Raw genomic sequence first — 115,343 nt, 5'->3', positions numbered from 1 at the left:
AGTGTGTAAGCTGTTCTTTGCGCGATAAATAATAAATGGAATACAAAACAACAAGTGATCCAATTCCTGTTATCAAAAGAGAAAAAAGCATGCTGAGCCCGTCTAAATAAAAGCTTAATTGTATATCAAGAGATGGAATCCAATTTGCGATACTTTTTACTGCTTTTCCTTCAGCTAAAGGATGAAGTTTTGTACAAAATAGTATAAAAAGCAATGCTGGAACCGGCAGAACCAGCCAACCAGTATGTATCCGTTTCACTTTGTTAGCAGCTAATCCGATCACTAATGCAGCTAAAAAAGGAATGAATATATAGAAATGCAGCATATAACCCGGTAAACCTCCTTAACGAACCTCAAAATCGTTATAGTCCCATTACATTGTAAGCAAAACCTTTCCATTTAATCAAATCATTTAATAAATCGGAAAACTTTATTAACTGGAGTATTTATTGAATAGCATTCCCAAAAAATACCTACCCTATTTGAGAGGTGATGGTATATGAAACTATCCTATACTTACGTGTTCGTAATCATTTTGTTTCAATTAACCGGCTGTTTTAATCAATCCGTCTATCGGGAAGAGGAAGACAGTGCAAGATTTGAACCAAGAGAGTACTACAGAAATCATATTCGATTTTCAGATGCGGGATATTATAGTGCTACTTCTTTAGCAGATGAAATGAAAAGAGAAATTACCAATGAAAATCTCGTTAAACACGCCATCGTGATCAAACAAGATAAAACCTATATAGTCGCTCTACAATTAAAAGCTTATCATTATAAAAAAGGACTAATCTTGAGCAGCCAGTATAAAAAGTATTGGGAAGAGAAATGGAAGGTTCCTATTGAAGTTACGTATACACCAAGTGATTATCGAAGGGCCGAAAACCTATTGAAAACAAAAAAAAGAGCGTGATTTACGCTCTAGTTTACAATATGCTGCAGTTTACGATGCAGTGATCTTCTGTCGATTTCTTTTTTTATTAATAGGATAAAGTCTTGGCTAAGTTGAAGTTCTCTGGCTTTTAAGTAAGATTCGATTAACAGGTCGTCCGAAAGTTTTTCCATGAAATAGGCCGTTTTTTAAGCGGCTTATTCACCTCCTGTTTTTAAAATAAAATCTTTGATTCTGAGTTCTAAAATGCTATTTAAGTTATAAAATAATAAGTTATTGGTTTATGTACTTTGAAGCTTACCATGTATTGTAAAATAGAACAATCGTTCGTTTATCCACAGTGTTTGGTGGATAAGTTGTGGGTAAAATGTTAACATCTTAATAAAAGTCAACGTATGGCTAGGTGGATAATGTGTATAATCTTATCCACATTGTTGAGCAGGGGAACAATTTGTCGAAAAGTATTTCATGTAATATGGAATTACTTCTCACTTTGTCGAAAGAAAGTTGAAAAACCGTTTGTTCTTCTATATTTTACTGGTAAAATAGAAACGTTCATTAGGAATTATAAAGAGGTGCTGGAATGTTAAAACATTTTTTACCGGATGAACATGTCCAAAATATTTTGGATATTACACCGGAAATGTTAGTTGAACGTGGAGTAAAAGGGATTGTAACGGATCTCGATAATACATTAGTAGAATGGGACCGCCCTGAGGCAACTCCAGAATTAATTAAATGGTTCAAATCCATTAAAGAAAAAGGAATTTTGATAACAATTGTTTCGAATAATACGCAGCAAAGAGTTAAAAGTTTTTCTGACCCTGTGGAGATCCCTTTTATTTACAGTGCGAGGAAACCAATGACGAAAGCTTTTAAAAGAGCGCTGAGAGATATGAATTTAAGAAATGAAGAGGTTGTTGTTATTGGCGACCAGCTTTTAACAGATGTATTAGGAGGCAATAGATTAGGCTTACATACGATTCTCGTTGTACCTGTTGCCAGCAGTGATGGAGTTTGGACAAGATTCAACCGTAAATTGGAACGGATTATACTGTCTTGGATGAAAAGAAAAGGTATGATTCATTGGGAGGAATAGATTTGGAACAAGTAAAATGTGTGGGGTGCGGCATTTCCATACAAACAGAAGACAAAGAAGCGCTCGGGTATGCACCTCCTTCAGCACTAACGAAAGAGTTGCCTATCTGCCAGCGCTGTTTTCGTTTAAAACACTATAACGAAATTCATGATGTAAGTCTGACTGATGATGATTATCGAAAAATTGTGTCGGCGATTGGTGATGAAGATGCACTCGTCGTGAAAATCGTAGACATATTTGATTTCAACGGGAGCTGGCTGCCCGGATTACACCGTTATGCCGGTAAGAATCCAATATTATTAGTCGGGAACAAGCTAGATCTACTACCTAAGTCTGTAAATCCGAATAAAGTCATCCATTGGATGAAAAAAGAAGCGAAAGAATTAGGCTTAAAACCAATCGATGTTCATTTGATTTCTGCCGAAAAAGGTAAGGGTATTGAAGAACTTGCTGAAGCAATCGATCATTATCGAGACGGAAGAGATGTTTATGTCGTTGGATGTACGAATACAGGGAAATCTACTTTTATAAACCGTTTGATCAAACAATTCGGAGAAGAAACATCTGATTTTATTACAACTTCTCAATTCCCGGGGACCACTCTGGATTTAATTGATATACCATTAGACGGGAATAGCCATATGTTTGATACACCTGGAATTATCAATCATCACCAGATGGCTCATTATGTTTCTAAACAAGAACTAAATCAAGTAATGCCAAAAAAAGAGATCAAACCAATGGTGTTCCAGTTAAATGAACAGCAAACGCTCTATTTTGGCGGATTAGCGAGAATGGATTATATAAAAGGCGGAAAACAATCGTTTGTATGCCATTTTTCTAACTTAATAAACATTCACCGCACAAAACTAGAGAATGCAGATGATTTATACGATAAGCACCTCGGTGAAATGCTGTCACCGCCAAAAGACATTGAAAACTTTCCAAAATTAAAGCGGTATGAGTGGATGATTAAAGAAAGCAAGACCGATATCGTTATTTCTGGATTAGGGTGGATTACATTTCCTGAAGCAGGAGCAAAGGTAGCTGTTTATGCACCAGAAGGTGTTTCTGTCACGATAAGAAAATCCTTAATATAAGGAGTTTTACACATGATAAAAACGCTTGTAATTGGTGATCCGATTGAACATTCCCTATCTCCTGCTATGCAGAACGAAGCTTTTAAACAATCAGAGATTTCAGGGCATTATGAAAAACAGAGAATCAAGCCTGAAGAGCTTAAAAATTTCATTCAAAGTATTCGAAACAGTGATTATAAAGGATTTAATGTGACGATTCCGCACAAAGTGGCAATTATGCCTTTTTTAGATGAGATTGATGCTGAGGCTAAAAAAATTGGTGCCGTAAATACAGTTGTAAACAAAAATGGGCGCCTTGTTGGCTACAATACAGATGGAATAGGATTTTTACTCGGATTAAAAGAAAAACTTACCCGTCCATTAAACGAGCTGAATGTACTTTTAATTGGTGCAGGAGGAGCAGCAAGATCGATTGCTTATGCTTTATTAAAAGAAGAACCTAAACGCTTATCTGTTGCTAATCGAACGACAGAACGCTTGGTGAAATTATTAAATGACTTAGGAAATCCAAATGTTGAAGCATTGACACTAAAAGAGGCAGAAACTTTGCTTTGTCATTTCGATGTCCTCATTAATACTACAAATGCGGGGATGTATCCTGACCTGAATTCAGTACCGCTAAAACTCGAGCATCTTAAAAGTAATGCCGTTGTTTCGGATATTGTATATAATCCTTTACAGACAAAGTGGCTGCAGCAGGCAGAAGAAAAAGGCGCAGTAACGGACAATGGAGTGTCAATGCTCGTCATGCAAGGTGCCATGGCGTTTGAAAAATGGACAGGCACTTTCCCGGATACAAACAAAATGAAACAAACCGTGTTGAAACACCTTAGGAGGTAATTATGTTAACAGGAAAACAAAAACGCTTTTTACGATCAAAAGCCCACCATATTCATCCTATATTTCAAGTAGGAAAAGGAGGAGTTAATGAGAATATGGTAAAACAAGTAGATGAAGCATTAGAAGCAAGAGAATTGATCAAGGTAAGTGTTCTTCAAAATTGTGAAGATGACAAACAAACAGTAGCTGATGAATTATCTAATGGAACGAAAGCTGAATTGGTACAAGTTATTGGAAGCACAATCGTACTCTATAAAGAATCCATTAATCAAAAACGTATACAACTCCCATAAGGATTGATAACAGTGAACAGACATATCGGATTATTCGGCGGGACATTTAATCCTCCGCATGTGGGTCATCTTATCATTGCACAAGAAGCCTGCTCGCAGTTAAAGCTCGATGAAGTCTGGTGGATGCCGGTCTCAAAGCCTCCCCATAAGAATGCCGTGAATGAGGTGACTGATCAGCACCGAATTAGCATGGTGGAGAAAACCATTGGAAACAATAATCATTTTTCCCTTTCATTACTTGAGTTTGAGAGAAGCGGACCTTCATATACTATTGATACAATGCGTCTATTAACAGATAAATACCCAGACGTAACTTTTACTTTTATTATGGGCGGCGACATGGTTCATTCTTTAGATAGCTGGCATCAGATTGATCAGCTGAAGGAATTGGTTCAATTTGCAGGTGTAGGAAGAGAGAATTATCCTGTTGATGATCATTGGAAGAAATATAACGTAAAGCATGTTGAAGTTCCGCGAATTGCTGTTTCTTCTACGTTCATCCGCTCTAAATGCAAAAAAGATGAGAATATTCGATATTATGTTACTGATGGTGTTTGGGATTTTATAAAGGAGAACCGGCTTTATGAATAAAGAAGAAGCGTTGAAGATTGTGAAACCGCAATTGACTGATCATCGGTACGTTCATACTTTAGGGGTATTAGAAACCAGTTTAGTATTGGCTGAAAAATACGGAGCGGATCCAAAAAAAACAGAACTTGCTGCCATTTTTCATGATTATGCCAAGTTTCGTCCTAAAGAAGAAATGAGGCAAATCGTGAAGGATGAACGTCTTCCTGAGAATCTTCTTTATTATGGCACGGAACTGCTTCATGCACCTGTTGGAGCATACTTAGTAAAAAAAGAAGCCGGAATTGATGATGAAGAGGTTCTAGGGGCTATTTATTATCATACAACGGGTAATGTAAATATGAGTATTTTAGAAAAAGTCATTTTTTTAGCAGATTATATTGAACCAAACCGTCATTTTCCAGGTGTCGAAGAAGTCAGGGAAATGGCATTATTGGATTTAGAAAAAGCTTGTTTAATGGCAGTAAGAAATACGATTCAATTTTTAATACGGCAAAATCAAAAAATATATCCTTTATCGATAGCCACTTATAATGGACTTATGGATGAAGTAAACCAAAAGAAATAGGAGGAGTGCACTGGATGAAAGTAAAAGACTTAATGGAATTGGTTGTGAAAACAGCAGATGACAAAAGAGCGGAAAATATAGTTGTATTAGATATGGAAGGGATCTCCCTCGTAGCTGATTATTTTATGATTTGTCATGGTAACTCAGAAAAACAAGTTCAGGCGATCGCTAAAGAACTAAAAGAAATAGCGCTGGAAAATAATGTGCAAGTACGCAGAATGGAAGGGTATGACCATGCCCGCTGGGTTTTGATCGACTTAGGCGGTGTAGTCGCTCATGTTTTCCATCGTGAAGAACGCAGTTACTATAATTTAGAAAAATTATGGGGCGATGCAGCATCAGTAGACGTTGATTCTATTGTTGAACCTCAGCAAAATATATAATGAGCTATAATCAGTTTGCCTATCTTTATGATCAACTCATGGAAGATGCGCCATACTCCAAATGGCTGTCTTTTATTAAATCTGCTTCTAAAAATCATGCTGGAAACGCAAAACGATTTTTAGATGTTGGCTGCGGGACTGGCTCTTTAAGTGTTCTCTTAGCAAAAGAAGGCTATGACGTAACAGGCGTTGACTTGTCTGCTGATATGCTGACAGTAGCAAAAGAAAAGGCAGAGAACGAAAAGGTTGCACTCTCTCTTTTTCAGCAGGATATGAGGGAGCTTGAAGGACTCGGGCAGTTTGATTGTGTGACCATTTTATGTGATTCTCTGAATTATATTTTGACTGAGGAAGATATCAAAAAAGTATTTCATTCAGCTAGTCGCCATTTACACACCAATGGACTTTTATTATTTGATGTTCATTCTCTACATAAAATCCAAAATATTTTTATTGGCAGTACATTTGGAAGCAATGATGAGCACTTATCTTATATTTGGCAGTGTTATGAAGGTGAATTAGAGAATAGTGTTGAACATGACTTGTCCTTTTTCATTCAATCGGGTGATTGTTATGAACGTTATGATGAATTACATATACAAAGATCTTTTGCTGTTGAGAAATATAAAGTATGGCTTGAAGAATGTAACTTTGAGGTGCTTAGCATAACTGGCGATTTTGAAGATAAAGCTCCAGCGGATGATGCTGAGAGAATTTTATTTGCAGCAAAAAAAGTGAAATGAGCATAGGGCATCAGCCCATGCTTCTTTTTTATGGCTATTTATATTAAGGTTCTCTTCTAAAACATTGTTGCTTTTAGGTCATTTTCGTAAAGAGACTTCATTGACAAGTTAATTGAAGTGAAAGGTTCGAGACTCCTGCGGGACAGGCGGGCAGGTGAGACACTTAAAAGTGGAACGTACGAATGTGGCTCACCGTCTGCCCCGCGGAAAGCGAGTGGCCTGGAACGGAAATTAACGACATTCAAAAGCAACTATGAATAATAAAACAGTCTTCTAATAGGATTGCTTTATTATTCCTATGAAGAATGAAGAAGGATAAGATACAATAGATAATACAATTCTTCTTATTTTAAAAAAACGGATTTTATAGAAATTAAGGTGTGAGAAAATGTTAAAAGACCCTTTACTTAAACATCAAATTTTAGAAACCATTATTGACAGCGCTTACGAATGGATTGTAGTAGTCGACCATGAGGGCTATGTGCAATATATGAATAAAACATACTGCGAGTTTTTAGGTGAAGATCCTACAAAAGTAATCGGGAAACATGTTACTGATGTTATTGAAAACACGAGAATGGATAAAGCAGTTCTTCAAGGGAAAGTTGAAATCGCTGATTTGCAGTTTATACGGGGTAATTACATGATTGCAAACAGGATTCCAATTCTTTTTGAAGGAAAAGTGATCGGAGCTGTAGGGACTGTTATCTTTCGGGATACCGAACAATGGAAAAAGATGAATTCCCATATTAAAGCATTGCTTCATGAGCTGAATTTTTATAAAAAAGAGTGGGACGTGGTTAATGGAGCTACTTACACGTTAAATGATTTTGCAGGGAATTCAGAAGAAGTGAAACGAATAAAAGAACGTGTAAAAAACATTGCAAGCGGTGATTTGTCTGTCTTGATCAGAGGAGAAAGCGGGACTGGAAAAGAATTATTAGCGCATAGTATTCACCAGTTAAGTGAGAGAAGTGCGAAACCATTTATAAAAATAAATTGTGGAGCTGTACCCGAACATCTATTTGAATCTGAGCTATTCGGGTATTCAGAGGGAGCTTTTACAGGTGCAAAAAAAGGAGGAAAACCTGGAAAGTTTCAATTGGCAGATGGGGGTACATTGTTCTTAGATGAAATTGGAGATTTGCCGCAAAATATGCAGATTAAGCTCCTTCGTGTTTTGCAGGAAAAGGAAATCGAACCCGTTGGAGCGATTTACTCAAAGAAAATAAATGTCCGGGTAATTGCTGCTACAAACCGTCCGCTAGAGCAGCTTATTAAAGAAAATAAGTTTCGGGAAGATTTGTTTTATCGCATCAATGTTCTGCAAATACATGTCCCGCCGATCCGGGAACGGAAAGAAGATATTTGGCCGCTCACAGAGAGATTTATTGAATCAATCTGTGCCGAAACTGGGAAGCGGATCATAAAAGTCGATCAGGATGTAAAAGAAGCTTTTTTAACATATGATTGGCCGGGAAATGTCAGGGAACTGAAAAATTTCGTGGAAGCAGCACTGCAATTGACTCTTAGTGATCAAATTACATTAAATGCGTTTCCCGACTTTTTATCAGAAAAACTTCAAATGGATGATTCAGCTAAGACTTTGAAGGAATATGTCCAAGAAACAGAAAGAAAAGTAATCTTGAATCATTTGAAAAAGATGAATGGAGATGTCATGGCAGTTGCCGATGAACTTGGGATAGGGAAAACAAATTTATATGAAAAAATTAAAAAATATAAGATAAAAGATTGTTTTTGATTTTCCGAAAAACCGGAATGCAACTCCGGTTTTTCGGAAAAATTTCATTACGTGTAATTGTATACACCAAACATTGTATCCATCCATTTATTTCACTTTATTAATTTTATTTTTCCGATTTTTCGGAAAAAATCATTTTTTTCTGTATAATGAATGGGACATCTATACTTGGCATGAATCTTGCAAACTAATTAGGCTGAGTTTAAAGTTTGAAGGGAGGGGCATCGGAAAAATTGTAAGCGCTTTAAGAAGTGATGATTTCTTTAAGAAGTGCACAATTTTTAAGATTCACTTAGAAATTAAAAAGCAGGGGGAATGAAATTGGACATTATTATTATTTTATTAGCGTTATTTTTCTTAATGTTTGTGGCTTATCGAGGATTTAGTGTTATTTTGTTCGCTCCGATCGCCGCTCTTTTTGCAGTACTGTTAACAGATCCTGGACATGTGCTTCCGTTTTTCTCAGGCGTCTTTATGGAGAAAATGGTTGGATTTATTAAGCTTTATTTTCCTGTTTTCTTACTAGGCGCTATTTTTGGTAAAGTGATTGAGATGTCAGGATTTGCTAAGTCTATTACTCAATTTGTTATCAAATTAATCGGACCAAGCAGAGCGATGCTGGCAATCGTTTTAGTAGGAGCTATTCTTACGTACGGAGGGGTTTCACTGTTTGTAGTAGCCTTTGCTCTCTATCCGTTTGCAGCTGAATTGTTTAGACTGGCAGATATTCCAAAGAGACTTATTCCAGGAACGATTGCTTTAGGTGCATTTACATTTACGATGGATGCTTTCCCTGGAAGTCCTCAAATTCAAAATATCATTCCAACTTCATTCTTCGGTACGACAACTTGGGCTGCGCCTTGGCTTGGGTTTATCGGTGGATTATTTGTCTTTATCGTCGGAATGGTCTATTTAGAATGGAGACGAAGAGCAGCTAAATCAAAAGGTGAAGGTTATGGAACAGATCATATCAATGAACCTGAAAAAATCGAATCAGAAAAGCTTCCAAATGCATTTGTTGCCATCTTGCCTCTGATATTAGTAGGAGTTTTCAATAAATGGTTTACTGTATTAATTCCTAAGTATTATGGAACTACCTTTGATTTTTCTGCAATCGGCATGAAAACGGTTCCACCTATTCAAATACCAACTCTTGCAGCGGTATGGGCTGTAGAAGGTGCACTTCTTATCGGAATTGTAACGGTTCTATTATTTTCATTTGGAAGAATCCGTAAAAACTTTAACAAAGGGATTAACTTATCGATTGGCGGAGCATTGCTTGCTACTTTAAATACGGCTTCTGAATATGGTTTTGGAGGCGTAATTGCTGCTCTTCCAGGCTTTACAGCAGTTAATGGAGCTATGTCTCATACAATTAAGAATCCACTTGTAAACGAAGCGATTACGACGACGACTTTAGCTGGGATAACGGGTTCTGCATCAGGCGGAATGAGTATTGCGCTGGCAACGATGAGTGAACAATACATTGCACAAGCAGATAAGCTCGGAATCAGCCCTGAAGTACTTCACCGTGTCGCCTCAATGGCGAGCGGTGGTATGGATACACTTCCGCATAACGGAGCGGTTATTACTCTTTTAGCTGTTACAGGACTGACACATAAACAATCCTATATCGATATTTTTGCGATGACAGTTATTAAGACTATTGCCGTTTTCGTTATTATCGGTCTGTACTATATGACTGGTATCATATAAAAATAGATTAGAAGAGGAGTGGATAACTGTGGAGTCTTTTGTTCAAGATAAGGTCGTGTTCATAACAGGTGCAGCGAGTGGAATTGGTCTCGAGCTTGCTCATGCATACGCCAAAAATGGAGCAAAAGTAGTAATCAGTGACCTTAACCGCGAAAAAGCAGAGGAGGCAGCAAAATCCCTGCAAGAAAAGGGAAGTTCGGCGCTTGGTTTAGGATGCAACGTAACGAATGAAGAAGAATTAAAGGCAGCATTGGATGCGGCACTTGAAAAGTTCAATCGTATAGATGTTCTGATAAACAATGCAGGATTACAGTATGTTTCTCCATTGGAGGAGTTTCCGACTGAGAAGTTTCAGCAGCTGATTAGTGTAATGCTCACTGCTCCTTTTATTGCGACCAAGCATGTATTTCCTATTATGAAAAAGCAAAAATTTGGCCGTATTATCAATATGGCTTCAATTAATGGGTTAGTTGGATTCGCCGGAAAATCAGCGTACAACAGCGCTAAGCATGGCGTGATCGGTTTAACAAAGGTTGCTGCATTGGAAGGAGCAGAACATGGCATTACTGTTAATGCTGTCTGCCCAGGGTATGTCGATACTCCACTTGTTCGGGGTCAATTAGAAGATTTAGCGAAAACCCGAAATGTTGAACTTGAAAAAGTGCTGGAGGAAGTCATCTATCCGCTTGTTCCGCAAAAACGGCTTTTGGATGTTCAGGAAATTGCAGATTATACAATCTTTTTATCAAGTGATAAAGCAAAAGGTGTGACAGGCCAAGCGATCGTTATTGATGGCGGTTATGTAGCACAATAATAATCACATTCAAACATGTTTCCATTGACAAACACTATATTTAGTGTCAAATTAATAATATTAAAACTATATATGGAGAAATCAGGTGCCGGTATTTTACCGGCTTAAAAGGGAATTCGGTTTAAAACCGAAGCTGTCCCCGCAACTGTGATTGTGGACGAAATGGATGTTGCCACTGTACAGATGGGCTATAAATAATGGCTGCTGTATGGGAAGGCCCAGAGTAGGATGAAGCAAGAGCCAGTAGACCTGCCTGATTCTCCTATATTCTTTTCCTCGGGGATTGGGAGAAAGAACGGTAAAGCAGCATTGTTTCTTATTGCTTATTAAACGTTCTTAACCCTCTTCCTGATGAAGAGGGTTTTTTATTTGGCTCTTATCTAAAAGATTGTTGCTACTGAGAGATTATGGAGAACTCTTCATTGAACAGTTAATTGGAGAGGAAGGGCGAGACTCCTGCAGGATGAGTGGGACAGGTGAGACCAATCAATGTCGCATAGTGACGATTGGGCTCACCGCACACCCTGCGGAAAGCGAGTACTGCAATGGAGATTAACCTCATTCAAAAGCAACAAAGTTTACGAAAACAGCCTTTTATTTTTATAAAGGAGTGGTTAACAATGGAAACGGTAATAAAAAGCTCTTCACACGGGGAATGGTTGAGAAGCTGTATTAGAGAATTTACAAATCTAAACGGAGATAACTTCTTAAAGAGAGCGGAAGAATTTGAAAGAAAGAACAATGATGAGCAATCCCTATATAACGTCCTGATCATGGAAGCGCTTAGTCATTTGAATGCGCAAGAACCTGATTGGACGTTTGTAGCTTCACGCCTATATTTGAAACAGCTTTATGATGAAACCATGACGAATCGAAATGTCGAAATCGGAAAGCCATATACGAATCTTTTTGGCCTTCTGAATCAATTAGTGAATATGAACATTTATGATGAATCTCTTTTGGATTCTTATTCACTTGCAGAAATTGAAGAAGCAGAAAAATGGCTTGTGCCTGAAAGAGATAAATTGTTTACATATATCGGGTTAAAAACGCTAGCCGATCGGTACTTAGCAAAAGGTTTTGACCATGAAGTTTATGAACTTCCTCAAGAACGATGGATGATTATTTCCTTGTTTTTAATGAAGGATGAAGATACAGATTTTAGGATGGAACGGGTAAAAGAAGCGTATTGGGCATTATCCAATCTTTATATGACCGTTGCAACACCAACATTAGCAAATGCCGGGAAAAGCTATGGACAGCTTAGCTCGTGTTTTATAGATACGATTGATGATAGTCTTAGAGGAATTTTTGATTCAAACACAGACGCTGCTACAGTTTCTAAAGGTGGAGGCGGGCTTGGTATTTATTTAGGTAAAATACGTTCAAGAGGCTCTGATATAAAAGGATTTAAAGGAAATTCATCAGGAGTTATTCCTTGGATGAAGCAATTAAACAATACAGCTGTCTCGGTTGACCAGCTTGGTCAAAGACAAGGAGCCATTGCCGTCTACTTGGACGTTTGGCATCAAGATATCTTTGAGTTTTTGGATGCAAAATTAAACAATGGCGACGAGAGAATGAGAACGCATGACCTTTTTACAGGTATTTGTGTGCCGGACCTTTTCATGGAACATGTTGAGAAGAGGTTGGATTGGTATCTTTTTGATCCCCATGAGGTAAGGAAGGTTATGGGATATTCTTTAGAAGACTTTTATGATGGAAAAAAGGGAGAGGGACAGTTCAGAGATAAATATTTTGAATGTGTTAAGGATAAAAGGATTTTCAAAAAAACGGTGCCGGCGATTGAAATCATGAAAAGAGTCATGAAATCACAGCTAGAGACAGGTACACCGTTTATGTTCTACAGAGATACCGTGAATCGCTTAAATCCTAACCCTCAAGCAGGTATGATTTATGCATCTAATTTGTGCACGGAAATCATGCAAAATATGTCTCCTACAATCGTGGAATCGGAGGAAACGATCGATGGCGAAATAATCATAAGGAAGACTCCTGGTGATTTTGTCGTCTGTAACTTATCTTCTCTTTCGCTTTCGAAAGTCGTAACAGATAATGTGCTGAAAAAAGTAATTGATATTCAAGTAAGAATGCTGGATAACGTGATTGATTTAAATCGTATTGATGTACCGCAAGCGGTTGTTACCAATAAAAAATATAGAGCAATCGGTGTTGGGACATTCGGATGGCACCATCTACTTGCGAACCAAGGCATCAACTGGGAAAGTGAAGAAGCGGTTGAATATGCTGATGAGCTATATGAGCAAATTAATTATTATGTGATAAGTGCGAGCAACGAACTTGCCGCAGAAAAAGGGAAATACACAGTATTCTCAGGATCTGATTGGGAGTCCGGAGATTATTTCTTAAAGCGAGGATACCAATCTGAAAAATGGCAGAGATTGAGTGATCAGGTGAGGGAAAATGGGGTGAGAAACGGCTATCTCATTGCGGTTGCGCCGAATTCATCGACATCCATTATTGCCAATTCAACCCCGAGTATTGACCCGATCTTTAAGAAGTTTTATTCAGAAGAGAAAAAGAATTATAAAATACCGGTAACAGCACCAGATTTAAATGCAAAAACAACATGGTACTATAAATCTGCCTTTCAGGTTGATCAGAAGTGGAGTATTTTACAAAATGCAGCCAGACAGCGGCATGTAGATCAATCTATTTCTTTTAATCTTTATGTCCACAATCATATAAAAGCGAAAGAGCTGCTTGATCTGCATATGCTAAGTTTCCAAAAAGGGCTAAAAACAACCTATTACACAAGATCAACCTCAATTGAACTAGAAGGATGTGAGAGCTGTGAGAGTTAAGGGGGAGGAAAGGCTTCAAGAGAGAAAAATTTATGATGTGGATGCACCAAATGCTTCTACAAGTGTGATTAATGGCAGAAGCTCAAATATATTAAACTGGGACGATGTAAGGTATACATGGGCGTACCCGCTTTATAAAAACATGCTTGCTAACTTTTGGACACCCTTTGAAATCAATATGTCGAGTGACAGTAAGCAATATAATCACCTAACAGAAAAAGAAAAAGATACGTTTAATAAGATCATAGGGCTGCTTGCTTTTTTAGACAGTGTACAAACCGATTATTCTAGCAAGGTAGCGGCTTATTTAACAGACTCAAGCCTTTCAGCACTTATGTCAACATTATCATTCCAAGAAGTAGTTCATAATCAATCCTATTCCTATGTACTGTCATCATTAGTACCGAAAAAAAGGCAGGATGAGATTTTTGAGTATTGGAAAACAGACCTCGTGCTGCGTGAACGAAACGATTTTATAGCGAATGGCTATGAGGCATTTGTTCATGATCCAACTCCGGAAACTTTTTTGAAATCGATCATCTATGATGTGATTTTGGAAGGCTTAAATTTTTATTCGGGATTTAGCTTTTTTTATAATTTAGCGAGGAATCAAAAAATGGTTTCTACCTCAACGATGATTAATTATATCAATCGAGATGAACAGCTTCATGTTTATCTATTTTGCCAAATTTTCAAAGCTGTTTTAGACGAGTATCCCCATCTTAAAAATGCAAATCTCATCAAATTTGCAAAAGATACCTTTCAAAAAGCGGCAGAATTAGAAATAAAATGGAGCAGATATATAATCGGGGATTCATTTGTAGGTATAAATGAATCGGATTTAGAGGCTTATATAAAGTTTATGGCAAATAAAAGACTGAACGAACTTGGATTTGAAAAAATCTACCCAGAAAACACTAAAAACCCTCTTCCATGGATAAAAGCATATTCTGATGTAAATTCCGGAAAAAGTGATTTTTTTGAGCAGAAATCGAGACAATATACAAAAGTATCTGATGAAAATGGATTTGATGAACTATAAAAAGCCAGGAATTCTTCCCGGCTTTTTTTTGCGTCTACGATTATAATGGCAACAAAGGATTACTTCAATTCTTCTTTTACTTCAAATTGCTTATTCACCTTTTCGCATTCTTCATGATATTTCTCGTGTGTTCTTTGAATGACATGATCAAAAACTTCATCAACCTCATCGCTTAAAATTTTAATTCCTTCACCCGTAATACCGCCTTTTACACAAACTTTTTGAATCAATGATGGTAATGTGTAAACTTCTTTTTCCAGCAGTTTCCCCATCCCGATAATCATATCACTAGCCAGTTGAGTCGCTTGTGCTTTTGTAATATCGGTCTGCTCTACTGCGCTGTTAATAAAACATTGCAGCACATAACCCATAAATGCTGGCCCGCAGCTTGCGATATCAGATGATATTCGAGTAATATTTTCATCGATAATAAGTGGCGTTGATATATGAGCCATTAATGAAAGTAATTTTTCCCGGTAATCAGGGTGACATCGTTGTCCGAATGAAATAAGTGAAGAACCAGCTAATGCACGGTTGTTAATGCTTGGAATAGCTCTTGCAATATTGCAGTCTAGTAATTCTTCAAGCTGATCGCAAGAGATGGGACTCGTTATGGATACAATCAATTGGTGCTTTGAAATATAGTTTTTATTCGAAGTCAGCAAAGAATAAAATTCATGAGGTTTTACACATATAAAAACAATATCGGCAAATCGAAAAACGTCTTCAGATGTACTCCCTACCTTTATCTTTGGATAGGCATTCTGCAGCCTTTCCGCTTTGGACAGGGTACGGTTAGTAACCATCAATCTTGATGGTGAAACGGCTGAAGATTCGATGAAAGAAGCAACGAGTACGCCTCCCATGTTCCCGGTACCAATAATTCCGATCTTCATACCAAAACCTCCTTCCTCTACCTTAAAATCTATGCTCTTATTAACATGTTTATGATTTGTGATAATTCTACTTTCATTAAAGGAGAAAATAATCATGGAAAAGTTAAAAAAACATTTAAAATGGATAATCGCAACTGGGGTGTTTATTGTTATAACGGGTGTTATCCTTTTCTTCTTCCTCGTTCAAGAACAGCCAGATCCGCCGTTTTCTAATGCCCAAATCCCAGAACCCATAAGTGCAGATAAAAGCGATGATAAAGAAACGAAAGAAAAAAAGAATGAAAAGATTTCAATCATGGTCGATGTTCAAGGAAGTGTCGAACGGCCGGGAGTTTACCAAATGAAAGAAGGGGATCGTGTTATTCATGCGATCCAGAAAGCAGGAGGATTTTTGTCAGACGCAGAAGTAAGGTCGGTAAACCAAGCTCAAAAAATTTCAGACGAGATGATCATTTATGTTGCAAAAAAAGGGGAGAACTATAGCAGCGAAACTCCATCATCTGTTCAAGAAGAAACAAAAATAAATATAAATACGGCGGATGCATCCAAACTTCAAGAATTGAGCGGAGTAGGGCCTTCAAAAGCAGAAAGTATCCTTTCCTACCGTGAAGAAAACGGTCCCTTCACGTCAATTGACCAGCTGCTAGACGTAAGGGGGATCGGCGAAAAAACGATCGAAGAGTGGAAAGATAAAATTGAGCTCCAATGATAGTTTTGGTTGACCCATTTTTTGTGTGAGTCTACACTTAACATAAATACGGAGGAGGCGGTAAGAGTTGAAACGCATTTCTTGGAATGAATATTTTATGGCGCAATGCCAATTACTCGCTTTACGCAGTACTTGTACGCGTTTGGCTGTTGGCGCAACAATCGTCAGAGATAATCGGATTATCGCCGGAGGGTATAATGGTTCGATTTCAGGCGGGGTTCATTGTATTGATGAAGGATGCTACTTAATTGATGGGCATTGTGTAAGAACGATCCATGCTGAAATGAATGCTTTGCTGCAGTGTGCGAAGTTTGGAGTGCCGACAGAAGGAGCTGAGATGTACGTAACCCATTTCCCTTGTCTGCACTGCTGCCGTTCCATTATTCAAAGTGGCATTAAGAAAATTTATTATGGCGAGGATTATAAAAACCATCCTTATAGTATCGAACAGTTTAAAGAAGCAGGGGTAAGTATTGAAAAAGTTGAAATGAAATTGCCTCCTTCTTCTTTTGTAACAGCAACATAAAATGAAGACAAGGTACGCCGTACTATGTACACTTACCGCTTTAAATGGAATATGGTTATCAAAAAAGATGGCGGTAACCGGGATTATGATGATGGTAATCCTGGTTGTCGTTATGATCTTACAATTAAAAAGAAATTCACTTCTTATTATTCTGCTTCTGCCCCTCTTCTTTTTTTATTCCAATTTGTACGATCATTGGAACACTTCAAAAATATCACCTGAGCAAAAAGATTTCCGTGGCATTATCCATTCGATTCCTGAGATAGACGGAAAAAATCTAAGTTTTCAATATCGAACCTTTGGTGAAACCACAATCGTTAGATACAAGATGAACTCAGAATCAGAAAAAAAGTCCTTTATTAAGAAATTAAAGTTTAATATGAGCTGCACAATAACAGGAATACTAAAGGAACCCGAAACGAAAAGCAGCTTTTACGGCATGGATTATCGAGAGTATTTACATAGTCAAAAGATTTTTTGGACGTTGGAACCTTCTGATTTTAAAATAGAGAATTGCAGTACGAGGAATGATTATGACGTTGCTTCAAGTATCAAATCATGGCGCAGCAATAGTATTAAAACGTTAGAAAAATATTTTTCACCCAATACCTCCGGACTGATGAACGCACTTCTTTTTGGATATAGAAAAGGGATTGAAACGGATACACTTGAATCCTATCAGCGGTTGGGACTGACACATCTTTTAGCGGTATCGGGTTTCAATGTCGGTATTATTTCCTTTTTTCTTTATTTCCTTTTTGTTCGATTAGGTATTGTGAAAGAAGCTGTATATTTATTGATTGCTGCCATTCTGCCTATTTATGTCATTCTCACTGGCGGTGAAAGCTCAATCGTCCGTGCGGGGTTTATGGGAATGTTATTCTTTCTTTTTATTATCTTTGGTAAAAAGCTGGATTCAGTAGTTATCTTATCTTTTGTTTGTATTACCATGCTTTTTGTGAATCCTTTTTTCGCTTTTGATTTAGGGTTTCAGTTATCCTTCTTAATGACCTTCATATTAATGACTTCCATTTCATTGCTGCAATATAAATCTTTTCTTGTTTTGCTGATTACAACCTCTTTTATGTGCTCATTTTTTTCTTTTCCGATTATCATTTATAATTTTTACGAATTTTCTTTATGGTCCATCCCACTGAATATCTTATATATTCCCCTTGTTTCATTTGTCCTTTTCCCAGTTTCCGTTCTCGTGTTTTTATCAATAGTTTTACTGACCGTTTCTGTTGGGATCATCACATATCCTGTGGAATTTCTTTTCGTACATGCTGCTGCATTTTTGAATTTGTTCAAAGGTTTATATGGATCGGTACTGCTTGGAAAACCCTCTATGTATATTGTGTTTCTTTATTTTGCATCCTTAATTTATCTGTTTTATAAATGGGAAAGAAACGAACGGCTTCAAATCAAGAATCTGTTACCGTTTCTGATAGTCATAATCATTCAGTGTATCAGTCCGTATATTAGCCCTGCTGCTTATGTATCGTTTATTAATGTGGGTCAAGGAGACAGCATATTAATTGAGCTTCCTTTTCGAAAAGGAGTATATCTGATTGATACAGGGGGCTCATTTTCCTTTGAACAAGAAGAGTGGGAAAAGCCAAACGAAACGTTTGATGTTACGAAAAAGAATGTCATTCCCTTTCTGAAAGCGAGAGGAATAAAAAAATTAGATGGCTTGATTTTAAGTCATGGAGATATGGACCATGCTGGAGGAGCATTGGTTTTATTAGAAAAATTTCCAATTGATTATTTATTAATGCCAAATAATAAACCAAACGAACTTGAAAAAGAAATACAATCAAAAGCGAAACATGCAGGAATACAGATTCAATACTTAAATAGCGGGATTCAATGGGAGAGAGATGGCTCGAAGTTTTATGTTTTGCATCCAAGTCATAAACAATTATCCTCTAACAATCAATCCGTGATCCTTTGGACCAAAATCTACCATACATCCATATTGTTTACTGGAGATATAGAGGAGGAAGGAGAGAAAGAAACTTTGTTAAAATACATATCTATTAAAGCAGATATTTTAAAAGTGGCACATCACGGGAGTAAAACATCGTCAACAGCTTCATTTATTGAAAAAGTCTCGCCGGAATTTGGAGTGATTTCAGTTGGTAAAAATAATATATATGGTCATCCTAATGATGAAGTCCTGCAGAGACTCTTGCAAAAAAAGGTAAAATTATATCGGACAGACCTAAACGGGGACATTATATTTAAAATAAATAAAAATGGAATAAATGTATTAACAGCAAAATGAAAAAATTAAAAAAGAGCCGATATGCCGGCTCTTTTTTATGTATTATGCAATAGCTTTCAGGATGATTCCGATGGCGAAAATAACTGTAAAAAAGCCAAAAGATACGATAAAACCCATTCCGGAATCAATTAGGTCGTTACGCTTGCTTTGCACATCTTTTTCAAAATGGTTCATGTGGCAACCCTCCTAATCCATCCTTAGTATACGTTATCACTTTTAAAAAATCCATACTGAAAATGCTTTCTTTTACATCATTTTATCAAAAATGTACCAATATTGCTAAACGTTGTCACCGATAACGATCGGCTGCATAGGATATCCTAACTAAAGCTAACCAAAAGACAACAGCTGTCTTTAGAGTTAGTGTTTATCATAAATGAAGGAACAGGCATCATGCCCTGTTCCTTCTTTTGCTTGCAAAAGAGTCATCTTCCTCATAGGATAAAAGGAGAGGTGAAAAAAGTGCTGACGATCGATGCATTAAAAAAGAATATAAAGAATAAAAAAATATCACCCGTGTATCTAATATGGGGGACTGAGCTGTATCTGGCAGAAGAAGCCATTCAATCCATCTCATCACTGCTTGCACCAGATGAGAGAGACTTTAATTTAAGCATACATAATTTAGACGAGATATCTGTACAAGAAGTGATGGAAGATGCTGAGACGATGCCGTTTTTAGGTGATCGCCGTATTGTGATTATGAAAAACGCTGCCTTTTTGACAGCTGCGAAAGAAAAAGGAAAGATCGAACATGATTTAAAAGTGTTTGAGCAGTACATACAAAATCCAGCAGATTATTCAATTCTCGTTATTGTTGTACCTCATGAGAAGCTGGATGAACGAAAGAAAATTGTAAAACAGCTGAAGTCCCAAGCTGAAACTATTCAAGTTTCTCAACTAAGCAATGAAACGGCAGAGAAATGGCTGCAAAAAGAAGCTGAACAAGCAGGGGTTACGATAACAAAAGATGCGAGTGAGCTATTGCTTTCAAGATTAGGTGCTAAACTGGGGATTTTATCAAAAGAATTAGAAAAAATGATTTTATATGTGGGACAAAATGGTTCAATCACAAGGGAAACAGTGGATGAATTAGTTGCCAGAACTTTGGAAGATGATGTCTTTGGATTAGTCGATCACGTGGTGCATAAACGGACCGAGCAAGCATTGAGAAGCTTTTATGATCTAATGAAACAAAATCAGGAACCGATTCAAATCCATGCATTACTTACAAGACAGTTCCGTATTATCAATGGTGTGAAAGAGCTGCAGAAGAAGGGTTATGGAGAAAAGCAGATCGCTTCAGCCTTGAAGATTCATCCTTATGCAGCAAAATTAGCGGCACAGCATGCTAAACAATTCGATGAATCATTTTTGAGAAATTATTTATCTGAGTTTGCAGATACAGATTATAAAATGAAAACAGGTCAAATGGATAAAACGTTATTATTAGAAATGGAAATCATCAAACTTTCGCAAGGTTATCAGGTTAGTTCTTTGGTATAAGAACTAATCTTTTTTTGTTGTTAATTGATAAGCGTCGAATCTCTTCGTCACAATTGTTTTTGCGGTACTCAAGTATGATGAATACGTTCCGTTCCTCAAAACTTCAATTCCTCGACCTTCTTGCTTCTGAATTAACAACTATATGAAAATGATAAGCGTCGAATCTCTTCGTTAGTGACGAGCAAAGCTGGCAAAAACCTACGAGTTGCACCGAGTAATCGCAGGTGCATTGTTTTTGCGGTACTCAATATGTTGAGTACGTTCCGTTCTTTGAATGAATGTCGAAGGTTGACGAGCCGGGGTTATATGGAGAAAGAGTGTGGGATTATAAATCAAAAACCTGGGATTATGAAAAAAAAGTGTGGGATTATGAAAAAAAGTCTGGAATTCACATTATTTATAAAAAAACGCTCATTCATTTTTTGAATGAATGAGCGTTTTTCGTGTTTTAAGTCAAAAATAAAAAACGACCCAATGTATGTAAGGCCGTTTTTCCGGTTTCATCCTAAAATTTATGCATTAATACCGTTTAAAGCCTTAGCAAGACGAGACTTTTGGCGAGAAGCTGCATTTTTATGGATAAGTCCTTTGTTTGCTGCTTTATCGATTTTCTTAGAAGCAGTAACATAAGCTGTTTGAGCACCTTCTGCATTGTTTGAAGCAACTTGAGCTTCAAAGTTTTTAACTGCAGTACGCATGCCAGACTTAAGTGAAGCGTTGTGAGCACGACGCTTTTCATTCGTTTTTACACGTTTAATCGCTGATTTAATATTAGCCAATCCATTCACCTCCCTAAATGAACCATGATGCAACAGATGGTACCCGTTGCAAAAAATAGGACACAAAGTATTCTATCAAAACCACCTTTTAATTGCAATACAAGAATGAAAAGGAACAGTTGAGGCAAAAATACCTTTTAAAGGACGGTGGTAGTTTATGGAGAAAGATTTAGATCTTCAAGCATATTCTGTCAGAACGGATTTAGCGATCGAAGCGCACGATATGCTCGTTAAAGAAGATGAAACAGTCAATAGAAGTTCACTTGAAGGTGTTATCATACATGAGGTTGATCGAGAAGGCATCAAATGCGTAAGGATGGAAATCGATAAAAAGGGTGCAGAAACTACAGGGAAAAAGGAAGGATTATATATTACTTTTGAAGTTCAGGGCATTCGAGAAAAAGATTCTAAACTGCAGGAAACCGTTCAGAAAATTTTTGCGGAGGAATTTTATAAATTTCTGCAAGAACAAGGTGTAACGCAAGAAGATACGTGTTTGGTAGTAGGGTTAGGAAACTGGAACGTTACTCCAGATTCATTGGGACCGCTTGTGGTCGAGAATCTTACCATTACAAAGCATTTGTTCGATTTAGCCCCGGAAAACGTACAAGAAGGATTTAGGCCGGTTTGTGCCATATCACCAGGGGTTATGGGAATAACGGGCATTGAAACGAGTGATATTATCGATGGAATTGTAAAACGTGTAGAGCCTGATTTTGTTATTGCAATTGACGCGCTTGCATCAAGGTCTATCGAACGTGTCAACACAACGATTCAAGTTTCAAATACCGGCATCCATCCAGGTTCAGGTGTCGGAAATAAACGTAAAGAATTAAGTAAAGAAACATTGGGTATTCCTGTTATCTCAATCGGAATTCCAACTGTTGTAGATGCTGCTACAATCACAAGCGATACGATCGATTTTATCCTTAAGCATTTCGGACGGGAAATGAAGGAAAAGGATAAACCTTCAAAAGCGTTAGTTCCATCTGGAATGACGTTTGGAGAGAAAAAAGTGCTAACAGACGAGGACCTTCCTGAAGATGATCACAAAAAGTCATTTTTAGGAATTGTAGGAGTTCTCGAGCATGACGAAAAACTGAGATTAATTCGGGAAGTATTAGCCCCTATTGGCCATAATTTGATGGTCACGCCAAAAGAAGTTGATGTGTTCATTGAAGATATGGCAAATGTTTTGGCGAATGGATTAAATACTGCTTTACATGGACAGATTGATCAGACGAATTCATCTTCTTATACGCATTAATTGAATGACATGAATGGACAAGCTTGTGCATAAATTTGAATAGTAAATCCTCGTTTCAATAAGGAGGAAATAAATTGACGAAATTTATGTTGAAGTGTTTCGGATTAGTAGCCTTGCTTTTATTCGGTGTTCTGCTAGGGATTCAAAAAACACATGTAGAAATGAATGAATTAAAAGGAACAGCAGATAATGGTTTTGTTGAATCCATTACTCAACCTGATGCGAAGAGCCAGAAACAAATAAAGCCTCAATATTCAAGTCACGATTTGAAAACAAAACAAGAAACGTTGGCTAAGGTTGATTCGTTTAATGTATTCTCAGCGCTCGGCAAAAAATTAACAGCCTGCATATCTTCATTTTTTAGTGTTATGATTTCTGTACTTGGTACCGTCATACAAGGAATGTTAAGTGTATTTTCGCCATGAGGACCTTTATGAGGCAGTGCCCTTTAAAGGTTCTTTTTATGTTGTGATTGAAAGAGGTACTTTGAATTGCTATAATCAAAGCTAGTGACTTTTCCTAAAATTGTAGGAGTGAACGTAGAATGAATAGAGAAGAAAAACTAAAGAGACAATCAAAAATACGGAACTTTTCCATTATCGCACATATCGATCATGGAAAATCAACACTAGCTGACCGTATTTTAGAAGAAACAAGTGCATTAACAAAACGTGAAATGAAAGAACAATTACTGGACTCTATGGACCTTGAGCGTGAGCGGGGTATTACCATAAAATTAAACGCAGTGCAGCTTCAATATAAAGCGAAAGATGGCGAAGTTTACACGTTCCATCTAATCGATACACCCGGGCACGTCGATTTTACATACGAAGTTTCCAGAAGTTTAGCAGCATGTGAAGGTGCGCTTCTTATCGTAGATGCTGCTCAAGGGATCGAAGCTCAAACGTTAGCAAACGTTTATCTAGCTTTAGAAAACAACTTGGAAATATTGCCTGTCATTAACAAGATTGACTTGCCAAGTGCAGAACCGGAACGTGTTCGACAAGAAGTAGAAGACGTTATTGGACTTGATGCATCTGAGGCTGTTCTTGCTTCTGCTAAGGCAGGAATCGGGATTGTCGACATCCTGGAGCAGATTGTAGAAAAGGTTCCTGCTCCATCTGGTGATCCTGAAGGACCTCTCCAAGCGTTGATCTTTGATTCCTTGTACGATCCTTACCGAGGTGTAGTGACATATATTCGTGTTGCTGAAGGTACAGTGAAGATTGGTGACAAAATCAAAATGATGGCCACAGGTAAAGAGTTTGAAGTTCTTGAGCTTGGCGTATTCACGCCAAAAGCCGTTCAAAAAGAGTACTTGACCGTCGGTGATGTTGGCTATTTAACGGCATCCATTAAAAATGTGGGTGATACTCAAGTTGGTGATACAATCACTAGCAGTGTGAAAGGGGCAACTGAGCCGCTGCCTGGATATAGAAAAATGAACCCGATGGTATATTGCGGACTCTATCCAGTAGACACAGCCAAGTATAATGACTTGCGTGAAGCTTTAGAAAGATTAGTGTTAAATGATTCAGCTCTCCAATTTGAGCCTGAAACTTCCCAAGCACTAGGTTTCGGTTTCCGGTGCGGCTTCCTTGGTTTGCTTCACATGGAAATTATCCAAGAACGTATCGAGCGGGAATTTAATATCGATCTGATCGCTACAGCTCCAAGCGTTATCTATAATGTGACATTGACAGATGGCGAAAAAATCGTAGTAGATAATCCTGCGAATATGCCTGAAGCACAAAGAATAAGCGTGGTTGAAGAGCCTTATGTAAAAGCGTCAATCATGACACCGAATGATTACGTCGGTACGATTATGGAAATCTGCCAAAAGAAACGCGGTATTTTCTTGACGATGGATTATTTGGAAAACAATCGTGTAAATGTACTTTACGAAATTCCGTTATCAGAAATCGTTTACGATTTCTTTGATCAATTGAAATCCAGCACAAAAGGCTATGCTTCTTTAGACTACGAATTGATCGGATATAAGCCGTCTAAACTTGTTAAGATGGAAATATTGCTGAACAATGAAAAAATTGATGCTCTTTCCGTAATTGTCCACAAAGACTTTGCTTATGAGCGCGGAAAAGTAGTTGTAGAAAAACTTAAAGAGCTTATTCCGCGTCAACAATTCGAAGTTCCAATTCAAGCGGCGTTGGGACAAAAAATTGTAGCCCGTTCTACCATTAAAGCCTTAAGGAAAAATGTTTTGGCTAAGTGTTACGGTGGTGACATTTCACGTAAAAGAAAGCTGTTAGATAAGCAAAAAGAAGGTAAGAAAAGAATGAAGACAATCGGTCGTGTCGACGTTCCTCAAGAAGCATTTATGGCCGTTCTACGTATGGACGACACAAACAAATAATTGAATTTATAAAAAGACCGCACTGATATAATGCGGTCTTTCCTATTTTTTTAAATAAGGCGGTGAAAAAATGCTAAAAGCTGTTTATCTTCATATTCCGTTCTGTGCACAAATTTGTCACTATTGTGATTTTAATAAAATTTTTATTCATCAACAGCCGGTAGAAAAATATTTAAACTCGATGAAAGAAGAAATGGTAAATTCCACGGAGCGTTTTCCCAATTATCAAATGGAAACGATCTTTGTTGGCGGAGGAACGCCTACTTCTCTGAACAAAACGCAACTGCAAACTTTTTTAAAAGATGTTAATGATGTATTTGTTAATGATTCACTGAAAGAATTTACTGTAGAAGCCAATCCAGAACAAACTACGGAAGAAAAGATCGCTGTTTTAAAAGATAACAACGTAAATAGATTGAGTATCGGCGTGCAGACTTTTGAAGCTGAACTATTAAAAAAGCTGGGACGTTCACATACTAGAGAAGATGTTTATCGAACAATTCGTGAAGCAAAAAAAGCAGGGATTCATAACATGTCGATCGATCTTATGTTTGGTCTGCCGGGCCAAACGATGGAGATGTTTAAAAGGTCCGTTGATGAAGCTTTATTTCTGGATGTTCCGCATATTTCCTCTTATTCTCTTCAAATCGAAAAAAAGACTGTATTCTATAATCTTGCTCAAAAAGGAAAACTTGAGCTGCCGGAGCATGAGCTTGAGGCTGCGATGTATGACTATTTGATCGAGTCATTAGCGAAAAAAGGGTACAGGCAATACGAAATCAGTAATTTTGCAATTCCAGGTTATGAAAGTAAACATAATCTCCAATACTGGAACAATAATGAATATTTTGGCATTGGGGCTGGAGCGCACAGTTATGTAGAAGGGGTAAGGCGAAAAAATGCAGGACCTCTTAAACACTACATGAACTTAATAAAAGAAACGGGTTTTCCTTACACAGAGGAGCATACCGTTTCGCTGGCTGAAAAAATAGAAGAAGAAATGTTTATGGGACTTAGAAAACAAGAAGGTGTTTCAGATCAGCAATTTAAAGCAAGGTATGGCAAATCGATGTTTGAAATATACAAAGAGCCGATCGATAGAATGATCCAAAAGGGATGGCTAAAAACAGAAGGAGACCAGCTCTTTTTAACGAAAGATGGAATTCCGCTGGGAAATGAAGTTTTTCAAGAATTTATTGGTGTAGTTTTAGATTGACAATAAAGAGTCCCTTTTGGTAACTTATATTATAGATTTAGCACTCGCTCTAAAGGAGTGCTAACAAATGGGGTGATGAGATGTTAACGGAGCGCCAACTTTTTATCTTGCGTGTTTTAATAGATGATTACATTAAGCATGTCGAGCCTGTAGGTTCCCGGACGATCTCAAAAAGAGAAGACATTACTTTTAGTCCTGCAACAATCCGAAACGAACTTGCAGATTTAGAAGATCTGGGCTTTTTAGAAAAAACCCATACTTCATCAGGGAGGATTCCGTCTGAAAAAGGCTATAGGTTTTACGTTGATCATTTATTGCCCTCTCTTTCATTAGCAAAGAATGAAACAGGAACAGCGGACTTGTTGTTTACGGAAAAAATGGTGGAGGCTGAAGCATTATTTGATCACTCTGCAAAAATTCTTTCTGATTTGACGAACTATACGGCAGTTGTACTCGGACCAAAAGCCATGAATATGAAGCTGCGTCATTTGCAGATCATTCCATTATCTTCGCAAATGGCGGTTGCCATATTTGTAACAAATACAGGACACGTTGAAAACAGACAAATTTACTTGCCTGACCATATTGAGCCAGCGGATCTCGAGAAATTGGTGAATATATTAAACGAAAGACTATCCGGCGTTCGATTGGTTGAGCTGAATAACCGAATTCATTCAGAATTATCAGCCGTATTTAAAAAACATTTAAGAAGTTATCAAAACATGGATGTTTTTTTAGATCAGCTGTTATTGTGGAGTAAAAAAGCGAATCTGTTCTACGGCGGTAAAACCAACATGCTCTCACAGCCTGAATTTAGAGATTTAGATAAGGTTAGACCTTTACTTGATTTTCTTGAAACACAGGAACTTATGGAGCAGCTTGTTTCCTCGACTGTAAAAGGTGTTACTGTTAAGATTGGAACTGAAAATGAACATGAGGCAATGAGGAATTGCAGTGTCATAAATGCTTCATATACAATGCATGGCAAGCATCTTGGCACCATTTCTTTAATCGGTCCAACAAGGATGGAATATAAAAAAGTTATTTCACTTTTAGATTCGTTATCAAAAGAAATGACAAAGCGTTTAAACGATTTTTCTAATTAGTCAGTATAGGGAGGTGAAAAGCATGAGCAAAGAGGAAACACAAGCAGAAGTACAAGAAGAGGTTAATACAGCTGAAGAAACGGCAACTGACGAATTTACAGCTGAGGAATCAGTAGAAGAAACATTAACTGAAGAACAGCAGAAAATTCAGGAGCTAGAAGCGAAGCTTGAAGAATCTTCACAGCGAAACCTGCGGTTACAGGCGGATTATGATAACTTCAGACGCCGTACACGAGAGGAACAAGCTGCAAGCTTGAAATATAAATCTCAAAGTTTGCTTGAACAAATATTGCCAGCTCTAGATAACTTTGAGCGTGCTTTAAAAACAGAAGCTACGAATGACCAGACAAAGACCTTGATTCAAGGGATGGAAATGGTTCATCGTCAATTAGTAGATGCTTTGAGACAAGAAGGGTTGACAGAAGTTCCAACAGTTGGCGAAAAGTTTGATCCGAATCTTCATCAGGCAGTTATGCAAGTTGAAGATGCTGAGTTTGATTCAAATACTGTGATCGAGGAACTGCAAAAAGGGTATATGCTTAAGGATCGTGTAATTCGTCCTGCAATGGTAAAAGTTAACGCATAAAAACTACATATGTTTATGGAGGGAAAAAACATGAGTAAAATCATCGGTATTGACTTAGGTACAACAAACTCTTGTATTGCTGTAATGGAAGGTGGAGAAGCGGTAGTAATTCCAAACCCGGAAGGAAACCGTACGACACCATCTGTAGTAGCATTTAAAGACGGAGATCGTTCTGTCGGTGAAGTAGCCAAACGCCAAGCGGTTACAAACCCGAATACAATCATGTCTATCAAGCGTTATATGGGTACTGACCATAAGGAAACAGTTGAAGGAAAAGAGTATACACCTCAAGAGATTTCAGCAATCATTCTTCAAAAGCTTAAATCACATGCAGAAGATTATCTTGGAGAAAAGGTTGAAAGAGCTGTAATTACAGTTCCAGCTTATTTCAATGATGCTCAGCGTCAAGCAACAAAAGATGCTGGACAAATCGCTGGTCTTCAAGTTGAACGTATCGTAAACGAACCAACTGCTGCAGCATTAGCGTACGGATTAGAAAAAGATGAAGATCAAACGATTCTTGTCTTTGACCTTGGCGGCGGTACATTTGACGTATCGATTCTTGAACTAGGTGATGGTTTCTTCGAAGTTAAGTCTACTTCAGGAGACAACAAACTTGGCGGAGATGATTTTGACCAAGTCATCATTGATTATTTAGTAAGTGAATTCAAGAAAGAAAACGGAATCGATCTTTCGCAAGATAAAATGGCTCTTCAACGTTTGAAAGATGCTGCAGAAAAAGCGAAAAAAGATCTTTCTGGTGTAGCATCTACACAGATTTCTTTACCGTTTATCACAGCTGATGCAACAGGACCAAAACACTTAGAGTTAAACTTATCTCGTGCTAAGTTTGAAGATTTATCTTCTGATCTAGTAGAGCGTACGATGGGACCAACTCGCCAAGCATTAAACGATGCTGGAATGACACCATCTGATATTGATAAAGTTATTCTTGTAGGTGGATCTACTCGTATTCCGGCTGTTCAAGAAGCAATCAAGAAATTCACTGGCAAAGATCCTCACAAAGGTGTAAACCCTGATGAAGTGGTTGCTCTTGGTGCTGCGATTCAAGGTGGAGTTTTAGCTGGGGATGTAAAAGACGTTGTTCTTCTTGACGTAACTCCACTTTCATTAGGTATCGAAACAATGGGTGGCGTATTTACAAGATTGATCGATCGGAATACGACGATTCCGACATCCAAATCACAAGTATTCTCTACAGCAGCTGATAACCAAACATCTGTAGATATTCATGTTCTACAAGGTGAGCGTGAAATGGCTGCTCATAACAAGACACTTGGAAGATTCCAATTATCTGAGATTCCTCCAGCTCCACGCGGAGTTCCTCAAATCGAAGTAAGCTTTGATATTGATGCGAATGGTATTGTTAATGTACGAGCTAAAGATCTTGGAACAAACAAAGAACAATCCATTACGATTAAATCTTCAACTGGATTATCTGATGAAGAAATCGATCGCATGGTAAAAGACGCTGAAGAAAACGCTGAAGCTGATAAAAAGAAACGTGAAGAGATCGATACTAGAAATGAAGCAGATCAGTTAGTTTTCACTGTTGACAAGACGTTAAAAGACCTTGAAGACAAAGTGGATGAAGCTGAAGTGAAGAAAGCAGAAGAAGCAAAAGAAAGCTTAAAGAAAGCACTTGAAGGCAATGATATTGAAGCGATCAAGAAAGAAAAAGATGCTTTAAGTGAAATCGTTCAACAGCTTTCAGTTAAGTTATACGAGCAAGCTGCTCAACAAGCTCAAGCTGAACAAGGAAATGCAGAAGGACAATCATCCAGCAAGAATGATGACAATATCGTTGATGCAGACTACGAAGAAGTTAACGACGATAAGAAATAAATTTAGCAATAAAAAGTCAAAGTCAGGCTATCTTGACTTTGACTTTTTTTCTGAATAAAGCAACAGTATATGACAGACTTTTGACAAAATGTAAGGTTTGCAGTTTCGTCTTGAGTCAGGTGGTATTCAATGGTAAGATAACTTTTATGTGAGAATTCGGGAGTGTCTTAAAATGAGTAAACGAGATTATTACGAAGTACTTGGATTAAATAAGAACGCCTCAAGTGATGAGGTAAAAAAAGCATACCGTAAGCTTGCCAGACAGTATCATCCAGATGTGAACAAAGAGGCAGATGCGGAAACAAAATTTAAAGAAGTTAAAGATGCATATGAAACACTAAGTGATCCACAGAAAAAGGCTCATTATGATCAATTTGGCCACACAGATCCAAACCAAGGGTTTGGAGCAGGCGGAGCTGATTTTGGAGGCTTTGGCGATATTTTTGACATGTTCTTCGGAGGCGGAGGCGGGAGACGCAATCCAAATGCTCCGCGGCAAGGAAACGATCTCCAATACGGGCTGCGTCTATCTTTTGAAGAAGCTGTTTTCGGAAAAGAAACAGAGATTTCAATCCCTACTGAAGAAACGTGTGACACATGCTTCGGATCTGGTGCAAAACCAGGTACAAAGCCTGAAACTTGTACTCATTGTAACGGCAGCGGCCAATTAAACGTAGAACAAAACACACCTTTTGGACGAATCGTTAATCGAAGAGTTTGTAATCACTGCAGCGGTAAAGGGAAAATTATTAAGGAAAAATGTAAGACATGCCACGGAGCTGGTAAAGTCCGTAAAAATAAAAAGCTATCTGTTAAAGTACCTGCGGGTGTTGATAATGGACAGCAGATTCGTATGGCAGGTCATGGTGAACCAGGTGCAAATGGCGGTCCGGCTGGTGATCTTTACGTTGTTTTCCAAGTGGCAGAACATGAATTCTTTGAACGTGATGGAGATGATATCTTTTGTGAGATGCCATTAACATTCATTCAAGTGGCACTTGGTGATGAAATTGAAGTGCCTACATTGTATGGGAAAGTTAAATTAAAGATCCCTGCTGGAACACAAACTGGCACTCATTTCCGCCTTAGAGGTAAGGGCGTGAAGAACGTTCACGGGCGCGGTCAGGGAGATCAGCATATTCAAGTTAAGATTGTTACACCTAAAAACTTAACTGAAAAACAAAAACAATTGCTTCGCGATTTTTCTGAAATAAGCGGGACGCTTCCAGACGAACAGCAAGATGGTTTCTTTGACAAAGTAAAACGTGCTTTTAAAGGTGAGTAAATGGTGCACCTTCTTAATCTTGAAACGGAGTTGATATGATGAAATGGTCAGAAATTAGCATCCACACTACTCAGGAAGCTGTTGAACCAGTATCGAATATTTTACATGAAGCAGGAGCGAGCGGAGTTGTGATTGAAGATGTGGATGACCTTTCAAAGGAACGTCAGTCTGTTTTTGGCGAAATCTATCAACTGAATCCGTCTGATTATCCTTCTGAAGGTGTTATTTTAAAAGCGTATCTTCCAGTTAACAGTTTTTTAGGTGAGACCGTAGAAGAAATCAAACAAGCGATTACCAACCTTGTTAAATATGATATTGATATTGGCGCGAACACGATTTCAATCTCTGAAGTAAATGAAGAAGAATGGGCAACAGCTTGGAAGAAGTACTATAAACCGGTGAAAATATCTAAAAGAATAACGATCACGCCGACTTGGGAAGATTATCAGCCTGTGCATTCAGATGAGCTGATCATCGAACTCGATCCTGGCATGGCATTCGGGACAGGAACTCATCCAACAACTGTGATGAGTCTGCAGGCTATAGAGAAGTATATCCGTGAAGGTGACACTGTCATTGATGTGGGTACAGGTTCTGGTGTATTAAGTATTGCATCAGCTATGTTAGGTGCTAAGAAAGTCGATGCTTATGATCTTGATGAAGTAGCGGTAAACAGTGCAAGATTAAATGTTAAGCTGAACAAAGTGAATGAAAAAGTTCAAGTGGAGCAAAATGACTTATTAAAAGGCATCAATAGCTCTGTTGACCTAATCGTTGGCAATCTTCTGGCTGAAATCATTTTATTGTTCGTGGAGGACACTGCTAAAGTATTAAAGCCAGGCGGTTATTTTATTACGTCTGGAATTATTCAAGGCAAAAAGCGCGATGTAAAAGAAAAGTTGGAACAACAAGGATTTACGATCGTCGAAATCCTAGAAATGGAAGATTGGGTCGCGATTGTTGCGCAAAATAAGGAATAAACAATAAGAATAGGAAGTGCTATACAATGCAAAGATACTTTGTCCCATCAAATCACTGGACCGAAGATCGTGTTTTTGTTTCAGGAGAAGACGCTAAACACATATCAAAGGTTATGAGGATGAAAGCGGGAGACTCCATTATTTGCTGTGATAATAAAGGCCGGTCTGCCACATGTGAAATCATTGATTTTGATGGCGACAAAGTAGATGCATGTATTAAGAGTGATATAGCGTCATTATCTGAATTGCCGGTTCATGTTACTATCGCACAAGGATTGCCGAAAGCAGATAAGCTTGAATATATCATTCAAAAGGGAACAGAACTCGGAGCAAGTGATTTCTTTCCATTTACAGCAGACCGCTCCATTGTGAAATGGGATGATAAGAAAGCTGTAAAAAAGAAAGAACGCTTAGAAAAGATAGCAAAAGAAGCTGCTGAACAATCCCATAGAAGCAGGATTCCTGAGATTTTAGATCCAGGAAATTTTTCTGATTTGCTAAAAATAGCGGAACGTTATAAGATAAAAATCGCCGCATATGAAGAAGAAGCGAAACTTCAGGAATCAAGCCGTTTTGCCACTTCTTTGCGTGCACTGGAAAACGGAGATTCTATACTATGTGTGATTGGTCCTGAAGGCGGTATCAGTGAAAAGGAAGCGAAGATATTGGCTGACCATGGATTTGAATTATGCGGACTAGGTCCAAGAATTCTTCGGACTGAGACCGCACCATTGTATATATTATCTGCTATTTCCTATCACATTGAATTAAAGGGGTGAGATTATGCCATCCGTTGCTTTTCATACATTAGGCTGTAAAGTAAATCATTATGAAACAGAAGCTATTTGGCAGCTGTTTAAATCAGAGGGCTATGAAAGAACCGAGTTTGAAGGCACTGCAGATGTTTATGTGATAAACACGTGTACCGTAACAAACACTGGTGATAAAAAAAGCCGGCAAGTGATCAGACGAGCGATTCGTAAAAATCCAAATGCGGTTATTTGTGTTACCGGTTGTTATGCTCAAACCTCTCCTGCAGAGATCATGGCGATTCCAGGAGTGGATGTGGTAGTCGGTACCCAAGATCGCTCCAAGATGCTGATTTACATTGAGCAATATAAAGAGGAACGTATGCCTATCAATGGCGTTTCGAATATCATGAAAGCTCGTGTTTATGAAGAACTGGATGTACCTGCATTTACAGATCGAACAAGAGCATCATTGAAAATCCAAGAAGGATGCAATAATTTTTGCACATTCTGCATTATTCCATGGGCAAGAGGTTTGCTGCGCTCCAGAAAACCCGAGGATGTTCTAACTCAAGCTCAGCAATTAGTGGATGCTGGCTATAAAGAAATCGTTTTAACTGGTATTCATACAGCTGGCTATGGTGAGGATATGAAAGACTATTCGTTTGCCAAACTGCTTTCTGACATGGATGAAAAAGTTATTGGACTAAAACGAATTCGTATTTCATCTATTGAAGCGAGTCAAATCACGGATGAAGTGATTGAAGTAATCGGGAAATCTAATAAGGTCGTGCCTCACCTTCACATTCCATTGCAATCAGGTTCGAATACAGTTCTTCAAAGAATGCGCAGAAAATACACGATGGAGATGTTCGGTGAACGTTTAGACAGGCTGAAAGAAGCTCTTCCGGGTCTTGCCATAACATCTGATGTTATTGTTGGTTTTCCTGGAGAAACAGAAGAAGAATTTATGGAGACGTATCGGTTCATTGAACATCATAAATTTATGGAACTGCACGTATTCCCTTACTCCAAACGTACAGGTACGCCTGCTGCTAAAATGGAAGATCAAGTTCCAGAAGAAGTGAAAAACGAACGCGTTCACAAACTGATTTCTTTATCAGATCAACTTGCAAAAGAATATGCTTCACATTATGAAGATTGTGTTGTTGAAGTTATACCAGAAGAAGAGTTTAAAGACGAGCCTGGTATGAATTTATTCGTAGGCTATACGACCAACTACTTAAAAGTTGTATTCGAAGGCAACGAAAACATGATTGGAAAATTGGTGAAAGTAAAAATTACTGAAGCTGGGTATCCTTATAACAAAGGGATCTTTGTTAAAGAAGAAGCATCTGAAAATATAAAAGAAGCTGTAAACAACTAACATCCTGGGGTTAAGCCAGGATGTTTTTGCGTAGCGGAAATTTTTAGCAGGATAAAATGAATCTGTTGATGTGATTGTTTAAGATTGAATCATCTTTCTTGAACAATCATTCACTTTATTGCCATGTTTATAGGAGAGATAGGTGAGAGACTCCCCGTAGATCGCCAAGTAACTGCTTTTAAGGGCAGCAAAGTGTACGAAAACGACCTTTTAAAAAAATAGAGGTCAGTCGTCAGACAAATTTATGTAAATGCTCGATTTTTGTTAAAAGTTTTGGTATTATACTACAGTAATGAAGATTTTTAGTTCAGAAAGGATTGTTTTATATGAACAATTTAAATGTTGCAAGAATGATTGATCACACAGCTTTAAAAGCTGAAACTACAAAAAAAGAAATTCTGACACTTTGTGAAGAAGCGAAAAAATATAATTTCTTTTCCGTGTGTGTTAATCCTGCATGGGTATATACAGCATTCGAACAATTAAAAGGTTCTGATGTAGCCGTTTGTACGGTAATCGGTTTCCCTCTAGGAGCGAATACTCCTGAAGTAAAAGCGTTCGAAACTAAGAATGCGATTGAAAATGGTGCAACTGAAGTTGACATGGTAATCAACATCGGCGCATTAAAAGACGGCAACTATGAACTCGTTGAAAAAGATGTTAGAGCTGTTGTAGAAGCTGCAAAAGGAAAAGCACTTACAAAAATAATCATTGAAACTTCACTTTTAACTGATGAAGAAAAAGTGAAAGCATGTGAAATTGCAGTTAAAGCTGGAATTGACTTTGTTAAAACTTCTACAGGATTCTCTACTGGAGGAGCGACTGTTGCAGATGTTAAATTAATGCGTGAAACAGTTGGGCCAAATATCGGAGTTAAAGCTTCAGGTGCTGTCAGAGACCGTGAAACAGCATTGGCGATGATCGAAGCTGGTGCTACACGTATCGGGGCAAGTGCTGGAATTGCAATTGTCGAAGGCGGAACTTCTACTTCTGATTATTAATTTTTTGTTTGAAAATTGTTGCGATTTCTCTCCGAAATCAACTTGTTTAAATTAAGTTGACCGTATTACAAGGATATATTATAATGGCAAAAGATATGTGACGCATCTTTACTATTTATGTAAGGGTGGTCTGGAGGGAGGGAAATACAAATGGCAGAAACACGTATTCGCAAGAATGAATCCATTGATGATGCTCTTCGTCGTTTTAAAAGATCCGTTTCCAAAGATGGAACATTGGCTGAAGTTAAAAAACGCAAGCATTATGAAAAGCCAAGCGTAAAGCGTAAGAAGAAGGCTGAGGCAGCAAGAAAGCGTAAGTTCTAAGCGAGGTGTAAGGTATGAGTCTTCTTGATACATTAAATCAAGATATGAAACAAGCGATGAAGGACAAAGACAAGCTAAAGCTTTCAGTTATTCGTATGCTAAAGGCATCTATTCAAAACGAGGCCATCAAGCAGGGACGCGAATTAAATGAGGAAGAAGAGCTGACCGTACTTGTACGCGAAATGAAACAAAGAAAAGACTCCCTCCAAGAATTCGAAAAAGCAGGCCGTGACGATCTGGTGGCTGGCCTGAACGAAGAAATTGCTGTACTAACGCCATACTTGCCTAAGCAGCTTTCTGAAGAAGAACTTATTGAAATCGTTGCACAAACGATTTCAGAGACAGGTGCTTCCTCTAAAGCCGAAATGGGTAAAGTTATGGGTGCACTTATGCCGAAAGTTAAAGGGAAAGCCGATGGCGGACTCGTTAACCGTATTGTTCAGCAACAATTATCATAATTGAAATTGACAAACGCTCTGTAATATTTACAGGGCGTTTTCTTATTTTATTGAAACTTTTACCAGCTTAATACGTAAAATAGACAAGAAGGGGGGATCGCTGTGAAAAAGGGACGTATATTGATTTTCATGTTATGCGTTATTTGGGGAATTTGTGGATTGATGTCCAATCATCAAGTTCTTTCTGCAGGCAAAGGGAAGACTGTCACTTTTATACCTGTTGAAGATGAAGTCGAGCGAGGTCTTGAAGCTTTCTTAAAAAGAAATATTGAAGAAGCAGAAGAAAATGGAACTGATCACATTGTGTTTGAAATTTATACCCCTGGTGGCCGTGTAGACGCTGCAATACATATAGCTAAATTAATGAGAGAAACTGACATTCCTATCACTGCGTATGTTGTCAAAAATGCTTTCTCTGCCGGTGCTTATATTGCCTTAAATGCAGATCAGATTGTGATGAAACCCTCTACTACGATCGGTTCTGCTGCAGTTATTGACAGCCAAGGAAATACAGCCGGAAAAAAAGCAGAATCCGCATGGAAAGCTGAAATGCTGGCAGCTGCTGAACTTAACAATCGAAATCCGTTATATGCTGAAGCAATGGTGAGTCCTAGCATTGAGATTCCAGATCTTCATCTTAAAAAAGGAGAATTACTTACTTTAACAGCCAGTGAAGCCGTTAAGGTTGGCTATGCAGAAAAAATTGCAGAGGATCGTGAGGAACTTTTAGCTTATTTGGGACTCGAAGACGCTAAAATTATTGATGCAAAACCTACATTAGCTGATAAAATTGCCCGTTTTGTTACGAATCCTGTCGTGGTGCCTATTTTACTTTCTTTAGGGAGTTTAGGACTTGTACTTGAACTGTACACGCCTGGTTTTGGAATTGCAGGTTCAGTCGGATTGATTTCTTTATTTTTATTTTTCTATGGTCATTTACTAGCAGGGTTAGCTGGATGGGAGTCCATACTTTTGTTTGTAATTGGCTTAGTATTACTATTTTTAGAATTATTTCTGCCTGGAGGAATAATAGGAATATTTGGGGTGGTTTCCGTGCTAACAGGATTGATTCTCGCTGGTGGAACTTTGTCAGGTATTTTAATTGCTATTTCTATCGCGATTATCGTTACGATAATCGGTTCTTATTTCTTTATTCGCTCATTTGGTTATAATGGTCCCTTAAAACGACTGGTTCTTTTTGATTCTACTAGCTCAGATAAAGGGTATCTGTCCCATCAGGAGAGAATAGACCTGATTGGCAAAACCGGAAGAACAGTGACTCCTCTCCGTCCGTCTGGAACCATAAGAATAGATGATGAATTGATTGACGTTGTAACGGAGGGATCTTATATAAAAAATGATGCATTGATCAAAATAATAAAAGTAAATGGCGGCCGTGTGGTTGTCAGGCTTGTTGAAGAAAATATAAATTAGGAGTGTGTTGTAAATGCTGGGATTAGGTTCAATTGCAAGTATCGTGATTATCGGGTTAGTTGTTATTGTATTGGCCATCTTATTAACGTTTGTTCCTGTTATGCTCTGGATTTCTGCATTAGCTGCAGGTGTGAGAGTCGGTATTTTTACTCTTGTAGGGATGAGGTTAAGAAGGGTAATTCCAAACCGTGTAATCAACCCGTTGATAAAAGCAGTAAAAGCAGGTTTGGATTTAAGTACAAATCAGCTGGAAAGTCATTATTTAGCCGGAGGGAACGTAGACCGAGTTGTTAATGCACTTATTGCAGCACATAGAGCTAACATCGAACTAAGCTTTGAACGTGCAGCAGCTATAGATCTTGCAGGGCGCGATGTATTAGAAGCCGTTCAAATGAGTGTTAATCCTAAAGTGATAGAAACTCCCTTTATTGCAGGGGTGGCTATGAACGGGATTGAAGTTAAAGCAAAAGCGAGAATTACTGTCCGTGCTAACATAGAACGACTTGTCGGGGGAGCTGGTGAGGAAACAGTAATTGCTCGTGTTGGCGAGGGAATCGTAAGTACAATTGGATCATCAGAGAACCATAAAAAAGTACTTGAAAACCCTGATTTGATTTCCCAAACGGTACTTTCAAAGGGCCTCGATTCAGGAACAGCCTTCGAAATCCTATCTATTGATATTGCAGATATTGATATTGGTAAAAATATTGGTGCAGAATTGCAGACTGATCAGGCGATGGCTGATAAAAATATTGCTCAAGCGAAAGCTGAGGAAAGACGTGCAATGGCAGTGGCTACTGAACAAGAGATGAAAGCAAGAGTACAAGAGATGCATGCGAAGGTAGTGGAAGCTGAGGCAGAAGTGCCGATGGCATTAGCAGAAGCGCTTCGTTCAGGTAATATGGGAGTGATGGATTATATGAACATGAAAAACATCATGGCCGACACTACGATGCGTGAATCAATCAGCAAGTCTTCTGATTCTGAAGATAACAACAATGGAAAAGGACGGAAGATGTAAGGATGAAAATCATAGAAGCGGTTATTGATCTATTGTTCAGTAATATCGCTTTTGTCATCCTGGTGGCCGGTGGAATCTTTAGTTTTATTAAAAGGATGAATGAAACGAAAGCGGGACACAGACCTGAACCATCTAAAAAGAGAATGGAAAGACCAAAGCAGCAAGTATCTCCTTTTGTATCACAAGCTGAAACAGGTAGTCATTCAGCCCGAGCACAAAGCAATCAAAAAGAAATGAGCTTAAAAGCCTCGGATTCACACAGCCTCCACCTTGAGAAAAAAGAAGAGAAAAGTGCGCGCAGCCGATATCAAGATAAAGAAAAGGAAATCGTAAGTTCATTAATAGTAAATCAATCAGAATTGAAAAAAGCAGTAATCTGGTCAGAAATCCTTTCTAAACCAAAAGCATTGCAAAAGCGATCTTAACGTTCTCGTAAGCTTTTTATTAGCTTTGTTATTGAAAGCTCTCCATTGAACAGTTAATTGGAGCGGTAGGTCGGGACCGCACACCCACCTGAAAGCGAGCAACCTGTAACGGAAATCAATTACTTCTCGAAAATGTCTCAATAGAAACACTCTTTTAAAAAAGAGCTTAACAAACCGCAAAACATTGAAATAGTGTGATAGTTTGCCCCCTTCTCTCATAAAAATGGAGAGAGGGGGTTTTTTTATATGGGAAAATTGCGGCAGCAAGTAAATAAATGGTTGATGCAAAATCTAGATTTACCAGCAGATGTAGTAATGGATTTGCCCCGGATCACAATGATTGGACAAATACACATTTATATAGAGAATCATCGAGGAGTCAAAGCTTTTTCTAATGAACAGCTTGCTCTAAAGCTGAAGCAAGGAACGCTTCTTATAAAAGGCAGTGACTTTGTGATAAAAACGATTTTGCCGGAAGAAATCCTTTTAGAAGGAACAATAACTTCCGTCTATTTTGAAAATGATTAGGATTTTAGATAATGGGGAGGGGCCGTTTTGAAAAATAAATGGAGTCATAATCTTAAAGGGAATATTCGTGTTGAAATTATAGGACAAGAGTCGAGTGCATTTATTAATTCATGTCTTGCCTCAGGGATACAAATTTGGGATATCCAGCCCCTTGAAAATGAACGAGTCCTTGCTTCGCTTTCGGTAGTTGATTTTCAAAATGTAAGGAAACTCTTAAAAGAAAAGAAACTCAAAATTAGAATTAAAGAAAAAAACGGTACGCCATTTTTGCTAAGAAAGATTTGGAAGAGAAATGGGTTTTTGATTGGCATGATTTCGTTTATTGTGATTCTGTTTCTATTATCAAACATGATTTGGAATATAAATGTGACAGGCGCAAATCCTAAGACGGAATATCAGCTAAAAAAAGCTGCAGTTGAATTAGGCATTACAAAAGGGAAACTCATTTTCCTGCTGCCGAATGTCAGAGAGATACAAAGACAGCTGACTGAAAAGATGGAGAATGTAACATGGATTGGTGTTACAAGGCATGGGACCACATATCGGTTTGAAGTTGTACAAAAAGAAATACCTAAAGAAAAACCCATAACCGGACCAAGTCATCTTGTAGCAACAAAAAAAGCATTGATTCATTCCATGTTCGTTGAAAAGGGACAACCTGTTATAGCGGTAAATGATTATGTACAAAAGGGGTCTCTTTTAGTATCCGGATTTATTGGTAAAGAGAAAAAAACGAAACTTGTAAGTGCAAAAGGAAAGGTTTATGGAGAAGTTTGGTATGAAACAAAAGTATCTGTGCCTTTAAGCACATCTTTTCAGACATATACAGGGAAATATAAAAACAGGCATTATCTTTCATTATTCGGTCTAGATATTCCAGTTTATGGCTTTTCAGAAGGAGAATTTAAAACAAAAACGGAAATAATAAATGAAACTCCTTTATATTTGGCAAAATGGAAAACGCCTTTCTCTTATTTGAAAAAAGAAATTAGGGAAACAGACGGGGTAAAAAGATCTTATACAAAAAAAGAAGCAATAGCAGTTGGAAAGAAGATGGCAAAAAAAGAATTGCTTAAAAAGATTCCTGCCGATGCAAAAATAAATGGCGAAAAAGTTTTGCTACAAAACGAGTCGAATGGTAAAGTAACATTAACGATGCTTTACCAAGTTATAGAAAATATAGCATCTGTACAACCTATACCGATCCAACAAGGAGAATGAGTAGTTTGTCAGAAACGAAAAGACTTAATTCATTACAACTGGAAAATACTTCGGAAGCGTCTTCATTGTTCGGGCCGAACGATGCCTTCTTAAAGGTGATTGAAGATAAGCTCCATGTAAGCATAGTTACCCGTGGAGAAGATATTTTAGTTTCTGGGGAGCTTGATAAAGCAGAGATGGTCGAAGAGACTTTGTTTGTTCTGCTCAAATTAGTTCGAAAAGGAATTAAAATTTCAGAGCGGGATATTGTATACGCCGTTCAGCTTGCAGAGAAAAACATGCTTGATGAATTAAGCGAACTTTACGAGGAAGATATTGCGGTAACTGCTAAAGGAAAACCAATACGTGTTAAAACGCTAGGGCAGCGGCATTATGTACAATCGATGAGAAAAAAAGATCTTGTGTTTGGAATTGGACCAGCAGGCACAGGTAAAACATACTTAGCAGTTGTTATGGCAGTCAATGCACTTAAAGATGGCAGAATAAAGAAAATCGTACTAACACGTCCAGCTGTTGAAGCGGGTGAAAGTTTAGGTTTTCTGCCTGGAGACCTTAAGGAAAAGGTAGACCCATACTTACGACCGCTCTATGATGCTCTGCATGACCTTTTAGGGGCTGAACATACAGAAAGACTCATTGAACGCGGAACGATTGAAATAGCACCGTTAGCGTATATGAGAGGACGTACTTTAGACGAAAGCTTTGTTATTCTGGATGAAGCACAGAATACAACTCCAGAACAAATGAAAATGTTCTTAACTCGACTCGGATTCGGATCGAAAATGGTTATTACAGGTGACATCACCCAAATCGATCTCCCAAGAGGAAAAGAGTCTGGTTTAAAGGTTACAAAGCAAAGATTGGAAAAAGTAAACGGCATAGATTTTATTTATTTAAAACAATTAGATGTGGTAAGACATCCTCTTGTGCAAAGGATTATTGAAGCATATGAATCGTCTGAAGATTAAGGTCTCCTATAGCGGGAGACTTTTTTTATATTATAAGAAGTACCATATTTGTCCAACTTTTGCTAAGATTAGTATAGGATTCACAGTATAAGGAGTGGTAAAGTTTGGCCAACCTGAGACGCTTGCTGTCGAAATATTTTAGATTAAGTGTAGCATCTGTATCTTTTATCATTATGGGAATCATTTTATATATTATTTTAGTCAGCAATGTTATTCCGAATGTTGTGGACGTACATGTTTATGAAAGAGCACCTAGGGATATTCAATCTCCTATTACCATTCCTCTAGAAGATCAGACGGAAGCCAAAAGAAGGCTCGCTGCAGAAAGTGTAAACAATGAATACACCTTTAATAAAGATGTAGCATATGAACAATCTCAGCAATTAGGGGATCTAATTGATCTAATAAAGACAATCAATCAAACGGAAAGTAAAAAGAAGAAAGAAGAACCGCAGTTAACCTACGAGCAGAAAGTTGATCAATTAAAGCAGTACATAGATACTTCAGAGATTTCTGAAGATACACTAACAGCGATGTTTCAGGCGACCGAAAGTGAATTAAGCAACATGAAACGAATTACCGTTTCCGTTGTCAACATTGTACTAAAAGAGCCGATTAAAGTTGAAGAGGTAGAGAATGCAAGAGATAAAGCGGTTGGATTAATCCGGGACAATAGAAATTTATCTTATGGGTTAAGGATCGCAGCTGAAGAGATTACACAAAGTTTTATTATTGCAAACAAGACTTTGGATACAGAAAAAACACGCCAAAAGCGAAAAGAAGCAAGCGATAAGGTAGAAGAAGTTGTTATACGCGAGGGAGAAGTTCTTGCTAAGAGCGGTACGGTGATTACACCAGAAATTTATCAAAGGTTAAAGATTGTTGGTCTGCTCGACCAGGAAATGAAAACTTACCCTTATTACGGTTTGTTTATTTTTGTTCTCATTCTGATGTCATCACTTTACTATTTCATGAAAGAAGAAAGAGCGAAAGAGCATTTTAAAAAGTACGTTACGATCTATGCTTTATTATTTACGATGACTCTTGTTGTAATGAAGCTAGTGAGTTTAAGTTCTGGAGCGGGGCTATCAAGCTTAATGTACCTTGTTCCTGTTGCTGCTGGTGCAATGATGATTAAGATGCTGTTTAACGAAGAGCTGGCAGTGGTATCAACTGTCATATTTGCCCTTAGTGCTGCTCTGATTTTTAATGAACAGACAACAGGAAACTTTAATTTTATTATGAGTTTATATGTGCTTTTCAACGGGGTCGCCGGCGTAGTATTTCTTGGGAGAGCGCAGCAGCGTTCTAAAATACTGCAAGCAGGATTTTTTGTTTCTTTTATAGCCATCCTAACAGTAGCTAGTGTACTATTGCTATTAAACGGGAAGTTTACATCGTGGCAAATTGGTTTAGATCTTGGATGTGCCGCATTATCAGGTTTTATTTCTGCTGTGCTTACACTAGGATTGCTGCCTGTTATTGAGTCATCTTTTAATATTTTATCAGTGACTAAGCTTATCGAACTTTCCAATCCAAATCACCCTATTTTGCGGAAGGTTCTAATGGAAGCTCCGGGTACGTATCACCATAGCATAATGGTTGCGAACCTTTCAGAAGCCGCGTGCGAATCGATTGGCGCAAATGGACTGCTGGCACGAGTAGGGTCTTATTATCATGATGTCGGAAAAACAAAAAGACCTCACTTTTTCATTGAAAATCAAATGAACATGGATAATCCGCATGATAAAATAGCTCCGCAGCTGAGTAAAACGATAATCACTGCTCATCCATATGATGGGGCAGACATGCTAAGAGCGAATAAGATTCCTAAGGAAATTGTTGATATTGCAGAACAGCACCATGGAACAACTTTACTGAAATATTTCTTCCACAAAGCTTCACAGTTATCGGAAAAAGAAATATCGGAAACGGATTTTCGGTATCCAGGTCCAAAGGCTCAAACAAAAGAAGTGGCTATTATCGGAATTTCTGATGCAGTTGAAGCTGCTGTAAGATCTCTATCTAAGCCAACACCAGTAAAAATAGATCAGATTATTCGAAAAATTATTAATGATAGACTCGAAGATGGCCAATTTGATGAATGTGATCTTACTCTGAAGGAATTAGATACCGTTGCAAAAACGTTAAGCGAGACACTTCACGGAATTTTTCATTCCCGAATCGAGTATCCAGAAGAAACGAAAAAGGTGGAAAAACAATGACAAAATTACATGTGGAATATTTAAATGAAATGGATGAGAACAGTGAGGCATATGCAGAATTAATTTCAAATGTTCTTCAAAAAGCTGCTGAAATGGAAGGGCTAAGCACTTCAGAAGTCTCTGTTACATTAGTGACGAAAGAAAGAATACAGGAAATCAATAAAGAATATAGAGAAAAAGACAGTGTTACGGACGTCATTTCATTTGCTATGGAAGAAATGGGAGAAGACGAAATCGAAATAATAGGCGGAGAAGAAACAAGATTTTTAGGAGATATCATTATATGTGTCGATGTTGCTGAAGAACAAGCTGCAGATTTTGGTCATTCCATGGATAGAGAAATGGGATTCCTTGCCGTTCATGGTTTCCTTCATCTTCTCGGTTACGATCATATGAATGAGGAAGATGAAAAAAGAATGTTCGGGCGTCAAGAAGAGATATTGGAGCTTTATGGATTAAAAAGATGATTAAGTGGAAAAAGTTATTTTCAAGCTTTAAATACGCTTTTGAAGGAATAGCAGAAGTATTTAAGAGCGAACAAAATTTTAAAATTCACACTCTTTTAAGTGTAATCGTTATTTTTACAGCGATTGCACTTGATTTTTCTAGTCTGCGAATGATTGTACTGTTTATTGTAATTGGTATGGTCTTAGCTCTGGAATTACTGAATACCGCTATTGAGAAGACAGTAGACCTTGTCACTCAAAATATTCATCCCTTGGCAAAACAAGCCAAGGATGCTGCTGCAGGAGCAGTTTTGGTTTTTTCTATTTTTGCTGTTATAATCGGTATACTGCTATTTATAGAACCTATAATTAGCATCCTGCGTTAATACGCATAGAACGTTAAGAGGGTGACGAGAAAAATGAACAAAGAACAACTAATAGAACAAGCGAAATTAGCGAGAGAAAAAGCATATGTACCTTATTCTAAATTTCAAGTAGGTGCAGCATTACTCTCTGAAGAGGGTAAAGTTTATCACGGCGCAAATATTGAAAACGCGGCATATAGTATGACTTGCTGTGCAGAAAGAACAGCGTTATTTAAAGCGTATACAGAAGGCGATACCAAGCTCAGTGCAATCGCAGTAGTAGCCGATACGAAGCGCCCAGTACCTCCATGTGGTGCTTGCCGTCAAGTGATTTCTGAATTATGCCCTCCCGAAATGCCAGTGTATTTAACTAATTTAAAAGGGGACATGCAGGAACTTAAAGTAAAGGAATTGCTGCCAGGAGCTTTTTCCCCGGAGGATTTGAATGACTAAAGAAGGCTATAAATCCGGATTTGTTACGATTATCGGAAGACCTAATGTCGGTAAGTCGACACTGCTAAACAAAGTCATTGGACAAAAGATCGCCATAATGAGTGATAAACCACAGACGACAAGAAACAAGATTCAAGCTGTTTATACGACAGAAGACGCTCAGGTCATTTTCATCGACACGCCAGGAATTCACAAGCCTAAGCATAAACTCGGTGATTTTATGACGAGAACAGCTCAGCAGACATTAAATGAAGTTGATCTTATTTTATTCGTCATAAATGCTCAAGAAGGGTATGGGCGAGGAGATCAATTTATCATTGACAGACTTCAAAATGTTAAGAATCCAGTATTTCTAGTTGTAAACAAAATTGATACAGTTCATCCTGATGATTTGCTGCCATTGATTGATATGTACCGGAATAAGCTGGATGTACAAGAAGTTATTCCAATATCAGCATTAAACGGCAACAACGTGGATACACTGCTCACTCAAATTGTTTCTTATATGGAAGAAGGACCTCAATTTTACCCGGAAGATCAAGTTACCGATCACCCGGAACGATTCATAACAGCAGAATTAGTTCGAGAAAAAGTTCTTCACCTTACACGCGAAGAAATTCCACATTCTGTTGCTGTAGTAATAGAAGAAATGAAAGTACGCGAGGAAAAAAATGTTGTTTTTGTAAATGCAACGATAATTGTTGAGCGTGCTTCTCAAAAAGGGATTATCATAGGCAAGCAAGGTAAAATGCTTAAAGAGATTGGAAAGCGGGCACGAGCTGATATTGAAACACTTTTGGGATCAAGAGTCTTTTTGGAACTTTATGTTAAGGTTCAGACAGATTGGAGAAATCGTCAAAAGCAGCTAGCTGAGTTTGGTTTTAATGAAGACGATTATTGATTAAGACTCTTTTCTAAAGATTCTTTCTAAAAAATAGTTGCTTTTACGTTTTTGTCTTTTTGATAAAGAGTCTTCGAGTGCAAGTTGATTGAAGTGCAAGGTGTGAGACTCCTGCGGGAACAGTGGGACAGGAGAGACCATTCAATGTCGCAAAGTGACGAATGGGCTCACCGCACGCCCCGCGGAAAGCAAGCATCCTGAAACGGAAATCAACTACTTTCAAAAGCAACAAAGTATGCGAAAACTGCCTTGACAAAAATGTTAATATTTCCTTGTCATGAAAATAAAGTCCCAAGGTCAACCTAGTTATATCAGGAGAAAAACAAATAGAAAGGTGTGTCAATAATCATGAAAGAGTTTACATGGAAAGTTTTCTGTGAAACAGGCAATATTGATACCTATTTGTTATACAAAGAGCTAGACCATGAAATAACAGCACCACCTGCAGTTATTCTTTCTGAAGAGCCTCTTGAGGAACCTCCTTTTCATTAAATAACAGGTTGCCTTCTTACTTTCAGGAGGGTGAAGTACCTTGCTTTATAAAGTAGAAGGAATTGTCATAAAAACCATTCCGTATGGTGAATCTAATACGATTATTACACTGTACACAAAAGAATTAGGAAAAATAGGCGTAATGGCTAGGGGAGCGAAAAAACCAAAAAGCCGCTTCACTTCCATTACGCAATTGTTTACATACGGTATATTTGTTTTTCAAAGAACGAATAAAGGTTTAGGCACGCTCCAGCAAGGAGAAGCGCTTTCATCATTTAGAAGAATACGTGAAGACCTTGTGAAAACAGCATATGCCGCTTATTTATCGGAACTTCTTGATCGTTTGACAACTGAAAATGATTTAAAGCCTGATCTATTCGGCTGGATAAAACAAGCGCTGGATTACATTGACCATGGGATTGATCCTGAGGTCATTACTTTTTTATTTGAAATTAAAATGATGAAAACATCAGGAATTGTTCCAGAGCTTAGCAAATGTGTATCATGCGGTGCTAAAGAAGGTAACTTTTCCTTTTCTATTAGAGAGGGAGGTTTCCTTTGTGAGCGATGTGCCTACAAAGACCCATACAGGATGAATATCTCTCAATCTGCTGTCCGTTTATTGCATATGTTTTATGATTTCGATCTGGCGAGACTCGGCAACGTTACATTGAAAAAAGAAACAAAACGTGAATTGAGGACTTTGTTTGATACCTATATGGATGAATATTCAGGTGTTTTTCTAAAGTCAAAGAAATTTTTAAAACAACTCGACCAATTATCCGATTGAACTGTAAAGTTTTTCTTTACAGTTTTTTAGTGCTTTTTAAGAAGGAAATAAGTTATAATAATGAAAATAAGTATGACACATTGGAACCGGTAAGGGTGGTGTACAAGATCGAACTAAATAAGAGGCAGCAAAAGATAGTTGAGATTGTTAAAGATCATGGCCCGATTACAGGGGAACATATTGCAGATCAGCTTGATCTAACCAGAGCTACTTTACGTCCTGACCTGGCAATATTGACGATGGCTGGTTATTTAGATGCAAGGCCGAGAGTAGGTTATTTTTACACAGGAAAAACAGGCTCGCAGCTGCTTACAGAAAAAATTAAAAAAATAAAAGTTGCTGAATTCACGTCAATGCCTGTTGTAGTCCAAGAATCATCGACTGTGTATGAAGCCATATGTACGATGTTTTTAGAAGATGTTGGTGCTTTGTATATTATCAATAAAAACGGTCATCTTGTTGGTGTTGTTTCACGAAAAGATTTATTGCGTGCAAGTATGGGGAAACAAGAAATAAACACCATACCGATTAATATTATAATGACAAGAATGCCGAACATCACTTATTGTTATAAAGACGACTTTTTACTGGACATTGCTCACATCTTAATTGATAAACAGATCGATGGGCTGCCAGTGGTGAAAAAATCCCAGAACGAAAATGGACTTGAAGTCGTGGGAAGAATTACGAAAACGAATATTACAAAAGCTTTAGTCGAGCTTGCGCATGATGAAATACTTTAATAAATGGGGAGGCCGAAATGACAGGACGTCCAATCGTATATATCATATCAGACTCAGTTGGCGAAACTGCCGAATTGGTTGTTAAAGCAGCTGCAAGTCAGTTTAATTCCAACGGTATTGAAATTAAAAGGGTTCCCTATGTTGAAGATAAAGAAACGATTGATGAAGTAATATCTTTGGCAAAAGATCATAATGGTATCATTGCATACACACTTGTGATTCCTGAAGTGAGTAAATATGTAGCACAGCAAGCTGCCCGATACGGAATTCCAACGGTTGATATAATGGGACCTATGATGAATCAGCTGCAATCGTGGCTAAATCAAGTGCCGCGATATGAGCCTGGAGTTGTACATAAGCTGGATGATGAATACTTTAGAAAAGTAGAAGCTATTGAATTCGCAGTGAAATATGATGATGGCAGAGATCCTAGAGGCATTTTGAAAGCGGATGTTGTTCTTATTGGCGTTTCAAGAACTTCGAAGACTCCTCTTTCACAATATTTAGCACATAAACGTTTAAAGGTGGCAAATGTACCAATTGTTCCAGAGGTTGAACCACCGGAAGAATTGTTTAAAGTTTCACCAAAGAAATGTTTCGGATTAAAAATCAGTCCGGAGAAACTAAATGATATAAGGCGTGAAAGGTTAAAAGCACTAGGTTTAGATTCAGAAGCCAATTATGCCAATATGGAAAGAATAAAGCAGGAATTAATTTATTTTAATAAAATAGTAGATCGAATCGGCTGCAGAGTGGTAGAAGTGTCCAATAAAGCAGTTGAAGAATCGGCAAATGTTATCTATAACCTTTTTCAAGGGAAGTCATACAAATAAGCGCTATTTAATGCGCTTTTTTTTTTGTTCATTGATAAGCGTCGAATCTCTTCGTCATTTTCGTTTTCTCGGTGCTCATGTAGGAACAACTACAATCCGCGCCTCGAAAATCTCATTTCCTCGACCCTCTTGCTTCTAAATGAACAAACTTATTGATAAGCGGCGAATCTCTTTGTCATTTTCGTTTTCTCGGTGCTCATGTAGGAACAACTACAATCCGCGCCTCGAAAATCTCATTTCCTCGACCTTCTTGCTTCTAAATGAACAAACTTATTGATAAGAGGCGAATCTCTTTGTCATTTTCGTTTTCTCGGTGCTCATGTAGGAACAACTACAATCCGCGCCTCGAAAATCTCATTTTCTCTACCTTCTTGCTTCAAAATGAACAACTTATTGATAAGCGGCGAATCTCTTCGTCATTTTCGTTTTCTCGGTGCTCATGTAGGAACATCTATGATCCTGTGATCTCTTTCTGCCGCTTGGTAATACAAATATTTACGATCTTTTTACTGGTAATATCATAAGGTTTTTATTATAATAATAAATTGTGATTAAAAATAAAAAGTTTGACCAAAATAGTGATACATTTACTATGCTATTTTTCGACAAATATGATGAAATGCAGGAGAATGACTGTAAAAGTAGAACATATGATTATGAAAAAATTTAATGTATTCATTGATGCAGATGCTTGCCCCGTGTTAATAAAAGATGTAATTCATAGTTGCTCAAAAGAATACCATTTTGAGCCCATCTTTGTTACTTCTTTTGCTCATGCGAGTAATACAGATCAGCCAGGCAAATGGATTATGGTTGATGCAAGACCAGAGGAAGTGGATATGTACATACATAATCATTCGAAAAAAAATGATATTGTGGTAACACAAGATCATGCCCTGGCAAGTCTTCTTTTGCCAAAAGGGGTTTATGTTGTTACTCCTAGAGGGAAACACTTTCAAGAGGATGAAATGGAGCGAGTGCTTCATGAACGTTATCTATCAGCTAAGGCGAGGCGTTCTGGTGTTCATTCTAAAGGTCCTGCAAAATTCACGAAGGAGGATGCAGAAAGATTCTCTACAGTTTTTTGCGAAATCCTGTCGAATGTTGAAGGAAAATAACATTCTGGCACGAATATATAACTAGTAACAATATGAAACAATAGATTCTGTGGTGGTAATATGGAACGGATTCCAGAAGATTTAATAGAAAAAATCAGGTCTTCAAATGATATTGTGGACGTGATAAGTGATTATGTTCCGCTGAAAAAACAAGGCAGAAATTATTTTGGCTTATGTCCATTTCATGGAGAAAAGTCGCCATCTTTTTCTGTCTCACCTGACAAACAGATCTATCACTGTTTTGGCTGCGGAGCTGGAGGAAATGTTTATTCCTTTTTAATGAACATTGAGGGATATTCCTTTATTGAGGCACTAGCTCAATTAGGGAAGAAAAGCGCTATTGAACTGCCTCAGATCAATCAGCAAAATTACTCCGTTAAAGGTACTGACGAAAAAAAAGCAATGGCCGAGATTCATGAATTATTGGCTAAATTGTATCATCATTGTTTACTCCACACCAAACAGGGAAGACCTGCATTAGATTATCTCGAAAAACGAGGATTTACTAGAGAATCCATTGAACGCTTTCAGATAGGGTTTGCACCTGATTCCTGGGAAACAGCATCACGCTTTATTGAAAAACGAGGGTTGGATATTTCAGTTGCTGAAAAAGCAGGTCTGATCGGAAAACGGCAATCAGATGGGAAACCATATGACCGATTCCGAAACAGAATTATGTTTCCCATTTGGGATCGTACTGGTACTGTGGTCGCATTCGGTGGAAGAGTATTAGAAGCAAATGACGAACCTAAGTATTTAAATAGTCCAGAATCAAAAATTTTTCACAAAGGAAAGACACTTTATGGACTTAATCTTTCTCGGGCGGAAATAAGGCAGAAACAGCATGCTGTAATATTTGAAGGCTATGTGGACACCATTTCTGCGTTTAGAGCAGGTGTAACAAATGGAGTAGCGACCTTAGGTACCTCATTAACGGAAGATCATGCTGCCATTTTGAGGAGAAATGTTCAATCTGTCACAATCTGCTACGATTCTGACAAGGCAGGCGTAGAAGCAGCCTTTCGGGCATCTGAAATATTAGTTAAGCAAGGATGCACGGTAAAGATATCTCAAATGCCAGATGGTATGGATCCTGATGACTATATCAATAAATATGGGAACGAATCGTTTCTAAAGGATATAATAGGGGCTAGTCTAACTGTAATGGCATTTAAAATACAATATTATAGACGCGGTAAAAATCTTCGAGATGAAGGAGAACGAATGATCTACATCGAAGAGATTATCAATGAGATTGCCCGTCTTCCAAAAGCGGTCGAAAGAGATCACTATCTCCGGCAAATCGCTTCTGAATTTAATTTGTCGTTAGATGCATTAAAGCAGCAGCAGACACAGACTTTCAAGCAACAGCAAAGGTCAAAGGATAACAGCCCAAAAAAGCGGGATAATAATTTTAAAATACAAACACTTTTGCAGAAGTCTTTATTGCCGAGAAATTTAAATGCGGAAAGAATTGTTCTTGCGCACATGCTTAAAAGTGAAGAGTCAGCCTTTCTAATTCAAGAAAAGCTTGAATCTGGCTTTAATGTCGAAGAGCATAATGCAATCGCTGCCTATTTGTATGCCTTTTATGAAGAAGGAAATAAACCCAATGTAGGGTTAGTCATGCAGCGGATTGATGACGACAAATTAAGAAAACTTGCATCAGAGTTAGCTATGCTCACGATCAGTGATGAACTTAATGAACACGAGCTTGCTGATTATATTCGAATTATTTCAAGCTATCCTTTATTGCGAGAAATACAAGAAAAAGAGAAACAGCAGCAAAGCGCAATACAAAGGAATGAAATAAAACTGGCAGCCCAAATTGCCCAAGAAATTATGAGAATGAAACGATCTCTTAAATAATCGGGATACAGGGTGGTTGAAGTTTTGGAAGGAGGGGATCGAATGGCTGAAAAACCAAACCGTCAAGGGACGGAAGGCGAATTAACCATCGATCAAGTAAAAGAGCAGTTAGTTGAAGCGGGTAAAAAAAGAGGTCAACTGACATATACAGAAATTACAGGAAAGCTAGCACCGTTTGAACAAGATTCTGATCAAATGGATGAATTCTATCACTATCTTGAAGAGCAAGGTATTGAAGTAGCTGAGGCTTCAGATGATAGCGATGAAGATGAGGATCCGAAGTTTGAAATGGAAAAGGATGAGGAAGAGTTTGATCTTAATGACTTAAGCGTTCCTCCAGGCGTAAAAATTAATGACCCTGTACGTATGTATTTGAAAGAAATTGGCCGTGTCGACCTTCTCTCTGCAGATGAGGAAATCGAATTGGCTAAAAGAATTGAGAACGGGGACGATGAGGCAAAACGCCGTTTGGCAGAAGCAAACTTACGACTCGTTGTAAGTATCGCAAAACGTTATGTTGGCCGTGGTATGCTTTTCCTGGACCTTATTCAAGAGGGCAACATGGGATTAATTAAAGCGGTTGAAAAGTTCGACTATGATAAAGGTTTTAAATTTAGTACGTATGCTACTTGGTGGATTCGTCAGGCGATTACCCGTGCAATTGCTGACCAAGCACGTACGATTCGTATTCCTGTTCATATGGTTGAAACGATCAACAAATTAATCCGAGTTCAACGCCAGCTTCTTCAAGATTTAGGACGTGAACCTTCACCTGAAGAAATTGGGGCAGAAATGGAATTAACTCCTGAAAAGGTTCGAGAAATATTAAAAATTGCTCAAGAGCCTGTATCATTGGAAACGCCTATCGGTGAAGAAGACGATTCCCATCTTGGTGACTTTATTGAAGATCAGGATGCACTTGCTCCTTCTGAAGCAGCAGCTTATGAACTATTAAAAGAACAGCTTGAAGACGTTCTCGATACACTTACAGATCGTGAAGAAAACGTACTTCGATTACGTTTTGGACTTGATGATGGACGAACCCGAACCCTAGAAGAAGTAGGGAAAGTCTTTGGTGTAACTCGTGAACGGATTCGCCAGATTGAAGCAAAAGCACTCCGTAAACTTCGTCACCCAAGCAGAAGTAAACGACTAAAAGATTTTCTTGAATAAAGAGCTTGCCTATACGGCAGGCTTTTTTATTTTATCTCTTTTTTATCATTTTACTTTTTATTCCACCTCAATGCAAATCACCTTTTCAAGAAATTAATCTATTCTTCATGCGATATGCGGATTTTCCTAAGGAGAAATACATAAAATTAATTTTAAAATCGTTTAAATCTTGTAAAAATTCAGGCTTTATATCTATAATTATATTGTAAGCGCATACAAATAAGAGCGTAAATAATTAAAGGGTGGGATACAACAATGAATTTTACATTAACAGAAGAGCAGTTAATGATCCAAAAAATGATGAGAGAATTTGCTGATGAAGTCGTTGCACCAGGAGCAGAAGCAAGAGATAAGAATAAGGAATTCCCATTAGAAATTTTTCAAAAACTTTCTAAATTAGGCATGATGGGTTTACCGTTTCCTGAAGAATATGGCGGCGGGGGGGCAGACACGATCAGTTTTGCCATTGCAGTTGAAGAATTAAGCCGTGCATGCGGTTCAACAGGTATTACATATTCTGCACACGTATCTCTAGGCGGCGCACCTTTAAATTTATTTGGTTCACATGAACAAAAGGAAAAGTATCTAACTCCTATTTGTACCGGAGAATCTTTTGGTGCATTCGGATTGACAGAACCAAATGCGGGGTCAGATGCCGGAGGGACGGAGACGACTGCTGTTTTAAACAATGGTGAGTGGTTAATTAATGGAAGCAAGTGTTATATAACGAATGCCAGCTATGCTAAACATTTGGCTTTAACCGCTATTACGAATCGAAACGGAGACAATAAAGAGATTTCAGCCATAATTGTTCCAACGGATTCTCCTGGATTTCGTGTAACCGATAATTATGAAAAAATGGGGCTTCATTCTTCTAATACAACGGAATTATTTATGGAAGATGTAAAAGTACCTGAAGATAGCTTGCTTGGCAAGCGCGGAGATGGATTTAAACAGTTCTTGGTAACGTTAGACGGCGGGAGAATAGGTATAGGTGCTATGGCAGTAGGAATTGCTCAGGCAGCGTATGATAAGGCCCTATCATACGCAAAAGAACGTAAACAGTTTGGAAGATCGATTTCTAAATTTCAAGCGATCCAATTTAAATTGGCTGATATGGCAATGAAAATTGAACTAGCTAGAATGATGGTTTATAAAGCCGCTTGGTTAAAGGACCAAGGAAAGAAATTTTCTAAAGAAGCTTCAATGGCAAAATTATATGCATCTGAAGCATGTATGCAAATTTGTTCCGAATCCGTACAAATTCACGGCGGTAATGGATATATGAGAGATTATCATGTTGAACGTTATTTCAGAGATGCCAAGCTGCTTGAAATCGGAGAAGGTACATCTGAAATTCAACGAATCGTAATTGCCAGAGAGATTGGCTGCTGATTTTTTTTGGCTCTTTTCTAAAAGATTGTTGCTTTTGGCAAGTTGTGTTCACTTTGAAAAGTTGATTATAGTGCAAGGTGCGAGACTCCTCAAAATTGGAAATCTCATTTTCTTCGTGCGGCCGTTGCCTTCCTTGTCCTGCGGGATCAGCGGGACAGACGAAAAGCGGAAGCGTCTGGTCAGCCTCGACAAGCAAAAGGGGAATGGGTGAAGAAGGCGCTTTTTGCGTTCATGACCATTAAACTTTTGACCGAAAGCGAGCATCCTGTAGCGGAAATCAACTACTTATAAGAGCAACTAAGTATGCGAAAACAGCCTTTTTTTTAAAACAAGTGATGGGGGTAACTTATGGCTGAGTTAATGCAGGTAACTGTTGGAGATTGTTTAAAAGAACAAGCGAAAAAAAACACAGCTCAAGAAGCTATTGTTTACAGTAAACTTGGAATTCGATACACCTATCAAGAGTTTTATGAGCTAACCTCAAAGGTTGCAAAGGGTTTAATGGCAATGGGAATCAAAAAAGGTGATCACATTGCTGTGTGGGCAACGAACGTTCCGGAGTGGCTGCTTTTACAATTCGGATCAGCAAGAGCTGGAGCTGTACTAGTAACTGTAAATACGAACTATCAACAGAAAGAACTAGATTATTTGTTAAAGCAGTCTGACTCAAAAGCGTTGTTTTTTATAGAAGAATTCCGCTCTACTTCCTATCGGAAAATGGTCGATAGCGTAAATGAAAGAATGGATGACTTTCCTATGCTCAAACATTTTGTCCATCTAGATAAAAAGGATATGGCTACTTATCAAGGCTTTGATGACATGCTGGCATTAGGAGAATCAATCAGCGATGAAGAATTGCATGTAAGAGAAGCTTCCCTTCACTATGATGATGTGATAAATATGCAATATACTTCAGGGACAACAGGGTTTCCAAAAGGTGTAATGCTGACACATTATAATATCGTAAATAACGCAAGACAAATCGCTGAAAGTATGAATCTCACAAATCTAGACAAACTTTGTATCCCAGTGCCATTCTTTCATTGCTTCGGTTGTGTTCTTGGGGTGCTGGCAGCTGTATCTGTAGGAGCAACAATGGTACCAGTAGTTCAATTTGATCCCAAAGAAGTATTAGAGACGGTAGAAAAAGAAAAGTGTACAGGTCTGCATGGTGTTCCTACCATGTTTATAGCGGAGCTAAATCTTCCAGATTTTGAAGAATATGATTTAAGCACACTCAGAACTGGAATTATGGCTGGTTCACCTTGTCCGATTGAAGTTATGAAAAAAGTTATCGATAAAATGGGTATGACAGAAATTACAATTGCGTATGGACAAACCGAATCTTCTCCTGTAATCACACAAACAAGAACAGACGATTCAATCGAAAGAAAGGTTGAGACCGTCGGTAAGAAACATACTCAGGTTGAAGCAAGGATAATCGATCCTGTTACAAATAAAGAAGTAAAAATAGGTGAACAGGGTGAGCTTTGCACAAGAGGGTACCATGTGATGAAAGGCTACTACAAAATGCCTGAAGCGACTGCTGAAGCTATTGACTCAGAAGGGTGGCTTCATACAGGTGATCTAGCAACTATTGATGAGGATGGTTATTTCAGAATCACTGGCCGATTGAAAGATATGATTATCCGCGGCGGGGAGAATGTATACCCTAGAGAAGTTGAAGAGTTTTTATATGCTCATCCAGCAATTTTGGATGTTCAGGTAATTGGTGTACCGGATAAAAAGTTTGGAGAAAGAGTTGCAGCATGTATTCAACTCAAAGACGGCTATAAAATATCTGCAGAAGAACTAAAAGAGTACTGCAGAGGGAAGATCTCAAATTTTAAAATTCCGGAGTACTATTTGTTTCTAGATGAATACCCTATGACGGCTTCAGGTAAAATACAAAAATATAAGCTTAGAGAACAAGCGTTAGAATCATTGTCAGTGAATTTTTCATGAGGAGGATGAGCCAAGCCTTGGCTCATCTTTTTTTGCGCTTGATGTAACGCTGTCGAAACTTTCCTTGTCTTAGGAGCAGCACTTCATTTGTCTTCCCTGTGACTCACCAAAGCTTTGATGGAAAGCAAACATCCTAAAAAAAGGGGATAACAGCTTTCAAAAAAATAATGGTTGCGAAAACAGCCATCTTCTATTTGGATGTGCTGGCATTCATCGTTTTCGTTTTCCTATAATCAGCCGAAAAGTTTGTGGATATCCTTGATTTTATTCGTTTTCATACAAATTTTATTAAATGTTATATCTTGTGACAAAACTGGGAAAGTTATAGTTTGCCCTTCCCAAGTAAACGCTTTTAAAGTACAATAGAAAATGGATTATTAATACATAATAAGAGTTTTTAAAAACAACAAATGTGTGATACAGACGAAGGAGGAATTTGAATGAAGCGTAATCCACTCATTCCTTTTGCAATTATTGGAGTTATTGGAATTATTCTCATGCTTACGATGGGCGGATATGGTGTAAACAAAATGCATCAAGCTAGCCAAAATAAAGAAAAGGCTGCGATGGATCCACAAGCTATCTTCAAACAAAACTGTTCTTCTTGTCACGGGCAGAACTTAGAAGGTAATGTAGGTCCTAAACTATCAAACATCGGTGGCAAATATTCTGAAAAAGAGATTGCTGAGATCGTTAAAAACGGTAAGAGCGGTGGAATGCCAGCTGGTGTTATTAAAGGCGAAGAAGCAAAAATAGTAGTAAAGTGGCTTTCTGAAAAAAAATAAAATAAAAAAAGCTTCTTGTTTCTTTACAACAAGAAGCTTTTTTTTATGGTTGCAGTAAAGAATAGTAAATGATTAAAATAATAGAACGAATGAATATAAAGAAGCGGTGATATAAATGAATTCCGAAAAATTATCAAAAAGACTTGAAAGAGTAGCATCATTTGTACCTGAGGGAACTATTTTAGCTGATATTGGTTCAGATCACGCATATTTACCTTGTTACTTAGGATTGAAAAATACGATTAAAAAAGCTATTGCTGGAGAGATTACAGAAGGACCGTTTTTATCTGCAAAACAGCAAGTTGTGCTAAATGAATTAACTGAGATTATTGAAGTTAGAAAAGGCGACGGTTTAGCCGTGCTTAATGAAAATGAGGCAGAAGTCATTACGATTTGCGGTATGGGCGGAGCGCTTATAACCTCTATTCTTGAAAATGGGAAAACTAAATTAGGCAAGACAATACGTTTAATTTTGCAGCCAAATGTAGGTGCTAAAACCGTTAGGAAGTGGCTTTTAAAAGAAAATTGGGTTCTTGTTGCAGAAGAGATTTTGTCAGAAGACGGCAAAATATATGAAATCCTTGTGGCAGATCGTGCTGGAAAACAGCCTTACTCCAGCAATATAGAAGCAGAATTGCTGCTTGGACCATTTTTAATAAAAAATCAAAACAAAGCGTTTACGGAAAAATGGTCAGGGGAAGTCAAACAATGGAATACTATTTTAACTCAAATGCAAAAAGCAAGGAATGAAACGTCTGACATAAAAAAAGAAGAATTAATAAACAACATAAACTATGTAGAGGAGTGGATGGAATGACAAAAACGGCAAATGGGCAGTTTATCATTTCTCTGCTTGAAAGCTTTGCACCAAAAAAGTTAGCAGTCGAAGGCGATCCAATTGGACTGCAAGTCGGTTCGCTGAATAAATCTGTTCATAAGGTGATGATTGCGTTAGATGTACTTGAAAGTGTTGTAGATGAGGCTATACAGGAAGGGATTGATTTAATTATTGCTCATCACCCTTTACTGTATCGTCCATTAAAAAAAATTGATACAGCTGCACCTCAAGGCAGAGTAATAGAAAAACTTATTAAAAATGATATTACTGTCTATGCAGCTCACACAAATTTAGATGTTACAGCGCCAGGCGTAAATGATTGGCTTTCCAGTGCATTACAGCTGCAACAGACAGAAGTTCTATTGCCTACCTATGAAGAACAAATAATAAAACTGAGTGTCTATGTACCCTCAACACATGCTGAGGCTGTCAGACAGGCGATCGGGAACGCGGGTGCCGGCCACATAGGGAATTACAGTAACTGTACATTTTCTTCTAACGGTATGGGAACATTCATGCCATTAGAAGGAACCAATCCATATTTGGGAGAAAAGGATAAACTTGAAAAGGCAGAAGAAGTTAAGATTGAATCTATACTTCCATTAAAATTGAAAAACCAGGTACTCTCAGCAATGAAAAAAGCACATCCTTATGAAGAAGTGGCTTATGATATTTTTCCTTTATTAAATAAAGGGAGTGAACTTGGGATTGGAAAGATTGGTGTACTCGAAAAAGAAATGACGATCGAGGAATTTGCTGAACATGTAAAAAAAGCCTTTGGAATCAAAAATGTTAGAGTAATAATAGGACATGATCATTCCATTAAAAAAGTAGCAGTCGTTGGCGGGGACGGAAACAAATATATTTTCCCGGCAGCAAGAAATGGTGCAGATGTATTAGTTACAGGAGATATTTATTATCATAATGCGCATGATGCCCAAGCTGAAGGATTAACCATAGTAGATGCGGGTCATCACATTGAGAAGATTATGAAAAAGGAACTAAAGCTAGTTCTGGAGAATGAACTGGCTATGCGAAAATATGGAACAGCTGTAATTGAATCGAAAATTGTTACAGAACCTTTTACTTTTATGTAAAAAATCTGGTCCGCCTCGGCGGACCAGATTTTTTTATTTCTTTTCTTTTACTTTTGGCAATATGCGATTCAAAGTTACTTTACGTTCTTTTTCCCAAGTTTCTTTGTTATTCTCGTCATATGTTTGAAGAAAATCGATGACTTCTTTTGTAATAGGAGTCGGGGTTGATGCACCAGATGTAATACCTACTTTTTTAACTCCTTTTAACCAATCAAGATTAATTTCGGATACATCTGAGATTCGGTATGCTTGAGTTCCGGCAATTTCTTCTGATACTTGAGCAAGTCTGTTTGAATTATTGCTTCTTGGATCTCCGACAACAAGAACTAAGTCGCATTCACCAGCCTGACCTGCTACAGCTTCTTGACGTACTTGTGTAGCAAGGCAGATTTCTTTATGAACTTCTGCGTGCGGATATTTCATTAACAAGCGTTTTATAAGTTCAGCAACATCCCATTGGCTCATTGTTGTCTGATTCGTAATCAAAAGTTTTTCACTCGTTATTTGCAGCTGGTCCAAATCGCCTACATTTTCAACAAGATGGACAATGTGCGGAGCAATACCAATCGCTCCTTCAGGTTCAGGATGTCCTTTTTTACCGATGTAAACAATCTCATAACCTTCTTTTTCTTTTTCTCGAATCAGATCATGCGTTTTCGTAACATCAGGACAAGTTGCGTCAATTTCATATAATCCTTTTTCTAAAGCAATTCTTCTTACTTCTGGTGAGACACCATGGGCAGTATAAATAACTGTGCCAGAATCAATTTTTCGGATAATATCTAAGCGGTTATCCCCATCAAGTGTAATGATACCTTCTTCTTCGAAAGCGTCAGTCACATGCTTGTTATGAACAATCATGCCTAATATATATATCGGTCTTGGAAGGGTAGGGTCCTTTGCAGCCTGTCGAGCCATCACCATAGCATCTACAACTCCATAACAATACCCTCTTGGTGATATTTTTATAATTTCCATGATTAAACCTCTCTCCTTTACCATATAAAAGACAGCACAGAATGCGCTGTCTTGGGAGATTTTATTTCTGTAAATCAATTATAAAGGAGAGAGCAAAAGAACTCAAACAGAATACTTACACATAAAGTTTTGGTCCTGAGAGGTGGTATCCTCTTGGTTTATTAGATTGTGGGTGTGAAGGTACGGTTTTTGTTGCCGGAGACCGTTTTTTTGAATTTTGGGGAGTTTTCTTTTCAGATTTTAGCTCCTGTGGAACGGCCATTTCTTTTTTTTCTTTTATCTCTACTTTCTCTTTTATCTCTTTTTTATCTTTTTCTTTTTTAATTAGTTCATTATCTTCTTTTTTCTCTTGGTTTTTCTCTTTTTCCTCAGCTTTATTGGAGGTGTCTGGACTTGTGGAATCATCGTCGTTTTTACTAGATCCTCCAGATTGAAAGTCCTTAAAAGCAGTCATTAATGATGGAAGATTTCTCATTGCAGGACCATATTGTTTAATCATAGGTCCCATCGTTTCGGCAACTTTTAACACTTTCTGAACGTTAGTTAACATTGTAAACACATTCGTACCGCCGCCTGGCACTCCTCCATTGCCGATTGTGCCTAGAAATCGGTCAACAGATCCAGGAATAGGCGGCATTGCATTCATCCCAGGCACTCTGTTCATGCCATACATGTGCGGATTGACTTGAAAGGGCTGCATAGGATGTTGGGGCTGAGTTGGATATCTGTAATAAGGCTGCATAATTCCCCCTCCTTTCCATAATAATACGCTCATATACAGAATATGAAATTCTGTCAAACTTGTGTGATATTTATCCCGGTTTTATTCGTTTTAGCCAAGGAACATTGGCGGAAAAGCAAAAGTTAATCTATAATACTAAAAGTGAACAGAATTTTGATCTAAAAAGAAAAGGTGAACATATGAAAACTCCGTTTGAACGGTTAAAAATAAATGAATCATTGCAAGATGCATTAATGAATATTGGTTTTAAAAAACCAACAGACATTCAGGAACGTGTTGTACCAGGAATTATTAATGGACAGGACATGATCGGACAATCTCAAACTGGTTCGGGAAAGACATTCGCTTTCTTACTTCCTCTTATGCACAGAATTGATAATAAAAAAGATGAAGTGCAGGCAGTGATTACAGCTCCTACCAGAGAATTAGCACAACAGATCTATAATGAATTTTTAAAAATTTCAGAACAGATGCCTGAAGAAGAACAAATCCGTGCAAAAGCCATCGTAGGCGGTACAGATAGAAAAAGGATGGCAGAAAAACTTAAATCAGTACCACAGCTAGTCATTGGTACTCCCGGCCGGATTAATGACCTTGTAAAGGCACAAGAACTAGTTGTTTATACAGCAAACATGCTTGTTGTAGATGAAGCAGATCAAATGCTCGATATGGGCTTTATTGAAGACGTAGACCATATTGCATCCCGGATGGCGAACGAACTGCAAATGATGGTATTTTCAGCAACGGTTCCAGAAAAACTGCAGCCCTTCTTGAAGAAATACATGAAGAACCCAAAACATGTTCATGTTGAGCCTCAGCATGTTACAGCAAAAGACATTAAACATGTCCTTCTTGAGACGAAGCACAAAGATAAACTAACGATGCTTCTCAAAACAGCAAAAGATTTTAATCCATTCTTTGCTATTATTTTTGCGAATACAAAAAAAACAGTTGATGAAATTGCTGATGCTATGGCAAGTGAAGGTTTAAGTGTTGAGCGATTGCATGGAGATATTCCGCCGCGAACAAGAAAAAACATTATGAAACGTGTTCAAAAAGCAGAATTTCAATTTTTAGTTGCAACAGATCTTGCAGCTAGAGGGATAGACATTAAAGGTGTAAGCCACATCATTAATTACGAATTCCCGAAAGATCTCGACTTTTATATCCATAGAGCAGGCAGAACAGGCCGTGCTGGAATGTCAGGGATCTGTGCATCTTTATTTGAGCCTACTGATCAGCATGCCGTTCAAAAGCTAAAAGAGAGAAAGATCAGCTTTCAATTTGAACAGTATAAAAATGGTGAATGGATAGCTGTAAAACAGCGAGAAAAGGCAAGTGCCAAACCACAAGACAGTGTTTATGTACCAAAACCGAAAAAAGTTAAACCGGGATATAAAAAGAAATTAGATGAACAAAAGAAAAAATTAATGAAGAAAAATAGAAGAAATCAGAAATAAAGTTTTACTGGGGAGAGGTAAAGGTATGATTAAAATTGGATCACATGTTTCAATGAGCGGCAAAAAAATGCTTTTGGCTGCAAGTGAAGAAGCTGTTTCATATGGTGCGAATACTTTTATGATCTATACAGGAGCACCACAAAACACAAGAAGAAAAAAAATAGAAGACCTGAACATAGAAGCGGGTACTAAGCACATGCTAGAAAACGGAATAACGGATATTATTGTTCATGCTCCCTATATTATTAATATTGGTAATGCCGTTAAACCTGAAACTTTCCAGCTTGGTGTTGATTTTTTAAGAAGCGAAATTGAACGGACAGCAGCTTTAGGTGCCAGACAAATCGTTCTTCACCCTGGTGCACACGTGGGCGAAGGCAGTGAAATAGGAATCAAAAAAATAATCGAAGGTTTGAATGAAGTACTCACGAAAGAACAAGATGTTCAAATTGCTTTAGAGACCATGGCAGGAAAAGGTTCAGAGTGCGGAAGATCTTTCGAGGAAATAGCGCAGATCATCGAGGGTGTCACTCTTAATGAGAAGTTGTCTGTGTGTTTTGATACTTGTCATACACATGATGCAGGATATGATATAGTTAATGATTTTGATGGAGTATTGAACCAATTCCATAAAACAATCGGTATTGACAGAATCAAAGTATTTCATATCAATGACAGTAAAAATATTTGCGGAGCGTCCAAAGATAGACATGAAAATATTGGTTTTGGCCATATTGGTTTTGACGCTTTAAATTATATTGTTCATCATGATCAGTTCAAAGACATTCCTAAGATTTTAGAAACTCCTTATGTTGGAACAGACAAGAATAATAAAAAAGCTCCTTATCAGTTAGAAATTGAAATGATTAAACGAAAAGAATTTGATGCTGAACTTCAAAACAAATTGTTGTCTTAAGTTATCAACGATTGAACCAAATAAAAAGAACCGCACAAATGGAGTGCGGTTCTTTTTATGTTATCTGTCGATATACGTTTGGATTAAGTACTGGATATAATTCGCTTTTTCAGGACTGACTTCTTTAGCAATTGTTGCGATTATTTGTTTGCGCTGGGATAGGTTGTTTATGTCAATGGTCTGTCTTCGTAATATAGCAACAATCTGCTCAGCTTCTCTTTGGGTGATTGGAAGCTGGTATTGCGCTGCAAGTGAGATCAATTCTTTTGGACTAATTGAATTCAATTTTTGATTAACGAAATGGGCGACAATTGGATTCATAACAAAAATCCCCTCCTGACTTTTTCATTCTATGAGTCATGAGAAGAGAAAGTGCTAAAAAAATAAGGCTGTTTTCGCATCCTATGTTGTTTTTAGATGTAGTTGATCTCCGTTTTAGGTTGCTCGCTTTCCGCAGGGCGTGCGGTGAGCCCCCTTGACGCTATGCGCCATAAGTGGTCTCACCTGTCCCGCTGATCCTGCAGGAGTCTCGCACCTTACACTCCAATCAACTTGTCATTGAAGTTAAATTACAAAAATACGCCAGTAGCAACAATCTTTTAGAACAAGAAAAAGCCAAAAAAATAAAGACTTTGGAATGATCCAAAGTCTTTAAATTCTTTTTATACAATTGTATGAAGTACAAAGTTCATAAAAAACAAGAATGCTATTACATACATGGTTACTGGAACTTGCTTCTTTTGTCCTGTTACCCATTTTATCAATGGATAAGCAATAAAACCAAATGCAAGCCCATCAACAATGCTGTATGTTAAAGGTATTAAGGCAATTATTAGAAATGATGGGAACATTTCAGTAAAGTCAGCTAAAGGAATATGCTGAATCTGCTGAACCATCAATCCTCCGATGATAATTAATACCGGTGCTATTGCACCATCAGGAATATATGCAATATAAGGTGCAGCAAACAGTGTTCCAAGGAATAGGATGGCTACGGTGATACTCGTAATTCCTGTTCTCCCGCCTTCAGCAATTCCTGATGCACTCTCGACCGTAGAGATTGTTGGACTTGTTCCAAATAATCCGGAAATGATAGATGATGCAGCATTTGCCTGAAACGCTTTAGGGAATTTCTCTTGATCAGGAAGCAAACCATACAATAACCCCATATTTTCAAAGGTAATGATCATGGTAAGTGAAAAAGTTGCAATCCAGAATGAAAGATCAGTAATTCCTGATAAATCGAACGCAAACAGAAGTTCACCAAAAGGTTTTAATGAGAAGCCGTCTGACATACTTGTTACTGGCTGTTTGTGACCTATAAAAAACCCAATAAGTGTGGTAACTGCTATGCCAATAAGAAAACTGCCTTTAACATTTCTTGCAAACAAAATCAGCGTTAAAATAAGCCCGATGATTGTTAAAATCGCATCAGGATGATTCAGATGTCCTAACTTAACAAATGTTGAAGAACTAGCCTCAATAATGCCGCCTTTTTGCAGCCCGATAAATGTTAGAAACAATCCGATACCGACAGTAATGCTATGTTTTAAGGACTGGGGTATGCTCCTTGAAAGTATATCTTTCAATGGTGTTGAAGCAGTGATCATAAATAATATACCTGAGATGACTACTGCTGCAAGAGCTTCTTGCCAGCTTAATTTCATTCCCTGGATTATCGTATAGGTGAAAAACGCATTAACTCCCATTCCAGGTGTTAAGATAATGGGGGCATTTGCATAAAGTCCCATAATTAAACATCCGACAACTGAGGTTAAAATCGTAGCGATGACAACACCTTCATACGGCATACCAGCATCTGCCAATATTAATGGATTTACGATAATAATATAAGCGATGGTAAAGAATGAGGTAAAGCCTGCAAGTACTTCTTTTTTGATCGAAACGAAATTTTGTTTCATGTGATCCTCTCTAAAATCTAAAAAAAACCCTCTCCCACCCAGCAGAAACCTGCCAGAAATGATTATATATGAAAAGAGGCAACAAGGCTAGAAAATGTTTTTAAACAAGAACTCAATCAAAGTTTTTTGTTTTGTTCTTTTATTGCTTTATAATGAAAAAATTATTAAAATCGCTTTGAATAAAAGGAAGGATAGAGCAATGAAAATTAAAGCAGTTTGCTTTGATATGGATGGGGTAGTGGTGGATACAATGCCGCATCATGTCAAAGCATGGATGTATTCATTTAAAGAAAAAGGATTTCATCGTGAGGAATTAGACTTTTATCTTAGAGAAGGCATGCCTGGGAAAAAGACGATTCAAGATATCTTTAACACTTTTAATATCCAAGCAAAAGAGAGTGATATCCATGAAATATATGAAACGAAACGACTGTACTTTAAAAAAAACGCTGATTACACCTTTATAGAGGAAACGGTGTGTTGTCTGCATTATCTACAAGAAAGAAAAATTCCATGCTGTTTAGTTACAGGAAGCAGGAGAGAATTTGTAGAGGAAGTATTAAATACACTTTCATTTACTTTTGATTACGTGATTTCAGGTGATGATGTGCAAAACGGGAAGCCGACACCAGAGCCTTATGAAAAAGCTATGAGTCATTTTCCTTACGAACCTTCAGAATGGCTTGTTATAGAAAATGCGCCTCTTGGCATCAAATCTGCAAAAAAAGCAGGTGCACTTTGCATAGCTGTAGAAACAACACTGGGAGAAGAATATTTAGATATGGCTGATGTGATCGTGAAACCCTCTATGTTATACCAAACTGTAAAAAGTCTAATAAATGAATAGATTATATCCTATAACAGCATGCCAAGAGTGCATGTTGTTTTACTTTATCCTGTTTTCGTGTATACTATGAGACAGTCTAAATCGTACTCATTACTACTTATAAATGATTAGAGGAGAATTACCTTGGTTGAAAATTTGAAAATCCCAGCTGTTTTAGTTGATGATTTGTCATTCCATTATGGTGAAAAAAATGTATTGGAACATGTGACAATGGAAATCAAACAAGGGTCTTTTTTAGGATTAGTCGGACCAAATGGATCTGGGAAATCAACACTTATCAAATGTATATTAGGCCTTCAAAAACCGCAGCATGGCAGCGTACATTTATTTGGAGAAAAAATAAATAAATTTAACAACTGGGATAAGGTCGGTTATGTGTCCCAAAAAGCAAACAGTTTTAATACAGCATTTCCAGCAACAGCTTTTGAGGTAGTCTCAATGGGTTTGTTTGGCAAGGTTGGACTTTTTCGTTTTCTAAAATCCTCAGACAAACAAAAAGTATGGTCTGCTTTAAAGGCTGTAAATATGGAAGAGTTTGCCGGAAGAAATATTGGAGAACTCTCTGGCGGCCAACAGCAGCGGATTTTTATTGCCAGGGCACTTGTCAGTGATCCGGAGCTGTTAATTCTTGATGAACCGACAGTGGGAGTGGATGCCGAGTCTTCAGCTTCGTTTTATAAAATGTTAAAACAGCTGCATCTGGAAAAAAAATTGACGCTCGTTTTAGTTACACACGATATTGGTGTGATGACGGACTATGTTACAGATGTAGCCTGTTTAAATAAACAAATACATTTTCATGGAAATACGAAAGAATTTGAGGAAAGTTCGTTAGATAACATTTCTGCATTTTATGGACATCATGTTCATGTCCTTCACCATGACCATGATCATGAATAAGGGGATTAAAACATGTTACCTTTTTTAAAATATGAATTCTTACAAAATGCTTTTTTAACCGGTATAATGGTGGGTCTTCTTGCACCCGTGTTAGGAGTCTTCCTTGTTGTTAGACGTCAGGCGCTGATTGCCGATGCTCTGTCCCACATCACCCTTGCTGGTATAGCTGCAAATCTGCTTTTAGGAAAGTGGTCTGCCTTTTTTGCTGCAGCGAATCCGATCTATTTTGGTATGTTATTTTCAGTAGCTGGTGCCATTTTTATTGAACAGCTGCGCAAAGTGTATAAACATTATGAAGAGTTGGCGATTCCTATCATTATGTCGGCAGGAATTGGTTTAAGTGTCATTTTTATATCAATGGCAGATGGTTTTAATACTGATTTATTCAATTATTTATTTGGAAGTATTATTGCTGTAAAACAATCAGATGTCTGGACAGTATTTGCCATCTTAATCATCGTGCTCTTATTTGTCTTGTTTATGTATAAAGAATTATTTGTCCTTTCTTTTGATGAGGAACAAGGTAAGCTATCAGGCATTAGAAGCAATTGGATTTTGATTGCTTTTATGGCAATCACAGCATTAGTCATCGCGGCCTCCATGAAAATTGTAGGAATTCTTCTAGTCTCATCACTTATGACTTTGCCCGTTGCAGCAAGTATTCGAATTGCAAAAGGTTTTAAACAAACCATTTGGTTATCGGTTTTATTTGGCGAAGTGGCGGTTATTTCAGGAATGTTCTTATCTTACTATTTAGATATTGCGTCTGGAGGAACGATTGTTGTTTGCCTCGTCATCATTTTATGTGCGTGTATCTATTATAAAAAGTTCACGAGTTCACGAAAGGCGGGACATTGATGAAATACGATCTTTCAATTGCTGAAGCGATGGAACTTTTAAAAGAAAAAGGATTTAAACATACGGAAAAAAGAAAAGATTTGCTGACACTATTTGCAAATGAAAAAAGATACCTTTCAGCTAAGGAAGTTCAGGACGGATTGAAGGAACAATATCCCGGGTTAAGCTTTGATACGATATACAGAAACTTAACGACATTTGTTGATCTGGGGTTACTGGAAGAAACGGAATGGGAAGGGGAAAGAAAGTTTCGGTTTACTTGTTCTCACAATGAACACCATCACCATTTAATCTGTTTAACATGCGGCAGTACGAAGTCCATTCAAACGTGTCCAATGGAAGTACTTAACAATGAATTAAACGGTTTTGATATAACCGGACATAAGTTTGAGATTTATGGATATTGCCGTGAATGCAGGTAATAAATAATTATTTTATAAGTATGCTCCTCCTTTTTTTAGCCAAGCTATTAAGAAAGGAGGTTTTTTATATGCCAGATGTAAAATGCAATGTCTCCAATTGCACTTATTGGGGAGAAGGAAACAATTGTGTGGCTGATTCGATTTTGGTAGAAATTGACAGACATGCAAATAATTCGTATGACATGAGTGCGGATGGCAGCCTCCAGGGTGATGCTGCTCATAAAGACCGAGCTGAAGATACAGCTGAAACTTGCTGTCATACGTTTAGAGCCAAGCATTAAGTTAGAGGCCTCTTTTAGGGGCCTCTTCTGCTTTATAAGGACTTCGGGATGTCCATAACTTAACATCTATGAAAAATCACCATTCAAGCCATAATAAGAACGCTCCTTAAAGCTGAAAGAGAGGGAATTATAATGGCAGATGAAAGAAACACAAATGATTTTAATGATAATGAATATAGGGAAGAAACAGCAGCTGAAGTAGCACCGCTTAGAAGTGATCTTACTTATCCGGAAAATGAGCACCCTCGTTTTGCTGAAAGAGATCGCAGAATTGATGATGACGAAAGACATGAAAGAACCGGTGGAAAGGCAACGGGAATGATTGCCATCATTCTCTCTGTTCTCTCTTTATTTATCATCCCGGTATTATTTGGTGCAGCAGGAGTCATCGTTGGATTTATCGCTCGAAGACAAGGTGCGCACACATTAGGAAATTGGGCGATCGGAATCGGGATTGCTTCGATTTTAATCTCCTTATTTTTTGCACCATTCTTTTAATGTATTAAGGAGCAAAGAAGGAGCGCTATGCTCCTTCTTTTATATTGTAATTTCACTTATAGCTTTTCTAAGTTTAGCTTTTGTTTGCGTTAAATCGGATTTGTCAGTAATGCAGTCAGATTCATCATCCTTCTGCATAGAAAGCTGAAAATGGCTGATTTTTATATCTAGGTACAACGTGCATGTGATAATGAGTCAGCTCATCAAAAATTCCACCATTTTGGCATATGGTGATTCCATCTGGGTTAAACAGTCTTGTTATAGCTTTTGAAAGAAGAATCGAAGCTTTCATAATTGAATGGGCAGTATTTTCGTCAAGGTCCACAGCTTCTTTATAATGTTTTTTGGGCAATATTAATACATGACCTTCATTGAATGGTTCATGATCTAAGAAACAACATACATTTTCATCTTCATAGACAACGTTTACCAGCTCATTTTTATTTGCTAAACTGCAGCCTAAGCATCCCATTTATCCACATCCTTTGGTAATGTATTGTTAACCAAATTTTAGCATAGGTTGCTTTTGTTGATACCGAATTTTATTAATTCGGCATTTTTTTAAAAGATTCTTGCTGCCGCGTTTTTTTGCAAATTCCTTCATTTAACGTAAATTGGAGAGGAAGCACTCCATTGTTGGAAATTTTAAGAACGAAACCAGCCCATTAATTTACATAAAAAAAGCCTCCGTTTGGGAGGCTTTTTTTAGGCTTGCTGTGCTTTTAACTTTTCTTCATGAGCTTTTGCCAAAATATCTACTTCTTTTTTTAATTCGTCTAGCAGCTGATCTTCTGGAATTTTTCTAACGATTTCCCCATGACGGAACAATAGACCTTCTCCGCGGGCACCGGCAATTCCAATATCTGCTTCTCTCGCTTCACCTGGTCCGTTTACAGCACATCCTAAAACCGCTACTTTAATAGGTGCTCGGATTTTTGAGATGTACTCTTCTACTTCATTTGCAATTGTAATCAAATCAATTTCAATACGTCCGCATGTTGGACATGAAATTAAAGTGGCTGCATCTGAGAGAAGTCCAAATGATTTTAAAAGTTCACGAGCCACTTTTACTTCTTCAACAGGATCAGCACTTAAAGAGATGCGAAGCGTGTTTCCGATTCCTTTATGAAGAATAACGCCAAGACCTGCTGCACTTTTTACTGTACCGGCAAATAGCGTTCCTGATTCTGTAATTCCTAAGTGTAAAGGATAATTAAAAGCCTTTGATGCTTTTTCGTAAGCTTCAATCGCTAAATTAACATCTGATGCCTTCATGGAAACGATAATGTCATGAAAATCCAGTTCCTCTAAAATACGGATATGATCCAATGCACTTTCAACCATTCCTTCTGCAGTTGGATAACCGTATTTTTCAAGATATTTTTTCTCTAAGGAACCTGCATTGACACCGATACGAATAGGTATACCTTTAGCTTTAGCTGCTTTAACAACAGCTTCCACTTTTTCTCGTCTGCCGATATTGCCCGGATTAATTCTAATCTTATCAGCTCCGCCTTCAATTGCTTTTAACGCAAGCTTGTAATCAAAATGAATATCCACTACAAGTGGAATATTGATTCTTGCTTTTATGTCTGCGATCGCTTCTGCAGCCCTCATGTCCGGACAAGCAACACGTACGATTTGGCATCCCGCTTCTTCTAAACGTTTTATTTCAGCTACTGTAGCTTCAACGTCGTGTGTTTTAGTTGTTGTCATACTCTGAACAATAACCTGATCTGTGCCGCCTATTGTATAAGGACCGACTTTTACAGGTCTCGTTTTTGAACGGTGGGTGATTTCACTCATTTGGTGAATCGCTCCTTTTTTCAAATTGACAGCATTGTGCTGTCCTATCATCAGTTCATTTTAGCAGGGATTATTTTGTTTTGACAAGTATTGTTACCTTTACTTCTTTTTATAGATCGGAAATTTATACGTTTTACCGATTTGAATGTGTTCTGGGTTTGTCCCTGGATTTAATACTTTGAAATCGTTTAGCATCCCGGAAATCGTATAATTACCCTTACTATTTACTTTCTCTGTAACAGATATTAAAGTATCACCAGGTTTGACTTCATACAATTGATATTTTTCTTTATTTTGCTGAATCTTCATTTTATTGTCAATAACTTTGGCATTAGCAGGTTGTGTTTGAGGGAGTGTGCCGATTTTTAGGTCATAAGCAACTACATATAAAATAAGTAAGATAAAGCAGCCAGTAAGAAATTTTTTCATTTGATCCCTCTCCTTTCTTATGTAACACTTTATGCTTGTCCCGGCGTTTTATGACAGGTTTAAAGTGACTTTATTACAAGCGTTGGTGTAAAATGGAAAGGTCTAATGGACAAAAAAATATCTTTTTTTGCGTATGATTGTAGTTGTACCGAATAGGAGAGGTGAACAGTATGAAGAAAATTAAAGTGCTTACCCTGCTATCTGTTATTATGGTTGCCTTATTGATGGCACCCTCAAAAATGTTTGCAGATGCAGCACCAGGCGACGTAATCGTTACACTAGGACAAAACTTGTCAGAAGAACAAAAGAACTCTTTATTAAAAGAGATGGATGTCCCAACTGACGTACAGACTGTAACTGTAACAAATGAAGAAGAACACAAATACTTAGGTAGTTATATATCGAAAGCTCAAATCGGAACAAAAGCCATTTCATCTTCAAAGATTACGATTGGCGAAAAGGACCAAGGTCTTTCAGTAAAAACAAATAATATCAATTGGGTAACAGAAGAAATGTATATGAATGCATTATCAACAGCAGGTGTAAAAGATGCAGACATATATGTGACAGCCCCATTTGAAGTTTCCGGTACAGCTGCCTTAACAGGAATATTAAAAGCGTATGAAACAACTGCACAAATTGAAATTCCAGAAGCTCAAAAACAAGTAGCGAATGAAGAAATGGTGAAAACAGCGAAGCTAGGTGAAAGAATCGGTGCGAAAGACGCCACTGAGCTGGTGAGCCGTGTTAAAGAAGAAATAGCAAAAAACCCGGTACAATCTGAAGATGATCTTCGTACACTTATTAAAAAAGTAGCAAAAGATATGGGGATTGAACTTACAGATAACGAATTAAATGGTTTAGTGGATTTGTTTAATCGTATGAAAGATTTAAATATAAATTGGGATCAAGTACAAAGCGATCTTAAAAATGTGAGTGATAATTTAGGAGACTTTTTAAATAAACCTGAAACACAGTCTTTCATTCAAAAGTTAATCGATTTCCTCATGCAATTGATCGACGCAATAAAATCATTATTTAAGTAAATAGAAAAAAGCGGCTGTCAATCAGCCGCTTTATTTTTTTGCAGGAGTATTTTTAATGGATAAAACTAAAATTATACAGGAAATCACCCAGAACCATAGGAACGAATATGGCAATTGCACGTTTAATGCAAAAATTATCGTCAATAAGACTACAGGCATTGTTATCGAGTAACTAGATATGACCCAAAGATGCCGATAGGTTAGCCTCTTGTTTCCGAACTTCGAAAAAATCAATCCTGCAAATGATAAAATAGATATGCCGGAGAATAAGATTCCAGCGAAAAGAATGTACAAGATCATATAAACGACAAGTAATACAATCGGCATTATGCCATTCATTGATTCGGCAAACTGCTGCATTTGTTCTTGGTTTAAACCGTAATTTTGAAAATTATCCAAAGTTTGTCCATTACTATGACTAAGCAGGTTAACTAGAAAGAGAAAGACCATTGGAATCATACTAATAAATGTTAGCAGCAGCACATACATAATCGTACTGCCGACACCAAACAAACGGAAGTGTGAAATGGAACTTATAGAATACAGACTTTTTAAAAAGCGGGTATGTAATTTCATGCAAGTGCTCCTTTTTTTCATTGGCCATAATAAGTTTACATGAAGCCTATGAAATGGACAATGACTATCCTTTGTAAAGGTATTATTACATTTTCAAATTTTTCTTTACACTGTATAAACAAATTTAGGATAATGACAACGGTCAGTAGAAGATAGGAAAAGAGGCTGAAACCTTGGATTTTCAAGAAATCATTTTTCAATTCATAGGCGGTTTAGGAATATTCTTATTCGGTATTAAATATATGGGAGAAGGTCTGCAGAATTCTGCTGGAGACCGTTTACGCGAGATTCTAGATAAATTAACAACAAATCCTTTTATGGGAGTATTGGCAGGGATATTCGTAACCGTATTGATTCAAAGCAGTTCTGGAACGACTGTATTGACTGTCGGTCTTGTAAATGCTGGTTTTCTCTCACTCCGCCAAGCAATTGGGATTATCATGGGTGCTAACATTGGTACAACGGTTACTTCATTCATCATTGGTATCGATGTAGGGGAATATGCATTGCCAATCATGGCTGCGGGTTCCATATTTATATTCTTCTTTAAGAATCAAAAATGGAACTACATAGGACAAATTATATTTGGTTTTGGTGCTTTGTTTCTAGGGTTAAACTTAATGGGTCAAGGGATGAGACCTTTAAGTCATTTTCAAGCTTTTCAGGATATGACTGTCTCAATGAGTGACAATCCTTTTCTTGGGGTTGTAGTAGGGACTCTGTTTACAGGGATTGTACAGTCTTCGAGTGCTACGATCGGTATTCTTCAGGAGCTGTACGCTCAAAACATGATCGATTTAAAAGCAGCTCTTCCTGTCCTGTTTGGGGATAATATTGGAACGACGATAACTGCTGTATTAGCAGCGATTGGTACTACGATAGCAGCGAGAAGAGCTGCTTTGACACATGTCATCTTTAATTTATTGGGTACATTGATTTTTCTTGTTTTCCTTGAACCCTTTCAAAAGTATATCGAATTTCTAGCTGTAAAACTTCATTTACAGCCTGCCATGCAGATTGCTTTTGCTCACGGCACATTTAACATCACCAACGTTCTTATTCAATTTTGGTTTATCGGCGTTTTGGCATCACTTGTTTCAAAATTGATTAAAGGTGAAGATCAGATGATTGAATACAAACCTAAACATTTGGACGAAATTGTTCTTGAGACTTCTCCGGTAATGGCGATTAGACAAGCGAAACTGGAGATTTTAAGAATGGCCGGATTTGCTCAATCTGGTTTAAAAGAAGCTATTCTGTATTTAAATAGTAAAGAAAAAAAGAATGCTGATTTAGCTCTGCAATATGAAGAGGCAATAAATAATTTGGACCGTCAAATTACCTCTTATTTAATAAAGTTATCTGCACACCCATTAACGAAACAAGAATCTAATGAACATTCAATGCTTCTGGATGCATCACGTGATATAGAACGTATTGGAGACCACATGGAAAACGTCATAGAGCTAGTCGATTATCAGATGAGAAACAATGTTCGTTTAACAGATATAGCGAATAATGAAATAAATGAAATGTTTGATTTAACGTTGATGACCTTAACTAAAGCTGTTAACGCTTTAGAAGAAAATAACAGCCATTTAGCAGATGAAGTTTTAGGTTTAGAAGATAAGATTGATAAAATGGAACGCACGCTTCGTAAACAGCATATTATTCGCATGAACGAAGGGGCATGTGAAGGCAATGCAGGAATTGTCTTTGTTGACATCATAAGTAATCTTGAAAGAATTGGTGACCACGCAGTTAACATTGCAGAAGCTGTTTTAGAAAAGTAAACTAAAATCAAGAGGTTCTCTCTTGGTTTTTTTACTAGATTTAGAAAGGAGAATTTTATGGAAACCTTGTACTGGGTATTTATTGCAATAGCTTTCATCATTAGTTTTATCGCTTTATTCTATCCCATTTTACCTGGCGTTTTATTTTTAGCTGCTGGTTTTCTTATTTATGGATTTGGTTTTAATTTTGATCCTTTTACTCCTTTGTTCATAATAATCCAAGCTCTGCTATTGATTAGTCTTTTTGTAATTGATTACGCTGGCAATGCATATGCGATAAAGAAAAAAGGAGGATCCAAAGCTGCAATATGGGGCAGTACTCTTGGTTTGATTATAGGTCCGTTTGTTATTCCTATTCCTGTAGCAAATATTCTTATCGGACCATTCTTAGGGGCAGTACTTGCTGAAATGGTTTTTCACAAAAAAGGATTAAAAGCATCTGTTTCAATCGGAATTGGTACAGTATTAGCATTTGTGGGTACAACTCTGATAAAAGTGATTACACAAGCACTTATGATTGGTTATTTTTATTATCAAGTTTTATAATCAGCCTTGCTTTAAACTTAGAGCCGTGCTATATTATTTTTGTTCCAAAAAAGTACATGTGTTCGTTTGGAAATGTTGTTGACATTGTTTGCGGATACATGCTATAGTAGTTCTTGTCCTTAATAAAGTGATTTCATTATTCCACAGTAGCTCAGTGGTAGAGCTATCGGCTGTTAACCGATCGGTCGTAGGTTCGAGTCCTACCTGTGGAGCCATTTTGGCGGTGTAGCTCAGCTGGCTAGAGCGTACGGTTCATACCCGTGAGGTCGTGGGTTCGACTCCCTCCGCCGCTACCAAAATGTTTTTTACCACGATGGCGGTCGTGGCGAAGTGGTTAACGCATCGGATTGTGGTTCCGACATTCGGGGGTTCGATTCCCCTCGTCCGCCCCATTTATTACTTACATAATTATTTCATGGACCCTTAGCTCAGTTGGTCAGAGCGGTCGGCTCATAACCGATTGGTCGTAGGTTCGAGTCCTACAGGGTCCACCAAAATCGAGGAGGTATACCCAAGTCCGGCTGAAGGGATCGGTCTTGAAAACCGACAGGGGTTTAACGACCCGCGGGGGTTCGAATCCCTCTACCTCCTCCATATTTTTTTGGCTCGATAGCTCAGTCGGTAGAGCAGAGGACTGAAAATCCTCGTGTCGGCGGTTCGATTCCGTCTCGAGCCACCATATATTACATACATTACCTTGCGATTTTGTCGTAAGGTTTTTTTCTATATAAAAAGGCAATTTACTTAATGCTGTTTTCTAAAATATTGTTGATTTTTAATCTTTTTTTTGTCATGTTTCACATTTGATGGGAGTGTAAGAGTGGAGACTCCTGCAGGACAGGCGGGCAGTCCGAAAAGCGAGTGCGGTTTGTTCAGCCCCGACGACAAGCAAAAGGGAAATGGGCTAAGAAGGCGTTGTTGTGAGACACTTATTATACGGGAAATGTACGAATGTGGCTCACCGCCTGCCCTGCGAAAGCAAGCAGCCTGGAACGAAATTAACTGCACTCAAAAGCGACAAAGAATACATAAACAATCATATAAAAAGGATCAGTGTTTAAGAATTGATGTTTTAGTGTAAATTTGATAAGGTAAAATTAATCATTTAAATCACTTTTTAAACAAGTAAGTTGACTAAATGGTTTCATGTTTCAAGGTTACCTTGAAATTGAACATAAATTCTACATATTATTAAGGAGGAAATGAACATGGCTAAATTTGAACTGCCTGCATTACCTTATGAAACAAACGCACTAGAACCGCATATTGACAAAGAGACAATGGAAATTCACCACGGACGTCATCACAAAACGTATGTTGACAATTTGAATGCTGCACTTGAAGGGAAAGCTGAATTTGAAAGCAAGGGTCTTGAGGATCTTCTTTCAAACTTAAACGCACTTCCACAAGATATTCAAAACGCTGTTCGAAACAATGGCGGCGGACATGCTAACCACAGCTTGTTCTGGGAAGTTATTGCTCCAGGCGGTGCAAATGCTCCTTCTGGTGAACTAGCTGATAAAATTAACAGCAAATTTGGAAGCCTTGATGCTTTTAAAGAAGAGTTTGCAAACGCTGGTAAAACAAGATTTGGATCTGGCTGGGCTTGGCTAGTTGTAAATAACGGAGAGCTTGAAGTGACAAGTACTCCAAACCAAGACAATCCGGTAATGGAAGGTAAGACACCAATCCTTGGATTGGATGTATGGGAGCATGCGTATTATTTGAAATACCAAAACAAACGCCCAGACTACATTAATGCTTTTTGGAATGTTGTAAACTGGGATGAAGTTGAAAAGCGTTACAACGAAGCTAAGTAAATTACTTAAAGCTGCTGGAAACCCCGGCAGCTTTTTTTATTTAGTTTTGTGCGTTAAAATACAATCACTAAATGAGTCAGCAACGTTTTAAATTCCTCTATCATGCACGCTAAACGTTTTTGCAAGTTTAAGGAGTATTTCGTCTAAAAGTATATTTCCATCTCCAAATGGGTTTTGAGATTGGATAACAAAGATATTTTTAGCTTGAAAATACCAAATATAATCTCCGTGATACCGTAGACAACCTTCATATAGTTGATAATCAGCTTCTCTAAGCGAAAAGATGATTGTTAATACATCCTCATTATAAATCCGATATTCAAACATGTAAGGTGACTCCTTTATACAATAAAAACCAATTAGTTAAAAAGTGAATAGCTCCTTTTATCTTGAAAGACACTAACCACGATATGTAAAGGGGCGAACAACATGATATTTAAAAAGTTCATGGAAAACGACCAGTACCCGAAAGATCTTTTCTTACTATTGCTAGTAGGTGGGCTGTTTACATTAAGTACTGCCTTATCCAATACATTTGTTAATATATTTTTATGGAAACAATCAGGTGAAATAACGGACATAGCGTTCTATAATTTAGCCATAGTAGTTATGCAGCCAATTGCTTTTAATTGGGCTGGCTGGCTGGCAAAAAAAGTGGATCGGGTAATTGTACTAAGGATAGGTGTATTTATTTTAGCTCTTTTTTATATTGGTATGCTTTTTATGGGCACATTAGCCAGCAGTTATTTACTGGCTTTAGGTGCTATACTTGGATTTGGATTAGGGTTTTATTGGTTAGCATTTAATGTCCTTACACTGGAAGTAACTGAACCTGAGACAAGGGATTTTTTTAATGGTTATTTAGGCGTTCTTAACTCCTTTTCAGGTATGCTGGGTCCATTAAGTGCTGGATTCATTATTACAAGAATGGACAAACAAATGGGATATGAAACCATTTTTAGTATTTCTATGATTTTATTTTTAGTGGCAGTGGTCATTAGTTTCTTTTTGCAGCGAAGGAAAGCAGATGGGCATTATGGTTTAAAAGAGGTTTTTCAAGAACGTAAAGTAAATCATGATTGGCAGCAGCTGTTACGCGCGCATTTATTCCAGGGTTTAAGAGAAGGGACTTTTTTATTTTTAATTGTTATTTGGGTCTACACAGCAACAAAGAGTGAATTTGCACTAGGAACTTTTGGATTTGTGCAGTCCATTGTTTCTTTTATCGGGTATTATGCTGTATCTCATTTTTTAAAACCGTGGCAGAGAAAACAAGCTATTTTTGCAGGGGGATTACTTTTATTTATTTCTCCGATAATGCTGCTGTTCCCTATATCCTTTTCACTTCTAATCATCTACGGCATTTCGGTTTCCGTAGCTTATCCCCTGCTGCTAGTCCCTTATGTTTCTATAACGTACGATATTATCGGTAAATGCCGGGGGATCTATGAGAAGAGAATTGAGTATATTGTTGTTAGAGAACTTTATTTAAATATCGGAAGAATTATATCGATACTTACATTCATAATAGTGGTTTCTTATTTTTCTGAAGAGCGCGGGATTCCCATGTTGCTGCCAGTCTTGGGTGCAGGTCATTTCTTTATTTATTTTTGTTTAAAGAAGGTTTCAGTACCTTCTAATCCGATTGATTCAGCAGCAGAATCCATTGAATTTGCTGAAACACAGCAAGATGGCAACAATTCAAACAAACAATAATTTATCTTTTGACATATCGGTCGTTTTAGAGATACTATTGTTATGTAAAAATAATAAGTTGTTAAACTTGAGGCACCTTTGTATGGGGTGTCTGTGCTGTTTTTTAAGGGAGATTTACAATATTATGAAAACTAATTCCACGAAAAAGAGAAATCATGTACCAATCAGAGTAAATGCCCTGTTTTTAACGGTGTTTTTTCTATTTTCTATCCTTGTGCTTCGTTTAGGATTCCTTCAAATTGTTAAAGGTGAAGAATATAAACGAAATGCCTATCTTACAGAGAATGTAACTACCAAATTAGATGCACCACGCGGAAAAATGTACGACTCACATTATCGAGTTGTTGTGGATAACGAACCTGTTTTTTCTATTACATATACTCGAACACGTGATGCGGATTCAGAAAAAAGGTTAGCTATTGCTAAAAAACTGGCACAATTAATTGATAAAGATACGTCTGAACTAACAGATAGAGATAGAAAAGATTACTACATTTTATTGCATCAAAAAGAAGTTGAAAAAAGAATTTCTTCAGCTGAAGAAAAAAATACTCCTCCAGAAAAACTTTATGACTTAATGTTAGCCAAAGTAACTCAAGAAGATATTTCTAGTTTTTCAAAGCAACAGCTTGAGGTATTGGCAATTAAAAGTGAAATGGATAGGGGTTATACATTATCGCCTCAGCGTATAAAGATTGGTGCTACTGAAAAAGAAATGGCTTTAATAAGTGAGCATTTACCAGATCTTCCCGGAGTTGATATAAAGCCGGATGCCGCAAGATCGTACCCTTTCGGAGATTCATTCCGTGATATGTTTGGCCAGGTAAAACAAATTCCTAAATTGAAAATGGATTTTTATACTTCAAGAGGGAACGACCGTAATGACATGGTAGGAACAAGTTTCCTTGAAGAACAGTATGAAGCACTGCTTCGTGGAACGAAATCAAAAATTAAATATATCACGGATAAAAAGGGCAACCCTGTCGGTGATCCAAAAGAAGAAAAGGGAGCTAGGGGAAGCGATTTAGTATTAACTGTGGATATGGATTTACAAAAGGAAGTTGAGCGAGTAGTAGAAGAAAAGCTGAAAGATGCTATTAAAGGCAAATATGCCTATGATAATAAAGAATTAAATAAAGCGTATATTGTCATGATGAATCCAAAAACGGGTGCAATCCTTTCTATGGCAGGTAAAGAATACGATCGTAAAACTGGGAAATTCAGCAGTATTCCATTCGGAAACATCTATCATTCCTATGAAATGGGTTCAACCGTTAAAGGTGCAACTGTGTTAACGGGACTTCAGCAAGGTGTAATTGATCCAAATTCAGTGATCGTTGATGCTCCCCTTGTTTTTGGTGATGGAGGGAAACTAAAATCACATAACAATATGGGCCCGGTTAATGCCGTTCAGGCATTAGAACAATCATCTAACGTTTTTATGTGGAATATTGCCATGCGTTTATCAGGATATGATTATCCACACAAACGCTTCAAAGAACATAAAGTAAATGAAGCCTTCCAGATCCTGCGAAACTCATACAGTGAGTTTGGGCTGGGAGTACCTACTGGTATAGACCTGCCTTCTGAGGCAACCGGATACAATACAGGGGTTAGTGATGCATTATCACAGGCGATGTACTTTGCCATCGGACAATTTGATACGTATACGCCAATGCAGATGGCTCAATACGTGTCTACTATAGCTAACGGCGGATTAAGAATGCAGCCGCATCTCCTAGAAGAAGTGAGAGAACCATCTGAAGATCCGAATAAATTAGGGAAACTGCTGTATCATTTTGAACCAAAAGTTTTAAACAAAATTGAAATGAAGGAAAGCTATCTGGATGTTGTTCATAAAGGTTTTTATGAAGTTATGCACGGAAGTAAAGGTACTGCTGCATGGGTGTTCAAAAATAAGGATTATAATCCAGCTGGTAAAACAGGTACCGCGGAAGTAGATAAAGCAACTGGACTAGTTAACAAAACGTTAATAGGCTATGCGCCTTATGATAATCCTGAAGTGGCATTTGCAGTTGTAGTTCCAAAGATTCGTGAAGGTTATACGAATCTCGAAATTGCAGAAGGAGCGATGGATGCCTATTTTAATAAGAAAAAAGAGGGCATCTCAACGGATTCAACAACTAAAAAGAATGAGAATCAAGTAGAGCCACGCTAATATTTAGCGTGGCTTTTTTGAATGGTTCTTATCTAAAGGTTCTTTTCTAAGAGCTCATTTCTAAAAGATTATTGCTGCAGAGAGGTTTTGAGGTTCTTCATTGTAAATAGCGGCAAAATTTACGGAAACATCCTCTTGAATAAAATGACCTGGCAAGCAAATGCTACTAAAGTAACATGTCTTAATAATTTCTTTACAATGCGTTAAAACCTAATTAATAATCTGAAGTTATTCTAAGTATTGTAAAAGAAATTAAGCATTAAGTAAAAAAAGATAGGAAGAATAACCTATCGAAAAATTAGGGGGACCTATCAATATGAAGAAAATGAAGTCGATTTACTTATTAGCTATAATGTCACTGCTTTTAGTTTTTGCAGCTGCTTGTGGAAACAAAAGCGACGAAGGGAAACCAGCAGGCGGCGGTTCAAAAGAAAAAGTCTCTGGCTCAATCGTTGTATCAGGTTCAAGTGCCATGCAGCCATTAGTTGCAGCAGCAGCTGAGCAGTTTATGGAAGAAAATCCTGAAGCTGATATTCAAGTTCAAGCTGGCGGCAGCGGTACAGGCCTAAGTCAAGTTTCTGAAGGTGCCGTACAAATTGGTAACTCTGATGTTTTCGCAGAAGAAAAAGAAGGTATTCCAGCAGATCAATTAAAGGATCATAAAATTGCAGTAGTAGGTATGACAGCTGCGGTAAACCCTGAAGTTGGAATTAAAGATATATCTAAAGAAGATTTAATCAAAGTATTTACTGGTAAGGTTAAAAACTGGAAAGAACTTGGCGGTAAGGATCAAAAGATCGCGTTAATTAATCGTCCAGACTCTTCTGGAACTCGTGCTACTTTTGTAAAATATGGTCTAGATGGTCAAACTCCTGCAGATGGAGCAGCGACAGAAGATTCTTCAAACACGGTAAAAAAATTAATAAAAGAAACTCCTGGAGCTATCGGCTACCTTGCATTCTCTTACTTTAATGATGATTCTGTAACACCTTTAAGTATTGATGGTGTTGAACCTAAAGATGAGAACGTTCAAAACGGTAAATTCCCAATTTGGGCTTATGAACATTCATATACTAAAGGTGAACCAAAAGATCTTACTAAAGCATTCTTAGAATATATGCAATCTAAAGAAATTCAGGATAAATTAGTTCCTGATCAAGGTTACATTGGAGAGAGCAAAATGAAAGTAGAACGGAATGCTGAAGGTAAAATTTCAGAAAAGTAAGAAAAATGTGATATATTATTTACAAAGATAGGTAACAGGGTAAATATTCGATCTGAATATTTACCCTGTTATGGTGTTTGTGGGAGGTACAGAAATGGACAATATTAATGGTTCTTCGGCTAGAGACCGGTTGCTTAAACGTTCAAACAAACTAGCTGTTAATATGGAAAGACGCGGTAAGTTTCTTGTATTATTTTCTGCATTAATCATTATTAGTGCCACTATAGCTATTACAATTTTTTTAGGAAGCAAAGGCTTGCAATCATTTATACAAAATGGTGTTAATGTCATTGACTTTTTAACAAGTACAAACTGGAATCCCACTGGAAGTGCTGAAAGTGGCGGACCCACATATGGTGCTGTTCCTTTTATTTTGGGTTCATTTGCTGTTACCTTTTTAGCTGCCCTTATAGCGGCACCACTAGGTATCGGCAGCGCAATCTTTATGACGGAAATTGCACCGTCTTGGGGAAGAAGAATATTGCAGCCGGTAATTGAATTATTGGTTGGTATACCTTCAGTTGTGTATGGTTTCATTGGTCTATCGGTTTTAGTTCCATTCATTAGAAATCATTTTGGGGGCAATGGGTTTAGTTTGCTGGCAGGAATGATCGTCTTATCCATTATGATTTTACCGACCGTGACGAGTATTGCAACGGATGCGATGAGTTCTTTGCCAAAAGGTTTGCGTGAATCTTCCTATGCTATCGGTGCTACACGGTGGCAAACAATCTGGAGAGTTTTAATTCCAGCAGCATCACCTACGTTATTAACTGCCATTGTTTTAGGTATGGCACGTGCATTTGGGGAAGCACTCGCAGTACAGATGGTTATCGGAAATGTTAGAGGTATTCCTAATTCCCTATTTGATCCAGCTGCAACATTAACTACAATTATTACTTTGAATATGGGTCATACAACCTTTGGAAGTGTGGATAATAATGTTTTATGGTCACTAGCCTTAATTTTATTGGCTATGTCTTTTGTGTTTATCATTATTATTCGTTATCTTTCTTCTAGGAGGCAGTTTTAATGAACAGTAAAGTTATGGATAAAATAGCAACAGCTATATTTATCTTAATTGCTATTATTATTACTTCAGTTCTTTTCGGCTTATTAGGATATATCATTTATCACGGATTTTCTAAGTTGACTCTTGATTTTTTAACATCTCCTTCGAGCTCTTTTAGAGAAGGCGGAGGTATTGGAAATCAACTATTTAATTCATTTTATATTTTATTCCTTACTATGCTTTTTACAATTCCGCTCGGTTTAGGCGGTGGAATTTATATGGCAGAGTACGCAAAGCCAGGTAAAATCACAAATATCATTCGTACTTGCATAGAAGTTTTAGCTTCATTGCCATCGATTGTAATTGGTATGTTTGGATTATTAATGTTTGTTAATTTAACAGGCTGGGGCTATTCCATTATTGGAGGAGCTTTGGCATTAACAGTATTTAACCTTCCCGTAATGGTAAGGGTATGTGAAGATGCAATCAGATCAGTACCGAAAGATCAAAAAGAGGCTAGTTTAGCTCTAGGTATTACTCATTGGTATACGATTAGAAAAGTATTACTGCCTTCAGCATTTCCTTCTATTTTGACTGGAGCCATATTGGCTTCTGGAAGAGTTTTTGGCGAAGCAGCGGCATTGCTTTTTACTGCAGGGCTAACAACTCCAAGACTTGATTTTGCAAATTGGAATCCATTAGATGCTAATTCACCATTAAATATATTTCGACCAGCAGAAACGCTGGCAGTTCATATTTGGGCAGTTAATACACAAGGGTTAATACCGGATGTTCGTGAAGTAGCTGATGGATCTTCAGCGGTGTTAATTATTGCTGTTTTAATTTTTAATTTATTGGCAAGATGGATCGGAAGTATTGTTCATAAGAAAATTACATCATCAAAATAATATTTGAGATAGGTGATTACATGAAAGTCTCAATTGGTACGAAAAACAGAATTGCTTTAAAAGAAACTGAAGACTATAAAGTAGCTTTGAAAGTTAAAGATTTAAACATCTATTATGGAGACAATCATGCTGTTAAAGATGTAAATATGGATATTAGACAGAATGCTGTAACGGCTTTGATTGGTCCATCAGGTTGCGGGAAATCGACATTTTTACGTTCGATCAATCGTATGAATGACTTAATTCCCATTGCGCGCAGCACAGGTGAAATTTTATATGAAGATGTAAACTTAGTCGGAAACGATATTAATATAGTCGCATTAAGAAAAGAGATAGGGATGGTATTCCAAAGACCAAATCCATTTCCAAAATCCATCTATAACAATATTACTCATGCACTAAAGTTTTATGGTATTAATTCGAAGAAAAAATTAGATCCCATTGTAGAAGAAAGCTTAAGGAAAGCTGCATTATGGGATGAGGTAAAAGATCGTTTGCACGATTCTGCTCTATCTTTATCAGGCGGTCAGCAGCAGCGCTTATGTATCGCGAGAACACTTGCAATGAAACCGAATATTCTTTTATTAGATGAACCTGCATCTGCGCTCGATCCGATATCAAATGCCAAGATAGAAGATTTGATCATTGAATTGAAAAAGGATTTTACGATTGTTATCGTTACTCATAACATGCATCAGGCATCCAGAATTTCTGATAATACGGCCTTTTTCTTAAATGGAGATCTTATTGAGATGGATAAAACGGACAAGATCTTTACTAATCCTTCAAAAAAGGAAACGGAAGATTATATTACTGGTCGTTTTGGATAGGGAGGTAATCATTTGAAGCAAGTGATTGATTCGAACAAGAAAGAGATTTTTAATATAAAAAAATTAAATCTTTGGTATGGGGAAGACATCGCATTAAAAGAAATAGATTTCCCTATTTATAATAATGAAATTACCGCTATCATCGGTCCGTCTGGATGTGGGAAATCAACCTTTATAAAAACATTAAATCTAATGGTTTCGATGGTTCCTACTGTTAGAATGTCGGGCGAAATCAATTTTGATGGAAAAAATATTCTTAGTAATAAAATGGACCTGGTTGATTTACGGAAAAAGGTAGGAATGGTATTTCAAAAGCCGAACCCATTTCCGAAAACAATCTATGAAAATGTAGCGTATGGACCAAGAGTACACGGAATAAAAAAGAAAGCTGAAATTGATGAGATTGTAGAGAAGAGATTAAAAGATGTTTTTTTATGGGATGAAGTTAAGGACAGGTTGAACACTTCTGCAATGGGATTATCTGGGGGGCAACAACAGCGCCTTTGTATAGCAAGAGCACTTGCAACAACACCAGATGTATTATTGATGGACGAACCTACATCAGCTCTAGATCCTATTTCAACTATAAAAATTGAAGAATTAGCCTTGGAACTAAAGAAGAAATTTTCAATTGTTATGGTTACACATAACATGCAGCAAGCAGCACGGATTTCTGATAAAACAGCTTTCTTTTTAATGGGTGAACTCATAGAGTATGCGGATACGTCTAAGATATTTTCTACACCGTCAGATAAAAGAACGGAAGATTATGTTACAGGTAAGTTTGGATAAACTAAAATTGGAGTGACATAAAATGGTCGTAAGAGAAAACTTTCAATCTCAATTAAATGAGCTAAAAGAATTATTAATTGAATTAGGATCTTTAACAGAAACCGCTCTAAAAGAGAGTGTAACTGCACTGAAACAGCAAGATTTAGAAAAAGCTTTGGAAATCATTGAAAACGATGCACGCATAAACGAACTAGAGGATGAAATTAATGATTTTGCAATTCTTCTTATAGCGAAACAAGCCCCTGTAGCTTCAGATTTGCGAAAAATTATTGCTGCTATTAAAATATCTGCTGATGTAGAAAGAATGGCTGATTTTGCTGTTAATATCGCGAAATCCACAATCAGAATTGGCGAAAAAGAATTCATAAAGCCATTAGAAGAACTTCCGAAAATGGCTGGGTTAGCGATTGATATGCTAACAAAAGCGATAAAAGCATATGTCGATGAAGATGTAGCACTTGCAAAAGATCTTTCTGAGATTGATGATGAAGTTGATGAGATGTATGGGAAAATCATTCAAGAGTTATTGAGCCTTATGACCAAGCATGAAGACAGCCTTCCACAAATTACACAATTGCTGTTTGTATGCAGATACATTGAGCGTACGGCTGATCATGCAACGAATATTGGTGAAAATGTGATCTATCTGGTAAAAGGAAAAAGATACGAATTAAATGATTAAAGATTCTTTTTAATAGTATAAAAAAAACCTAGAAAAAGAGCGGACACAATGGTCCGCTCTTTTTATGTAGTTTATGAACTTGTAATTTCTTTTGCGATCTCATCAAAAGTCATTTTGCTGTTTACCTGGTGAGTTTCTGCTCTCACTAGACCTTCGAGATTATGTGAACGTAAATACTTTAAAAACTCTTTACTGTCCTTAATAATTTTACCTTGCTGCAGCAAATCACATACTTCACCAGTACTCATCCCTTGAGTTATCGTTAAGTTCATCTCTGTTACTTTTTCTTCTTCCTTAACAACAGGTTCGGATTTTTTCTCTGCAGCAGCTGGTGTGCTTTTAGCGGCTTTTAATGACGTGTATTCATCTTCTGAGATTGCTAACTCGCCTTTTTCAGAAAGATATTGCTCTACTGTCTCATCGTTTAGTTCTGGATCGTTGTTGGAGCTGTTCATGTAATAAACTCCAGCTAATATTCCAGTAGAGATAATTATACCTGCTGAAAATCCGCGAAGGTTTTTGCTTGTCATACGTTTCCCCTCACAAATCTATTAATTCTTATCATTGATCATCATTTCGTCTTCTAATACTTTTATTTTTTTCTTAATTTGATAGACTTCTTTCATTAATTGAATCGAAAAATTTTCCAGCTGTGTTTCAACTGAAGTTTCACGATTTTTTCTAAAGGAAAGAATCAATAGAACAACTCCAATGATTAGTAATCCAAAGATGGCAAACTCCATAGTAACCTCCCTATAATTAAAGCTTTTCCCTCTACTTTTATAACATAGTATTGAATCCGGGTATAGGTTTTTTCGCAAAAGTACACATAAAATACGACAATTCGACTAATCTCTTCTCTATGATACTGATATAGGAAAATAAAAGGGTTTACGAAAGCAATTTTTGTATGATTTTGTCGTATTATCAGAATTATCAGTCGGAGCAAACGGTTTCAAAAACTTTACATAAACTGTTATCTCTTGCGGGATTTGGAAGCGTCAAATTTCGACTATTTTGACACATTGTTTAAAAAAATAGCGGGTGTTACGATTATTAAAAATGGTGGAATAAAAATATTTCTAAAGAATAACTGATGTAGATGAGGTGATTAATGTGATAGAAGAAATTGTGAAATTGAAGAGTAAAGGGCTCACTCTTCAAGAAATTGCTGAAAAGATGGAGATGTCTCTAGGCAAAGTGCAGTATCGCTGGAATAAATATAGAAAAGATCTTTTACCGGAAGTATCGGAATCATCTCAGGCTATTAAAACTACTGATGAAAAAAAGTGGGAGATGCCATTCGAGTATAAGGAATCCAGTATATGTTTAATGCCGATCTCTGCAACGCGAATTTACGTTTATTGGAGTTTTTCAGATGCCATAAAAAATATGGCAAAACAGCATTTTCGATCGGAATGGGAGAGCCTTCCGAGTGTGCTGAAAATATATGATGTAACAGATATTATTTTTTATGGACATAATGCACACCGAACGTTTGAAGTGGAACTCCCTCCAATGACAAACAATTGGTTTATTCACTCGCTCGAGCCAGACAGGACTTATATCGTGGATGCAGGGACTCGTACTTACGATGGCAGTTTTTTTACTTTGTTAAGATCTAATCCAGCTGAGACAGTTCCCTCTCATCATAGTGCAGCTTTTGATGAAAAAATAGAACGATGGAAACAGCAAAATGTTAGTCAGCCGGAATGGCTAGAAAATTTTTCGACTTATTCGTACTATCAAAAAATCAAATAGGAGAGGTACAGAATGAATAACGGGTATTTTTCATTGGTTTTACACGCTCACCTTCCTTATGTAAGGCATAAAGAAGCGAATCGATTAGAGGAAAGATGGGTTTATGAGGCAATGACAGAGACTTATATCCCGTTGCTTTGGGTTCTTGATGATCAGCCAGAATCTATATCTTGGACGATATCCTTTTCTCCTCCAGTACTTGAGCTGCTTAGTGATTCCGTCATACAAAAAAGATATTTAGAACATCTGGATCTTACTCTTAAATTGCTTCAAAAAGAGAAGAAACGGACTAAAAATAAACAAGAAGCAGAAGTAATCACGTTTTATGAAACGCGTTATCAAAGAATAATGGATACGTATCAGAAAACGAACTGTCAAATACTTAATGCGTTTAAATCCTTCATGGAGGAAGGAAAAGTATCCTGCATTACTTCATCCGCTACACATGCTTTTCTTCCTTATGCTGCAACCGAACAAGCCGTGAATGCACAAATCCTTGCTGGCATCAGGACGTTTGAAAAATATTTCGGGGAGACACCGACTGGATTCTGGCTGCCAGAATGTGCATATTCCCCAGGCATAGATAAGCTTTTATTTGATGCAGGGATTCGATACACCTTTGTAGACGAACAAACTTTATTATTGAGTAAACCTGAACCGAGTAAAGGAATAGACGCACCTGTTTATTCTCCGCATGGGGTGGCATTATTCCCAAGAAACCAATTCGTCTCAGAAACCATTTGGAACTCTTCGTTAGGCTATCCGGGTGATTATGATTACCGTGAATTTTATCGTGACGTAGCGTATGAAAGGGAACTTGAATATATTCAAGGGTTTATCCACCCTGAAGGTATTCGAATAGATACAGGTCTTAAATACTGGCGAATTACTGGAAAGACTGAAGAAAAAGATTGGTATAACAGAGAAAACGCATTGCACAAAATAAATCAGCATGCTTGGAATTTTAATCATCGACTCCTGGATTATTTACATAAGCATGAACAATCATTTCCTCCTACATTAATAACCGCACCTTTTGATGCAGAATTATTCGGACACTGGTGGTTTGAAGGTCCAGAGTTTTTAGCAAAAACAATGGAAGTTTCACTCGAGAATAACGTCAATTGGATTACACCTCAAGAATTTTTACACCGACATTATCAAGACCTTGAAACAGTACGACCCTCCTTCTCGACATGGGGAAGAAATGGAAGCGGTGAAGTATGGCTGAACGAAACAAATGCCTGGATGTATCGCCACCTTCATCACTGTGAAAAGAAATTGGTTGAAATAGCTGCTTATCTTTCAAATGAAAAAAACCCGAACAAGATTATGGAACGTTATGCAGACCAAATGGTAAGAGAGTGGATGCTTGCTGCGAGTTCGGATTGGGCATTTATTGTGGACCAAAATAGTGCAGCACAATATGCCAAAAATAGATTTCAAGAGCACATTGAAAGATTCCATTCATTATATGAATCTGTTAAAAATGCAGGGTATAACATTAATGAAATCATGGCTTATGAAAATGAGTATCCGTTTTTGAACATACCTTTATGGTCATATTTTCGTAGTCCTCATGATCAATATGTACAGCAAAAGTTTACAAATACAACTAGCAAAGGCAAGAAAATTTTAATGCTGTCATGGGAATTTCCCCCTATGGTAGTAGGCGGACTTTCAAGACATGTATATGACTTGTCTAGAAAACTTGCAGCATTTGGACACGAAGTTTATGTCATTACTTCATTTGTTGAAGGATATCCAGAATATGAAGTTAACAACGAAGTGCATGTCTATAGAGTTTTAGGAAAACAGCCAAATTTTGAGTCTTTCTTTCATTGGACCGGCAGCCTGAACATGGCTATGGCTGACCAAGCTTTGGAAGTATTCAAAAAAGTTGAATTTGATTGTATTCATGCGCACGATTGGCTCGTATCAGTGGCTGCACTTGCATTAAAAAAAGAATTAAACATTCCTTTAATCTCAACCATTCATGCTACAGAACATGGCAGGAACAACGGCATTACTTCTCCACTTCAATATGAAATCAATCAAAAAGAGTGGGAGTTAATGGATGGTTCTGACAAACTGATTGTTTGCAGTAATTATATGAAGCATGAACTTACAGATGTATTCAGTATCCCAGAAAGGAAAATAAGCATCTTACCCAACGGAATCGATCCACAATTGCTAGAGCTCAATCATGAAGAACAAATCGATCATGAAACTGAACATAAAAAAGAACTGCTTATTTTTTCAGTCGGCAGACTTGTAAAAGAAAAAGGATTCCAAACAATTGTTCAAGCCGCAGAACGATTAAAACAAAGAGAAGTTCCAGTGAAATTTGTGATTGCTGGGAAAGGTCCGTTTTATGGCGAACTAGCTGATTTAATAAAACGCAATCAAGTAGAAGACTATGTCCAACTCGCAGGCTTTGTAAGTGATGAGGAAAGAAATAAATGGCTGAATAAAGCGGATGCTGCTCTATTTCCGAGTCATTATGAACCATTTGGAATCGTTGCATTAGAGGGAATGGCAGCAGGTAAGCTTACAATCGTTTCAGACACGGGTGGTTTAAAAGAAATTATTGATCACGAAAAAACGGGTTTAAAAGTGTACCCCGATGATGCTCAAAGTATTGTTTGGGCGATTGAATTTATGCTTAACCATCCTGAAGAATGCAAACAGATTGCAAGATCAGGAGAAGAAACTGCGAAAACCGTATTCAGCTGGGACTCTATTGCTGAAAGAACTGCTCACTTATACGAACAAATCCACAACGAGAACAAAATAGTAGGAGGAGTGCTGTAATGAAAGGTGTAATCATGGCTGGTGGTAAAGGGACCCGACTAAGACCGCTTACGTGCAACATGCCAAAACCAATGGTGCCAATGCTTCATAGACCTGTGATGGAATATGGCATCGAGCTCCTGAAGAAGTTTGGAATTACAGACATTGCAGTTACCGTACATTATCTTCCGGATACCATAAAAAATTATTTTGGGGATGGAAGCGATTTTGGAGTGAATTTGCATTATTTTGTTGAAACATCACCGCTTGGAACAGCTGGTTCCATAAAAAATGCTGAAGATTTTTTAGATGAACGATTTATGGTAATCAGCGGAGATGCGTTAACAGATTTTAATTTAGAAAAGGGCATCCGTTTTCATGAGGAGAAAAACTCTTTGGCAACCATATTTATGAAGCAAGTAGAATCTCCGTTGGAATATGGCGTAATCATGACAAACCAAGAAGGAAAGATCATTAGATTTTTAGAAAAACCAAGCTGGAATGAAGTATTCAGCGATACAGTCAATACAGGGATTTATGTATTAGAGCCTGAAATCTTTTCTTATATCGAAAAGGATGTACCATTTGATTTCAGTAAAGATTTATTTCCTCTTTTAATGAAAGAAAACAGAAATTTGTTCGGCTATCAAGCAGAGGGGTATTGGTCAGATATCGGAAATCTTCAGCAATATCGCCAATCACATTATGACATGTTGAATGGCCTAGTGGACCTGCCTATTCCAGGTAGGGAACAAGAGCCAGGAGTGTGGGTAGGGGAAAACGTAACAATTGAAGACGATGTTACGATTGAAGGACCGGTAAGCATAGCAGATGGATCTGTAATTCGAAAAGGGGCTCATGTTGGAAAACTATCGGTAGTAGGAAAGAATAGTGTATTGTCCGCGGGCAGTTCATTGAAAAAGACAGTATTGTGGAATGATGTTTTTGTTGGGGATCAGTGTGAGCTTAGAGGGGCTACAATCGCTAATGGAACGAAAATTGAAAAAGATGCCTCCGTTTTTGAGCATGCCGTCGTTGGTAATCACTGCACGATCGGAAAGAAAGCTACTTTAAAGCCAGACGTAAAAATTTGGCCAGAAAAGGAAATATTTGATGAAGCTCTTGTGCATACCTCAATCGTATGGGGCAAAAAAGCAACAAAATCTTTATTTGGAAGCCGGGGTGTTTCAGGAATTGCGAATGTAGAAATTACACCGGATTACATCGCAAGGCTCGCTTCAGCATACGGAGCAGTTCTTCCGTATGGTTCTAAAATTCTGATTGCGAGTGATTCACACGATTTCTCAGTAATGATTAAACAGTCATTTATACAGGGTCTTCATTCATCCGGTATTCATACACTTGATATCAGTCCAACCGTTGCACCGGTTGTAAGATTCTCAATTGAGGATGAAATATTGCAAGGCGGTGTATATGTAAGGTTCTCGAATTTCACGGGTGAAAAGGAATTAATGATCGAATTCTATGATAGCAAAGGGCTGCCGATCCATTCTGACCTTGAACGGAAAATTGAGAATGCCTACTGGCAGGAAGATTACAGACGTGCTTCTTTTGATAGAATTGGAAAAGGTGCGGTACAACCGAACAAACACGAAAATTATATTACGGCGCTTTTAAATGAAATACAAGTAGAAAGAATTCAAAAAGCCAAGTTTCGTGTTGTAGTGAATTACAACCACCAGCCGTATTTAAATTTCATTCCCAACCTTTATAACCGGCTCAACTGTGAGATCTTAACCGCTCCTTACCAAACACAAGCTGAGGAGATGGCGTCTTTTGTAAAAGTAACGAACGCGAATATTGGTGTTTTAATTGGAGAATCGGGAGAGACGCTAAGGCTGATAACAGAGACTGGTGAAGTTCTGGATGAAGAAACAATGCTTGCATTATATGTATTTACATCATTCTTACATGGGAAACAAAAAGAGATGGCGGTTCCAGTGTATGGTTCTTCAGCTTTAGATTCAATCGCAGAAAGGCTTAACGGGAAGCTGATACGGACGAAAGCTAATCCAAGGTCAATTATGGAAGTGGGAGACGGAGTATTAAACTATCAATATGATGCTCAATACGCGTTTGTTCATATTCTTGAAGTAATGGCTATCGAACAAATCACTCTTTCTGAGCTGGTGAAGCTGCTGCCTGATGTTCACATGCTGAGGGAATATGTTGCTTGCCCAAAAGATAAAAAAGGCCGTGTCATGCGAAAGCTGATGGAGGATATTCGGGATAACAATGTAGAACTGCTTGATGGTATAAAAGTATTTCATCCTGAGGGGGGCTGGACACTTATTTTACCTGATGTAGAACAGCCTGTCTTTACGGTATATTCACAAAATAAAAATCCTGAAACAGCAAAAAAGTCAGCTCGGCAGTATATCGAAAAAATACAGTTGTATCAGCAGGTGTAAGAAATGCCAAGACATTTAGTGTTAGGAAACGGAAAGATTTTAATTAATCTCGATCAAAATTTACAGATGAGGGATATTTATTATCCGTATGTTGGGCAGCAAAATCACGTCCAAGGTCATGCCAATCGTTTAGGAGCCAGTATTAATGGCTCCTTTTCTTGGCTTTCTTCAAATGACTGGGTGATCAATCCTGGTTATCATAAAGATTCATTAGTAACCCTTTCGTTTGCAACGAATCACAAAGAAGGTATCACCTTGAAAATTGAAGATGCTGTTCATCAAAGAGAAGATATGTTTATGCGTCGAATCACAGTAATAAATGAAACGAGTGAAGAAAAGAAGATTAAACTGTTCTTTCACCAGGATCTTTCTATTTACGAAACAGAGGTAGGGGATACGGCTTACTATGATCCTGAAAGATCTGTGATCATTCATTACAAGAAAAACCGGTATTTTCTTTTTCATGGAATGTTTGACGGAAAGGGTATGAATCAATACACAACAGGTGTAAAACGGTTCTTAAGTGCAGAGGGAACTTGGAAAGATGCAGAAGATGGCTACTTGCATGTTAACCCCATCGCACAAGGATCTGTAGACAGTACGTTTTCTGTAGAAGGGATTGTACCGCCGCATCAGAGCAAAAACGTCTTTTATTCTTTAACAGTAGGAAGAAATAGGGAAGAGGTTTATTCATTATTTGATTATTTAATGGAAATTGGTCCATCCCTCACCCTCGATAAAATTGATGTGTACTGGCGCAGATGGGTCAATAAAACTAAGATTAATGCTTGCGACCTGTCTGCAGAATTGATGGATCTATACAATAGAAGTTTGTTAATCATTCGTACACAAACGAATGAGAATGGATATATCATAGCAGCGAACGATTCTGATATACAGCAATATAATCGGGACCATTACAGTTATATGTGGCCGAGAGACGGGGCGCTGATTGCAGCATCAGCAGCTAAAGCTGGGTTTCATGGAATGGTAAAAAACTTTTATAGACGCTGTGCAGAAGTATTAACAAAAGAAGGCTATCTTCATCATAAATATAATCCTGATGGCTCGATTGGTTCATCATGGCACCCAATGATCGATAAGGCAGGGGATAGGCAGCTGCCCATACAAGAAGACGAAACAGCTTTAGTATTATGGGCGTTTTGGGAACATTATAATGAAACTGGTGATATTGAATTCGCTCAATCGCTATACCGTTCTTTAGTCAGACCAAGTGCAAGGTTTTTACTGCAATACATGCACGCAGAACTTGATCTACCTCTTCCTTCTTACGATCTTTGGGAAGAAAGAAGAGGTATTTTTACCTTCACAGCAAGCAGCGTGTACGGCGGATTGATGGCAGCGTATAAATTTGCTACGCTTTTTGGCGAGGATGATCGTGCAGAGCGCTACAAAAAAGGTGCTGAAAGAGTGAAAGCGGGCATGGAGAAACATTTGTATGATGAAGATGCAGGAAGATTCCTAAGAGGCATCTATCTCCTAGATAATAACGCTTATAAAAAAGACTTTACAATGGAGTCAAGCATGTATGCCTTGTTTGCTTTTGGTGTTTTTTCGGCAGATGATGATCGGGTTGTACGAACCATGCATGAGATGGAAAAAGAATTGAGCGTTAAAACGAATGTTGGCGGATTAGCCAGATACACAAATGATTATTACTTTCAGCAGACACATGAAATCGATAAAGCACCGGGTAACCCTTGGCTAATATGTACGCTATGGCTTGCAAAGTGGTATATTCAATGTGCTAAATCGAAAGAGGATCTGAAAACTCCGCGTAAAATATTAGAATGGGTACACAAACACAGTTACTCAACTGGAGTTTTATCTGAACAGCTGCATCCGTTCACTGGAGAAGCACTTTCGGTTGCCCCGTTAACATGGTCTCATGCTACCTTTGTAGATGCAGTAAAGGAATACACAACTGTTTATGAGAAACTTTCATAAATCTCTCTTGCTCGTTACATTAGAATTTGTTATCATGTTAAAGTATGGTTTATTAGATGGAAAATGACTGTTAGTAACCATGAAAATGTACTTTGGTAAAGATTTGGAGGGAAACAACAATGCGTGTAAATATTACTTTAGCTTGTACTGAAACTGGTGATCGTAATTACATCACTACAAAAAACAAGCGTACAAATCCAGACCGTTTAGAGCTTAAAAAATACAGCCCACGTTTAAAGAAATACACAGTTCACCGTGAAACGAAGTAATTTCACAAAAAGACGCCTGTTCCCATGACATCATGTGGAATCAGGCGTTTTTTATTTACATAAATAAACGGTTGTTTTCTAATAGATTATTTTTTTCTCTTATTGTTCATTCTCTTCGTGCGATGTATTGCGGCCATTGCCTTCCTTGTTTTACGGGAAAAGAGGAACTGCGATATGTAAAAGCGTTTAAAAAAGTCTAATGAAGTGCCACTGGCGCTGAAAGCCCTGTAGCGGAAATTATCCACTTCTTTTTTAACAGGCTTGCCTTCTAAGTTATTATTGCTTTTGGTTAATGTTGTTCATTTTCTTCGTCGACAAGTTGATTGGAGTGCAAGGTGCGAGACTCCTGCAGGACAGGCGGGCAGTCCGAAAAGCGGAAGCGGTTTGTTCAGCCCCGACAAGCAAAAGCGAATGCGGTTTGATCAGCCCCGACAAGCAAAAGGGGAATGGGCTAAGAAGGCGCTTTTTGCCTTCGGGACCATTAAACTTTTGACCTCGAGGGGCTAACCGCTGCAGCTAGACAGGTGAGACACTTATACGTGAAACGTACGAATGTGGCTCACCGCCTGCCCTGCGGAAAGCGAGCACCCTGCAACGGAAATCAACCACTTTCAACAGCAACTAAAAATACGGAAACAGCCAAAATAAATAAACGGCTCAGGAAGAGTCTTAGGCTTTTATAAGAGAATATGAAATAATAAGATCAATGTAAGATAACAAACGAGGTGTTTACATATGACAAAATCCGAATGGCGAAAAAAAATTAAGCAAGTATTAGTATCGATCGAAGAAAAGGAAAGAAAAGAAAGAAGTTTGAAAATCGGTAACTTTTTATTTGAAACATCGCAATGGAGGAACAGTAAGGTCATTGGTATCACCGTATCGAGAAATTTTGAACTTGATACATCCATTATTATTGAAAAAGCTTGGATAGAAGGCAAAACAATCGGTGTACCAAAATGTTATAAAAAGAATTGGGAAATGGAATTTAGAGAGCTGCGTTCTTTAGATGAACTTGAAAATATTTATATGGATTTATTTGAACCAATCGTTGATAAAACGCAAGTGATAACGTCCGAACGTATAGATTTGTTAGTTGTTCCTGGTTTAGTATTTGACCGGTCTGGCTATCGAATTGGATATGGGGGAGGATATTATGACCGGTACCTAGCAAATTTTAATGGATCAACGGTAGCACTTGCATTTATGGATCAGATGGCCGAAAAGCTGCCATATGAAGAATATGATATTCCGGTTGAACAGATTATCACAGAAAAAGGGTTACTGTTATAGATGGATAGCTTCTTCATAGGCGGTATCATTTTTCTTTGTATCTTATCTGTTCATTATAGATTTCTCACGATAAAAGGAAGTATTACCGCTTTTTTTACAGGGTTATTTATTTTTTTATCTTTTGGGTGGAAGGGTCTTATCATTCTTGGTTTATTTTTTCTAACATCTTCCTTATTAACAAAATGGAAAAAAAAACAAAAACAAGATGGAGAAGCATGTGAAGAAGAAAGGTACGGAAGAACTGCAGGACAAGTTTTAGCAAATGGGGGAGTGGCTTTAGCTGCAGCTATTTTTCATTTATTTTTAAAAGATTCTGTTTGGCTTGTTGTTTTCGTTTCTGCTTTTGCTGCTGCAATGGCAGACACATGGGCTTCTGAAATTGGCATTTTATCAAAAAAGCAGCCTTTTCATATAAAGGAATGGAGAAAAGTTGATAAGGGTTTATCTGGTGCAGTTTCGTGGCTTGGTACATTTGCTGCGATTGCCGGTGCTGCAATTATCGGAACATCCTGCTATTACTTGTATCAATTAGAATCTGTTCATATGATCATTCTCATCATTTTTGCAGGCTTTATTGGAAATATGGCAGATACGTTCTTAGGAGCATGGTTTGAGCAGAGATTTTATTGTTCTGTTTGTAAAAAAGAAACGGAAGCTGCTTTTCATTGTAAAACGAAAACTGTAAAAGTTTACGGGTTTTCTTGGTTTACGAATAACATAGTGAATTTTCTTTGTACATTAATTGGAGGCATTATTGGAGGGGGCTTTTATTTATGGCTGATACACTGAGTGTTACAGGGATCGTCTTAGCAGGTGGTGCATCGAGACGATTTGGAAGTCCAAAGCCGCTTGCCCATTTTAAAGATCAGTCATTTATTGATTTATCAATTGAAACGCTAACGCCTGTTTCTGACTGTGTAATTGTAGTTACAAGAGATGAAATTTTGCAGAATCTAAAAAAAGTAAAATCTAAAACGATTAAAGACGTGTTATGGATTAAGGATGTCGAAAGGTTTAAGGGAAATGGTCCGTTAGCAGGAATATACAGTGCAATGGTCAGGAAAAAGGCAGATTATTACCTTGTTTCTCCATGTGATATGCCATTAATGAAAAGTGTAATGTATGAAAAATGGCTGACGTGGGCTCAAGAACATGAAAGTGATTGTGTAATACCTGTGATAAATGGAAAGGTATATCCTTTAAATGGAATTTATAAACATACTTGTATTCGAGAGGTTTTTGCCTGTTTAAGGACGAAAACATTTAAAGTTATGGAAGTTCTTGACCGTGTAAATACCACTTATGCTGATGTGGAGAAAAACGAAGAACCATTCTTTATAAATGTAAATACAAAAGAACAGCTAAATCTTTTGCATGGAACGTTGAACGAATAAAAAAGCCTCTAAGAAGAAAAAGTAAGAGTAAGGAGGTTTTTTTATGAAGGGTTTCATTATAAAAGGTTTTTTAATCTTATTAGCATTAATGCTTGGTTATCAAATGCGTTATCGCCTTATAAATATGGCACTTGGTCAATCTTTCATACGCCGTTTTATAGTTGGAAGTGCTATGTCATTTCCCGGGATGCGGTCAAAAATGATGGATGAATTGATTTAATATGTGTTCGATGAATAATAGTGCTTTCTTTTTTGATTTAGATAATACGTTATTCAACTATGAAGCCTCCTTTAAGAAGGCTTCTTTATTTGCTTTTAACTCTATTTTCGTTCCCAAGCTTAACCAGCTAGTCGACGTGGAAAAATGGTTTCAATGTTATAAAGGCTTCTGTGATTTATACTGGACTGCCTATGAAAACAATAGAATGACCAGAGAGGAATATCGCAGAAATCGACTTATTTCTTCGTTCATTTCAATGAATCTGCCCATTTCCATTAATGATGATATGCTATTGCAATTTCAATATCAGGTTGAAAAGAGTATCCCTTCATTTGTAGAACCGTACCCATGGATCGGGAAATTGTGGTGCAAGATCAGTAAGTCTTGCTGCCAAGTGGGTATTATTTCTAATGGTGATTCTCATTTACAAAGAAGCAAGCTGGAAAAATTACGTTTAAACCTTTCAACTGCTGCAGTTTATATATCTTCAGAAATATCACTTTCTAAACCGAGTCCGGACATTTTTACATACGCTGCTAATCAAACTAATGCAAAATATTACTACTATTGCGGTGATTCATTAGAATTTGATATATTTCCAGCCGTTCAAGCAGGATGGACGGGAATCTGGTGGAATCCTGAAAGAAGGAAATTTACCGGATCAGATAGTCGTATTCAAATTTGTCAAACTCCTGAGAAATTAATGAACACATTTATGAAATATATTGAATGAGCTGAATGTTTTCGCCTGTTGACGTTTGGAAAAGAACGAAGAGGTGCGTTTTATCTTTACTGATTAGAATATATGGCATACTGCTGCCGATTGGACTTACTTTTTGACCAGACTTAGTTGTAATATTTACAAAATAGTTTTTGTACAGCCCTTCCCATAACTTTCCGATAATTTCTTGGCTTTTAACCAGAGAAAATCCTGGCAGCGGTTTTTGATTATAATTTGTTAATGATTGAAGTGATATAGTTTCATATTTATTTTTATCGATTTGAAAATAATTTGTTGATTCATTTAAAGTCTTTTGAAGAAACTGGTTTGTCTTCTGATCTAATTCATTTTTCAATTGTCTTTCTCTACTGTTTTTCGGATTTTTAACTCCGATATAGGAACCATTTGGGAGGACCGCATAAATATAGTCGCTCGTCATGTTTTGCATAGAGCGATATTTTTCATCATTTATATGAATTTCCCCTTGATGATAAGATATAGCCTCCCAAAGTCCAGGAGATTTACCTTCCAGATCTTTTTCAACTGAGATTTCATTTGCAGTCGTCTTCCATTCTGTCATTTTGTTATTAAAAACCCCGTTTTGAAAAACCATTGAAATGTCTTGCCGCAAATAAACTTTTTCTGATGATTTAGACTTTGCAATCCAGTCTAATATATAATTTACCGGCGTTCCCTTTTTGAAAGTAAGGGTAGTAGATGCCTCATCGAAGGTATATGAGCTGTCTAAAGGAAAGAAAGTTATGCTTTCCCTCGCTTCTTTTTTAATAAACGGCTGGTAGATGATTCCTATTACCAGTATAATTATCAGCATGAAGATTGAAATTTTCCACTTCATAAGGGGTGCCTCCTCTAAGGACAAACTTATTGTTAAAATCTTATGCTCCCTTAGGAGATTTAGAAGATGGAATATCCAAGTGATAAATATTAATGATGGCGAGGAGAACATAAAATGGAAATTCAAACAAAAGAGATTGTAAATTTTATTAAAGAGCTTGTACATATTCCGAGTCCTTCAGGTGATACAGCAGCAGCAATTAAGTATATGAAAGATTTTTTTGAAGAAAATAAAATATCTTATGTTATGACAAATAAGGGAGCCATTATCGCTACAATTAAAGGGGAAGATGACTCAAAACATCGTCTTCTTACAGCACATGTTGATACTTTAGGAGCAATGGTAAAAGAAATAAAAAGTGACGGCCGATTAAAATTGGATCAAATCGGCGGTTATTATTGGAATACGATCGAAGGTGAATATTGCAATATCCATACTTCAAATGGAAAATCATATTCAGGAACCGTTCTTATGCATCAAACCGCCGCACATGTCTATAAAGGGATGAATGATTTAAAGCGTGATGAAAAGAATATGGAAGTTAGAGTGGACCAGCCCTTCCGTTCAAAAAAGGATGCTGAAGAAGCTGGTATATCTGTTGGAGATTTTGTATCATTTACGCCAAGATTTGAAGAAACAGAGAGCGGCTTCATAAAATCACGCCATTTGGATGACAAAGCAAGTGTAGCTATACTGATGTATTTGATTAAAGAGATTCAGCAATTATCACTAGCCCTTCCATATACAACTCATTTTTTAATTAGTAATAATGAAGAGATTGGTTATGGCGGGAATTCCAATATTCCGGAGGCAACAGTTGAGTACTTAGCTGTAGATATGGGTGCAATCGGCGATGGACAATCTACGGATGAGTTTACAGTAAGTATATGTGCAAAAGATTCAGGCGGCCCCTATCATTTTGGGTTAAGAAAGCATTTAACTGCTTTAGCAGAAAAACATAACATCGAATTTAAGGTAGACATTTATCCGTATTATGGCTCTGATGCAACGGCTGCTATCCGTGCGGGTGCTGATGTAGCTCATGGACTGATTGGACCTGGAATTGATGCCTCGCACGCGTATGAGCGTACACATGTATCTTCTCTCAAAAATACCACCGCACTAATTAAAGAATATTTATTGTCTCCTCTTGTATAATTCATTAATAAAACCCTAGTCTTCTGGCTAGGGTTTTATTGTTTATTAGATGTATGAAAAAACTATTGGAAGAGAAGGATGATAGGCAGAGGAGTGATGAAAATGACTTATCTGCCAAAAAAACAACCTCTTTCCCCCAATTATGAAGAAAATGTTGAATATCTGAAAAAAGAGCTTGGTGTTGATATTAGTTTTGATTGTTTGCATCTGGATTTGGAGTATGCAGGTCGAAAAATGGCGATTTTCTTAATAGATGGATTTGGAAAAGACGACATACTTCATTATTTAATGAATTTATTAGCGGATATTGAGCCGTGCCAACTGGATCCTGACCCTTTAATGAAGTTAATGAAAACCTATATACCTTATGTGGAGATTTCCAAATCAGACGATTTAAATCAAGGAATTGATTGGGTACTGGCTGGTCCGACCATATTATTAGTTGAAGGGCTCACTGAATTTATTCAGATCGATGCCAGGACCTACCCCGTTCGCGGACCGGAAGAACCTGATGTCGAACGTGTTGTAAGAGGTGCAAGGGACGGTTTTGTAGAAACGATTATTTTTAATACAGCACTAACGAGAAGAAGAGTTCGTGACCGGTCTTTAAGGATGGAGTACTTTAGTATTGGCAGACGTTCTAAGACAGACGTCTGTATTTCGTACATTGAAGATATAGTAGATATTCACATCGTTGACCGAATTAAGGAATCCCTTAAGAAAATTGATACGGATGGTCTTCCCATGGGGGAAAAAACAGTTGAAGAATTTATTTGCGGCAGGCATCTTAATCCTTACCCGCTCGTAAGGTATACTGAACGTCCCGATACTGCAGCGGTCCATTTGTTTGAAGGCCACGTATTAATATATGTCGATGGATCGCCATCTGTTTTGATTACACCGACGACTTTTTGGCATCACTTACAGCATGCAGAAGAATATCGGCAGAAACCGATCGTAGGATCTTATTTGAAATTTGTTCGTTTTTTTGCAGTCTGGTTATCTATTTTCCTTTTGCCGTTATGGTATCTAATGTCTACTCATCATGAGCTCCTATTAGATCGTTTATCATTTATTGGTCCTGAAAAAGTCGGGAATATTCCATTGTTTTTACAATTTATTTTTATTGAAGTCGGGATGGATATGCTGCGAATGGCTACGATCCATACGCCTACTTCCGTGTCAACAGGACTTGGGCTGGTATCCGCCATTGTAATTGGCCAGGTAGCAGTAGAAGTAGGGCTTTTCGTAAATGAAGTTGTATTATATATTGCAATAGCTGCAATCGGAACCTTTGCAACCCCGACGTATGAATTGAGTCTTGCCAACCGTATGCTGCGGTTATCGCTTCTAACGATCACGGCATTGTTTGGAGTTCCTGGCTATGTAATCGGATTAACGCTTACTGTATTATTTTTTGTATCGTTCAAATCTTTTCACATTCCTTATCTTTGGCCATTTATTCCATTTAACCCCAAAGCGATTCGGGATGTAATCTTTAGAATACCTATGCCATTGAAAAATAGAAGGCCAATTGTGCTTCATCCTAGAGATCCGGATCGATGACCTTTTAAAAAGACAGCTGTGTAAAATATACAGCTGTTTTTATTTTTTGGGCATTTAAGTGCAAAGGCTTGCACCACCATGTTATATTTTTTGGTATAATGACACTGGTGATGAAAATGAAAACAATATATGATGTCCAGCAGCTTTTAAAAAGATTCGGGACAATCATTTATACAGGAAATCCACTGGGGGATTTAGAACTCATTCAAGATGAAGTTCGAGAACTGTACAATCAAAAACTGATTGATGTAAACGATTTCAAACAAGCTGTACTAATTATTCGTGCTTCAATCAACAAATTACAATAACTCAAAAAGGATGAAATAAAATGGGAAAATGGCTAGTTGGAGTAGACTTAGGCGGAACAACAATAAAGATTGCATTTATTACACTAGATGGTCATATCGTCGAAAAGTGGGAGATCCCAACAAATATTAATGAAGATGGCAAGAGCATCGTTAAAGATATTGCTCAATCAATCAAGAATCAATTAGTGCAGCTTTCTGAGACAGAGGAAAAGCTTTTAGCTATTGGAATGGGTGCTCCAGGGTTCATTGATATGAAAACTGGCTTTATCTATCATGCTGTTAATATAGGTTGGAAAAATTACGCTTTGAAAGAAGAGCTTGAAAGAGAAACCGGGCTCCCTGTCATCGTTGATAATGACGCGAATATTGCTGCTATAGGAGAGATGTGGCTCGGTGCAGGTGATGGTGAAGGTAACCTGCTAATGGTGACTCTTGGAACGGGAGTAGGCGGAGGAATAATTGTTAATGGACACATCATGCATGGAACAAACGGTATGGCAGGCGAAATTGGACATATTACTTCTATTCCTGAAGGTGGAGCAGCCTGCAACTGTGGAAAAACAGGCTGCATAGAAACCATAGCCTCTGCAACAGGAATAGCAAGAATCGCAAAAGAAAAAGCCGGAAATGATAAATCATCTGCACTTAACAGAATTTTGTCGGAGAATGGTGAACTTAAAGCGAAAGATGTAGCATACGCAGCAGAAAATGGAGATCAGGCTGCCACTGAAACATTAGATGAAGTTGCATTCCATCTAGGACTTGTTATTGCAAATCTTTCCAATAGCATTAACCCAGGTAAGATCGTTATCGGAGGAGGGGTTTCGCAAGCAGGTGATGTTTTAATGTCGAGACTCGAAAAGCAGTTTAAGCGATTCGCCCTTCCGAGAGTGGCTGAAGGTGCCTCATTAAAAGTTGCCACGCTTGGTAATGATGCAGGAGTAATTGGCGGGGCATGGCTTGCTAAACACAATATTTAATAAGATATTGAATAAAAGAATTGCTGACAGGCAGTTCTTTTTATTTTGGTTTATACATCTGCATGCTTCTTTTTAAAAGATTGTTGTTTTTGGAACGTATTATTCCTTCTCATCATTCTCATCATTGGCAAGTTGATTGGAGTGAAAGGTGCGAGACTCCTGCGGGATCAGTGTGACAGGTGAGACCCCGCAGGTGCAGAGCGCCAGGGAGGCTCACCGCACGCCCCGCGGAAAGCGAGCATCCTGAAACAGAAATCAACTACTTCCAAGAGCACAAATTATACAAAAACAGCTTTATTTTTTTGAAACTTTTTTGTGACAAGTTCGTCTAATGGTTTATGAGTGCAGAAAGCAGGGTAATACAAAAATAGTTTTTGTGAAAAATTTGTCAGAATCTTGAAATAGTACTTTTAGGTATTGAATTCTTGCTCAAAACCATATATTATACTCTTTATGTAATCCTTTGATTAAGTTTTTGTAAACACACATTTAACAATAATCGGTGTTGGTTGAGTATAAGATGGGAAATAAAAACAAGAGTTCTTTTTGATTGAGGAGGTCAGAGAACGTATGAAAGAAAAAATGAAACAAGCATTTGCTGAATATAGATTTTTCTTTATAGCAATTGCATTACTATGGATGAAAACGTATATCGTTTATAAAACGGCTTTCGATTTACCAATGGATAATAAAATGCAGGAGTTCATCCTTTTTATTAATCCGATCAGTTCTATTGTTCTTTTCCTTGGGGTAACACTTTATTTTAAAGGAAAAGCTCATAGAAGAATGATTGTCGCAATCAGTGCGATAATGAGTTTTGTAATGTATGCAAACATGGTTTTTTACCGGTTTTTCACAGACTTTATTACCATTCCGGTCTTGTTTCAAACAAGTAACATGGGTGACTTAGGAAACAGTATTTTTGAATTGATCAAGCCTACAGATATCTTATTATTTGTAGATATTATTGTGCTGGCTTATTTCATGAGACGCTATGACTATCGTCCGGCCCGTGCCTCTCGCAAGCAGGTTACTTTAACATTTATGGCTGCTTTAGTACTATTTATTGTCAATGTCGGAATTGCTGAAACAGAACGTCCTCAGCTTTTAACACGTACATTTGACCGTGAGATGCTTATTAAAAACATCGGAACATATAATTACCATATTTATGATTCCATTCTTCAATCTAAAGCAAAAGCGCAGCGTGCATTTGCAGATAGCAGCGAAATTACTGATATTGAAAACTATGCACGAGCAAATTATAAGGAACCGAATCCTGAGATGTTCGGTAAGGCGAAAGGGAAGAACGTTTTTGTTATTTCCCTTGAATCTACACAAAACTTTGTGATTAACGAGTCTGTTAACGGTAAAGAAATTACTCCGTTTTTAAACAGTCTTACTAAAAACAGCTACTATTTCCCGAATTTTTATCACCAAACGGGTCAAGGGAAAACATCTGATGCAGAGTTCTTAGTAGATAACTCTTTATTCCCGCTTCCAAGTGGAGCTGTTTATTTCACACATTCTCAAAATGAATATAATGCATCACCAGAGTTACTGAAAGAAAAAGGTTACTATACATCAGTAATGCATGCGAATAACAAGAGTTTCTGGAACCGCGATATTATGTATCATAATTTAGGTTATGATCGTTACTACTCATTAAAAGATTTCAATGTAACACCTGAAAATTCAGTCGGTTGGGGATTAAAGGATAAAGAATTCTTTAAACAGACAATACCGCACTTAAAAGAACAGCCGAAACCGTTCTACACAAGATTTATTACGTTAACAAATCATTTTCCTTTCACTTTAAATGAGGAAGATCAGTCTATTCCTGAATGGACATCAGGCGACGGAACAGTAAATAGATACTTTACAACCGTACGCTATGAAGACGAAGCATTAAAAGAGTTCTTTGATGAAGTAAAAAAAGCAGGATTATATGACAACTCTATCTTCATCTTATATGGAGACCATTATGGGATCTCAGAGAATCACAATGAGGCAATGAGTCAATTCCTAGGAAAAGACATCACGCCTTTCGAATCAATACAGCTTCAAAAAGTACCATTCTTTATTCACATTCCAGGTGATAAAGGTAAAGTAATGAACGAAGTTGCTGGTCAAGTTGATATTAAGCCAACTATTCAGCATTTGCTTGGAAATGATACAAGAGGCGATATTGATCTAGGTACTGATTTATTCTCTAAAGACCATGGGGATTTTGCTGTTCTTAGAGATAACTCGTATATCACTAAAAACAATGTTTTCACAAAAGGTAAATGTTATGACAAAGCGACTGGTAAACCAGTGGACGGTAAAGCATGTAAGCCAGGTGCTGAACGTGCGAAGTCAGATCTTGAAATATCTGACCGAATTGTTTACGGAGACCTTTTACGTTTCTATGATAAGGACAAAGCAAAACAAAATAAGTAAGAATAAAAAGTGCTTAGCTTCGGCTAGGCACTTTTTTGCATATCTGGTCTTCCTAAACATACATCTTTAAGAGAACGTTTTTTTAGGAGGGCTCAGATTGGAAATTACAGTTCGTAATGGGGATTCTCTTTGGTATTATTCCAGGCTTTTGTCAATCCCTTTTAACTTAATCAAAGACTCCAATCCTAAAGTAATGTCTCTTGATTTAGTACCAGGACAAAAAGTTCAAATACCGGGTATAACGATTCAAAGATATAAAATTAAGAAGGGAGATTCTTTTTTTACAATTGCTGAAAACAAGAGTATACCCGTTGATGCTCTGTACTTATTCAACCAAGCGGTAAATCCAATGAAAATATCTCCGAATGATGAAATATCTATTCCTGTTTTTATGTCTTTTCCAACGATAGAAGCGAAGCGAAAATATGATTTCAGTGCTCTGAATGAAGACGTTGAAAAATTGATAAAACATTACCCATTCATTAAAAAACAAACCATTGGATTTTCCGTTCTTGGAAAACCGATTGATATATTATCTATAGGGAATGGACAAAAAAAAGTACATGTTAATGGTTCTTTTCATGGCAATGAGTGGATAACAACCGCGATATTAATGAAATTTATAAATGAGTATGCTCAAGCGCTAACCACAAATAAACACCTTAATGAAAGAGACCCGCTGACCCTGTATAGAGACTCTACATTATTAGCTGTTCCTATGGTCGACCCAGATGGAGTTGATCTTGCACTGAATGGGCCGCCAGAAAATGAAGAATACCGGGAGCTGGTGTTGAAGCTGAATCACGGGAAACGTGATTTCTCTGATTGGAAAGCAAATATTAGAGGAGTTGATTTGAATAATCAGTTTCCGGCAAAATGGGAGATTGAACAAAAACGCAAACCGCAAGAGCCAGCCTCTAGAGATTTTCCGGGTGAGAAGCCTCTGACTGAACCCGAGGCAATCGCAATGGCTGATGCTGTTGAGAGGTTCGAATTTGACCGTGTTATCGCTCTTCATACACAGGGCAAAGAAATTTATTGGGGATTCGAAGGAGATGAACCAATGCCTGTCTCGGGAGATCTTGCTGCTGAATTTGAAAAAGTAAGCGGTTATAAAGCAATCCGCTATGTAGATAGTTATGCGGGCTATAAGGACTGGTATATTCAAGAATATAAGAGACCGGGTTTTACTGTAGAACTTGGAATTGGTGTCAATCCGCTGCCGCTTAGGCAGTTTGATCAAATATATAAAGATACACGAGGTCTTTTGCTTGCGGGGTTATATATGTAGTTTGAAAAAGTTAAAATTAAAAAAGCCGTCCGATAATGACTACCGGATGGCTTTTTTTTGTTTTTAGTGACCAGTTGAACCGCCGCTGCCCATAAATACGTCTAATACTGTCATAACTGTAAACCAGCCAAATACAGCAAATGTTAAGAACGCAAAACCAGCAGCCATTAAGTTTTTAATTTTTAATGAACGTAATAATCCGAATGCAGCTAATATAGCTACCACACCAAAAATAACGGCTAATCCCATGAATAAGTGCCCCCTTGCTCTGGAGTATTCCAATCTTATGTATAACGCTTTCACTAAGGTAAACCCGAGTACTATTTTACTTGTTTTATCCAGATTTGTCGAGTGAACAATTAAGATATTAAAAATTCTATTTCGACTTTATAGGATGCTGCCCACTTTTGAATAAGCAGATCATGCTGCCTTCCTAAAATGAAAATAGGTTTTATGTCTTCATGGATTGCAATCAACTCTTCTTCAACTTGAAACAAAAACATGGTAACCTGCTGTTCATTACCTTTTGAAATCAAAAATGCGCAAATCATCTCGAAATACAAATAACAATTACCGTTGTCAGAGAAGAAACCATAATCATCAAACAGTTTTGTCGTTTTTTGAGGATGGACTTTTAATAAAGGAATCAACTCTTTATCTAGCAATGGCTTTTCAAAAATAAAGAGATCATCTGCCGAGTCAATAATCGTCATTTGATCTGGAATCACTTCCTCTGATTCATAACCATAATAATGCTTCATGTTTTTCCTCCGTATTTTTGATTATTTTAGTGTAAGATAGAAATAAATAAGTTGCAATGGAGGAAACGTAATGCAGTGGAAAAAGCTAACAGTAGGTCCAGTTCAGGAAAATACATATATCATTTATAACCGGGAGAATGAAGCAATAATTATTGATCCAGGCAGTGAAGGGAAAAGAATTATACAAAATATCGAATCTAATCAATTAAAACCTCTTGCAATCCTTTTAACACATGCCCATTTTGATCATATAGGTGGAGTCGATGAAGTAAGAGAACGCTACGATGTGCCTCTTTATATTCATAAAAGGGAAGCAGATTGGCTAGGGAACACAAAAAAGAACGGATCTTTATATTTTGGTCAGAGTATCACTGCCAAACAAGCGAGCCATATTTTAACGGATAATGACAAGATGCTTAAAATAGGGTCTTTTTCTTTTGTAATCTTGATCACACCTGGTCACTCGCCAGGAAGTGTATCGTATTATTTAAAGGGTGCAAATGCTGTCTTTTCAGGTGATGCCTTATTTGCAGGAAGCATCGGCAGAACAGACCTTTTTGGTGGAAACCAAAAATTGTTATTACAAAGCATACATCAGAAGCTTCTTCTATTACCAGAAGAGACAACAGTACTGTCCGGTCATGGGCCAGAGACAACCATTGGAATGGAAATGGATTCAAATCCTTTTTTAAGCGGGTTTTAAAACGTGTCTCTTCAAACATTACTGAAAGACCAATTAAAGAATAATGAATACTTAACACTTGAACAATATATGGAACAAGCGCTTTACCATCCCGTTTTTGGTTATTATATGAAACAGCATCAGAAAATCGGAAAAAAAGGAGATTTTTATACTTCCAGTTCCGTGTCTGATGTATTTGGAGAAGTATGGGCATCGGTTTTTGTTAGAAGTATTAAATCACATAAATTAGATCCCATTGTGGTTGAGTTTGGCGGAGGAAATGGAAATTTTGCGAAACAGGTAATACGAGCATGGAACAGAGAGGAGGATAATGAATTATTATCCTATATCATTGTTGAGAAAAGCCCTTATCACCGTAAACTGCTAAAAGAAGAGCTGAAGAATCTGCCTGTTAAAATTTTTAGTACGCTTGATGAATTGATGCATATCTTTCCTTTATTTAAAGGGATTGTTTTTGCAAATGAAGTATTAGATGCTTTTCCGCTGCGCATATTTCAAAATCGTGGGGAAGCCTGGTACGAGAAAGTAGTAGGGCTTGACCAGGAAGATGACGGTTTCGAATTTCAATATGTGCCAACCCGGGACCCATATTTAATTATCCATTTGAATAATCTTTTTACATCTCGGCCGATCCATTTTGATCTTGAAGTATCTTTTCAAATGCTTGAGTGGCTGGAGGATGTGTATCGATGGATTAATGAAGATGCTTTATTGTTCTTTGTTGATTATGGCTATAAAAATGAACAATGGAGTATGGAAAGTCTAAAAGAAGGAAGTGTAAGGGGATATTTTCATCATCAAATCATAAATAACCCTTTATCTCATTCCGGTGAGATGGATATCACTTATCATGTTGATTGGGACCAAGTAGAGCATACAGCGAGTAAAAATAATGTAGAAACGATTGCATTTCATACGCAAGGAGATTTTTTATTAAAAGAAGGAATGTTAACATATTTAACGAACTCAATGCAAACGGATCCATTTTCAGCGGAACATAAGAGAAACAGGGCGATACGTTCTTTTCTCTTCGATCATACACTTGCTAACGGCTTTCAAGTTCTACAACAACAAAAAAACGGTTCCGTTAATTAACGGAACCGTTTTTTTAGTAGCTGATGATATTAATGTCCGCCAGCTCCAGGAGTCATCATAAATGTTGACCAGTATGTAAAACCTACAAAGAAAACTGTTAAATATGCACCAAAGATATAAATATACATACGTTCAGATAAGTTCAAATAACCTAATGAAACGAACATAATGGTTTGGCCTAAGAACAATAACGCCATGTCTTGCAAATCTCCAAGATAAGCCATGACACCGATGATTCCTGTCCAAAATCCCAACACTTTATACATTCTTGACATATGTATCCCTCCTTTTTTAGCCAATACTTGTATCCTTTAGTATTATATATGAGATTCCACTTGCTTGTAAATGGCAATTGTAAGCGTCACTCATGATGTATAGTAAATTTTAACAAAATTTTAGCTGATTTTAGTTTAGCCTGTCCAAAATAAAGGTATTGTTAAACTAAAAGGAGTGAGGAAGGATGAATGAGATTACTTTTTACACTTATCCCAGCTGCACATCATGCCGGAAAGCTAAAATGTGGCTTAAACAAAATAAAGTAACTTTTGATGAAAGACATTTATTTAAGGATACTCCAACAGTTGAAGAGCTTAGAGATATTTTAAAACTAACTAGAGCAGGAACAGAGGAAATCTTAGCTAGAAGAAGCCAATCGTTTAAATCCCTAAAAGTGGATATTGATGAGTTAACGACAAATGAAATGCTTCAATTATTAGTGGATAATCCAAAATTATTAAAAAGACCTATTGTTACAGATGGGACAAAACTTATTGCTGGATATAGTCCTGGAGAGATGAAAAAGCTATGCCAGAAAAAAGAAAAAGAACACATCTCAAGTCATGTGTCCTGAAAACTGCACTCTTAACCTTTAAGAGTGTTTTTTTGGCTGGGCTAGCTGGATTCGAACCAGCGCATGACGGAGTCAAAGTCCGTTGCCTTACCGCTTGGCTATAGCCCAATGCAACAATACTAGTATGAGCAGTGTCGAATTTTATATGCGGATAAATAAAAAATGCTGCAGGATTTTTTTTGAAAACGAAGTATTTCTTATTATAAGGCAATAAAGGAGGCTGATATCGATTGCCAATAAAATTGTTAAGCAGTTCGATTTTAACAGAAGCTGTTAAACAAAAAGCATCAGATATTCATTTCATACCCATAAAAAAAGGAGGGATCGTACAATTTCGAATCGATGAAAGACTGGTTGAATTTAAAACACTTTCTCAAGAGGAATACCTGCGTGTTATCTCGCATTTTAAATATTCAGCTCGAATGGACATCGGGGAAATCAGAAAACCCCAAAGTGGCTCAATGGATGCCATGGTAAACAATGAAAACGTACATCTTCGCTTTTCTTCCATACCTTCTGCGTTTAACGAATCTCTCGTTATAAGAATTCTCCCTCAACAAGAAATTTTATCGATAGGTGAACTCTCACTTTTCCCTCAAACACTTCAGCAGCTTCTTTTACTCATAAGACGTTCAAGCGGCCTTTTGCTGTTTACGGGGCCAACAGGCGCTGGAAAAACGACAATCCTTTATACGCTGCTCCAATTTCTTCAAAATCAATTTAAACGGCAAGTCGTCACATTGGAAGATCCTGTAGAACGAAAAGTAGATACTTTTTTACAAATGGAAATCAATGAAAAAGCAGGTGTAACCTACGGTGAAGGTTTTAAGTCATTGCTGCGTCATGATCCTGATGTGATTATGATCGGAGAAATCCGTGACGAAGCTGCTGCACGGTTAGTCATTCGGGCATCACTTACGGGGCATCTGGTTCTTTCCACTATGCATGCTACGGATTGCTTAGGGTGTATTGAGCGGTTAAGAGAGTTTGGCATTCAAGAAACAGAACTCAAGCAAACACTGATGGGGGTTGTTTCTCAAAGGCTCATTTCAGTTCCTTGTCCATATTGCGGAAATGAATGTAAAGATTTTTGTTTTAAAAACAGGTCATTCAGAAGGGCAGGACTTTATGAAATTTTAAGCGGAAAAGACCTGGATAACGCCATCGATTTAAAATCATCCTACACTGTAGCTGCCCCTTTGTTTAAATCTCTCGCCTATTATTTTAATCATGCTTACGCCGCAGGTTTTATCACAAAAGAGAGCTACGAGAAGTGGATGGGGGCTGAAATTCATTGATCATCAAAAAATGGAGAAGAGCTTCTCAGGGAGCATTTCTTTATAAACTAGGTCAATTATTGGATCAAGGCTATTCTTTAAACAAAAGCACCGAATTGTTAAGACCGCAGCTGAGAAAAAAAGAAAAATATTTTCTGGATCATGCTTTGGACAGCCTTGATGATGGACAATTACTGATTGAGTTTTTCTCGAAATTAGACTTGCCTAAGGAAGTTTTAAGTTCTATTGGTATTAACAGCGCGAATGGAAATATTGCTGAAAGTTTAATGGAAAATGGGATTTTTATGAAAAAGAAAGCGGAATGGCTGGAGAGGTTAAATAAAACGATTAGATATCCATTGTTTCTCATATTTCTTACGGTTTGGATCGGTTTTCTTTTTTATCACTTTTTATTCCCACAGTTTTTACTGCTTTTTTCATCACTTGAAATTAAGACCCCTGTATTTACTTCCATCATGATTTATTTATTAACCTTCATCCCCAAAATCGTTTTCTTATTTCTCGCTTTTTTAATATTTTGCGGAATTGCTGTGACAGTATTTAAAAACAGGATAAAGCCGTCATCTAGAATGGTTATCTTGACATCTATTCCTATAATAAAAAGCTATCTTAAGCTCTTGAACACTCATTATTTGTGTGTCAATTTTGGCTCGATGCTGAATAGCGGGTTATCTGTTACGGATGCCTTAATCGTAATGGAAAAACAAATGCAAATCGAATTTTTGAAAGAAGAGAGTATAAGGATACAAAAGGGATTAATTAATGGAAAATCCTTGCCTGATTTATTAAAGGATAAACCCTTTTATGTACAAGAGTTAGCTGGAATTATCCATTTTGGACAAGTTCATGGAAAGTTGGGATCCGACTTGCTTCAATATGGCGAATGGCTGTTTAAGGCGTTAGAAGACAAGCTGTTAAATGCCATGCAAAAGATACAGCCATTATTATTCGGTTTAATCGGAGGGTTTGTCCTCTTGCTCTTTGCCTCAATGTTATTACCGATGTTTAATCTTATGGAAGCATTATGAGGAGGATGTTTTTATGAAGAATGAAAATGGCTTTACCTTAATCGAAATGATGATTGTCCTTTTGATTATATCAATACTCATGTTAATCGCTTTACCTAGTATGACAAAAAACAATAAAGTGGTTAAATCACTTGGATGTGAAGCGACCATCGACCTTGTTCAAGGGCAAGTAGGAGCTTACGAAGCCGAAAATGGCGATTTGCCGACTCTGGAAGAATTAAAAGAGCAAGGATATGTGGATACAATTGTTTGTCCGGATAAGAGCCCTTTAACGATTGATAGTGAAGGAAACGTAAGTGTGAATAATGAGGACCCTTCTGCCGAGTGAAATCACATCATGATCAATATGGCTTTTCTTTAATTGAGATGATCATCGTGCTTTTGATTATCTCAATCATTGGGACAGTTGCTATACCTAAATTTGATGCGTTTCAAAAAAATCGAAAAACGGAATATTTCATTGCTGCTTTTCAAAAGGACCTTCTGCACATTCAACAAAGAGCCATAATGGATGGCAGTACGTATCGTTTGATTATTAATAATGATGATCATTTTTACGAGATACGCGGTTACAAAACTGGTAAACCGGTTAAGAAGTCTTTTCCTGAATTTATTACATTCGTAAACTATTCCATGTCATTGATCATTCAATATAACCAATTTGGAAATATTAATCGTGCGGGTACACTCTATGTTCATTCAGGAAATCATACGTATAAAATGGTCTTTCAAATAGGCAAAGGGAAATTTTATGTTTCAAAACAGTAAAGGATATCTTTTAATCGAATGTATGATGGGTCTAGTAATATTTACAGCTGTCTCAGCGATGAGTATTCATTTTGTATATGACATCTATAAAGAAAGTAAAACAACAAGACAGTTATTATATGCCGTAAACGAAGCAGATTTTGCAGCAGCTAACTATGGTTTTAATAAAACTTTAGAAAATAAAGAGTGGGACCAATTAGGAACAACCTATTTATTAAAATACCAAAAGGGTGTTTCAGATGAATATGAAATTTGTATTATTTTCAGGGGGGAGAATGGAAAAGAATATAAAACGTGTGCCGCTCATTTGTAAAGTTGTAAAAAGCGAAAGAGGTTATACTTTACTGGAAGTCATCATTGCTTTAGGTGTTTTGCTTATGCTTACATCTATAATTCCTCTGTTTCTTATACCTCTCCAAAAAGCACCTCCCATTTCACAGTTAGAAGACACGATTCTATTTTTCTCGATGATAGGAAAAGAAATCAGAGAAGCATCTGCCATTGAAATCCAAAACAATCAATTAAACCTTGCAGCTGATAATGGGAATGTAACAAGTTTTTCAAAATATCATTCTCTTATTCGCAAGCAGGTTAATGGAATGGGTCATGAAGTTTGGCTGCAAAATATTAATTCCTTAGAAATAAATAGGCGCTCAGAAAATTTTATAGAGATTGAAATAATTGATTCATTAGACCAAAAATATCACCGTGTTTTTCAAACAATGAATAAATGAGTGATCAAAGGGGTGTGATTTATCCTTTAATCGTTACTCTCAGTTTTATTGTTCTTCTTTTCTTTGGTTATTTAACGGAAAGAGTGTTTTCAGAAAGACAGTTTGTATACTTTGAAGAGGATGTTAGGAGGGAAGAAAGACTTTCGAGGGACGCATTAGAAAAAACGCTGGAACTCTTGCAGGCATCTAATAGCTCTTTTTCTGAAGAATATTATTTTACTTGGCAAGAGGGCAATGTTAAAGTTACTGTCAATGAATCAAATACTGATGAAAGACTTATTGAAATAGAAGCTGTTACCATTCATCAGCATACAAAAAATGTGGAAGTATATTATAATGTAAGCCAGAATCGTGTTACGAAATGGGTGGAGGGTTAGATTTGAACACCATA

121 protein-coding genes, 7 tRNA genes, 1 pseudogene and 1 riboswitch (2 of these 130 running past the window's edge) are annotated in these 115,343 nt (G+C 37.4%); of the genes and pseudogenes, 108 read left to right on the top strand and 21 right to left on the bottom strand.

Annotated features, from left to right (window positions below):
- Positions 1–325: the start of a Na+/H+ antiporter subunit A gene (locus tag J2X07_RS08945; RefSeq protein ID WP_310258129.1), read on the bottom strand. It extends 2,021 nt beyond the left edge of the window; the window shows 325 of its 2,346 coding nt (coding positions 1–325); the start codon lies at positions 323–325; its stop codon lies beyond the left edge, outside the window.
- A gap of 174 nt (positions 326–499) precedes the next feature.
- Here J2X07_RS08945 and J2X07_RS08940 point away from each other — a divergent pair, with 174 nt between their 5' ends.
- Positions 500–916 carry a hypothetical protein gene (locus tag J2X07_RS08940; protein WP_310258128.1) on the top strand — a complete coding sequence of 139 codons (417 nt, stop codon included), beginning with the start codon at positions 500–502 and terminating at the stop codon, positions 914–916.
- 8 nt (positions 917–924) lie between these two features.
- Here J2X07_RS08940 and J2X07_RS08935 read toward each other — a convergent pair whose 3' ends face one another.
- Positions 925–1,068, bottom strand: a complete 144-nt coding sequence (locus tag J2X07_RS08935) for a sporulation histidine kinase inhibitor Sda (protein ID WP_310258126.1) — start codon at positions 1,066–1,068, stop codon at positions 925–927.
- A gap of 410 nt (positions 1,069–1,478) precedes the next feature.
- On the opposite strand from J2X07_RS08935, the gene J2X07_RS08930 reads away from it, so the two are divergent.
- From J2X07_RS08930 to J2X07_RS08870, 13 genes are all read left to right on the top strand, one after another.
- A complete protein-coding gene (locus J2X07_RS08930) occupies positions 1,479–1,994 on the top strand; it encodes a YqeG family HAD IIIA-type phosphatase (RefSeq protein WP_310258124.1) in 516 nt (171 codons plus the stop codon).
- Positions 1,991–3,094, top strand: coding sequence for a ribosome biogenesis GTPase YqeH (gene yqeH, locus J2X07_RS08925; RefSeq protein WP_310258203.1), 1,104 nt, complete (start codon positions 1,991–1,993; stop codon positions 3,092–3,094). Before J2X07_RS08930 ends, yqeH begins: the two co-directional genes overlap by 4 nt.
- 12 nt (positions 3,095–3,106) lie before the next feature.
- On the top strand, positions 3,107–3,934 hold the full coding sequence (aroE, locus tag J2X07_RS08920) for a shikimate dehydrogenase (protein ID WP_310258123.1): 828 nt from the start codon (positions 3,107–3,109) through the stop codon (positions 3,932–3,934).
- A 2-nt stretch (positions 3,935–3,936) separates the two neighbouring features.
- Complete coding sequence (gene yhbY, locus J2X07_RS08915; protein WP_310258121.1) at positions 3,937–4,227, top strand: ribosome assembly RNA-binding protein YhbY; 291 nt, start codon at positions 3,937–3,939, stop codon at positions 4,225–4,227.
- Positions 4,228–4,239: 12 nt separating this feature from the next.
- The gene (locus J2X07_RS08910) at positions 4,240–4,818 is read left to right on the top strand and encodes a nicotinate-nucleotide adenylyltransferase (protein ID WP_310258120.1); all 579 of its coding nucleotides are present in this window, start codon (positions 4,240–4,242) and stop codon (positions 4,816–4,818) included.
- Positions 4,811–5,383 carry a bis(5'-nucleosyl)-tetraphosphatase (symmetrical) YqeK gene (gene yqeK, locus J2X07_RS08905; protein WP_310258118.1) on the top strand — a complete coding sequence of 191 codons (573 nt, stop codon included), beginning with the start codon at positions 4,811–4,813 and terminating at the stop codon, positions 5,381–5,383. Before J2X07_RS08910 ends, yqeK begins: the two co-directional genes overlap by 8 nt.
- A gap of 14 nt (positions 5,384–5,397) precedes the next feature.
- On the top strand, positions 5,398–5,766 hold the full coding sequence (gene rsfS / locus J2X07_RS08900; protein ID WP_310258117.1) for a ribosome silencing factor: 369 nt from the start codon (positions 5,398–5,400) through the stop codon (positions 5,764–5,766).
- Positions 5,766–6,509 carry a class I SAM-dependent DNA methyltransferase gene (locus J2X07_RS08895; protein WP_310258116.1) on the top strand — a complete coding sequence of 248 codons (744 nt, stop codon included), beginning with the start codon at positions 5,766–5,768 and terminating at the stop codon, positions 6,507–6,509. The genes rsfS and J2X07_RS08895 overlap by 1 nt, the downstream gene beginning before the upstream one ends.
- Positions 6,510–6,897: 388 nt before the next feature.
- Positions 6,898–8,271, top strand: a complete 1,374-nt coding sequence (locus tag J2X07_RS08890) for a sigma-54 interaction domain-containing protein (RefSeq protein ID WP_310258114.1) — start codon at positions 6,898–6,900, stop codon at positions 8,269–8,271.
- 321 nt (positions 8,272–8,592) lie between these two features.
- Positions 8,593–9,987, top strand: coding sequence for a GntP family permease (locus tag J2X07_RS08885; RefSeq protein ID WP_310258112.1), 1,395 nt, complete (start codon positions 8,593–8,595; stop codon positions 9,985–9,987).
- A 28-nt stretch (positions 9,988–10,015) separates the two neighbouring features.
- Positions 10,016–10,801: a 3-hydroxybutyrate dehydrogenase gene (locus tag J2X07_RS08880; RefSeq protein WP_310258111.1), complete on the top strand. Its 786-nt coding sequence runs from the start codon at positions 10,016–10,018 to the stop codon at positions 10,799–10,801.
- A gap of 66 nt (positions 10,802–10,867) precedes the next feature.
- Positions 10,868–11,072, top strand: a riboswitch (cobalamin riboswitch).
- Positions 11,073–11,421: 349 nt separating this feature from the next.
- Complete coding sequence (locus J2X07_RS08875) at positions 11,422–13,647, top strand: ribonucleoside-diphosphate reductase subunit alpha (RefSeq protein ID WP_310258109.1); 2,226 nt, start codon at positions 11,422–11,424, stop codon at positions 13,645–13,647.
- Positions 13,637–14,689 carry a ribonucleotide-diphosphate reductase subunit beta gene (locus J2X07_RS08870; RefSeq protein WP_310258107.1) on the top strand — a complete coding sequence of 351 codons (1,053 nt, stop codon included), beginning with the start codon at positions 13,637–13,639 and terminating at the stop codon, positions 14,687–14,689. The genes J2X07_RS08875 and J2X07_RS08870 overlap by 11 nt, the downstream gene beginning before the upstream one ends.
- A gap of 59 nt (positions 14,690–14,748) precedes the next feature.
- Here J2X07_RS08870 and comER read toward each other — a convergent pair whose 3' ends face one another.
- Positions 14,749–15,585, bottom strand: a complete 837-nt coding sequence (comER, locus tag J2X07_RS08865; protein WP_310258105.1) for a late competence protein ComER — start codon at positions 15,583–15,585, stop codon at positions 14,749–14,751.
- Positions 15,586–15,679: 94 nt separating this feature from the next.
- Between comER and J2X07_RS08860 the strand changes: the two genes are divergently transcribed.
- The 3 genes from J2X07_RS08860 to J2X07_RS08850 all read left to right on the top strand — a co-directional run bounded on the left by J2X07_RS08860 (position 15,680) and on the right by J2X07_RS08850 (position 19,110).
- The gene (locus J2X07_RS08860; RefSeq protein WP_310258104.1) at positions 15,680–16,294 is read left to right on the top strand and encodes a ComEA family DNA-binding protein; all 615 of its coding nucleotides are present in this window, start codon (positions 15,680–15,682) and stop codon (positions 16,292–16,294) included.
- 67 nt (positions 16,295–16,361) lie between these two features.
- Entirely contained in the window at positions 16,362–16,820 is a 459-nt protein-coding gene (locus J2X07_RS08855) for a ComE operon protein 2 (RefSeq protein WP_310258102.1), read from the top strand.
- A 1-nt stretch (position 16,821) separates the two neighbouring features.
- Positions 16,822–19,110: a DNA internalization-related competence protein ComEC/Rec2 gene (locus J2X07_RS08850; RefSeq protein WP_310258101.1), complete on the top strand. Its 2,289-nt coding sequence runs from the start codon at positions 16,822–16,824 to the stop codon at positions 19,108–19,110.
- A gap of 42 nt (positions 19,111–19,152) precedes the next feature.
- On the opposite strand, the gene J2X07_RS08845 is transcribed toward J2X07_RS08850, so the two are convergent.
- Positions 19,153–19,284, bottom strand: coding sequence for a YqzM family protein (locus J2X07_RS08845; protein ID WP_310258100.1), 132 nt, complete (start codon positions 19,282–19,284; stop codon positions 19,153–19,155).
- A gap of 279 nt (positions 19,285–19,563) precedes the next feature.
- Between J2X07_RS08845 and holA the strand changes: the two genes are divergently transcribed.
- Positions 19,564–20,616 carry a DNA polymerase III subunit delta gene (gene holA, locus J2X07_RS08840; RefSeq protein ID WP_310258098.1) on the top strand — a complete coding sequence of 351 codons (1,053 nt, stop codon included), beginning with the start codon at positions 19,564–19,566 and terminating at the stop codon, positions 20,614–20,616.
- A 512-nt stretch (positions 20,617–21,128) separates the two neighbouring features.
- Here the strand turns inward: holA and rpsT are convergent.
- Positions 21,129–21,395 carry a 30S ribosomal protein S20 gene (rpsT, locus tag J2X07_RS08835; protein WP_310258097.1) on the bottom strand — a complete coding sequence of 89 codons (267 nt, stop codon included), beginning with the start codon at positions 21,393–21,395 and terminating at the stop codon, positions 21,129–21,131.
- A gap of 157 nt (positions 21,396–21,552) precedes the next feature.
- Here rpsT and gpr point away from each other — a divergent pair, with 157 nt between their 5' ends.
- The 37 genes from gpr to J2X07_RS08650 all read left to right on the top strand — a co-directional run bounded on the left by gpr (position 21,553) and on the right by J2X07_RS08650 (position 59,079).
- Positions 21,553–22,662, top strand: a complete 1,110-nt coding sequence (gene gpr, locus J2X07_RS08830; protein WP_310258095.1) for a GPR endopeptidase — start codon at positions 21,553–21,555, stop codon at positions 22,660–22,662.
- A 74-nt stretch (positions 22,663–22,736) separates the two neighbouring features.
- Complete coding sequence (locus J2X07_RS08825; RefSeq protein WP_310258093.1) at positions 22,737–23,087, top strand: DUF3679 domain-containing protein; 351 nt, start codon at positions 22,737–22,739, stop codon at positions 23,085–23,087.
- 119 nt (positions 23,088–23,206) lie between these two features.
- On the top strand, positions 23,207–25,036 hold the full coding sequence (lepA, locus tag J2X07_RS08820) for a translation elongation factor 4 (RefSeq protein WP_310258092.1): 1,830 nt from the start codon (positions 23,207–23,209) through the stop codon (positions 25,034–25,036).
- A gap of 70 nt (positions 25,037–25,106) precedes the next feature.
- Complete coding sequence (gene hemW, locus J2X07_RS08815) at positions 25,107–26,252, top strand: radical SAM family heme chaperone HemW (RefSeq protein ID WP_310258091.1); 1,146 nt, start codon at positions 25,107–25,109, stop codon at positions 26,250–26,252.
- An 80-nt stretch (positions 26,253–26,332) separates the two neighbouring features.
- Positions 26,333–27,358, top strand: coding sequence for a heat-inducible transcriptional repressor HrcA (gene hrcA / locus J2X07_RS08810; RefSeq protein ID WP_310258090.1), 1,026 nt, complete (start codon positions 26,333–26,335; stop codon positions 27,356–27,358).
- Between the two features lie 22 nt (positions 27,359–27,380).
- A complete protein-coding gene (gene grpE, locus J2X07_RS08805; RefSeq protein ID WP_310258089.1) occupies positions 27,381–27,944 on the top strand; it encodes a nucleotide exchange factor GrpE in 564 nt (187 codons plus the stop codon).
- Between the two features lie 30 nt (positions 27,945–27,974).
- Positions 27,975–29,810, top strand: a complete 1,836-nt coding sequence (dnaK, locus tag J2X07_RS08800) for a molecular chaperone DnaK (RefSeq protein WP_310258088.1) — start codon at positions 27,975–27,977, stop codon at positions 29,808–29,810.
- Positions 29,811–29,982: 172 nt separating this feature from the next.
- Positions 29,983–31,095: a molecular chaperone DnaJ gene (gene dnaJ, locus J2X07_RS08795; protein ID WP_310258087.1), complete on the top strand. Its 1,113-nt coding sequence runs from the start codon at positions 29,983–29,985 to the stop codon at positions 31,093–31,095.
- Positions 31,096–31,133: 38 nt separating this feature from the next.
- Positions 31,134–32,075 carry a 50S ribosomal protein L11 methyltransferase gene (gene prmA, locus J2X07_RS08790; protein ID WP_310258202.1) on the top strand — a complete coding sequence of 314 codons (942 nt, stop codon included), beginning with the start codon at positions 31,134–31,136 and terminating at the stop codon, positions 32,073–32,075.
- A gap of 26 nt (positions 32,076–32,101) precedes the next feature.
- On the top strand, positions 32,102–32,854 hold the full coding sequence (locus J2X07_RS08785) for a 16S rRNA (uracil(1498)-N(3))-methyltransferase (RefSeq protein WP_310258086.1): 753 nt from the start codon (positions 32,102–32,104) through the stop codon (positions 32,852–32,854).
- A gap of 4 nt (positions 32,855–32,858) precedes the next feature.
- Complete coding sequence (gene mtaB, locus J2X07_RS08780) at positions 32,859–34,211, top strand: tRNA (N(6)-L-threonylcarbamoyladenosine(37)-C(2))-methylthiotransferase MtaB (protein ID WP_310258085.1); 1,353 nt, start codon at positions 32,859–32,861, stop codon at positions 34,209–34,211.
- Between the two features lie 326 nt (positions 34,212–34,537).
- Positions 34,538–35,212 (top strand): deoxyribose-phosphate aldolase, encoded by a 675-nt coding sequence (deoC, locus tag J2X07_RS08775; protein WP_310258084.1) that lies wholly within the window; start codon positions 34,538–34,540, stop codon positions 35,210–35,212.
- Positions 35,213–35,362: 150 nt separating this feature from the next.
- A complete protein-coding gene (rpsU, locus tag J2X07_RS08770) occupies positions 35,363–35,536 on the top strand; it encodes a 30S ribosomal protein S21 (protein WP_066237650.1) in 174 nt (57 codons plus the stop codon).
- Positions 35,537–35,550: 14 nt separating this feature from the next.
- Positions 35,551–35,994, top strand: a complete 444-nt coding sequence (locus J2X07_RS08765) for a GatB/YqeY domain-containing protein (RefSeq protein WP_310258083.1) — start codon at positions 35,551–35,553, stop codon at positions 35,992–35,994.
- A 102-nt stretch (positions 35,995–36,096) separates the two neighbouring features.
- Entirely contained in the window at positions 36,097–37,428 is a 1,332-nt protein-coding gene (locus tag J2X07_RS08760; protein WP_310258082.1) for an NfeD family protein, read from the top strand.
- 13 nt (positions 37,429–37,441) lie between these two features.
- On the top strand, positions 37,442–38,449 hold the full coding sequence (gene floA / locus J2X07_RS08755; RefSeq protein WP_310258081.1) for a flotillin-like protein FloA: 1,008 nt from the start codon (positions 37,442–37,444) through the stop codon (positions 38,447–38,449).
- A 2-nt stretch (positions 38,450–38,451) separates the two neighbouring features.
- Positions 38,452–38,874 (top strand): hypothetical protein, encoded by a 423-nt coding sequence (locus J2X07_RS08750; protein WP_310258080.1) that lies wholly within the window; start codon positions 38,452–38,454, stop codon positions 38,872–38,874.
- A 246-nt stretch (positions 38,875–39,120) separates the two neighbouring features.
- Positions 39,121–39,402, top strand: coding sequence for a sporulation protein YqfC (gene yqfC / locus J2X07_RS08745; protein ID WP_310258079.1), 282 nt, complete (start codon positions 39,121–39,123; stop codon positions 39,400–39,402).
- Between the two features lie 27 nt (positions 39,403–39,429).
- Positions 39,430–40,623 carry a sporulation protein YqfD gene (gene yqfD / locus J2X07_RS08740; RefSeq protein WP_310258078.1) on the top strand — a complete coding sequence of 398 codons (1,194 nt, stop codon included), beginning with the start codon at positions 39,430–39,432 and terminating at the stop codon, positions 40,621–40,623.
- A 5-nt stretch (positions 40,624–40,628) separates the two neighbouring features.
- Entirely contained in the window at positions 40,629–41,591 is a 963-nt protein-coding gene (locus J2X07_RS08735) for a PhoH family protein (RefSeq protein WP_310258077.1), read from the top strand.
- A gap of 104 nt (positions 41,592–41,695) precedes the next feature.
- Positions 41,696–43,816, top strand: a complete 2,121-nt coding sequence (locus tag J2X07_RS08730; RefSeq protein ID WP_310258076.1) for an HD family phosphohydrolase — start codon at positions 41,696–41,698, stop codon at positions 43,814–43,816.
- Complete coding sequence (gene ybeY, locus J2X07_RS08725) at positions 43,813–44,283, top strand: rRNA maturation RNase YbeY (protein ID WP_310258075.1); 471 nt, start codon at positions 43,813–43,815, stop codon at positions 44,281–44,283. The genes J2X07_RS08730 and ybeY overlap by 4 nt, the downstream gene beginning before the upstream one ends.
- Complete coding sequence (locus J2X07_RS08720) at positions 44,280–44,648, top strand: diacylglycerol kinase family protein (protein WP_310258074.1); 369 nt, start codon at positions 44,280–44,282, stop codon at positions 44,646–44,648. Before ybeY ends, J2X07_RS08720 begins: the two co-directional genes overlap by 4 nt.
- Positions 44,649–44,681: 33 nt before the next feature.
- Positions 44,682–45,080, top strand: coding sequence for a cytidine deaminase (locus J2X07_RS08715; RefSeq protein WP_310258073.1), 399 nt, complete (start codon positions 44,682–44,684; stop codon positions 45,078–45,080).
- Complete coding sequence (gene era, locus J2X07_RS08710; protein ID WP_310258072.1) at positions 45,073–45,981, top strand: GTPase Era; 909 nt, start codon at positions 45,073–45,075, stop codon at positions 45,979–45,981. The genes J2X07_RS08715 and era overlap by 8 nt, the downstream gene beginning before the upstream one ends.
- A 348-nt stretch (positions 45,982–46,329) precedes the next feature.
- Positions 46,330–46,473, top strand: coding sequence for a YqzL family protein (locus tag J2X07_RS08705; RefSeq protein WP_310258071.1), 144 nt, complete (start codon positions 46,330–46,332; stop codon positions 46,471–46,473).
- 40 nt (positions 46,474–46,513) lie between these two features.
- Positions 46,514–47,263 carry a DNA repair protein RecO gene (gene recO / locus J2X07_RS08700; RefSeq protein WP_310258070.1) on the top strand — a complete coding sequence of 250 codons (750 nt, stop codon included), beginning with the start codon at positions 46,514–46,516 and terminating at the stop codon, positions 47,261–47,263.
- Positions 47,264–47,358: 95 nt separating this feature from the next.
- Positions 47,359–48,006 (top strand): helix-turn-helix transcriptional regulator, encoded by a 648-nt coding sequence (locus J2X07_RS08695; RefSeq protein WP_310258069.1) that lies wholly within the window; start codon positions 47,359–47,361, stop codon positions 48,004–48,006.
- Positions 48,007–48,023: 17 nt separating this feature from the next.
- Positions 48,024–48,839, top strand: a complete 816-nt coding sequence (locus tag J2X07_RS08690) for a pyruvate, water dikinase regulatory protein (protein WP_310258068.1) — start codon at positions 48,024–48,026, stop codon at positions 48,837–48,839.
- 629 nt (positions 48,840–49,468) lie between these two features.
- The gene (locus tag J2X07_RS08685; protein ID WP_310258067.1) at positions 49,469–49,957 is read left to right on the top strand and encodes a YaiI/YqxD family protein; all 489 of its coding nucleotides are present in this window, start codon (positions 49,469–49,471) and stop codon (positions 49,955–49,957) included.
- 60 nt (positions 49,958–50,017) lie between these two features.
- Positions 50,018–51,826, top strand: a complete 1,809-nt coding sequence (dnaG, locus tag J2X07_RS08680) for a DNA primase (protein WP_310258066.1) — start codon at positions 50,018–50,020, stop codon at positions 51,824–51,826.
- Positions 51,827–51,868: 42 nt separating this feature from the next.
- On the top strand, positions 51,869–52,999 hold the full coding sequence (rpoD, locus tag J2X07_RS08675) for an RNA polymerase sigma factor RpoD (RefSeq protein ID WP_310258065.1): 1,131 nt from the start codon (positions 51,869–51,871) through the stop codon (positions 52,997–52,999).
- A gap of 255 nt (positions 53,000–53,254) precedes the next feature.
- On the top strand, positions 53,255–54,394 hold the full coding sequence (locus J2X07_RS08670; protein ID WP_310258064.1) for an acyl-CoA dehydrogenase family protein: 1,140 nt from the start codon (positions 53,255–53,257) through the stop codon (positions 54,392–54,394).
- 348 nt (positions 54,395–54,742) lie between these two features.
- On the top strand, positions 54,743–56,359 hold the full coding sequence (locus J2X07_RS08665; protein ID WP_310258063.1) for an AMP-binding protein: 1,617 nt from the start codon (positions 54,743–54,745) through the stop codon (positions 56,357–56,359).
- Between the two features lie 440 nt (positions 56,360–56,799).
- A complete protein-coding gene (gene cccA, locus J2X07_RS08660; protein ID WP_310258062.1) occupies positions 56,800–57,144 on the top strand; it encodes a cytochrome c550 in 345 nt (114 codons plus the stop codon).
- A 115-nt stretch (positions 57,145–57,259) separates the two neighbouring features.
- Positions 57,260–57,961, top strand: coding sequence for a tRNA (adenine(22)-N(1))-methyltransferase (locus tag J2X07_RS08655; protein WP_310258061.1), 702 nt, complete (start codon positions 57,260–57,262; stop codon positions 57,959–57,961).
- On the top strand, positions 57,958–59,079 hold the full coding sequence (locus J2X07_RS08650) for a Nif3-like dinuclear metal center hexameric protein (RefSeq protein WP_310258060.1): 1,122 nt from the start codon (positions 57,958–57,960) through the stop codon (positions 59,077–59,079). The genes J2X07_RS08655 and J2X07_RS08650 overlap by 4 nt, the downstream gene beginning before the upstream one ends.
- A gap of 33 nt (positions 59,080–59,112) precedes the next feature.
- Here the strand turns inward: J2X07_RS08650 and J2X07_RS08645 are convergent, their stop codons facing one another.
- Both J2X07_RS08645 and vrrA read right to left on the bottom strand, forming a co-directional pair.
- On the bottom strand, positions 59,113–60,057 hold the full coding sequence (locus J2X07_RS08645) for a 4-hydroxy-3-methylbut-2-enyl diphosphate reductase (RefSeq protein ID WP_310258059.1): 945 nt from the start codon (positions 60,055–60,057) through the stop codon (positions 59,113–59,115).
- A gap of 115 nt (positions 60,058–60,172) precedes the next feature.
- A complete protein-coding gene (gene vrrA, locus J2X07_RS08640; protein ID WP_310258058.1) occupies positions 60,173–60,799 on the bottom strand; it encodes a VrrA/YqfQ family protein in 627 nt (208 codons plus the stop codon).
- A 179-nt stretch (positions 60,800–60,978) separates the two neighbouring features.
- Here vrrA and J2X07_RS08635 point away from each other — a divergent pair, with 179 nt between their 5' ends.
- Positions 60,979–62,259: a DEAD/DEAH box helicase gene (locus tag J2X07_RS08635; RefSeq protein WP_310258057.1), complete on the top strand. Its 1,281-nt coding sequence runs from the start codon at positions 60,979–60,981 to the stop codon at positions 62,257–62,259.
- A 25-nt stretch (positions 62,260–62,284) separates the two neighbouring features.
- Positions 62,285–63,175, top strand: coding sequence for a deoxyribonuclease IV (locus tag J2X07_RS08630; protein ID WP_310258056.1), 891 nt, complete (start codon positions 62,285–62,287; stop codon positions 63,173–63,175).
- A gap of 60 nt (positions 63,176–63,235) precedes the next feature.
- Here the strand turns inward: J2X07_RS08630 and J2X07_RS08625 are convergent, their stop codons facing one another.
- On the bottom strand, positions 63,236–63,496 hold the full coding sequence (locus J2X07_RS08625) for a DUF2624 family protein (RefSeq protein ID WP_310258055.1): 261 nt from the start codon (positions 63,494–63,496) through the stop codon (positions 63,236–63,238).
- Positions 63,497–63,837: 341 nt separating this feature from the next.
- On the bottom strand, positions 63,838–65,097 hold the full coding sequence (locus J2X07_RS08620; protein WP_310258054.1) for an NCS2 family permease: 1,260 nt from the start codon (positions 65,095–65,097) through the stop codon (positions 63,838–63,840).
- Positions 65,098–65,296: 199 nt separating this feature from the next.
- Between J2X07_RS08620 and J2X07_RS08615 the strand changes: the two genes are divergently transcribed.
- The 6 genes from J2X07_RS08615 to J2X07_RS08590 all read left to right on the top strand — a co-directional run bounded on the left by J2X07_RS08615 (position 65,297) and on the right by J2X07_RS08590 (position 68,903).
- The gene (locus J2X07_RS08615) at positions 65,297–65,944 is read left to right on the top strand and encodes an HAD family hydrolase (protein WP_310258053.1); all 648 of its coding nucleotides are present in this window, start codon (positions 65,297–65,299) and stop codon (positions 65,942–65,944) included.
- 123 nt (positions 65,945–66,067) lie between these two features.
- Positions 66,068–66,844, top strand: coding sequence for a metal ABC transporter ATP-binding protein (locus J2X07_RS08610; protein ID WP_310258052.1), 777 nt, complete (start codon positions 66,068–66,070; stop codon positions 66,842–66,844).
- 12 nt (positions 66,845–66,856) lie between these two features.
- Positions 66,857–67,702 carry a metal ABC transporter permease gene (locus tag J2X07_RS08605; protein WP_310258051.1) on the top strand — a complete coding sequence of 282 codons (846 nt, stop codon included), beginning with the start codon at positions 66,857–66,859 and terminating at the stop codon, positions 67,700–67,702.
- On the top strand, positions 67,702–68,124 hold the full coding sequence (locus tag J2X07_RS08600) for a Fur family transcriptional regulator (protein ID WP_310258050.1): 423 nt from the start codon (positions 67,702–67,704) through the stop codon (positions 68,122–68,124). Before J2X07_RS08605 ends, J2X07_RS08600 begins: the two co-directional genes overlap by 1 nt.
- A gap of 68 nt (positions 68,125–68,192) precedes the next feature.
- Positions 68,193–68,405, top strand: a complete 213-nt coding sequence (locus tag J2X07_RS08595; RefSeq protein ID WP_310258049.1) for a DUF1540 domain-containing protein — start codon at positions 68,193–68,195, stop codon at positions 68,403–68,405.
- A gap of 132 nt (positions 68,406–68,537) precedes the next feature.
- Positions 68,538–68,903, top strand: a complete 366-nt coding sequence (locus J2X07_RS08590; protein ID WP_310258048.1) for a hypothetical protein — start codon at positions 68,538–68,540, stop codon at positions 68,901–68,903.
- Positions 68,904–69,039: 136 nt separating this feature from the next.
- Here the strand turns inward: J2X07_RS08590 and J2X07_RS08585 are convergent.
- The 3 genes and pseudogenes from J2X07_RS08585 to J2X07_RS08575 form a co-directional block, all read right to left on the bottom strand.
- Positions 69,040–69,375: pseudogene (locus J2X07_RS08585) on the bottom strand (HIT family protein); the annotation flags it as partial.
- A gap of 233 nt (positions 69,376–69,608) precedes the next feature.
- Positions 69,609–70,709, bottom strand: coding sequence for a flavodoxin-dependent (E)-4-hydroxy-3-methylbut-2-enyl-diphosphate synthase (ispG, locus tag J2X07_RS08580; RefSeq protein ID WP_310258047.1), 1,101 nt, complete (start codon positions 70,707–70,709; stop codon positions 69,609–69,611).
- A gap of 99 nt (positions 70,710–70,808) precedes the next feature.
- Positions 70,809–71,138, bottom strand: coding sequence for a LysM peptidoglycan-binding domain-containing protein (locus J2X07_RS08575; protein WP_310258046.1), 330 nt, complete (start codon positions 71,136–71,138; stop codon positions 70,809–70,811).
- A 170-nt stretch (positions 71,139–71,308) separates the two neighbouring features.
- Between J2X07_RS08575 and J2X07_RS08570 the strand changes: the two genes are divergently transcribed.
- Positions 71,309–72,184 carry a DUF1002 domain-containing protein gene (locus tag J2X07_RS08570; protein WP_310258045.1) on the top strand — a complete coding sequence of 292 codons (876 nt, stop codon included), beginning with the start codon at positions 71,309–71,311 and terminating at the stop codon, positions 72,182–72,184.
- 30 nt (positions 72,185–72,214) lie between these two features.
- Here J2X07_RS08570 and J2X07_RS08565 read toward each other — a convergent pair whose 3' ends face one another.
- Positions 72,215–72,760, bottom strand: coding sequence for a DUF1189 family protein (locus J2X07_RS08565; protein WP_310258044.1), 546 nt, complete (start codon positions 72,758–72,760; stop codon positions 72,215–72,217).
- 173 nt (positions 72,761–72,933) lie between these two features.
- Here J2X07_RS08565 and J2X07_RS08560 point away from each other — a divergent pair, with 173 nt between their 5' ends.
- The 9 genes from J2X07_RS08560 (at position 72,934) to J2X07_RS08520 (ending at position 76,919) form a co-directional block, all read left to right on the top strand.
- Positions 72,934–74,553: a Na/Pi cotransporter family protein gene (locus J2X07_RS08560; protein ID WP_310258043.1), complete on the top strand. Its 1,620-nt coding sequence runs from the start codon at positions 72,934–72,936 to the stop codon at positions 74,551–74,553.
- 57 nt (positions 74,554–74,610) lie between these two features.
- Entirely contained in the window at positions 74,611–75,099 is a 489-nt protein-coding gene (locus tag J2X07_RS08555) for a DUF456 domain-containing protein (protein ID WP_310258042.1), read from the top strand.
- Positions 75,100–75,239: 140 nt separating this feature from the next.
- A tRNA-Asn gene (locus J2X07_RS08550) sits at positions 75,240–75,314 on the top strand.
- Between the two features lie 4 nt (positions 75,315–75,318).
- Positions 75,319–75,395: transfer RNA gene (locus J2X07_RS08545), tRNA-Met, on the top strand.
- Between the two features lie 20 nt (positions 75,396–75,415).
- Positions 75,416–75,491: transfer RNA gene (locus J2X07_RS08540), tRNA-His, on the top strand.
- 25 nt (positions 75,492–75,516) lie between these two features.
- Positions 75,517–75,593: transfer RNA gene (locus tag J2X07_RS08535), tRNA-Ile, on the top strand.
- A 7-nt stretch (positions 75,594–75,600) separates the two neighbouring features.
- Positions 75,601–75,693, top strand: a tRNA-Ser gene (locus tag J2X07_RS08530).
- 9 nt (positions 75,694–75,702) lie between these two features.
- A tRNA-Phe gene (locus J2X07_RS08525) sits at positions 75,703–75,778 on the top strand.
- A gap of 529 nt (positions 75,779–76,307) precedes the next feature.
- Positions 76,308–76,919, top strand: coding sequence for a superoxide dismutase (locus tag J2X07_RS08520; RefSeq protein ID WP_310258041.1), 612 nt, complete (start codon positions 76,308–76,310; stop codon positions 76,917–76,919).
- Positions 76,920–77,006: 87 nt separating this feature from the next.
- On the opposite strand, the gene J2X07_RS08515 is transcribed toward J2X07_RS08520, so the two are convergent.
- A complete protein-coding gene (locus tag J2X07_RS08515) occupies positions 77,007–77,246 on the bottom strand; it encodes a hypothetical protein (RefSeq protein ID WP_310258040.1) in 240 nt (79 codons plus the stop codon).
- Between the two features lie 102 nt (positions 77,247–77,348).
- Here J2X07_RS08515 and J2X07_RS08510 point away from each other — a divergent pair, with 102 nt between their 5' ends.
- The 8 genes from J2X07_RS08510 to phoU all read left to right on the top strand — a co-directional run bounded on the left by J2X07_RS08510 (position 77,349) and on the right by phoU (position 86,263).
- Complete coding sequence (locus J2X07_RS08510) at positions 77,349–78,635, top strand: MFS transporter (protein WP_310258039.1); 1,287 nt, start codon at positions 77,349–77,351, stop codon at positions 78,633–78,635.
- Between the two features lie 124 nt (positions 78,636–78,759).
- Positions 78,760–80,814 carry a penicillin-binding transpeptidase domain-containing protein gene (locus tag J2X07_RS08505; RefSeq protein WP_310258038.1) on the top strand — a complete coding sequence of 685 codons (2,055 nt, stop codon included), beginning with the start codon at positions 78,760–78,762 and terminating at the stop codon, positions 80,812–80,814.
- Between the two features lie 316 nt (positions 80,815–81,130).
- Positions 81,131–82,039, top strand: coding sequence for a phosphate ABC transporter substrate-binding protein (locus J2X07_RS08500; protein ID WP_310258037.1), 909 nt, complete (start codon positions 81,131–81,133; stop codon positions 82,037–82,039).
- Between the two features lie 163 nt (positions 82,040–82,202).
- Positions 82,203–83,072 carry a phosphate ABC transporter permease subunit PstC gene (gene pstC / locus J2X07_RS08495; protein WP_396193898.1) on the top strand — a complete coding sequence of 290 codons (870 nt, stop codon included), beginning with the start codon at positions 82,203–82,205 and terminating at the stop codon, positions 83,070–83,072.
- Positions 83,072–83,959: a phosphate ABC transporter permease PstA gene (pstA, locus tag J2X07_RS08490; RefSeq protein WP_310258035.1), complete on the top strand. Its 888-nt coding sequence runs from the start codon at positions 83,072–83,074 to the stop codon at positions 83,957–83,959. The genes pstC and pstA overlap by 1 nt, the downstream gene beginning before the upstream one ends.
- 20 nt (positions 83,960–83,979) lie before the next feature.
- Positions 83,980–84,789: a phosphate ABC transporter ATP-binding protein PstB gene (gene pstB / locus J2X07_RS08485; RefSeq protein WP_310258034.1), complete on the top strand. Its 810-nt coding sequence runs from the start codon at positions 83,980–83,982 to the stop codon at positions 84,787–84,789.
- A 12-nt stretch (positions 84,790–84,801) separates the two neighbouring features.
- Positions 84,802–85,581, top strand: coding sequence for a phosphate ABC transporter ATP-binding protein PstB (gene pstB / locus J2X07_RS08480; RefSeq protein ID WP_310258033.1), 780 nt, complete (start codon positions 84,802–84,804; stop codon positions 85,579–85,581).
- A 22-nt stretch (positions 85,582–85,603) separates the two neighbouring features.
- Positions 85,604–86,263, top strand: coding sequence for a phosphate signaling complex protein PhoU (gene phoU / locus J2X07_RS08475; RefSeq protein ID WP_310258032.1), 660 nt, complete (start codon positions 85,604–85,606; stop codon positions 86,261–86,263).
- Positions 86,264–86,334: 71 nt separating this feature from the next.
- Here the strand turns inward: phoU and J2X07_RS08470 are convergent, their stop codons facing one another.
- On the bottom strand, positions 86,335–86,793 hold the full coding sequence (locus tag J2X07_RS08470) for a hypothetical protein (RefSeq protein ID WP_310258031.1): 459 nt from the start codon (positions 86,791–86,793) through the stop codon (positions 86,335–86,337).
- A gap of 21 nt (positions 86,794–86,814) precedes the next feature.
- Positions 86,815–87,006 (bottom strand): hypothetical protein, encoded by a 192-nt coding sequence (locus J2X07_RS08465; RefSeq protein ID WP_310258030.1) that lies wholly within the window; start codon positions 87,004–87,006, stop codon positions 86,815–86,817.
- Between the two features lie 373 nt (positions 87,007–87,379).
- On the opposite strand from J2X07_RS08465, the gene J2X07_RS08460 reads away from it, so the two are divergent.
- From J2X07_RS08460 to J2X07_RS08415, 10 genes are all read left to right on the top strand, one after another.
- Positions 87,380–88,024 carry a DUF4912 domain-containing protein gene (locus tag J2X07_RS08460; RefSeq protein WP_310258029.1) on the top strand — a complete coding sequence of 215 codons (645 nt, stop codon included), beginning with the start codon at positions 87,380–87,382 and terminating at the stop codon, positions 88,022–88,024.
- Between the two features lie 12 nt (positions 88,025–88,036).
- Positions 88,037–90,838 carry a 1,4-alpha-glucan branching protein domain-containing protein gene (locus tag J2X07_RS08455; protein ID WP_310258028.1) on the top strand — a complete coding sequence of 934 codons (2,802 nt, stop codon included), beginning with the start codon at positions 88,037–88,039 and terminating at the stop codon, positions 90,836–90,838.
- A complete protein-coding gene (locus tag J2X07_RS08450) occupies positions 90,838–93,249 on the top strand; it encodes a sugar phosphate nucleotidyltransferase (protein WP_310258027.1) in 2,412 nt (803 codons plus the stop codon). The genes J2X07_RS08455 and J2X07_RS08450 overlap by 1 nt, the downstream gene beginning before the upstream one ends.
- Positions 93,250–93,252: 3 nt before the next feature.
- The gene (locus J2X07_RS08445; protein WP_310258026.1) at positions 93,253–95,217 is read left to right on the top strand and encodes a glycoside hydrolase family 15 protein; all 1,965 of its coding nucleotides are present in this window, start codon (positions 93,253–93,255) and stop codon (positions 95,215–95,217) included.
- Positions 95,218–95,336: 119 nt separating this feature from the next.
- Positions 95,337–95,486 (top strand): 50S ribosomal protein L33, encoded by a 150-nt coding sequence (gene rpmG, locus J2X07_RS08440; RefSeq protein ID WP_066242361.1) that lies wholly within the window; start codon positions 95,337–95,339, stop codon positions 95,484–95,486.
- Positions 95,487–96,221: 735 nt separating this feature from the next.
- The gene (locus tag J2X07_RS08435; RefSeq protein ID WP_310258025.1) at positions 96,222–96,779 is read left to right on the top strand and encodes a 5-formyltetrahydrofolate cyclo-ligase; all 558 of its coding nucleotides are present in this window, start codon (positions 96,222–96,224) and stop codon (positions 96,777–96,779) included.
- Positions 96,780–97,568, top strand: coding sequence for a DUF92 domain-containing protein (locus J2X07_RS08430; RefSeq protein ID WP_310258024.1), 789 nt, complete (start codon positions 96,780–96,782; stop codon positions 97,566–97,568).
- The gene (gene mobA / locus J2X07_RS08425; protein ID WP_310258023.1) at positions 97,553–98,173 is read left to right on the top strand and encodes a molybdenum cofactor guanylyltransferase; all 621 of its coding nucleotides are present in this window, start codon (positions 97,553–97,555) and stop codon (positions 98,171–98,173) included. Before J2X07_RS08430 ends, mobA begins: the two co-directional genes overlap by 16 nt.
- Before the next feature lie 43 nt (positions 98,174–98,216).
- Complete coding sequence (locus tag J2X07_RS08420) at positions 98,217–98,393, top strand: hypothetical protein (protein ID WP_310258022.1); 177 nt, start codon at positions 98,217–98,219, stop codon at positions 98,391–98,393.
- A 1-nt stretch (position 98,394) separates the two neighbouring features.
- Positions 98,395–99,126, top strand: coding sequence for an HAD family hydrolase (locus J2X07_RS08415; protein WP_310258021.1), 732 nt, complete (start codon positions 98,395–98,397; stop codon positions 99,124–99,126).
- On the opposite strand, the gene J2X07_RS08410 is transcribed toward J2X07_RS08415, so the two are convergent.
- Complete coding sequence (locus J2X07_RS08410; RefSeq protein ID WP_310258020.1) at positions 99,107–99,970, bottom strand: hypothetical protein; 864 nt, start codon at positions 99,968–99,970, stop codon at positions 99,107–99,109. The two genes, J2X07_RS08415 and J2X07_RS08410, sit on opposite strands and share 20 nt — an antisense overlap.
- Positions 99,971–100,084: 114 nt before the next feature.
- On the opposite strand from J2X07_RS08410, the gene J2X07_RS08405 reads away from it, so the two are divergent.
- The 6 genes from J2X07_RS08405 to J2X07_RS08380 all read left to right on the top strand — a co-directional run bounded on the left by J2X07_RS08405 (position 100,085) and on the right by J2X07_RS08380 (position 107,715).
- Positions 100,085–101,128, top strand: a complete 1,044-nt coding sequence (locus J2X07_RS08405) for a M42 family metallopeptidase (RefSeq protein ID WP_310258019.1) — start codon at positions 100,085–100,087, stop codon at positions 101,126–101,128.
- A gap of 102 nt (positions 101,129–101,230) precedes the next feature.
- The gene (locus tag J2X07_RS08400; protein ID WP_310258018.1) at positions 101,231–102,694 is read left to right on the top strand and encodes a spore germination protein; all 1,464 of its coding nucleotides are present in this window, start codon (positions 101,231–101,233) and stop codon (positions 102,692–102,694) included.
- Positions 102,695–102,810: 116 nt separating this feature from the next.
- Positions 102,811–103,002 carry a YqgQ family protein gene (locus tag J2X07_RS08395; RefSeq protein ID WP_310258017.1) on the top strand — a complete coding sequence of 64 codons (192 nt, stop codon included), beginning with the start codon at positions 102,811–102,813 and terminating at the stop codon, positions 103,000–103,002.
- A gap of 20 nt (positions 103,003–103,022) precedes the next feature.
- Positions 103,023–103,982: an ROK family glucokinase gene (locus J2X07_RS08390; protein ID WP_310258016.1), complete on the top strand. Its 960-nt coding sequence runs from the start codon at positions 103,023–103,025 to the stop codon at positions 103,980–103,982.
- 570 nt (positions 103,983–104,552) lie between these two features.
- Positions 104,553–106,424: an LTA synthase family protein gene (locus J2X07_RS08385; RefSeq protein WP_310258015.1), complete on the top strand. Its 1,872-nt coding sequence runs from the start codon at positions 104,553–104,555 to the stop codon at positions 106,422–106,424.
- 97 nt (positions 106,425–106,521) lie between these two features.
- The gene (locus J2X07_RS08380; RefSeq protein WP_310258014.1) at positions 106,522–107,715 is read left to right on the top strand and encodes a M14 family metallopeptidase; all 1,194 of its coding nucleotides are present in this window, start codon (positions 106,522–106,524) and stop codon (positions 107,713–107,715) included.
- Positions 107,716–107,778: 63 nt separating this feature from the next.
- Here J2X07_RS08380 and J2X07_RS08375 read toward each other — a convergent pair whose 3' ends face one another.
- Complete coding sequence (locus J2X07_RS08375; protein WP_310258013.1) at positions 107,779–107,964, bottom strand: DUF2759 domain-containing protein; 186 nt, start codon at positions 107,962–107,964, stop codon at positions 107,779–107,781.
- A 110-nt stretch (positions 107,965–108,074) separates the two neighbouring features.
- The gene (locus J2X07_RS08370) at positions 108,075–108,476 is read right to left on the bottom strand and encodes a hypothetical protein (protein ID WP_310258012.1); all 402 of its coding nucleotides are present in this window, start codon (positions 108,474–108,476) and stop codon (positions 108,075–108,077) included.
- 70 nt (positions 108,477–108,546) lie between these two features.
- Between J2X07_RS08370 and J2X07_RS08365 the strand changes: the two genes are divergently transcribed.
- Both J2X07_RS08365 and J2X07_RS08360 read left to right on the top strand, forming a co-directional pair.
- Entirely contained in the window at positions 108,547–109,179 is a 633-nt protein-coding gene (locus J2X07_RS08365; RefSeq protein ID WP_310258011.1) for an MBL fold metallo-hydrolase, read from the top strand.
- Between the two features lie 3 nt (positions 109,180–109,182).
- A complete protein-coding gene (locus J2X07_RS08360) occupies positions 109,183–110,274 on the top strand; it encodes an SAM-dependent methyltransferase (RefSeq protein ID WP_310258010.1) in 1,092 nt (363 codons plus the stop codon).
- Between the two features lie 29 nt (positions 110,275–110,303).
- Here the strand turns inward: J2X07_RS08360 and J2X07_RS08355 are convergent, their stop codons facing one another.
- Positions 110,304–110,549: a DUF2626 domain-containing protein gene (locus J2X07_RS08355; protein ID WP_310258009.1), complete on the bottom strand. Its 246-nt coding sequence runs from the start codon at positions 110,547–110,549 to the stop codon at positions 110,304–110,306.
- Between the two features lie 185 nt (positions 110,550–110,734).
- Here J2X07_RS08355 and J2X07_RS08350 point away from each other — a divergent pair, with 185 nt between their 5' ends.
- Positions 110,735–111,124 carry a Spx/MgsR family RNA polymerase-binding regulatory protein gene (locus J2X07_RS08350; RefSeq protein ID WP_310258008.1) on the top strand — a complete coding sequence of 130 codons (390 nt, stop codon included), beginning with the start codon at positions 110,735–110,737 and terminating at the stop codon, positions 111,122–111,124.
- Positions 111,125–111,157: 33 nt separating this feature from the next.
- On the opposite strand, the gene J2X07_RS08345 is transcribed toward J2X07_RS08350, so the two are convergent.
- Positions 111,158–111,232, bottom strand: a tRNA-Gln gene (locus tag J2X07_RS08345).
- A 122-nt stretch (positions 111,233–111,354) separates the two neighbouring features.
- On the opposite strand from J2X07_RS08345, the gene comGA reads away from it, so the two are divergent.
- The 8 genes in view from comGA to J2X07_RS08305 are tightly spaced (at most 14 nt apart) and all read left to right on the top strand, a layout consistent with a single transcriptional unit that may run on beyond the window.
- Positions 111,355–112,422, top strand: a complete 1,068-nt coding sequence (gene comGA / locus J2X07_RS08340; protein ID WP_310258007.1) for a competence type IV pilus ATPase ComGA — start codon at positions 111,355–111,357, stop codon at positions 112,420–112,422.
- A complete protein-coding gene (comGB, locus tag J2X07_RS08335) occupies positions 112,419–113,450 on the top strand; it encodes a competence type IV pilus assembly protein ComGB (protein ID WP_310258006.1) in 1,032 nt (343 codons plus the stop codon). Before comGA ends, comGB begins: the two co-directional genes overlap by 4 nt.
- A gap of 13 nt (positions 113,451–113,463) precedes the next feature.
- Positions 113,464–113,778, top strand: coding sequence for a competence type IV pilus major pilin ComGC (gene comGC, locus J2X07_RS08330; protein WP_310258005.1), 315 nt, complete (start codon positions 113,464–113,466; stop codon positions 113,776–113,778).
- Entirely contained in the window at positions 113,775–114,218 is a 444-nt protein-coding gene (comGD, locus tag J2X07_RS08325) for a competence type IV pilus minor pilin ComGD (RefSeq protein WP_310258004.1), read from the top strand. Before comGC ends, comGD begins: the two co-directional genes overlap by 4 nt.
- The gene (locus J2X07_RS08320) at positions 114,202–114,531 is read left to right on the top strand and encodes a hypothetical protein (protein ID WP_310258003.1); all 330 of its coding nucleotides are present in this window, start codon (positions 114,202–114,204) and stop codon (positions 114,529–114,531) included. The genes comGD and J2X07_RS08320 overlap by 17 nt, the downstream gene beginning before the upstream one ends.
- Entirely contained in the window at positions 114,494–114,952 is a 459-nt protein-coding gene (locus J2X07_RS08315; protein ID WP_310258002.1) for a ComGF family competence protein, read from the top strand. The genes J2X07_RS08320 and J2X07_RS08315 overlap by 38 nt, the downstream gene beginning before the upstream one ends.
- A 14-nt stretch (positions 114,953–114,966) precedes the next feature.
- Positions 114,967–115,329 carry a competence type IV pilus minor pilin ComGG gene (gene comGG, locus J2X07_RS08310; protein WP_310258001.1) on the top strand — a complete coding sequence of 121 codons (363 nt, stop codon included), beginning with the start codon at positions 114,967–114,969 and terminating at the stop codon, positions 115,327–115,329.
- Between the two features lie 2 nt (positions 115,330–115,331).
- Positions 115,332–115,343: the 5' end (the start) of a shikimate kinase gene (locus tag J2X07_RS08305; protein WP_310258000.1), read on the top strand. Its footprint extends 510 nt past the window's final position; the window shows 12 of its 522 coding nt (coding positions 1–12); its start codon is at positions 115,332–115,334; its stop codon lies beyond the right edge, outside the window.

The organism is Fictibacillus barbaricus, assembly GCF_031457135.1.
Classification (GTDB): Bacteria; Bacillota; Bacilli; order Bacillales; family Fictibacillaceae; genus Fictibacillus; species Fictibacillus barbaricus_A.
The sequence above is the reverse complement of the archived record's forward strand: the minus strand, read 5'-3'. Positions and strand labels throughout refer to the sequence as shown.

Excerpts from the sequence above, each read along its gene's own strand:
- J2X07_RS08940 (WP_310258128.1), top strand. The coding sequence starts at position 500 with ATGAAACTATCCTATACTTACGTGTTCGTAATCATTTTGTTTCAATTA.
- J2X07_RS08935 (WP_310258126.1), bottom strand. The coding sequence starts at position 1,068 with ATGGAAAAACTTTCGGACGACCTGTTAATCGAATCTTACTTAAAAGCC.
- J2X07_RS08930 (WP_310258124.1), top strand. The coding sequence starts at position 1,479 with ATGTTAAAACATTTTTTACCGGATGAACATGTCCAAAATATTTTGGAT.
- aroE (WP_310258123.1), top strand. The coding sequence starts at position 3,107 with ATGATAAAAACGCTTGTAATTGGTGATCCGATTGAACATTCCCTATCT.
- yhbY (WP_310258121.1), top strand. The coding sequence starts at position 3,937 with ATGTTAACAGGAAAACAAAAACGCTTTTTACGATCAAAAGCCCACCAT.
- yqeK (WP_310258118.1), top strand. The coding sequence starts at position 4,811 with ATGAATAAAGAAGAAGCGTTGAAGATTGTGAAACCGCAATTGACTGAT.
- rsfS (WP_310258117.1), top strand. The coding sequence starts at position 5,398 with ATGAAAGTAAAAGACTTAATGGAATTGGTTGTGAAAACAGCAGATGAC.
- J2X07_RS08895 (WP_310258116.1), top strand. The coding sequence starts at position 5,766 with ATGAGCTATAATCAGTTTGCCTATCTTTATGATCAACTCATGGAAGAT.
- J2X07_RS08890 (WP_310258114.1), top strand. The coding sequence starts at position 6,898 with ATGTTAAAAGACCCTTTACTTAAACATCAAATTTTAGAAACCATTATT.
- J2X07_RS08875 (WP_310258109.1), top strand. The coding sequence starts at position 11,422 with ATGGAAACGGTAATAAAAAGCTCTTCACACGGGGAATGGTTGAGAAGC.
- comER (WP_310258105.1), bottom strand. The coding sequence starts at position 15,585 with ATGAAGATCGGAATTATTGGTACCGGGAACATGGGAGGCGTACTCGTT.
- J2X07_RS08860 (WP_310258104.1), top strand. The coding sequence starts at position 15,680 with ATGGAAAAGTTAAAAAAACATTTAAAATGGATAATCGCAACTGGGGTG.
- J2X07_RS08850 (WP_310258101.1), top strand. The coding sequence starts at position 16,822 with ATGAAGACAAGGTACGCCGTACTATGTACACTTACCGCTTTAAATGGA.
- J2X07_RS08845 (WP_310258100.1), bottom strand. The coding sequence starts at position 19,284 with ATGAACCATTTTGAAAAAGATGTGCAAAGCAAGCGTAACGACCTAATT.
- gpr (WP_310258095.1), top strand. The coding sequence starts at position 21,553 with ATGGAGAAAGATTTAGATCTTCAAGCATATTCTGTCAGAACGGATTTA.
- lepA (WP_310258092.1), top strand. The coding sequence starts at position 23,207 with ATGAATAGAGAAGAAAAACTAAAGAGACAATCAAAAATACGGAACTTT.
- hemW (WP_310258091.1), top strand. The coding sequence starts at position 25,107 with ATGCTAAAAGCTGTTTATCTTCATATTCCGTTCTGTGCACAAATTTGT.
- hrcA (WP_310258090.1), top strand. The coding sequence starts at position 26,333 with ATGTTAACGGAGCGCCAACTTTTTATCTTGCGTGTTTTAATAGATGAT.
- grpE (WP_310258089.1), top strand. The coding sequence starts at position 27,381 with ATGAGCAAAGAGGAAACACAAGCAGAAGTACAAGAAGAGGTTAATACA.
- dnaK (WP_310258088.1), top strand. The coding sequence starts at position 27,975 with ATGAGTAAAATCATCGGTATTGACTTAGGTACAACAAACTCTTGTATT.
- dnaJ (WP_310258087.1), top strand. The coding sequence starts at position 29,983 with ATGAGTAAACGAGATTATTACGAAGTACTTGGATTAAATAAGAACGCC.
- prmA (WP_310258202.1), top strand. The coding sequence starts at position 31,134 with ATGAAATGGTCAGAAATTAGCATCCACACTACTCAGGAAGCTGTTGAA.
- J2X07_RS08785 (WP_310258086.1), top strand. The coding sequence starts at position 32,102 with ATGCAAAGATACTTTGTCCCATCAAATCACTGGACCGAAGATCGTGTT.
- mtaB (WP_310258085.1), top strand. The coding sequence starts at position 32,859 with ATGCCATCCGTTGCTTTTCATACATTAGGCTGTAAAGTAAATCATTAT.
- deoC (WP_310258084.1), top strand. The coding sequence starts at position 34,538 with ATGAACAATTTAAATGTTGCAAGAATGATTGATCACACAGCTTTAAAA.
- rpsU (WP_066237650.1), top strand. The coding sequence starts at position 35,363 with ATGGCAGAAACACGTATTCGCAAGAATGAATCCATTGATGATGCTCTT.
- J2X07_RS08765 (WP_310258083.1), top strand. The coding sequence starts at position 35,551 with ATGAGTCTTCTTGATACATTAAATCAAGATATGAAACAAGCGATGAAG.
- floA (WP_310258081.1), top strand. The coding sequence starts at position 37,442 with ATGCTGGGATTAGGTTCAATTGCAAGTATCGTGATTATCGGGTTAGTT.
- J2X07_RS08750 (WP_310258080.1), top strand. The coding sequence starts at position 38,452 with ATGAAAATCATAGAAGCGGTTATTGATCTATTGTTCAGTAATATCGCT.
- yqfC (WP_310258079.1), top strand. The coding sequence starts at position 39,121 with ATGGGAAAATTGCGGCAGCAAGTAAATAAATGGTTGATGCAAAATCTA.
- ybeY (WP_310258075.1), top strand. The coding sequence starts at position 43,813 with ATGACAAAATTACATGTGGAATATTTAAATGAAATGGATGAGAACAGT.
- J2X07_RS08720 (WP_310258074.1), top strand. The coding sequence starts at position 44,280 with ATGATTAAGTGGAAAAAGTTATTTTCAAGCTTTAAATACGCTTTTGAA.
- J2X07_RS08715 (WP_310258073.1), top strand. The coding sequence starts at position 44,682 with ATGAACAAAGAACAACTAATAGAACAAGCGAAATTAGCGAGAGAAAAA.
- era (WP_310258072.1), top strand. The coding sequence starts at position 45,073 with ATGACTAAAGAAGGCTATAAATCCGGATTTGTTACGATTATCGGAAGA.
- J2X07_RS08705 (WP_310258071.1), top strand. The coding sequence starts at position 46,330 with ATGAAAGAGTTTACATGGAAAGTTTTCTGTGAAACAGGCAATATTGAT.
- J2X07_RS08690 (WP_310258068.1), top strand. The coding sequence starts at position 48,024 with ATGACAGGACGTCCAATCGTATATATCATATCAGACTCAGTTGGCGAA.
- J2X07_RS08685 (WP_310258067.1), top strand. The coding sequence starts at position 49,469 with ATGACTGTAAAAGTAGAACATATGATTATGAAAAAATTTAATGTATTC.
- dnaG (WP_310258066.1), top strand. The coding sequence starts at position 50,018 with ATGGAACGGATTCCAGAAGATTTAATAGAAAAAATCAGGTCTTCAAAT.
- rpoD (WP_310258065.1), top strand. The coding sequence starts at position 51,869 with ATGGCTGAAAAACCAAACCGTCAAGGGACGGAAGGCGAATTAACCATC.
- J2X07_RS08670 (WP_310258064.1), top strand. The coding sequence starts at position 53,255 with ATGAATTTTACATTAACAGAAGAGCAGTTAATGATCCAAAAAATGATG.
- J2X07_RS08665 (WP_310258063.1), top strand. The coding sequence starts at position 54,743 with ATGGCTGAGTTAATGCAGGTAACTGTTGGAGATTGTTTAAAAGAACAA.
- cccA (WP_310258062.1), top strand. The coding sequence starts at position 56,800 with ATGAAGCGTAATCCACTCATTCCTTTTGCAATTATTGGAGTTATTGGA.
- J2X07_RS08655 (WP_310258061.1), top strand. The coding sequence starts at position 57,260 with ATGAATTCCGAAAAATTATCAAAAAGACTTGAAAGAGTAGCATCATTT.
- J2X07_RS08650 (WP_310258060.1), top strand. The coding sequence starts at position 57,958 with ATGACAAAAACGGCAAATGGGCAGTTTATCATTTCTCTGCTTGAAAGC.
- J2X07_RS08645 (WP_310258059.1), bottom strand. The coding sequence starts at position 60,057 with ATGGAAATTATAAAAATATCACCAAGAGGGTATTGTTATGGAGTTGTA.
- vrrA (WP_310258058.1), bottom strand. The coding sequence starts at position 60,799 with ATGCAGCCTTATTACAGATATCCAACTCAGCCCCAACATCCTATGCAG.
- J2X07_RS08635 (WP_310258057.1), top strand. The coding sequence starts at position 60,979 with ATGAAAACTCCGTTTGAACGGTTAAAAATAAATGAATCATTGCAAGAT.
- J2X07_RS08630 (WP_310258056.1), top strand. The coding sequence starts at position 62,285 with ATGATTAAAATTGGATCACATGTTTCAATGAGCGGCAAAAAAATGCTT.
- J2X07_RS08625 (WP_310258055.1), bottom strand. The coding sequence starts at position 63,496 with ATGAATCCAATTGTCGCCCATTTCGTTAATCAAAAATTGAATTCAATT.
- J2X07_RS08620 (WP_310258054.1), bottom strand. The coding sequence starts at position 65,097 with ATGAAACAAAATTTCGTTTCGATCAAAAAAGAAGTACTTGCAGGCTTT.
- J2X07_RS08615 (WP_310258053.1), top strand. The coding sequence starts at position 65,297 with ATGAAAATTAAAGCAGTTTGCTTTGATATGGATGGGGTAGTGGTGGAT.
- J2X07_RS08605 (WP_310258051.1), top strand. The coding sequence starts at position 66,857 with ATGTTACCTTTTTTAAAATATGAATTCTTACAAAATGCTTTTTTAACC.
- J2X07_RS08600 (WP_310258050.1), top strand. The coding sequence starts at position 67,702 with ATGAAATACGATCTTTCAATTGCTGAAGCGATGGAACTTTTAAAAGAA.
- J2X07_RS08595 (WP_310258049.1), top strand. The coding sequence starts at position 68,193 with ATGCCAGATGTAAAATGCAATGTCTCCAATTGCACTTATTGGGGAGAA.
- J2X07_RS08590 (WP_310258048.1), top strand. The coding sequence starts at position 68,538 with ATGGCAGATGAAAGAAACACAAATGATTTTAATGATAATGAATATAGG.
- ispG (WP_310258047.1), bottom strand. The coding sequence starts at position 70,709 with ATGAGTGAAATCACCCACCGTTCAAAAACGAGACCTGTAAAAGTCGGT.
- J2X07_RS08575 (WP_310258046.1), bottom strand. The coding sequence starts at position 71,138 with ATGAAAAAATTTCTTACTGGCTGCTTTATCTTACTTATTTTATATGTA.
- J2X07_RS08570 (WP_310258045.1), top strand. The coding sequence starts at position 71,309 with ATGAAGAAAATTAAAGTGCTTACCCTGCTATCTGTTATTATGGTTGCC.
- J2X07_RS08565 (WP_310258044.1), bottom strand. The coding sequence starts at position 72,760 with ATGAAATTACATACCCGCTTTTTAAAAAGTCTGTATTCTATAAGTTCC.
- J2X07_RS08555 (WP_310258042.1), top strand. The coding sequence starts at position 74,611 with ATGGAAACCTTGTACTGGGTATTTATTGCAATAGCTTTCATCATTAGT.
- J2X07_RS08520 (WP_310258041.1), top strand. The coding sequence starts at position 76,308 with ATGGCTAAATTTGAACTGCCTGCATTACCTTATGAAACAAACGCACTA.
- J2X07_RS08515 (WP_310258040.1), bottom strand. The coding sequence starts at position 77,246 with ATGTTTGAATATCGGATTTATAATGAGGATGTATTAACAATCATCTTT.
- J2X07_RS08510 (WP_310258039.1), top strand. The coding sequence starts at position 77,349 with ATGATATTTAAAAAGTTCATGGAAAACGACCAGTACCCGAAAGATCTT.
- J2X07_RS08505 (WP_310258038.1), top strand. The coding sequence starts at position 78,760 with ATGAAAACTAATTCCACGAAAAAGAGAAATCATGTACCAATCAGAGTA.
- J2X07_RS08500 (WP_310258037.1), top strand. The coding sequence starts at position 81,131 with ATGAAGAAAATGAAGTCGATTTACTTATTAGCTATAATGTCACTGCTT.
- pstC (WP_396193898.1), top strand. The coding sequence starts at position 82,203 with ATGGAAAGACGCGGTAAGTTTCTTGTATTATTTTCTGCATTAATCATT.
- pstA (WP_310258035.1), top strand. The coding sequence starts at position 83,072 with ATGAACAGTAAAGTTATGGATAAAATAGCAACAGCTATATTTATCTTA.
- pstB (WP_310258034.1), top strand. The coding sequence starts at position 83,980 with ATGAAAGTCTCAATTGGTACGAAAAACAGAATTGCTTTAAAAGAAACT.
- phoU (WP_310258032.1), top strand. The coding sequence starts at position 85,604 with ATGGTCGTAAGAGAAAACTTTCAATCTCAATTAAATGAGCTAAAAGAA.
- J2X07_RS08470 (WP_310258031.1), bottom strand. The coding sequence starts at position 86,793 with ATGACAAGCAAAAACCTTCGCGGATTTTCAGCAGGTATAATTATCTCT.
- J2X07_RS08465 (WP_310258030.1), bottom strand. The coding sequence starts at position 87,006 with ATGGAGTTTGCCATCTTTGGATTACTAATCATTGGAGTTGTTCTATTG.
- J2X07_RS08455 (WP_310258028.1), top strand. The coding sequence starts at position 88,037 with ATGAATAACGGGTATTTTTCATTGGTTTTACACGCTCACCTTCCTTAT.
- J2X07_RS08450 (WP_310258027.1), top strand. The coding sequence starts at position 90,838 with ATGAAAGGTGTAATCATGGCTGGTGGTAAAGGGACCCGACTAAGACCG.
- J2X07_RS08445 (WP_310258026.1), top strand. The coding sequence starts at position 93,253 with ATGCCAAGACATTTAGTGTTAGGAAACGGAAAGATTTTAATTAATCTC.
- rpmG (WP_066242361.1), top strand. The coding sequence starts at position 95,337 with ATGCGTGTAAATATTACTTTAGCTTGTACTGAAACTGGTGATCGTAAT.
- J2X07_RS08435 (WP_310258025.1), top strand. The coding sequence starts at position 96,222 with ATGACAAAATCCGAATGGCGAAAAAAAATTAAGCAAGTATTAGTATCG.
- J2X07_RS08430 (WP_310258024.1), top strand. The coding sequence starts at position 96,780 with ATGGATAGCTTCTTCATAGGCGGTATCATTTTTCTTTGTATCTTATCT.
- mobA (WP_310258023.1), top strand. The coding sequence starts at position 97,553 with ATGGCTGATACACTGAGTGTTACAGGGATCGTCTTAGCAGGTGGTGCA.
- J2X07_RS08420 (WP_310258022.1), top strand. The coding sequence starts at position 98,217 with ATGAAGGGTTTCATTATAAAAGGTTTTTTAATCTTATTAGCATTAATG.
- J2X07_RS08415 (WP_310258021.1), top strand. The coding sequence starts at position 98,395 with ATGTGTTCGATGAATAATAGTGCTTTCTTTTTTGATTTAGATAATACG.
- J2X07_RS08410 (WP_310258020.1), bottom strand. The coding sequence starts at position 99,970 with ATGAAGTGGAAAATTTCAATCTTCATGCTGATAATTATACTGGTAATA.
- J2X07_RS08405 (WP_310258019.1), top strand. The coding sequence starts at position 100,085 with ATGGAAATTCAAACAAAAGAGATTGTAAATTTTATTAAAGAGCTTGTA.
- J2X07_RS08400 (WP_310258018.1), top strand. The coding sequence starts at position 101,231 with ATGACTTATCTGCCAAAAAAACAACCTCTTTCCCCCAATTATGAAGAA.
- J2X07_RS08395 (WP_310258017.1), top strand. The coding sequence starts at position 102,811 with ATGAAAACAATATATGATGTCCAGCAGCTTTTAAAAAGATTCGGGACA.
- J2X07_RS08390 (WP_310258016.1), top strand. The coding sequence starts at position 103,023 with ATGGGAAAATGGCTAGTTGGAGTAGACTTAGGCGGAACAACAATAAAG.
- J2X07_RS08385 (WP_310258015.1), top strand. The coding sequence starts at position 104,553 with ATGAAAGAAAAAATGAAACAAGCATTTGCTGAATATAGATTTTTCTTT.
- J2X07_RS08375 (WP_310258013.1), bottom strand. The coding sequence starts at position 107,964 with ATGGGATTAGCCGTTATTTTTGGTGTGGTAGCTATATTAGCTGCATTC.
- J2X07_RS08370 (WP_310258012.1), bottom strand. The coding sequence starts at position 108,476 with ATGAAGCATTATTATGGTTATGAATCAGAGGAAGTGATTCCAGATCAA.
- J2X07_RS08365 (WP_310258011.1), top strand. The coding sequence starts at position 108,547 with ATGCAGTGGAAAAAGCTAACAGTAGGTCCAGTTCAGGAAAATACATAT.
- J2X07_RS08355 (WP_310258009.1), bottom strand. The coding sequence starts at position 110,549 with ATGTCAAGAATGTATAAAGTGTTGGGATTTTGGACAGGAATCATCGGT.
- J2X07_RS08350 (WP_310258008.1), top strand. The coding sequence starts at position 110,735 with ATGAATGAGATTACTTTTTACACTTATCCCAGCTGCACATCATGCCGG.
- comGC (WP_310258005.1), top strand. The coding sequence starts at position 113,464 with ATGAAGAATGAAAATGGCTTTACCTTAATCGAAATGATGATTGTCCTT.
- J2X07_RS08320 (WP_310258003.1), top strand. The coding sequence starts at position 114,202 with ATGTTTCAAAACAGTAAAGGATATCTTTTAATCGAATGTATGATGGGT.
- J2X07_RS08315 (WP_310258002.1), top strand. The coding sequence starts at position 114,494 with ATGGAAAAGAATATAAAACGTGTGCCGCTCATTTGTAAAGTTGTAAAA.